We start from the raw sequence: 100191 nt of genomic DNA, 5'->3' as shown, positions 1-100191 counted from the left end.
AGCAAGCTAAAATGGGACTATACTCATTTTAGCATTCCTAAGTTCAATTACTCAGTCCACTTTGCTTATGCATATATCAACACCCTGCTAAAACAGAGCCTAATTTTTTAATAATGTTTCTTATGACTTTCTAAATGAGATATTCTATCTGCTCTTTCTTGATACTTTCCTGGACCAAATCTCTCATCTAAACTTAAATATCCTGTTACTCTACTTACACCTTGTATATCAGTACTATCACAAGTTGGACATTTACTTTCGTTACTGTGTAAATAAGTTCCACAATCTTTACAATATCTTATATGGAAATTTACTCCCATATAACTTATATTAGTGTTTTTATATGCATAACTTATTATATCCATAATAACATCTTCAGTTGGGAAATCATCAACTTCTATATAAGTTATATGTCCTCCATTACAAAGTTTATGATATGGAGCTTCTATATCAATTTTATCCTTAATTGATATGGCATGCCCTACTGGTACATGATAACTATTTGTATAGTATTCTTTATCAGTAATACCTTTTATCATTCCAAATGTTTTTTGATCTTGCTTTATAAATTTACCTGATAATCCTTCAGCAGGAGTTGCATAACAGCTCCAATTTAAACTATATTCTTCTGTTAATCTATCGCAATACTCTCTTATATGACCAATTATCTTTAATCCTAATTCTCTTGCTTCTTCAGTTTCTCCATGATGACTACCTATTAATGCTGTTAATGTCTCAGCAAGACCTATAAATCCGATACCCCAAGTTCCTTGTTTTAATATAGGTTCAATAGAATCTTCTGGCTTTAAATTTTCTGAACCCACCATTAAATTTTGACCTGCTATAAATGGTAAATCTTTAACCTTTAGATTCTTTAATACATTATATCTATGCAATAAAGATTCCTTAGATAAAGATAATCTAGCATCTAAAATTTTAAAGAACTTATCTACATCACCTTTAGCTTGTAATCCTATTCTAGGTAAATTAATTGTAGTAGGAGCTATATTTCCTCTTCCTTTACATCCTGGTTCTCCATTTACATTTTTCATAAGATAAGTTCTACATCCCATAGTAGCTGGAACATATCCTTTATCATAATATTCTTTATTGAAATCTGCATCAATGTTCATAAAAGTAGGATTCATTCTTTTAGCTGCTACTCTACAAGCTAATTTATATAAATAATAGTACGGATCATTTTCTTCTCTATTAACCCCTTCTTTTACTCTAAAAATTATGTTAGGGAAAATAGGTTGTTCTCCTTTACCTAATCCTCTTTCATATTCTAAAAGAAATACTTCACAAACTAATGCTGCATCATCATTAGTTGGTATTCCTATATTTACAGAACTAAAAGGTACTTGTGATCCAGCTCTACTATGCATAGTATTTAAATTATAAATAACACCTTGCATTGCTTGATGAACTCTTTTTCTTAAAGTTTTCTCTATAAGTCTGTTCATCTTTTCTTTTGGAATATCTAATTCTTCTAATTCTTTTTTTATCTCGTCTCTTGTTGGAGGAATAAAAACTGCCAAATCATTATCAAAGTCTGGATGAGATTGCCCCCCAAACATATCATTTTGAGTAGATTGTAATAATATGCATGATAATTCTGCAGCTGTCTCTATTCTCTTAGGTGCATTTATTGTTCCATATCCTGTATTAAAACCATTAATTAGAATTTCTTTAGTAGGTATATGAAGACAATTAGTAGTTAAATTATAACTATCTAAATCATGATAATAAAGATCACCTGTTTCGTGAGCTTTTGATAAATGTTTGGGCATAGTAGATAAATTATGCCATTTATTAGATTCAGAAGCTATTCTTAATAACTTAGAACTAAAATTGTTTCCTACATTCGCATTATCTCTATCAGTTTCAACACCTATTTTTTCTATTGCTTTCATTAAATCTGACTTTATGTCTCTTACTCTTGTTCTTTCTCTTCTATATGATGAATATGCAAAAGCTATATTTTTATCCTCTTCACCTAAAGCTTTCTCAACCAAATTTTGAATTGCTTCTACTGTAATTTTTTCTTTTTTCGTATCTTCTATATAAGTAATCACCTTTTGTACAGTTTCCAAAACTTGGCTTTCTCTTAAAGTAACCCCAATTTCTAGCGCAGCACCTTTAATCGCTTGAGAAATCTTCTCTCCGTTAAACTCAACCGTTCTTCCATCTCTTTTTACAACATATAGCATTTTGCTTACCTCCACAACACAATATATAGTACTTTAATAATACTGTACTATTATACTTGATTAAATATGCGTTAGCAATACCGTTAATGTTTAGTTTTATTGGTGATATTTTTTAATTATTAGTGAATATATCTTTTTATCTCTATATTTGGTTAAATTTTAAGGTTGTTTTCAATTTGACTTCTTATAATTAACATTATACAAGAACTTATCACTATTGATAACTATATCACTATTGATATAGTTATCAATAGTGATATAATTAATAAATAGAATATATTACTAGGAGGAATTTTTAGTGGATAAAATTGCATTACTAACTGACAGTGCATCCGATATATGTACTGAGGACCTAAATAAATATAATATAAAATTATTACCTTTTAAAATTATCTTTTCTGATAAAGAATATGATGATAAATTGGAAATAACTTCTGATGTTCTTTATGAATTACTTCCTAGAGAAATTCCAAAAACATCATTACCAAGTATCGAAAGACTTAACAACACTCTTAATCAATTAATTGCTGAAGGATATACACATGCAATTATAGTAACATTATCAAGTGAATTTTCAGGAACATATAATTCAATGAGATTAGCATGTGAAAGCTTTGAAGGTATAGAAACCTTTGTATATGATTCAAAAAGTTTAAGTATGGCAGAAGGTGTAATAGTATTAGAAGCCGCAAAACTTATTGAAGAAGGAAAATCATTTGATGAGATAGTAAAGATAATTCCTAAACTAAGATCTAATATAGATATATATTTTACTATAGATACTTTAGAATATCTAAAAAAAGGTGGAAGAATAGGTAGAGTTGCTGGAACTATCGGGGACGTTCTTAACTTAAAGCCTGTTATAACAATAGATAACAATGGTTGCTTCCATACTTACTGTAAAGCTCGTGGTAAAAAGCAATCTGCATCAAAATTATTAAAAGTCGCTAAATCTTATACCGAGAATAATAAATGTAAATTCTGGGTTATGGATGGTAATGCACTGGATGATGCAAAAGCATTATGTGAAAATATTAAGAGTTTAAATAATGTAATAGAATGTAATTTAGGGTATAGTATAGGACCTGCACTTGGAGTTCATACTGGACCTGGTCTTTTTGGATTCATTGTTGAAAAGGTAGATTAATATGTCTGACTTTAATTTTTCTCATATAGATGATATAAAAAATGAAGAAAAAAGATTATACCAAGAATATAAGAGTAAAATTTCTGAATTAAAAAAAGTTAAGAAAGAAAAGGAAGCTGTAGGGCAAGTATTTACCAAAGGTCTTTTGCCTATATATGTTTTATATATATTATCATTAAATCCCACAAACGGAAATGAAATTTCAAATCAAATAGGTATAAGAACTAATAACAAATGGATTCCTAGTACTGGTGGAATATACCCCCTACTAAAAAAGTTAGAAAAAGAAGCTCTTATTGTTGGAATATGGGATGATCCCAATAAAAAATTTCAAAAAATATATCATTTAACTCCAAAAGGAAAAATAGAATATGAACATAAGAAAAAACTTCTAAAACCTAAAATCGAAGAATCCTTAGAAGTATTTAAAATAATTTATAATGACCTTTACTAATTTTGTGCCTTGTTTTAAAATAGTTTATATTTTAAAGCAAGGCACTTTTTAGTTAAACTATACTTTTACAGAGTGTTTATATCTATATAAGAACAGCTGGAAAGAGTAATTAAATTTAACATCACAAAATTCCTTAATTCTATTAATGTATATTTATTTAAATAATACTAAAAATACTATTAAAGGATGGTGTTAATTTATGAAAGGCTTTATTATTGATTCAACTTATAAAGAAGATATTGTAATAGATAAAAATAATATTAATTCTACAGTGCCATGTAATAATATTCCTAATAATTCATTAAATGGTTCTAAAATCCATTTAAATGATGTTTCATCAAGTTATATCACTCATTATAATAAAGACAATAAATATAACCCATATAACGTAGTTGACTACCTATAGTTATATGGGTAAAATAAATATATATTATAGTGCTAGGGGAGCCTTTGTGCTGAGATTTGATTTATTTCATAAACCCTCGGAACCTGATCCAGTTAATTCTGGCGTAGGAAAGTATAACCGCTTAATATATATTTATTATACTAATAAACACTAAAAGTCTTTTAGTATATTTTATTGTTCTATTTGAATAATAAAAATTTATATTTATTGGTTAACAATCTCCTAAGCACAATTAAGGAGGTTTTTTTTATGAATATTTTTAACGATTGGGCGAAACAAATTTCGAAATTGTACAGTCATTTGCCCGAAAATGTACAAACTATTATTTCTAATCCATTATCACTTATTACTTTATTAGGGTGTATTGCTATACTAGTTGTATTAGTAAAAGCAAAAAAAATTAAATTTACACCTCAATTAATTGCTAGAATCGGTATAGCCTTAGCATTGGCAACAATTCTAAAAATTCTTAGAATTTATCATTTTCCACAAGGCGGAAGTATAACCTTTGGTAGTATGGTTCCTATTTTGCTAATTGCATTTATGTATGGACCACAAGTTGGATTCCTAACTGGATTCCTTTATGGAATGATCACTTTAGTTATGGATCCTTATATTCTACATCCTGTTCAAGTATTATTTGATTATCCATTACCATTCCTATGTTTAGGTATCGCTGGATTTTTTCCAAATAAAAAGTATTTAGGCGTAACACTCGCAGTGTTAGGCAGGTTTATATGCCACTTTATATCTGGAGTTGCTTTCTTTGGATCTTTTGCACCTGAAGGAATGTCTCCAGCATTATATTCTCTATCAGTAAATGCTCCTATAATCGGAATAGAAGGAGTCATTTGTTTAGTTATAGTTGCTGCTCTTCCTATGGCAAGAATAATTTCAGTCGTATCAGATAATAATAGAGTAACAACATAGATTAAATATTATAACAATATATTTTTCATTTTTATAATAGGCTATGTTTTAGCAGAGTGTTGATATATGCATAAGCAAAGTGGACTGAGTAAATTAAATTCTGTAATATATAATACTAAATGTGATTAATAGATATAAAAAAATGTGGTGTTAAAAATTTAATTTTTAACACCACATTTTTTTATTCTACTGAGATTGCATTAACCGGACAACTTGTTTCTGCTTCTTTTGCAGAATCTTGGTATGCACTTGGTACCTCTTCAACTATAGAACCAGCTTTTCCATCGTCTTGCATATCAAAACATTCTGGACATATTGATGGGCATAAGCCACATCCTATACAAGTATCTTTATCTACTTTTGCTTTCAAAAAACTCACCCTTTCATTATAAAATTACATTTATAGTATTTCCATAAGAAAGATGAGTTATGTATATTAATATAAAGCTTCAAATATTAATGAATATAAATCATTATCTATAACGTAAGCTTCTGCTTTACCTTTTTCTAGAGCCTCTGTTAACTCTACATTTATAGGTAATTCACCTATTAAAGGTAATCCTAAATATTCTGCATGTTCATCAGAAGATTTTGTACTAAATACTCTTATCTTCTTATCGCAGTCTGGGCAAGTAATATATGCCATATTTTCAACTACGCCTCTAATTTTTATTCCTATCTTTTGAGCCATTATAACTAGCTTTTTAACAATCATTGATACCATGTCTTGTGGAGTTGATACTATTATTACCTCAGTAATAGGGAATTCTTGCATTACTGTAAGAGCTATATCACCAGTTCCTGGTGGCATATCTATAAGTAAATAATCTAATTCTTCCCAATTAGTTTCCATAAACATTTGCTTTAATACTCCTGTAATTACAGGTCCTCTCCATATAACTGGATCTTCTTCAACTGCTGTTAAAAGATTCATAGATATAACTTTTATTCCTGAATCAGTAATTACAGGTTCAAACTTTACCATATCATTTTCTAATGGAATTATCTTTCCTCTTTTTTCATTAATGCCAAAAAATCTAGGCATAGATGGTCCTGTTATATCTGCATCTAAAACTCCTACTTTATATCCTTTTTTAGCTAAAGTAGTTGCCATTATTCCTGTAACGGTAGACTTTCCTACTCCACCTTTTCCACTAATAACGCCTATTACATTTTTAATTTTTCCATATGTAGGTATGATTTTAGGTATAGAATTTTCACATCCTTGACCTTTTGATCCACATGAATCTTTACTTGGACAATTGTCACAGCTTCCCATTATTTGTTCCTCCTCTTACCACTCATTTGGCATTTTATTCACTTCTCCAATATCGATATCCCAATTTCTAAAATTATATTCTGCTGATATATAATAAGTATTGAAAACTTTATCCTTTTTATTATCAACGGTAATCATAGTTTTAAAAATGGTACTATTATATCCTCTGTTTTTAACTTTAATTATTGTATCAAATTCATTAGAATTGTTTTTAACAAGTTTAGCATTTGGAATGACTTTATCAATATTTTTTTCAAATTGTTTCAAATCTGTTGAAAGTATGTATTTTAAACAATCAATATCACCACTTATATCTATTCCTACTTTATTAGAAGCATCTATTTTAGATTTTTCAGATTCCAATACTGCTAAAATAGTTTGATAATATACATATTCAAAATTTCTTGGTTTTCTTACAAAAGATAAGTTTTGTATTATTGTATCATCTAAACGGTTTGAAATTGAAAAACATTCTTCATCATTAAAGAAATTTCCTTTTCCTCTTTCATCAGCACCAACTATATAGTCATACTTTTTAACCTCATCTCCCATGCAAATTTCAAAATAATAATCTGCATCTAATGAGCTTCGTTCAGATACTTTTTTACCATTTGACAATAATTTGTACATATCATTTATTGCATTAGGCTCAGTAATTATAAATCTAAATCCAGTATCTCTAGCACTTTGAATTACAATTTTATCCACTTTGCTTTGATTTACATATTCGAAATTATTGTTTTTAATCCCTAGTGTGATGGCTAATTTATCGTAAGTACTGCATCCAACCAAAATAGAAGTAATAGTAATTAGAGTTAGAAGCAATATAAAAATTTTTTTCTTAAACAACTTATTTCTTCGCTCCCTTAAAAAATTTATGAAAATTAAAAATAGCTAATCCAAGAATTAATGTAAATACAGCTATAAATTGAGATGTTGATAATAACCCAACATTCCCCCTTGGATCATTTCTAAAAAATTCTACCATAAATCTTCCTATACTATATATTATCAAGTACATAGAAACTACTTTACCTGATTTCTTTTCTTTTTTAGAATAATATAACAAGAAAAATCCTAGTAAAAAATCAAAAATTGATGAGTAAATTTGAGTTGGATGTACATGAATACCTGCTGGTGCAAGTGAATTTATTGGAAACTCTACCCCTATTGGAAGATTAGTTTCTTTTCCATAACAGCATCCAGCTAAAAAACATCCTATACGTCCAAATCCTTGTGCAATAGCTAACCCTGGTGCAACTAAATCTAAAATCTTAAGTACTTTCCAGTTCTTACTTTTACAATATAAATATATTGTTAATGCACCCAGTATTAATGCTCCATACACAACAAATCCATAACCAAAATTCAACAATATACTTGGATCTTCTAATATACTTTTAAATTCAGTTACAATAAAAAGTAGTTTACCCCCTACTACTCCTCCGATTACAGTTAAAATAATTAGATTTAATAAGGAATCTTCATCATATCCTTTTTCTCTTCCTTTTTTTAAAAGCAAAGATGCTGCCACAAGTATTCCTATAGCAATCATTAAACCGTAACTTTTTATTTCTAGACCAAACGCCTTAAATAAAATTATTTTCATGCGTATCTCCTTAAAATATTTAAGTATCATAGATGAATTCTTAATCCCTCCATGATACTTAAATTATAATACTTATACATATTAATATCAAATTTTATTAACTTTGTATGTTTATCCTAGATATTATAGTATTAAAAACAGTTTTTACATTTTCCTTATAATCGTCTTCTTTTACATTAAATAAAACTTTTATAATTTTACCATCATTACTATTTAAATAATAACAACTATTTTCAAATGTATAACCCTTTTTTACTTTAGTTTTATATTGAGATAAAACTCCTGATGTTTCTTCTAATTTAAAAGGCATTATTTGCTCATTTTTATATGATAAAGGTAAATTTTTCAAGTCACTTTCTGCAAAATTCCCAAGATCAATTTGAGTATTTATAACCTCTAAGTATCCAGTGATTTTATCATTTTTATCTTTAAAATTTGCCTTATAACTAATATACTGTCCTTGGCTTTCCTTTTCCGATACGCTCCATTCACTTGGTAATGAAAATATATATCTTCCCTCATCAAAATTATAATCCTTAAATTCGTTTATCCCATTTTCTACAAGAGCAACTTCTGTAAATGTTTCTTTAAAAAACGATTGTGTTACACCTAACACTATCATTAATGAAAGTAAAATGGACAATATTAGTATTTGCTTTTTATTCATATTGCCTCTTCTACTTCATAGGAACTACAACTGTTGAGTTTTGGAAATCATAGAACATAAGCCAATAGCCAGAGCTTCTAGTATCGTTATGTGCCCATGTAACATATCCTGTTTTGCCCTCATATGGTTGTTCTGAAAGATCTTTACTTCCTGGTATTGCATAAACAATATGAGTCAATTCTCCTACAGAATTACACTTATATCCTAATAGAAAATACTTAGTTTTACTTATATAAGGATAATAATTTAACATCGGATAATATACTAATGTATATTTGTTGTAATCTGATATATTAAATAAATCATCAATTCTATTTATAGGTACCTTATACCATTTACAATTTTTAATACCATCTAATCCTTCATGATATTCTTCAAATCCTTGTGCAATTTTTTCAAAGTATTCACCAATTTTGCCTTTTATATTAAAGCTATTTGATGACTCCATCTTTAACTTTTCAATATCTTTTTCATATTGTTCAAAATCAGCACCATCAATTCTAGTATTTTCTTCTATTCTTCTGTGATTTACTGTCTTTGTACAATAAGATTCGTCATTTAACTCATCAATAATTTTTTTGCATTTTTCAGTTTCGCTAAAATTATATTTATCTTTCTTTGTTTTCTCTTCTTCATTCTTCTTTTCTTTTTTATATTCTTTTTTATGTTCTTCTTTTACTACTTCACACTTATCCTTGCATTTTTCTTCACACTTTTCTTCACATTTCTTTTCACATTTTTCTTCACAGACATCTTCACATTTCTTTTCGCATTTTTCTTCACAGACATCTTCGCATTTCTTTTCGCATTTTTCTTTGTATTTCTTTTCGCACTTATCTTCACAGGCATCTTCACATTTTTCTTTGTACTTCTTATTTTTATTGCGATTATCATCTTCGTTGCATTCAAAATCCATATCTATATTTATCTTATCAGAATTGTTTATAGACTCTTTCTTTTCACTACCTTTATCTTTCATATTTGGGGTAGTATCTGATTTTATAGACACTTTACTTCCAGTATCTTCTGGTTTTATAATTGTTTTACTTCTAGTATCATTGGTGGTTATTTTCTCTGAAGCATCATCTTCTTTTACAACTTTAAGCTTTTTCCAATTTTCTTTTGGTTCTTCTCCATTGATGAAGCCATACATCATAAAGGCAACTTCTCCTGAATTTGCTTTACAAATAGCAGCGCCATTTATTTTTTCATAAGATATGCCTAAACCAGCTATGTTATTTATATAGTATTCTTTACTTGTATCTCCTTTTCCAACATCATTTATTTTTAGAGACCCCAAATCAATTAATTGTTTCATGTCCTTTTTACAACAGATAAGTACTACAGAATAATCTTCTTCTTGTTTCAGATTTTGAGCATAAAAAGATATTTTACACTTATCTCCCTTTGCTTCCACTTTAGCATAGCCAGACAAAGCTTTTTCGGTAGACTCTGAGTTGATTTTTTCATCTTGCTGTAAAATTATAAAATTTCTATATAATTTATTATGTGCCACTACCATAATCCCTCCACATATATTTATTCAATAAAGTATATGCTTTTATTGATAGATTATGATTAAATACTATAATGCTAGATCGTCTTTTAATTAAATATTTATATTTATCTATGAGCTTTTATACTCAAAAATCAACACTAATTTTAAATTAAGGCTCTGCTAAAACATAGCCTAAATTAAATATATAATTTAATTATTTTTTCTAAGATCATATATGCTATCTGCTAAAGCTGCAAATTCTTCAATAGTTAATGTTTCCGCTCTTCTTTTCGGATCTATATTGCAAGAATCAAAAGCTTTTTGTAAATTTTCTTTCGAAAGACCTATTAACTTAGTAGCATTCCACAAAGTCTTTCTTCTCATATTAAAACCTGATCTAACTATATCAAATAAAAGTTTTTTATCTTGTACGTTAACTCTTGGTTCATTTAATCTGTCTAATCTTATAACTATAGAATCAACCTTAGGTCTTGGCATAAAACTTTCCGGTGATACTTTTCTTATAATTTTAGTATTACAATAATACTGAACCAAAACAGATAATGCTCCGTATTCTTTACAATTAGGTTCCGCATTTATTCTTTCAGCCACTTCTTTTTGTATCATTATAGTTAAAGATTCAAACTTATGATTTTCCTTAAGTAACTTTACTATTATAGGTGTTGTAACATAATAAGGAAGGTTTGCAACTAGTTTAACATGTTCTTCATCTTTCATTATTTCATTAAAGTCTACTTTTAAAGCATCATTATGTATTAATTCAAATTTATCATATTCACCTAATTCTTGTTGTAAAATAGGAATCAAGTCATTATCTAATTCTATACAAGTTACTCTCTTAGCTTTTTGCAATAACTTAGCTGTTAAAGTACCTACTCCCGGACCTATTTCTATAACAAAATCATTTTCATTAACGTCTGCTCCATCTACTATATCTCTAAGAACAGAATCATCTAATAAAAAGTTTTGACCTAAACTTTTTGAAAACCTAAAATTATATTTTTTAACCAATTCTTTAGTTTTTATATCCATTAAATCCATCTATTTTATCCCTACTTCCAATTGTTTTTCTATTTTTTCTATAGCGTCTGCAAATTCCTCTTTTGTTATTCCATAATTATTTAATCTAGAAATCATTTGAGCTGTATTACAATATCCTATACCTAAAATTTTACCAAGCATACTTCTTCTTACTTTAGATGTTGAGTCATTTGTTAATTTAAAGTAAAACATATCTTGCATAGTAAAAAAGTTTCTTTTTTCCTCAACAGTTATTTTAGCTGTTTCGAGTGCTTTTAATATTACTTCAGGACAAGCATTTTCCACCCCTATATCTCCATCTTTAAGACCATCTTCTTTAGAAATATACGCATGCTTTATTCCTTCTACTCTTTTAGAAATAATTCTTCTTATCTTTTCACCAGCAAAATCTGGATCAGTAAGAACTATTACACCTTTTCTCTTTTGAGCTTCTTTTATTCTCTCTATAACCTTAGCATTTATTCCAAATCCACCTACTGCTATTATTTCAGCATCTAATGCTTTTTTAACAGCATCAACATCGTCTCTTCCTTCAACCACAATTACTTCTTTAATCAATCTTATACTTCCTTTCATTACTGCATGATTAATATACCTACTAATAATAGTATATCAAACTTCAAATTATTTAAATAAAAAAAAGAGATAACTAACATGTTATCTCCTAAAAATCAACTACCATTCTCCTTGATAAGCTACTATGAATAAATTGACGGGTCTTCTTCCCCATTTTATACATTCATTTGATGAATCTAAGTATAAATCAATTATATTTCCTTTTATTGCACCACCAGTATCAGCTGCAATGGCGTATCCATATCCTTCAACATAAACTTTACTTCCTAAAGGAATAACTGATGGGTCAACAGCGATTGTACTTAATCCATTAGAATTTCTAACAGGTCTTCTGCCTGTAGCTGTAGTACTATGTCCACTATATGCAGTTGCAACAACAGATAATTTTTTCTTATATGCTATATTACCTGCTCCCCTACTTGCATATACATTGCCTGTCCCTTTTACAACAATCTTATTTACAGGTTCAGCAATAACTTTAGTACTTTTTACTTCTTTAGAAATCTCTTGACCATCTTTAATAATAACTTTATATGTTATTTGTTTTTCTCCATTAGTTCCTTCACTCTTAACTTGTTGAACGCTACTATCAAGACTTGAATCTTTTTGTACCACTGTATCGAAGTTTATTTTTTCCTTTTCTACAATGTCTTTAGTCTCTACCTTAACAATCTTAACGTCTAAGTTTTGTTCTATTCCTGTATCTAAAGAAGGTAATACTTCATCTGTTCCTTCTTCAAATTCTACACCTTGCTCTTTTAGTACGTCTGATTCTGTTTGTAGCATATCTCCAATAGTATCTTCTGCTGTTTCTAATGTTACAACTTTATCACTAAAAGTAATATTTACTGGAATAGCTTTCTTAATTGTAATTAATTCTTTTTCAGATACTATAGAATCCAATGATGGTTCTATCTTATCTTTTTCTGCCAATTCTATTCCATTATCTTGTAACACATCTTTCACAGTCCATTTATACGTGACAAAATTTTCTTCTTTTCCGTCTATACTTATAGTAAGTGTTTTCCTTACACTCATTAATGTCGCTGTAATAACAATCGCCACAGCAATTGTTGTTATTATGATTTTTGCCTTCGGACCGTTAGAAAAACTTTTCTTAAAATAATCTTTTAATTTTTCTACCATTGATTTCCCTCCTTTGGCAAGAGCGTATACTGAATTATATCCTAAAGACTTAATCTTGTCAAATTTGATAATCTCTTGCACCTTATAAACCCCTGTAATAATGCACTTTTGCATAATTTTTTTAAAATAATTAAATATAATAATTATAATAGCGATATTTATGGGTTTTTTATATCAATGTTGTTGAATTAAAAAATTATAAATTGTTTATGAATTATCTTAGAAATTAAATGAAAAACAAGATTATTTTTCTAAAATACTACAATCAATATTTTACCTTATTTTTCCTTTTTAATCAAGCTATAAAAATTCTCATTAAATCTCATATTCAATTCATATGGATCGATTTCTCTTATATGAGCTATTTTTTTTATTATATATTCTATATAGTCTGATTTGTTTCTTTTTCCTCTATTAGGCTCCGGCGCCATATACGGACAATCAGTTTCCACTAACATTCTATTTAACGGTATTTCCTTTGCAACCTCAACAACTTTTTTTGCATTTTTAAATGTTACAACACCTGTAAATCCTATATAATACCCTAACTTAATACATTCCTTTGCAAATTCAACACTTCCAGAAAAGCAATGTACAACACCTGTTACATCTGGAAATTCTTTTATTATTTCTAATGTATCTTGATGCGCATCTCTGTCATGAATTATTACTGGCAAATTAAGTTCTTTAGCTAAATTCATTTGCTTTCTAAATACTTCCTTTTGAATTTCTTTTGATGGGTTTTCATCCCAATAATAATCTAATCCAATTTCTCCTATAGCTACTATTTTGTCATTAGATTTTATATATTCTTTAATTTCATCTAACGTATTATCTTTAAATTCATTGGCATTTTCAGGATGTATTCCTAATGCTCCATATATAAAATCATACTCCTTAGTCAATTCATAAGTAGTTTTTAAGCTATTATAAGATGCTGCACAATTTAAGACTCTGACCACACCATTTTTTTGAATTTCCTCTAATACTTCTTTACGATCATTTTCAAAAGATTCATCATCATAGTGAGCATGACTATCTATTATTTTAAATATTTTTTCCATAACAGCATATCCTTTCAAATATTGAATATATCTCTTCCTTAATTTACTTTCAAATATTCAATGTTAAATTTTAAATTAATTTTAAATTGTCACAGATTTGACATATTCAAATAGTATATTTAAATTGTAAAGTAGTTAAAGCATTATTATTTACCCCTTTTAACCATTATATATTAATGGTTACGGAACACCTCACCCCCTAAATGAGGTGTTCCTTTTATTTTATATTTATCTAACTATACTTCCGCTTAAAATTTCACCTGGATCTACAATCTTTAATTCACTATCATCATCAGGTGCTGCACATAAAATCATACCTTGCGACAATTCTCCTCTAAGTTTTACAGGTTTTAAATTTGCAACTAAAACTACATTTTTACCTATTAATTCTTCTGGTTTGTAGTATTTAGCAATTCCTGACACCACTTGTCTTTCTTCGCCACCTAAATCAACCTTTAATTTTAAAAGTTTTTTAGCACCCTTTATTGGTTCACATGCTAATACCTTAACAACTCTTAAATCCACTTTTTCAAAATCATCAATTGTGATTTCTTCTTTTATAGGAGTTATTTCTCTTTTAGCTGGTGCTTGTGCTGCCTTTAATGCTTCTAACTCTTCAAGTTTCTTTTCTACATCTATTCTTGGGAATAAGTTTTCGCCTTTAACTACCTTAGTTCCAGCTTTTATTCCATCAAATGACTTTAAAGATTCCCATGATATTTCAGAAGTATTAATTTGTTCATTAATCTTCTTAGCTGTATCTGGTAAGAATGATGAAATCATTACTGAAGCAAATCTTAAACTTTCAATTAAGTTGTAAAGTACTGTTCCTAATCTAGACTTCTTACTTTCATCTTTAGCTAAAATCCAAGGAGTTGTTTCATCTATATACTTATTAGCTCTGCCTATTAATTCAAATATATGCTCTAGTGCTAAAGGAATGTTTAATTCATCAATAGCTTCTTGAACTTTGTTTGGAGCAGCTAATGCTAAGTTTATTAATTCTTCATCAAATTCTCCACTTTCAGCTTGTGGTTGAATTTCTCCTCCGAAGTATTTTTCAATCATTGCGACACTTCTTGATAAAAGGTTACCTAAATCGTTACAAAGATCTGAATTTATCTTTTTTATGAATATTTCATTGTTAAATAGACCATCTGCGCCAAATGGAATTTCTCTTAATAAGTAATATCTTACTGGATCTACTCCAAATTCGTTAACTAATACAACTGGATCTACAACATTACCTTTAGATTTTGACATCTTTCCACCATCAACAAGTAACCATCCATGACCAAATACTTGTTTTGGAAGTGGTAAATCTAATGCCATTAACATTATTGGCCAATATATTGTATGGAATCTTAATATATCTTTTCCTATTAAATGTACATCTGCTGGCCAGAATTTATCATATAATTCTTTATTATCTTGACCATATCCAAGTGCAGTAATATAGTTTGATAATGCATCTATCCATACATAAACAACATGGTTTTCATCAAATGTTACTGGAACACCCCAATCAAAGCTAGTTCTTGAAACACATAAGTCTTGAAGACCTGGTCTTAAGAAATTGTTTAACATTTCATTTTTTCTTGATTCTGGTTGAATGAAGTTTGGATTTTCTTCTATATACTTAATTAATCTATCAGCATATTTGCTCATCTTAAAGAAGTAAGCTTCTTCTTTTGATTTTTCAACTGGTCTGCCACAATCAGGACAATTTCCATTTACTAATTGAGTATCTGTCCAGAATGATTCACATGGAGTACAATACCAACCTTCATAAGAACTCTTATAAATATCCCCTTGATCATGTAATTTTTTAAATATATCTTGAACTGCTTTTACATGATAATCATCTGTAGTTCTAATAAATTTATCATAGCTTACATTCATCATGCTCCAAAGATCTTTAATACCTGCTACAATCTCATCTACATGTTCTATTGGAGTAATTCCTTTTTCTTCTGCTATTCTTTGGATTTTTTGACCATGCTCATCAGTACCTGTTAAGAACATTACATCATATCCTGTTAATCTTTTAAATCTTGCTAACGCATCAGCAGCTACTGTAGTATAAGTATTTCCTATATGTAGCTTCGTTGATGGGTAATAAATTGGTGTAGTTATATAATATGGTTTTTTACAATCTTTGCACATTTTAAATAATCCTCCTTATTTTAAACAATACTCTAGGTATTGTTTTTAGCATTTTTAATATAGTGTTGATATTTTAATAAAGTAGCTGAACCATGCTTTAATGTACAATACAATTAGCAGCTTATAATAGACAATTGTTATAAATCAAAAAAGTCTCTATATAGGTATATTAAACCTATATAGAGACGTATATACGTGTTACCACTCTACTTTTTATTTATTTCACAATAAATAACTCAATAGGTGACTATCATCACCTTGCATTATAACGGATGCTGCCGTAAATTCCTTAACAAATATTGCTCGGGAAATATGCTCCGAGGCCATCTTCATGAAAATTTCTTCTGCTAACTTTCACCATACATTAGCTCTCTTTAAAAATTCCTTTTCATTACTCTTCTCTTCATAGCATTTATATACTTATTATAATAGAATAAATATATTTTCCTGTCAAATAAAAAGCTGCATTATATTAAGTTTTTAACTTAATACAATACAGCTACTTTATATATTAAGAAATCTTATTCAAAGACATAGGTTTAAGTACTTCTTTAATTTCTGATAAAGATTTATCCATACTAGCTTCAACAGCTGCAGTAATTGCACCTTCTACTAAAGGAGCATCTATAATTTCTACATTTTCTCTAATGTTATCATCTAAAAATTCTATAGCCATTTCCGTGTTCATAAATGCACTACCTAAGTCAAATAATACAAGTACACCATTATCACTATAAACAGACTCTATTGCACTAGTTATCTTAGAAATATCTGTGCCTATTCGTCCATCACTAGTTCCACCTGCATCTACAATTGAAACTTCTGGCGCCATTTGAAGTGCAACTTCTCTAACACCTTTTGCTATAAAATTACTATGTGAAACAATTACTATACCAACCATAATTAATTCTCCTCTTTAGTTAATTCTTCTACTATAGTATTTAAGATTAAATACATTGAAGTAGCTCCTGCATCGATATGTCCTATACTTCTTTCTCCTACATAACTCGCTCTACCTTTAGTTGCAACTATATCTTTAGTATGTTCCATACCATTTTTAGCTGCCTCTTTAATTTCAAGTAATACTTCTTTAACAGATTTATTTTCTCCAATAGACTTTTTAGCTGCTTCAATTGATGGTGATAAAGTATCAATCATTGTTTTTTCCCCTTCTTGACCTTTACCTCTCATCTTTATTCCACCTAAAGCCTCTTCTAAAACTTTGATAAAATCATTTATGTCCATTTCACTTTTTTTATTGACTACCATAGCAGCTTTCATAAAAGCAGTTCCATATAACGGACCCGAAGCTCCTCCTACATTAGACACTAAAGCCATACCAGAGTTTTTAAATATATTTCCCAAATCATCTTCAGGTAAATCTTTTATTTTTTCAATAACAGCTTTAAAACCTTTGTTCATATTTAGACCATGATCACCATCGCCTATTGCTGCATCTAATTCACTTAAATATAATTTATTTTCTTCTATAACTTTTTCTACTTTTATTAGAATGTCTTTTACTTCCTTTACTGTTACCATAATTAACCCTCCTCTAATATGATGATACTAAATAACCTTAAATCCTGGAGTATCAGCTTTTGCATCAAGTAATTCTTTAAGTTCACTATCAAGTTTTAGTACTGAAACAGAACATCCTGCCATTTCTAGTGAAGTCATAAATTCTCCAACAAAAGTTTTATGAATACTTATTCCTTTATCTTTCAATAATTGATTTATTTTTTTATTTACAATATATAATTCCATATAAGGTGTTGATCCTAATCCATTTATCATAACAGCTACTTCATCACCACTTGAAATTTCTATATCTTCTAGAATTTTACCTAATAAATGTTCTGCAACCTGATCTGCAGTTGATATTTTTTCTCTATGAGTTCCTGGTTCTCCATGAATACCCATACCAATTTCTATTTCATCTTCTCCTAAAGTGAAGTTAGCTTTACCTGCTGCTGGTACTATACAAGATGATAAAGACATTCCCATACTTCTAACGTTTTCAATTACCTTTTCAGCAACACTTTTTACTTCTTCTAAATTTCCACCAGCTTCAGCCTTAGCTCCAGATAATTTATGAACAAATACTGTTCCTGCAATACCTCTTCTTCCAGCTGTATATAAACTATTTTCAACTGCTACATCATCATTAACTATAACTTGTTCTACCTTTATACCTTCCATTTCAGCCATTTCCTTTGCCATTTCAAAGTTCATAACATCTCCAGTATAATTTTTTATAACAAGAAGAACTCCATTTCCATTGTCAGTTGCTTTAATTGCTTCATACACTTGATCAGGAGTAGGTGATGTAAATACTTCTCCACAAACTGCGCCATCTAACATTCCGAAGCCAACATATCCTCCATGTGCTGGCTCATGTCCACTACCGCCACCACTAACTATTGCGACTTTATTTTCTGTTTTTTCACTTCTTACTAATACATTAGCATTATCCAATTTTTTTAAATACTCTGGATGTGCTGCCACAATACCTTCTAACATATCTGATAAAACATTATCTGGATTATTTATTAACTTCTTCATTATTAAACGCCTCCTAAATATATAATTTTAGGCCTTGCTAGAATTTATCCAGCAAGACCTTTGATTTTATTTTAACTTTATAATAATAGCTATTTAATTAAACAATTGCTTGCCATAAGAAAGCACCGATTAAACCACCAACTATTGGAGCTACTACTGGAATCCAAGAATATCCCCAGTCTGAATCTCTTTTGTCTGGTATAGGTAAAATAGCATGTGCTATTCTTGGTGATAAATCTCTACAAGGGTTAATTGCATATCCTGTAGGACCACCTAAACTTAAACCTATTACAAAGATTAATCCACCAACACATAATGTGTTAAGTCCTGGTGCCATTTGAACAGCGCCTAATCCTAATATACCAAATACTAACATGAATGTTCCAATAAGCTCACCCATGAAGTTTATTCCAGTATTTCTTATTACTGGAGCTGTACAAAATACTGCTAATTTGCCATCTTTGTCATCAGTTGCTTTAAATTGATCATAGTACATAATAAATACTAATATAGCTCCTAGGAAAGCTCCTAAGAATTCACCTGCAAAATATTCTGGAACCACTGACCATGGAATAGTTCCGATTGCAGCAAGTGCTACTGTTAATGCTGGATTAAAGTGAGCTCCACTGTATCCTCCAAACATTAATGCTGGAATAGCAACAGCTAGTGCCCAACCAGTTGTAATAACTATCCAACCTGCTCCTGTACCCTTTGAATCCTTTAAAACAACGTTTGCAACAACGCCATCTCCTAGAAGGATAAGTAACATTGACCCGATTAATTCAGCCATAAAAATTGACATAAATAATACCTCCCATTTTATAAATTATTTATTTACACTTATATTAGTAGCAATAATCATGCCAAAATATTCTAATTGTTACATTTAGGACAAACAGTACCTTTACACAATATTTCATCATTATATACATTGGTGTTTTTTCATAATATTGGTCAAAATTCCCAAGTGAAAACGTTTATATTGCGCTTTTTTACCAATAAATTATATTTTTTGCACTTATATTTATTCCAATAATCTGTATTTAAAATCTATTAATCGCACTTATTTCATATCATTAAAACTTTTTCTAACTAATACACTGCTAATATTATAACCTATCAATACTTTTATAGAAGATTTATTCTGAAATTGTTACAATATCTTTACAATTTTAATACATTTATGGTTCACAGATATAAATTTATTTTCTTCTCCAATTAACTGTTTTTTCTATTCCAAATTCCTTAGCCTTTGCTGCTATTGTCTTATGATTTAACCCTAATATTTTACCTGCTGCATTAAAACTACCATACTTTCTCAATGCTTTTTCTATTATCATCTTTTCATATGTTTTCATTGGCAATACTTCATCTAATTCTTGAATCGTATTTAAAATTTCATTTTTAGAAGATCCTCTAAAATCGTTCTCAGTAAATATTTTAATATTATTTTTACTTTCTTTTTGTGTTGCTTCATTTATATACAAAGGTATATCTTTTATAGTAATAATTTCACTTTCATTTAAAGCTAATATTCTTTCTATTACATTTTCTAACTCTCTGACATTACCATTCCATGAATAATTCATAAATATATTAATTACATCTTTTGAAAATTGCTTATGTTCTCCTGTTTTTTGAAATTTATTAATAAAATGATTAACTAACATAGGAATATCCTCTGATCTATCCTTTAAGCAAGGAATTAATACTGGAATAACATTTAATCTATAATATAAATCTTCTCTAAATTCACCTGACTTAACCATTTCTTCTAAATTTCTGTGTGTTGCTGCTATAACTCTAACATCCACCTTTATAGTTTCTTCCCCACCAACTCTTTGAAATTCTTTATATTGCAATACTCTTAAAATTTTAGCTTGAGTATTTTTATCCATTTCACCTATTTCATCAAGAAATATAGTTCCATTGTTCGCTAATTCAAATTTCCCTAATTTTCTTTTTATAGCACCAGTAAATGAACCTTTTTCATGTCCAAATAATTCACTTTCTATTAAATTTTCTGGTATAGCTGCACAATTAACGCGTACAAATGGGCCTTTTTTGCGATTACTTGCATTATGAATTCCTTCTGCAATCAATTCTTTACCAGTACCACTTTCCCCTCTGATAAGTACTGTTGCAGAACTTTTAGCTGATTTAGTCGCTAAATTTAATATATCTAAAATTTTATTACTTTTTCCTATAAATTTATTAAATGCCTTATCAGGTTTATTGGAAATACTAACCTCATTATCATTTAATTTATTGTTAATTACTAAACCATAAGTATTGTATATATTAATATCCTCTAAAAGATTATCTTCATTAATATAACTTTCTAATAACACTTCTATATTTTTAAATACTAATTCTAAGTCATTACTTCCATCTATTATTAAAGTTAATTCCTTCGCTTCTGATATGTTTAAAAGTATATAACCTAATATTATTGTAGCTGGAATTTCTCCTCTCTCTTTAATATCGAGAATTATTTTAACATTATATGTTTCTTCTAAATCAAAAATTTTTTTTATAATAAATACTACTACTTCAAAATCTAAATACTTTTTGTTATTGTCAATTTTTATTTTCCTAACAATTCTCATGCATACACCTCTAATCTATAAGTAATCTTTAAATATATTCTTTTGAAAATAAAAATACTATAACTCCTATTGTTACTGGAATTGAAATAATATCTAATTATATAAAGAAACTATTAAGTTAAAATTCACTTAATAGTTTCTTTTTTAACTATTTAAATTTATATTTCTCTAGTTGCATTCTTAAGAAAGTTCTTTTCTTCATCATTTAAATAATGACTTAACTTAGCATAAGTTTCTGCATGGTAATTATTTAACCATTTTTTTTCTGCTTCTGTTAATAATGATTCATCTATACCTTCTAAATCTATTGGACAATATGACATTACTTCGAATTTGTAAAATTCTCCACCATCATTGGTCTCTATGTCATTAGCTACTAACATTACATTTTCAGTACGTATTCCATGCTTTCCTTCTTTATATACTCCTGGTTCATTTGTTAATATCATTCCGGGTTCTAAAACTACAGTGTTAGGGACTGGTCTTATTGATTGTGGTCCTTCATGAACACTTAGGAAAAATCCTACTCCATGTCCTGTTCCACATTTATAATCCATACCTTCATCCCATAAAATAGTTCTTGCTAATACATCCAAGTTTGAACCTGTTGTTCCTTTTAAGAATTTTGCTTTCATAAGATTTATATGAGATTTTAAAACTAAAGTAAAATCTTTTTTTTCTTCATCTGTTAGTTTTCCTAAAATAAAGCTTCTAGTTATATCTGTAGTTCCATCTAAATATTGTCCACCAGAATCAACCAAAAGTATTCCTTCTGGTTTTAATTCATAAGCACTTTCCTTTGTAGCTGAATAATGCATCATAGCTGCATGTTCTTTATATCCTGCAATAGTTCCAAAACTTTCTTCTACAAAAAGATCACCTTTGCTTCTTAATTCTAATAACTTCTCCGATACAGTAAGTTCTGTTATGTTTTCTTTTCCTACATTTTCTTTAAGCCATTTTAAAAATCTAACCATAGCTACACCATCTTTTATTTGGCATTTTCTAAGATTTTCTATTTCAACACTATTTTTTATAGCCTTTAATTTTGTTGTTATATTTTCTTCTTCTATTACTTTTACATCATCATTTATTAATGTATATATATAAGCACTTACTTTATTAGAATCTACTATAACGCTATCTTTTATTTCTTTAGCATTTTCAAATATTTTATTATATTCTTCTACCTTAATACCTTCATTGTTTAACTTTATTTCATCTTCATTTGATAGTTTATTTTTATCTATATATAATGTAGCTTTTTCTTCACTCACTATTGCATAAGCTAATGCAACTGGAGTATCTTTTACATCATTTCCTCTTATATTGTAAAGCCAAGCAATGTCATCTAATGAAGATATAATATATGAATCTCCACCAATTCTTTTCATTTCAGCTCTAACTTCTTGAATCTTTTCTTTTGCTGATTTACCACAATATTTTACATCATGTAAAAAAGCTTTTTCTTTAGGTAGTTGTGGTTTATCAGTCCATATTTCTTGAATCAAGTCTTTGTCCATCACTATATTTATATCTTTTTTATCTTTTATTTTCTTAAATTCTTTATATTCATTTATAGAAAATAGTCTTCCATCAAAACTCAAGGTTTCTCCTGATTTCATATTCTCCATTAACCATTCATTTAATGTTGGCCATCCTGGTATTCTCATTTTATATAATTCAATTCCTGAATCTTTTAATTGTTGCTCAGCTTGAATAAAATATCTACCATCCGTCCAAAGAATTCCTTTTTCTCTTCCTATTAAAGCTGTTCCTGCTGAGCCAGTAAATCCTGTTATGTATGCTCTTGATTTAAAATGTTCAGCTACGTATTCGCTTTGGTGAAAATCACCACTAGGAACTACATAGTAATCTATATTTTCATTTTTCATTATTTCTCTTAATTTTTGTATTTTTTCAAAAGTTCTCATATAATTCATTACCTTTCTCTAAATAATTTAACCCATATTTATAAAATAAAAATAAGATACCAACTATTCTTGATATCTTATTAATTATATCACAATTTAAATATATTCTTTATTATAAATATTATTGTTTCATATTAAAACGCCAATATTTTATCATATTTATTAAAAGTATTAATGCAAAAATAGTTGAAATGCTATAGCCAACAACACCAATTAATGATACTCCATTATACTTAGGTCCTACATTTTTAGTTATTACTAGAGATGAACCTATAATTAATGACGCTATCAATAATCCTGTTATCATCCTATTTACCATTTTATTTAGCTCCTGAAATATATAATTTTTATCTTGTACTATGAGTTGTAATTTAGCTTCTCCTAAAGACATTTTAGTTAATAACTCTGATACTTTAGAGGGTATCCTAATACCATCCCTTCCAAATGAATATAGTGATACTATTAGTTCTTCACTTGTAAGAATGTCAAATATTATATCCTTGTTTTTTGCTTTTATAAAAGATATTATAACATCTATAATTTCTAGCTCAGGATCTATTTCAGCTATAACCCCTTCTAATATTACTACTCCTCTTATTAGTGATACTAATTCTCTTGGCAACTGTAAATTGCTTTCCTTTGTTAAATAAAATATCTCCTGTAATAATACAGATATTTTTATATTCTTTATTGATGTAGTTAGATATGTATCAAACATATATGATACTCCATCATATAAATGCATTTTATTTACTTTTCCCTTTTTTATTGAAACCGCTAATATATATTCTATAAGTTTTTCCTTATCTCTAGTTGCTATAGCTAACATCATTGAATTTAAAGTTTTCTTCGTACTATCATTCAATTGCCCTACAATGCCAAAGTCAATAAAACAAATTTTACCGCAATTTATTAATAAATTTCCCGGATGAGGGTCTCCATGAAAAAAGCCATCTTTAAATACTTGCTTACAATAAGATAATGCTAATTTTTTTGCAATATCTTTATTATCATATCCTTCATCTTTAATTCTTTGTAAATCATTTATTTTAAATCCCTCTATTTTTTCTAATACTAGTACTTTGCTGCTTAATAATTCCTTTACTATATAAGGTGCATAAATAGGTACAATATTTTTATTGTTAAGCCTAAATTTTTCAATATTTTTTCCTTCTAAAATAAAATTTAATTCTTCTTCTGCAGTCATTTTCAATTCTCTCAAAGCCTCTATAGGATCAATGGGTAAAGTAATTTTTGTTTTAGTAAATTTAAATATTCTCATTAAGATAGCTATATCCAAATGTATTTTTTCATAGATGTCTGGTCTTTGTATTTTTATAACTACCTTTCTTCCATCTTTTAATACACCATCATAAACTTGAGCTATAGATGCAGATGCTATTGGAATCACATTAATATTTTCAAAATATTCTTCTAAGGAGATATTTAATGAGCTTTCTAGAACAGATTTCATTACCTCAAAATCTTCTTGTGGAGCAGAATCTTGTAATTTTACTAATTCATCTATATACTCCTTAGGAAGTATATCTGGTCTTGTACTCATTATTTGACCTAGTTTAATGAATGTTGGTCCAAGTTCCTCAAATGCATTTCTTAAATTCGTAGGAGATTTCTTATATTCAACTTGTTTGCTGTCAAATATATATCCAAAACCATAACTTGCAAAAACCTTTATTATTTTTTTAAATCTCTCTGAAGATTGATTAGCCACAGATTCTCTCCTCCTTAGAAGAATAATTTCTTATTTAAAATAGAACCTTTATTTATCTTTTAATTTTTCTTCTATATTGCTGATTCTATCTTTTAGTTCATTAAATTCTTCTTTCGTAATAAAATCAAATTCTTGAAGTATGTCATAAATATCATCTTTAGTTAATGGTTTAATTTCATTAATTTTTTCATTAGCCTTAGATTTTACATTATCTTTTTTTTCTTTTATCTCCCTTTTTAATTCTTCTGAAAGTTCTTTGCCTTCTTCTATTGTTACTTTGCCTTTTTCAACTAATGTATTTATAACTTCATTAGCTTTTTCATAAGTCATAGTTGTTGCTCCAACCATAGCGACAAACAAATTTCTTGCTTCTTTAATCAACAAAATCATCTCCTAAAATATATGTTTAATATATACTATTAAATTAAGTTATGAATGGGAATTAATATTAATTAAATCTTATTATATGTTTAATTTATAAATTTTATTTAATTAGGAATAAATTAACCATTAAAACTGCCATTATTATAGCTGTTAAATCAGCAAAAATAGCTGCCCATAATGTATGTCTTATTTTCTTTACTTTTACAGCGCCAAAGTAAACTGTAATGGTATAAAAAATAGTTTCTGTTGTGCCCATTACAACTGAAGAAATTAATCCTATTTTAGTGTCAGCTCCAAAACTTTTTATGATATCTGTAAACACTCCTATAGCTCCACTGCCTGAAAGTGGCTTTATAATTATTAATGGTATTATTTCTTTAGGTAATCCTATTAAATTTCCTATTGGTGCAATTAAATTATTTAAAACATCTAATAAATTAGATTCTTTAAAAATTTGCACTGCTATAATCATAGCTAATAAAGCTGGAAATATTCTTAGGCATACATTTAAGCCTTCTTTAGCACCCTCTATAAACCATTCATAAACCTTACGCCCCTCTATCATCCCATAACTTATAATTAATAAAAAAATTATAGGAATTATACTTTTACTCAAATAATTAAGCATATATCATCAGCTCCCTTAAAAATATTTCTGTAATATCTTTGCACATATTATTCCTACTGTCGCTGCTGTAGCTGTAGATATTAAAGCAGGAATTATAATAACTCCCGGATTAACAGAATTGCAAGCTGCTCTTATAGATATAATTGTTGAAGGTATTATTTGAATACATGCTGCATTTAAAACTAAAAAAAGCACCATGTCATTAGATGCCCTCTCCTTCTTACCATTTAACCTATCCATTTCTTCCATAGCTTTAATTCCAAAAGGTGTTGCTGCATTAGAAAGTCCCATCATATTTGCTGTAAGATTCATAACTATAGCACCTAAAGCTTTTTCATCCTTGGCTGCATCTTTAAAAATAAGTTTTAAAAAGGGCTTCAATACTCTGGATATTTTTTCTGTCAAACCACTTTTTTCTGCCACCTTCATAACGCCACACCAAAAACACATTATTCCAGTAAGCTCAATTATAAAAGTGACTGTTGACCCTGATGCATTAACTATTGATTTAGAAATTATATCTCCATTACCACTTATTAAGCCAACTAAAATTCCAAAAAAAATCATAGCAAACCAAATATAATTAATCATATTCTCCTCCAAAATGTAATTATTCTTTACATATATATGCCTTGCACTTATTTTTTAGTAGTGATAGGATATATGTATTCAATATAAATTGACTTAAAGGAGAAACTTTATGAAGGAAGAAAACTTAAAAATAGCACAACAAGATATAGAAAATGCACTAAAGACTGTACAAGATATGGAAAAATCTCTTAGTGAAAATGCTGATTCAAAAGAACAAATAAAAGAAAAGTTTATATTGTTGTCTGAAACAGTTCAAAATTTAGAAAACCTTTTAAAAAACGAAGGAATATTATAAAAATAAAATCCCACATCTTAATTTTTTAAGATGTGGGATTATTTTATATAAAACTTAAGCTTCTAATACTTGAGTACTGCTCTTCTTAATTGAATCTTTTTTTAAATTATTATTATATCTTAAGAATACTATTAATGTTATTAATGATGAAATCAAATCAGAAGCTGCTCCAGCAACCCATACTCCTGTTAATCCAATGAATTTTGGAATTATTATTAAAAATGGTATTAAGATTATAACTTGTCTTAATAAACTTAAAAACATTGAAACTTTGACTTTACCTATTGATTGGAAATAATTTGTTGTTACTATTTGAGCTCCTATTAATGGTAGCATAACCAAGAAGATTCTCATTCCTGATGTACCAATTCTTAAAAGCTCTGGATCTCTATTAAATATTGAAATTAATAATTCAGGTATTGTTTCTACAACTATAAATCCTATTGTTACTATTACAGTAGCTACTATTGCTGTATATTTTAATGTCTTTTTAGTTCTATCATATTTTTTAGCTCCAAAATTATAACCTACAATTGGTTGCATACCTTGATTCAATCCAAAAATAGGCATTAAAAATATCATAACTAAACTATTTATTATTGTCATAGCTCCAATTGCAGCATCTCCTCCATACATTTGAAGAGAATTATTTGAAATTACTTGTACTGCACATTGAGCAACTTGCATACTAAATGGACTCATACCAATTAAAAATATGCTAACAACAACTTTTTTATTTAATTTTAGATATTTTCTTCTTATTTTAAGTATACCCTTACCTTTAGTAAAGTAGTATAAAATCCATATAGCTGATACTATTTGAGAAATTACAGTGGCAATTGCTCCGCCTGCTACTCCAAGATCTAGTACAAATATAAATATTGGATCTAATATTATATTTATAATTGCTCCTATTAGCATTGAAAGCATGGCAACTTTAGGACTTCCATCACTTCTTATAGAGTGATTTAAACCAAAACCAATCATATTAAATATAGTTCCAATAAATATTATTCTAATATAATCAACTGCATAACCTATAGTGTTTACACTTGCTCCAAACATAATTAAAAGTGGACGCATAAAAATTAATCCTACTACAGTTAATAATATACTTATTATTATTATTAATGTAAATGCATTTCCTAAATGATGTTCTGCACTTTCTTTATCATGTTCACCTAATTTAATTGATATTCTTGTAGCTGTCCCTATTCCAACTAACATACCAAATGCCATAACAATTGTCATAATAGGCAATGTTATCCCAACTCCAGTTATCGCTAAATTCCCTATTTCAGGAATATTGCCTATATAAATTCTATCAATTATATTATATAAAGTAATTACTAACATTCCAACAATAGCTGGTATTGAAAATTCTAATAATAATTTTCCTATTCCGATTTCTCCTAATCTCTTTTGATCGTTCAATAAAATTCCTCCTCTTTTTGTATAATTCTTATAATTACAATACTAATCATTCTAACATTTAGTAAAAAATTTTACAATTCAATATTTCACGCTAATTACATTGATTTAAACTAAATGTAAACTTTTAAATTAAACCTTTAACTAATTCTTTAAGTTTTTCGTATGTAATATGATTATAAGTTGCTATGTCAATTTGATGCTTATCTTGTACGACTATAGTAGGAACTTCAGTAATATTATATTTATCTATAAGATTTTGTTGTTCTTCGTTAGTTACATAATCTAAGCTTATATGGACTAAGTTAAAATTAATCTCATCTTTCAAATCCTTTAACATTATCTCAGACTCTAAGCTTTCTTCTTTATTTATTAATCCTTTAAAAAATATAACTGTTGGTAATGACTTGTCTATATCATTAAGTGATTTAACATATTCTAATTTATAACTAAATTCTTCTTCTGTGACTTTTGAATTTTTCTTATTAACAAAAAATCCTGCTAACAAAATAACTATTATTATTAAAAAGCACACAAGTACCCTTTTTTTCATTAATTCACGTCCTCCTTAAATATATTTTATCTATAAAAACCGTATTTATTATATAAAAATAAGGTGCAATAAAATAACTTAATACTTTTATTGCATCTTACTTATAATAATACCTTTTATTTAAATTGTACTATCTCTTTCTACTAATTCATGTTCTAAAACATAATGAGCTGTTTCTAGCTCTTTATCATTTAAGATTTTTATTAACATTCTCATTGCAACTGATCCCATATCATATGTTGGTTGAGAAATAGTTGTTATCTTTGGATAGAAAATTGAAGCTGCATAGTTATCATTAAATCCTATAACACTAACATCTTTAGGAATTTCATATCCTTTTTCTCTTAATCTATTTATTGCTCCCATAGCAATTTCATCTGATGCACATACAATTCCATCAAATTTTTTATTTTTACTTATGAATTCATCAATAGCATCATATCCTGTTTTTACTTTTACTGTATCTAAGTATACTAATTCTTGATCTAATTCAATGCCGTCTTCTTTAAGAGCTTTTTCGTATCCTATGTATCTATCTCCCCAAGCATTCATATGATTCTTTTCAGTTCCTATAAAAGCAATATTTCTAAGACCTTTTCCTATTAAATACTTTGTGCTATCATAACTTCCTTTTATATTGTCTATTGTAACACTTGGTAATCTGCTTTCTTTATCTTTAGTTTCAACAAGAACAGTTTTTAAATTTAATTCATTAATCAATTCTAAAATTTCTTCTTGAAGTGAACTACTCATATAAAGCACTCCATCTACCATTTTTTCTTTAAGAACTCTTAAATATTCTTTTTCTTTTTCTATATCTAAATCTGAATTACATAAGATTACATTGTAATCATATATATTAGAAACATCTTCGGCTCCTCTTACTATTTCTGGGTAAAGTTGATTTGATACATCAGGTAATAGTATACCTATAGTTTTTGTTTTTTGTGTTTTTAAACTTCTAGCTATTATATTAGGTCTATATCCTAATAATTTTATTGCATCCAATACTTTCTTTTTAGTATCTTCATTAACCACATCAATATCGTTTAACACTCTAGAAACTGTTGCTATCGAAACTCCCGCTTCTCTTGCAACGTCCTTAATAGAAGCTGCCATAACCATTCCTCCTTTATATTTTAAAGTAATTATATAAACTACTATTTATTGATAAAAGGCTAGAGTCAAAAGTAGTAACTTAGATTCTAGCCTATTAAATGTATTATTACTTAACAACCTCAACTGTCATATCTAAGTTTTCACCATTTATAATAGTTTGTGTATAATCACAAGTTTCATTATAAATAATATCGGAAGTTAAAGTTTCTTTCTTTATTGTTTCTGAGAATTTTTTAATTATATCTAATAATAACTCGTTGTTAGCTACATAAAGTTTTATCTTATCAGCTACTTCAAAGCCTTTATCTTTTCTCATGTTTTGTATTTTAGAAATAACTTCTCTTACATGGCCTTCTTCTCTTAACTCATCAGTAATATGAGTATCAAGAACAACACCAATTTCACCTTCACCAGCAAAAGCATATCCTTCTAAACCTTGCATAGTTACAAGAATACTTTCTGAATTTAACTCAATTTCAGTTCCATCAACGTTTATAACTTCAACGTCTCCGCCCTTAATCTTTTGAGCTAATTCCATTTGGTTTCTAGCAGCTATTTCTTTTCTGATTCCAGGTATTAACTTACCATAAGTTCTACCAAGTACAGGTAAATTTGGCTTAAGTTCAAAGTTAACATGTTCTGAAAGATCTGCACCAAATTGAATTTCTTTAATATTTAACTCATTAGTTATAATATCACCATAATATTCAGGAAGTGATGCTATAGAAACTAAAATTTCTGAAAGTGGCTGTCTGTTCTTAATATTAGCACCATTTCTAGCACTTCTACCAAGCTTAACTATTGTGTAAGCTAAATCCATTTCTTTTTCTAATTCCTTGTTTATAGCACTTTCATCAACTTGTGGCCATCTAGTTAAGTGAATACTTTCTTCTGCTGCATTATCTAAATTAACTACTAAGTTTTGATAAATTTCTTCTGTTACAAATGGTACAAATGGTGCTGCAACCTTTGATAAAGTAACAAGAACTCTATATAAAGTTACATATGCTCCTATTTTGTCATCATTAACAGTTTCTGTCCAGTATCTAGATCTATTTCTCCTTACATACCAGTTAGATAATTCATCAGTAAATTCTTCAATACTTAATGCTGCTGCAGTTATATCATAAGAATTTAACTTCTCATCAACAGTTTTAATTAATGTATTTAACTTAGACATTATCCACTTATCCATTACATTTTCAGACTTAAAGTCAGCATATTCTAATGGATTGAATGAATCTATATCTGCATATAACACATAGAATGAATATACATTCCATAAAGTACTTAAAAACTTTCTTTGAGATTCTCCTACATCATCAGTTGAGAATCTAGTTGGAAGCCATGGAGCACTTGCAGTATAGAAATGCCATCTTGTAGCATCTGCACCTTGAGAAGATAAAACTTCAAAAGGATCTACAACATTACCCTTAGATTTTGACATCTTTAAGCCCTTCTTATCAAGAACATGACCTAAAACAATACAATTTTCAAATGGATTTCTATCAAATACAGCAGTTGAAATTGCTAGTAATGTATAGAACCAACCTCTTGTTTGGTCAACAGCTTCTGATATAAATTGAGCTGGATAGTTTTGTTCAAATAATTCTTTATTTTCAAACGGATAGTGCAATTGAGCAAATGGCATTGATCCTGAATCAAACCAACAGTCAATAACTTCCTTAGTTCTCTTCATTTCCTTACCACAATGAGCACATTTTAAATGTACATTGTCTATATAAGGTTTATGAAGTTCTATATCTTCTGGTACATTAATTCCTTTTTCCTTAAGTTCTGCAATACTTCCTATACATTCTTTGTGTCCGCATTCACATTCCCAAATCGGAAGTGGAGTTCCCCAATATCTATCTCTTGAAATACCCCAGTCAATAACATTTTCTAAGAACTTACCAAATCTACCTGTTCTAATGTTATCAGGGCACCAATTAATCTTGTTATTATTCTCTAAAAGTTTATCTCTTAGAGATGTCATTCTTACAAACCAACTTTCTTTTGGATAGTAAAGAAGTGGTGTGTCACATCTCCAACAATGTGGATATGAGTGAAGATGTCTTGCAGTTTTAAATAACTTATTATTTTCTTCAAGCCATTTGCAAATACTATCATCACACTTCTTAACAAATTTACCTGCCCATGGAGTAACTTCTTCTACGAATTTACCTTCTTTATCAACTAAATTGATAAAAGCTATTCCATTTGCTTTAGCAACTAAACTATCGTCTTCACCATAAGCTGGTGCTATATGAACTATACCAGTACCATCTGTTAATGTTACATAATCGCCATGAATTACTTCAAAAGCTTTTCCTTCAACTTTACCAAAAGGCATTAATTGTTCATATTTAGTTCCAAGAAGTTCTGTTCCTTTGAATTCTCTTATTATTTCGTAATCTTCTCCAAGAACTTTATCAGCTAAATCTTTAGCTAATACATAAACTTCTTCTTCCACTTTTGCTTCTATATATGTGTAAGCTTTATTTATACAAAGAGCTAAATTTGATGGTAATGTCCATGGAGTTGTTGTCCAAGCTAATATAAACTTGTTTTCTTCTCCTACTACTTTGAACTTAGCAATAGCAGTTAAGTCCTTAACATCTTTATATCCTTGAGCAACTTCATGAGATGAAAGAGCTGTTCCACATCTTGGGCAGTAAGGCATTACCTTATGTCCTTCATATAAAAGTTCCTTATCCCACATTTGTTTTAAAGCCCACCATACTGATTCAATATATGGATTGTGGTAAGTTACGTATGGATGCTCCATATCAACCCAATAACCAATTTGTTCAGTCATCTTTTCCCACATGCTAACATATGTAAATACGCTTTCTTTACATTCCTTAACGAATTTCTCTACACCATATTCTTCGATTTGTCCTTTTCCTGAAATACCAAGTTTCTTTTCTATTTCAAGTTCAACTGGAAGACCATGAGTATCCCAACCTGCTTTTCTTATTACTTTATAACCCTTCATAACTTTATATCTTGGGATTATATCTTTCATAACTCTTGTTAATATATGACCAACATGTGGCTTTCCGTTTGCTGTTGGAGGGCCATCATAAAAAGTAAAATATTCACCATCTTGATTTGAGTCAAAACTCTTTTTTATAATGTTTTTTTCATTCCATAGTTTTGCTACATCTTGTTCCATATTTACAAAACTTTTTGAAGAATCAACTTTTTTATACATTTTATTTTCCCCTTTCATAATTAGTACTTTTTCATTATTACTTTTTAAAATTTAATATAAAAAAAACTCCATCCCACAGGACGAAGTTAAAATCGCAAACCACCTAAGGCTAACACTTTATTAATAGTGTTTAGTTCAAGTACTTACATACTCTATCCTTTAACGCAGGCCACGTGACAACTTAATAAACATAAATGCCTTTCAGTTTCCAACTCCTAGGTGATCTTCTCTTAGCTTCCCTATAGCTTTGCACCAACCAGCTATTCTCTAAAAGTTAAGTCTAAGTTACTTTTCCTAATCAAAGTCTTTTCTTTTTATTGTAACATTATATATTAACAATTTTTAAATGTCAATTCATGGTCTTAAAACTATTGTAAATATTTAAATTAATTATTGATATTTTTACAATTTTATACTCTATTTCTTTTAAATTTATTTACAAGAACTAAAAATATTCTATTTAACTTCACTAATCCACATATTAATAGCTAATCACCTTTATTATGTAAATCATTAATTACATATTGAGAATTCTGTTTATGCATATTATTATTATTTACATTATTACTCTCACTATTCACATTTTTTTCTATTTCATAGGTTTAATTTTATTTTGTTTATTATTTCTAAAAACTAAAGTAGCCATTGCAAATACCGTAATTGGCACAGTCCAAACAAGACCAAGACTTCCTGCAAAAGCTGTTATTATTTCTGTAGATATTATTTCCATATTAATAATATTAGTATATGTCATTTTTTGAGCAGCAAGTAAAAATATTAAGCTGAAGGCTCCGCCTGCATAAGCTAGAATTAAAGTATTAGACATAGCCCCTATAATATCTTTACCAATATTCATACCACTTTTTATAAAATCTTTTTTACTTATATTGTTTTTTATTTGTAATACTTCATCCATGGCAGAAGTAATTGAAACACTAACATCCATAACAGCGCCTAAAGAACCAATTATAATTGCTGAAAACATTATATGTTTAAAATTAAGACCTAAACTAGAATTAGAATATGCAATCATTTGTGATTCAGTTTCTGCAAGGCCTGTTATTTTACACATATTTCCTATAATAATCGCCATAATAGTTGCAATTACAATTCCACCAATTGTTCCAATTATTGAGATTATTGTTTTTTTATTTATTCCATTTATAAAAAATAAAGAGGATGCCACCGTTAAAATACAAACTACTAGGGTTGCTATTAGTGGATTAAATCCACTTATTAATATTGGAAGTAAAACTTTTATTATCATGAAACTTGTAAAAATCAAAGTTAATATAGATTTAGCACCCTTCTTACCACAAATTAAAATTACAGAAAACATAAATATTCCTATTAGAAGATATAAGTAATTTTCTCTAACCATCTCATATAAATGTATTGAATTTATTTGACCTTCATTTGAAACAGTATAGTTTATTACTATTTCATCATCTTCACTAACAATTATTCGATGCATATCTATAGATTCTATTGTATTTCTTATTTTATATTTTTCTCCTACATGTTCACCATCAAGTATTGTAATTTCAAATTCTTGCTTAGTTTCTAATACATTTTTGCTTTCATCATCTAATTCATATATATTATCATAAGTTATTTTATCCACTCTTGCTTTTGCAAAGGAATAATTTTTATTAATATTAAGTTCTTGTTTATTAGCTTGTATAGTTGAAAATGTGAATAATCCTAATACCATTATTGCTAATATAATTATGCATGCATATTTGTTTCTATCTATTTTTTTCATAATTACTCCTACTGTAAAAAATATTATGTTTAAAATCAAGTAAAGTCATAGGGAGTAACTTACAGTATCTCTATGACTTTACAATGTTTTTATTTTAGCTCTATCTTAAGTATGTGTTTAAAAATTCTACTGAAATTTTACTTAAAATAAATTCTATTTTATTTGCCTTTTACGTCATCCCAAGTTACAGATTTTGCATTAGAAGATGTTTGTTCTTCTGCAACGCCAGATAAAGTTACGCTTCCATTATTAATACATTTAACTGCTGCTTTTCTTTGTTCTTTATCCCAATTGTTACCTATAATACTCCAGTTATTATCACATCTAGGAGTTATAGTTCCACCTTTAACATCTTTAATATATTCTCCAATTAACTCTCTTATTCTTCCTTCACCTAAACCTGCTGTTTCTTCTGATTTTCCTACAAGTGTTGGAAGTTGTTCACCTTCTTTAAAGATAACACCAGGAGTTAATAATTGAGTTGCTCCTCTATAGTTATTAACTGTTAAATAAAGTTCATCTGAATCATTTATTTTGCTTCCATCCATTCTAGTTAAATTAACTATTCTATTTCCAGCATCTTTTGATATATCTACATTATATTTTACGCCAGCAAACATATCAAAATTATATCCTGGTGTATTTGGATTAAATGAAACTGTTAAATCTCCAGGATTGTACTTATTGTAATAAGAAAAAGACCATTCCATATATTTCTTAAGTTGACTTCCTGTTATCTTAAGGGCATATAATGTATTGTCAAATTTATATATATTAGCAGTATCACACTTCTTTATTGGTCCTTCTAATATATTTTGTCCATCTTTAAATACTGCAGCAGATGAAACATCTATTTTATGATTTGCTACCTTTTCTCCATAATACATTTGAACTTCATTTATTAAACTAAGCATTGGAGTAGGTTGAATTTTAGCTTGATCTATTCCCTTAACTTCATTTGCAGGTGTTAAATTACCACCTTTTAAAGTACCAATAGGTGTATTAGCATCATCAATTGCTCTTTTATTATAACTTTCTAATGACTTTGCGATTTCATTATCAACTTGTACAGCTGTTCCATTCTTAGGTGCCATGTCATAAAGAGCTGTAGTGATATCTTTTGATTTATCTGCAACTACATATTCACCTTTAGAATTTTTAGTTAAGTTAATATTAATTTGACCAAGAGTTTTAGCCCATTTATAAGCTTCAACTATTACTGTTCCATTAGTTTTTGCTTTATTATAATCAGCTATAGTTGCTTCAGTGATAGTTCCGTCTTTTGTTATTGCTTTAACCTTATTATCACTAGGATTTAAAGAGTATATTTTATGATCATAATAATAATCACCAGCTATTTTTACATGGAAATGTGCTGCTACAAAAGCTGTTATTTCTGGACATTGTTCTAATATTTCAATAGCACTTGATCCGTCTGTGCCATATTCTTGAGTTTCTCCAATATGATCAACAGCAATTATTGTATTTACATTTTTCTTTTTAAGTTCTGCAATTGCAGCCTTAGTTTCGTCTACTGGATTAGTAACTTTATAACCCTTTAAATTAGCAGAATCCCATTTAGTAATATTAGGTGTTACCATACCTATTATTCCAACCTTAACTCCACTTCTTTCAACTATTGCATATGGTGCTGCAATTCTTGTTTTACCATCTGTATCATATACATTTCCACCTAGTACAGTACCATTAAATTGTTTCATTATATTTTTTAATGCTGGTATTCCATAATTAAATTCATGATTTCCTAAAGTAAAAGTATCATAGCCTATTTTATTCATTGCAGCTATCATTGGATTACTTGACTCATTTATAAATAATGATTCTGAGTTATCTTGGATAATGTCTCCTGCATCAACAACAATTGTGTTATTAGGATTTTTAGCTTTTAATTCATTAACTGCTGTTGATATTTGTGCAAGGCTTCCTGAGTTGTCCGCAACATTTACAGCATAATCATACGGTAAGAATCTACCATGAGTATCTGTAGTTGTTAAAATTTGCAAGTTAACGTTACCATCTTTGGCTAAAAGAGCTTCTTTACTAGAACTAGTTGTCTTGTTTTCAGTTAAGTCAACTACTTCATTATTAGTATCAGTTTTAGTATCTGCTTTTACTGTCATTGGTGTAAATAAAGTAAATACCATCATTGACGCTACTATTGACGATAAGAATTTTTTGTTTTTAAAACGTCTAAACATTAAATTTTTGCCTCCTAAATTTTTAATTTTTTTGATATGTTTGATTAATTTTATATATATAGAAAATTATAACATATAGGTTTTTATAAAAAAAGACATGCTACTGTAATCATTATCATTAATTATGATAAATTTTATAGTTTTATATAAACTATTCATATCTTTTAATATTTTATAGCTTATTTACTTAATAAACATATAATTTAAATTGCAAAAAATTAAATAAAAAGAGATGCATTAACATCCCTTTAACTAATTAGATCCATATTTATAATAGTTTTACAACTAAAATTTATATACTATTTTATTTTAATTATACAGTAGTTTTCTTAATACTTACTTAACTAGATATTTTTATAAATCATAGTAAAATATCTACTTAGTATTTATTAATGTAATGGATAATTATTATTATTTAACATTGACTCATTTTAATTAAGATGTTTTAATTTAATAAATAAGAATTTAAAGCATATAAGGAGAAAATATATATGGATAACAATTTAAATAAAGATATTTTAGATAAAATAACAAAGACTTGCACTTGTAAAAGTATAACTAGAGCAAAAATTAAAGAAGCTATAGTAAATGGTGCATCAACTTACGAAGAAGTTCAAAAAGCAACCGGTGCAGGATCAGGATGTTGCAAAGGAAGAAAGTGTTCAGAAAAAATAAATGATTTAATAAAGGAACTAAACTAATTTACTATGTTTAAATATCTGTTGATATATGCAATAGGTAAAATGGCATTGTAATTGGATTTTGAGAATTCTTAATGAGTATTGTCATATTTATTGCTTGTCACAATTTTACATTGGGAACAAGCTGAAATAGGACTATACTCATTTTAGTATTCCTAAGTTCAATTACTTAGTCCACTTTACTTATGCATATATCAACACTATACTAAAGCATCTTAAAATAATTAAATACTAATTAGACTATTATGTTATAATCATATAATAATTATTTTGGAAGGGGTCTTTTTAATATGGCAAGTAAATTTTATTTACATAAGGGACGTAGCGGTAAAGCTGAACAAGGTCGTCCTTGGGTTTATACTGATGAAATAAATGAATATGATGGCGAATATGAAAATGGTGATATCGTAGAGGTATACAATCATAAAGGTTACTTTATCGGTAAAGGTTACATAAATGATAAAAGTAAAATAACTATCAGAATAATGTCAAGAGATATAAATGAAAATATAGATGAGGAATTCTTCAAAAGCAGATTTAAAACAGCTTTTGAATATAGAAGAAGTATAATTGATGATTCATCTTGTAGAATGATATTTGGAGAAGCTGATTTTCTTCCTGGATTAACTGTTGATAAATTTGAAGATTATTATGTAATTCAAATTTCTACACTTGGAATGGATCAATATAAAGATTTAATTGTTAAAGTATTAGTTAATGAATATAATGCTAAAGGTGTCTATGAAAGAAGTGACATAGCAACTAGAGAAATAGAAGGTTTAGAACAAACTAGGGGATTTTTAACTGAACCTTTTGACACTAATGTTGAAATTGTTGAAAATGGAGTTAAGTACATAGTTGATCTAGCAAATGGTCAAAAAACTGGATTCTTCTTAGATCAAAAAGAAAATAGAGCTGCTATTCATAGAATATGTAAAGATAAAGACGTATTAGATTGCTTTACTCATACTGGTTCTTTTGCTTTAAATGCTGGTATTGCTGGTGCAAAATCAGTTCTTGGAATAGATGTTTCTCAGCATGCCATAGACTGTGCTAATAAAAATGCTGAATTAAACAATCTTCAAGATACAGTTAAATTTGAATGTCATAATGCTTTCGATGTTCTTCCTGCATGGTCAAGAGAAGAAAAGAAATTTGACGTTGTAATACTTGATCCTCCTGCATTTACAAAGTCTAGAAATACTATTAATGCAGCAAAAAGAGGATATAAGGAAATTAACTTAAGAGGTTTAAAATTAGTTAAACATGGTGGTTATTTTATAACTTGCTCTTGTTCTCATTACATGAATGAAGAACTTTTAAAGAAAACTATTGTAGAAGCTTGCCAAGATGCTAATAAACTTATAAGACAAGTAGAATTTAGAACTCAATCTTGTGATCATCCAATACTTTGGAATTCAGATGAAAGTTACTATTTAAAATTCTTCATATTCCAAGTATTTGATAAAACAAAATTATAAAAAAAGTGGCTTATGCCACTTTTTTTATAGTTTAATTATCTTATCTCCATCATAAATCGGAACCACATCTATTATGCTTTTCTTTATACAATATTCTATATCATTATCTAATTTTAAAGATCTCATAACTGAATAATGTCTAGCTTCTTTAACGTAATTTATAATGTCTTTGTTGCTTTCATAAATCATATTTGAAGTCTTAGCTATATCTGTAAGTTCTATATTGCTTTTTTCTTTTAACATAGTATTAATTATATATCCTCCACAAATATAATCATCCATAGAAAATTCTCCATTAGTTCCTGCATTAACTATGACAATATCATCATTAAGTTCTAATAATTTTTTAGCTACAGCTTCTGCATTTATCATTGCTGCTATAATAATCTTTTTGCCTAGTAAACATTTAGTTAATGCTCTAGTTCCATTGGTAGTGGTCATTAAAACTGTTTTATTTTTAACTACTTCTTCTGTATATTCTAATGGTGAATTACTTAAATCAAAGCCTTCTATTTTAACGGCTCTTCTTTCTCCACCTAATATAACTTCACTCTTATCATATTTCTTGGCTTCTTCAAGTGTTTCTTCTACAGTTAAATATGGTATGACTTTTTGGCATCCATTATTAATTGCAGTTGTTATAACTGAAGTTGCTCTAAACATATCTATTACAACAACAACCTTATCTTTTACAATATCATCAGTTATGTAATCTGCTGAAATTACAACATCTACTTTCATTTAAATATCCCCCATATGAAAATTCTTGCCCTGATATATATCATTATCTTCTAATGTTTTATCTATTGCATTTAATACTTCCCACTTTTTTAAACTCCACATAGGACCTATAAGTAAATCCCTAGGCGCATCACCAGTTAATCTGTGTACCACCATTTCTTTAGGTAACATAGAAACTGCCCTGAAAATTAATTTTATATAATCTTCTTGTGATAAGAATTGCAACTCACCATTTTCATATAACTCAACCATTTTAGTATCTTTCATTAAATGCAATAAATGAAGCTTAATTCCCTGAGCTCCAGAATGAGCAATATAATCTATAGTTTTTAACATATCATCTTGACTTTCACCAGGCAATCCTAATATAGAATGTACAACAACATCTATATTTCTTTCCTTAAGTCTAGCCATTGCATCATCAAATACTTTTAAATCATATCCTCTATTTATTTTCTTAGCTACATCATCATTTATAGTTTGTAGACCAAGTTCAACCCATACATATAATTTCTTACTTAGTTCTTCTATTAAATCTAATACTTCATCGTCTAAGCAATCTGGTCTAGTTGCTATTGATAATGCTACAACACCTTCTTGATTTATAGCTTCTTCATACTTTTTCCTTAGCTCATCTACTGGAGCATATGTATTTGTGTATGCTTGAAAGTATGCTATATACTTACCACTTTTCCATTTGTTAGCCATCATAGTTTTTACATTATTAAATTGATTAGTAATAGAAAAATTCCTACTTCCTGCATAATCTCCAGAGCCTCTGGCACTACAGAATACGCATCCACCTTTGCTTACTTTTCCGTCTCTATTAGGACATGAAAAGCCACCATCTAAAGATATTTTAAATACCTTTTCTCCAAATTTTTCTCTCAAAAAATAATTTAAACTATGATATCTCTTTCCATTCCAAGAATTATTCATTTTGCCTCCTAAATTTCATCTATACACATTTATAAGATATTTTTTAATGTATTTGTATTATAGTATAATGACGTGGTGGCATTATACTATAATATCAAATTATTCCTTAAAAAATATACTCTATTTTTTATCTATTGTAGACTTATTTATATTTATTACATACATTCCTGTTAAGTCTTCTTTTTTTTCAGAAACTCCTTCTAATAATGTGACTCTAACAGTAATCTCTTCTTCATTAACAAACATAACCCTTACATTATATTTGTCTGTTGGAAATTTACTTTTTATATCTAATGATGATTCTTTTCCACTTTCTACATTAAATATTTTTAGTCCTGTTCCCTCATTAGAATTCTTATAAGACACTACCAAATTATCTTCGGCTGCACTAAATACTATTCTTTCTATTTGACAATCATTTAATATCCCAAAGTTCATAACTTTATCAGTTTGAACTTTTTCTATTGCATTACTTTTATTATCAGATTTATTTTTAGTATCGTCTTGATTACTTCCTATTGTAGTAACTGACTTATCATCTTTTATGTATAATATTCCAATAAAACTATCTTTTCCATTAGTTGTTGAGTATGCTACCTTATTGCTAGAATAACTTAAACCACAACTAGAAAACTTATCACTTGGAATATCTACTCTTTCTAATGGATTATCTCCTTTATTATATACCTGTTTAGGAATATCTGAAAGTTTTAAAATAAGCTTACTTTCTCCTGCTCCTGAAGTTTGCAATCTTAGTTCACTTTCTCTTTCATACACTTCTGATTCTTCACTAGCGCTTAAATTATTTATTTTGTATTCATCATTTTCTTTTATAACGTCTATGTTGTATTTATCTAAATTATTATTAGGAGAATAGTCTTCGCCTCTAAGCACATCAAATATTATAGACATCTTATCTCCACCATCTACGCTCTTATTTGTTTTAAATACTTGTATTTTAGAATTTCCTAAATCATTTATCTTTGAAGCTGAAGCAAAATCTTTAGTACAAAATTTTTTTGCTTCCTCAAAATTTTCATTTTGTATCTCCATTAAGTATTTTTGAGCAGTTTCAATAGCTTTCTTGCTATCATATAAATCTATCTTTTCATTATTTGAAGTTTGATTGCTGCATCCTATGGATATAAAAATCATCATCATAGACATTATTATTAAAATTATCTTTTTCAAAATTAAATACCTCCTTTATTTAGCTCTTTATTTATTTTTCCTAAGAAATGTAGTGTTATACGAGTAATTTAAGAATAAAAGATAAGTTTACATTATATACTTATTAGTGAAAATATTGTTAAGGAGAATTTGAATTGAAGAAGAGTTTTGTTAATATATTTCAAGTTGCAGTAGTTTTCATAGGTACTATTGTTGGAGCTGGATTAGCTTCAGGAAAAGAAATCACTGAATTTTTTACATCTTTTGGACTAAAAAGTTTTTTTGGCATTATAGTCTGTGGAATATTTTATATTGTAATTGGATGTATAATTGCCAAAATAAGCATTCATTATGAGTTAAATTCTTATAGTGATTTGATTAATGTAATAAGCCCTAATTATTTGGGCAAATTTACAGGTTTTATAACTACTTTATATCTTATTTCAAGTGCCTCTATAATTTTAGCTGGTAGTGGTGCTCTTATAAATCAATTTTTTGGAATTCCTAAATTAGTTGGATCAATAATAATGATTTGTATAGCTGTATTTTTCTTATTAAGAGATACTGATGGATTAATTGCAGTAAATTCATTTATTGTTCCATCTTTAATTTGCACAATAACATTGATTACTATTTTATACTTTGTATTTTCTAGAGATGTCGTCTCTTTAGAGAGCATGAGACAATTTAGACCTGTTAAGAGCGGACTTGCTGTATCAACTATATTATATGCTGGTTATAATACACTTTGTTGTACTGGTGTACTAGTTCCTCTCAGCAATCAAATGAAAAAACCTAAAACTATGTTTATAGGAATTACTCTTGGAGCTATTGGATTAACTTTGCTTTGTTTAGCAATAAATCTTATGTTAACAGTAAATCAACCTTATATATACAAATTTGAAATTCCATTACTTCTTGTTGCAAATAGATTTGGTTGCATAATACAGGCTATATTATTAGTAATTATTTGGCTTGAAATGTTCTCTACTGAAGTTTCAGATGTTTATTCAATAAGTAAAACATTAGAACAAACATTCAGTATAGACTTTAAAAAAGGCATTTTTATAATTTTAGCAATAGCCCTACCAATATCTCAAATTGGATTTAGTAATTTAATAACAAAGTTATATCCGGCTTTTGGAGTATTGAGTTTAGTATTCATACTACAAAGTGTTATATTTTATTTTAAACATAGAAAAGAATTAAAGTAATGTTAATATGTATATAAGTAAAATGGACAGAGTAATTAAACTTAAGGATGCTAATTGCAATGCCACTTTACCCTATTGCATATATCAACATTCATTTAAACATAATTATTAAATAAAATCTCATGATATAATAAACAGTATTAGAATTGTGTTTATATTAAATATCGAGGAGATAATTATGAAATATTCAAGTATGTTAAAAGAATGTACTCTTTGCTATAGAGAGTGTAAAGTTAATAGATTAAATAATGAAATTGGATTTTGTAGAGCTTCTGAAAAGGTTAAAGTTGCAAGAGCTGCCTTACATCTTTGGGAAGAGCCACCTATTTCATCTGGAAAAGGTTCTGGTACTGTATTTTTTTCACATTGTAATTTAAACTGTGTTTTTTGCCAAAACCATGATATAAGTCAAGAATTTAAAGGAATGGATATATCAATAGAAAGACTTGCTGACATATTTTTAGAACTTCAAGAAAAAGGTGCTAATAACATAAATTTAGTTACTCCAACTCATTATGTACCACAGATCATTGAAGCTCTAGAACTTTCTAAATCTAAAGGATTAAAGATACCTATACTATATAATACAAACACTTATGATTCACTTGATACAATTAAAGCTTTAGATGGATATATTGATGTATATCTTCCTGATTTTAAATATTTCAATAATAAATATTCTACTAAATATTCTAAAGCTAGTGATTATAGTATAAATGCCATAAAAATTATAGATGAAATGGTAAGACAAACTGGTGAAGTTAAATTCGATTCAACATCTCATATTACTAAAGGTGTTATTGTTAGACACTTACTTCTTCCAGGCTTACTTTTTGATTCAAAGAAAATTGTAGATTTACTATTTAACAGATACAAAGATAATATCTATATTAGCCTAATGAATCAATATACACCTATGTTTAAAGCTTGTGATTATCCTGAAATAAATAAACCTCTAAATCCAAAGCATTATGATAGTTTAATTGATTATGCCGTAAATATTGGTTTGAAAAATGGCTTTATACAAGATCAAGGAACTAACACAACAGATTTTGTTCCATCTTTTAATGGTGAGGGAATATAAAAAAGTAATGCTTCAAATAATTTGAGGCATTACCTTTTTTCTATACAAAGTAATTAAAATTTGGAATTTCTCTATTTGCTTGCTCAATAGTCATTGGTGGAACAAATATCCTTTGATTAGAGCTATCACATCTAAGTTCAGCTATTCTTGTAACTCCTACATATACATCTGATATCTTATACCAAGTAGCATAATCAACTACCCCTGTTTGTGGTAAATTAAAGATTCCTTGAAATACTTTAACTGCTTCTTCAGTTTTAGGTCCAAATGCACCATCTTCTGCAACTTTAGGAATAAGAGGATAATTTCTAGATATTCTATTTAATTGATTTTGTATTGTTTTAACAGGTTCTCCAACTGATCCAATAGTCAAATCATAATCTGGATATGATTTTGGACTTCCTTCAACTTTTTCTGCTGTTACAAGCTCAATATCACTTCCATAGTAATACTTCAATATTTCATATGGTGGTTTTCCTTGAGAACCTAAACTTTGGCTTCCCCATTGACTTAGCCATTCTGGACAAGTCACACTTTTACCATCACAATATTGTGTTAAAAGTGGTTGTTTTTTCCCCATTCTTCTAATATAAGTAGAAAATATCTCATCAACTATTACACTTATGGTATCATAAATATTTCTTCCATAATTAAAAGCATGATCATAAGCAGTAGAGCTTGTAATATCGAAATTTTTTCCCTTTCCTCTATACCATTCTGTATATATTCTATTTAAAGTAAATGAAATTATACAAAATATATTTGCTCTTATTGCATTACCAGACCATGTAGAATATATTTCACAAGATGCAACATTTTTTATATACTCTTTAAATGGTACTTTATAATTAGGTGCAGAGGTATCATTAGGACCTCCTTGATGTACTATTATATATTCTGGCACTACCGGTTGTGCCAATACAACTCCTGAACTTGGAGGTGGTAATTTTTTTTCCTCTTCTTCAGGAATTTTAGGTGGAAAATTTCCATTAAGAGTATTGGGTTGAATATTAATAACCTCATTTTGTCTTGATGCACTTTTACGTTCAACTAAATTACATCTTTGATAAGCAACCTCTTCAGAAAATATTTGACATCCATTTATTATCAATGTCTCGAAACCATCTCTTTCAACTAAAATATCATAAACACTATAAGGAATTTTATTACTATTTTCATCTAAAGAATATTCGATAGGAGGAGCATCTAAATCTATTTGATCAGTTAATCCAATTGAATTTGTAACTAAATCTATAGTCGATGGATTATTTTCATTCAAAGAACCTTCTTTTACACTGATTTTAGCATTATCTACAGGGATATAATTATCCCCACTAAAACACTGAATTCTTAAACTACCTTTATCTGCCATAACTATAACTCCTTAATATTTTTTCCTACGAATACTATATGAAATAAAGCACCAATTAGTTCCTATATCTTATTATTTAAATAATTACATAATTAATTATTAGGAAGTCTAACAAATAAATTTCCTACATAAAATTCACCACTTATATCTCTGACTCTATAATTTCTAGATAATATTTGATTTATTGTATTTTCAATATCATAAAGGGTATCATAAGCACAAATTGTTCCATATCCCCAAAGTGGATTTGGATATTCTATATCAGTTCTTGCTCTATTAGAACCTCTTACCAAATAGTACTTTAATCTTTGTCCAAATAAGTACGGATCATTTCCCTTTACTATTCCCCATTCCATAATTAATGCACAAATTCCCGATACCTGAGGTGCTGCCATTGAGGTCCCTGTCTTAGAATCATAACTTCCATTTGGTACAGGACCTAATATTCCTACACCTGGGGCAACAAGATCAGGTCTTATCAAATTACTTTGAACTTGTGCTCCTCTTCCACTAAATGAGGATAATGTATTCGTAAGTGAATTATAACTTCCTACAGCTATAATATTTTCTACAGTTGCTGGTATTCCTAATGTATTATAATTTATAGGCTCTAAAAATTTAGTTTGAGGATTTAACCCTTCAGATATTGGAAGCCACATTGAAAATGATCCCTTATAGTTATTACTAGTAGTAATTTGTATTTTCCACACACCAGGAATTAAATAACCTGATGCTATAGAAGATATTATTATTTGAATTTCACTATTCAATTCAAATGGTTTTGGTCCAGATACGTATATATCATACCTATCACGTCCTATACCTCCATGAAAGTATCCTTCTTGCATATTTATATTTCCACTGCTTTGGCCAGTTGGTGATATTACATTTAAAGATATATCTGGAAGTATTGATTTATATAAATTTATGACTACAGTGCTTTCATCACTGGCAATATTGAAAGCTTTAGTTTGAATTTCTTCTAATTCACCACCTGTATGGTGTGCTGCATCACCTTCATTTCCTGCTGCTATAACTATAGTTACTCTTTCTAAATTAGATACTGTACTAATATATTGTTCTAATAAACTACTTCCATTATGTGCTCCATTATTAGTGCTCAAGCTAAGATTAATAACTAAAGGCATATTAGTTTCTTTACTTTTGTCTATTAAAAATTTTATTCCTTGCATTATTTGAGAACTTAATATCCAAGTGCCTCTTGCTGCTTTTACCATAGCTATAGATGATTCTGGTGCTGCACCTTTATATATATCGCTAATATTGCCACCACCACAAGCTATTCCTGCAACATGAGTTCCGTGACCTGTATTATCTAAAACCGGAACAATTGAATATGGATCAGTTGATTCTATAGCTTTGTTTATTAATTCTTTATCATAAATTTTTTTTTCAAAACTTAAATCATATATATATTCTATTCTAGTCTTACCATTAGAATCCATAAATGCTGGATGCATATAATCTATTCCTGAATCAACAAATCCTACTAATGTACCTTTTCCATATACTTCATAAGTTGATACAGCTTGAGGCACACAGGTTGCTCTATTTCCTTCACTGTCTGCTGCATATAAGTTCTTTGGTAACTCTATATACTGAATGCTATTACTTGTTGCCAATTTAACTAAATTTTTTAGTGGCAAATTAATTAGTCCAAAGTTAAATCCTAAATCTTGAAATTCACCCTCTAATTCTTTAGCTAATACTGCTACATTTTCAGCTGTATCTCTATATAAAATAACAAGCTCAATTACTTCACCCAATTCTCCCGAAAAAAACTTTGTATTTATTCTATTTAATATATCTTGTGGTACATTAGTTAACAATCCAATAGCAGCATCAAGTTTAGATGATATTCTGTTAGATTCTGTAATTTCTATTTTAATCAACCCCAACTATTTTTATATAATAAGTTTATGCCTATAAATTGATTAATTGACTAAAAAAAGTAGTTATATACTTTTACGTATATAACTACTTAATAAAACTACAGTTTTATTTCTATTCTTTCTAATTTTGCAATTATATTTATCTCTTTTATTTCAGTTGTTTCTGTAAGTAAACTACCACCATTGCTAATTAATAGAACTTTGGAATTTCCAAGACTTCTTATTTGTCTTATCTTTCTCTCACCTTTATAATCAATTAAGAAAATACCATTATTGCTAAATTCTTTAACCATATGTGCAAAAGCTAAATCTCCCTTTAAAATTCTAAATCCAGACATATCATCGTTTTCTATTTGAAGATAAAGTACCTTATCTTGTGGATATCCTTCAACTTTATTAGAATGAACAGTTAATTCTCTTGTACCTTTAGTATTAGATAATGAATAATTGTATATAGGTACATTTTTTATGACTGAAGCAAATGCATCAGTCCATACTTCTGATTTTTCTACCTTAGTATTAACTGATTTTTTTAAAGTTTCTTTTTCTTTCATCAATTCTTCATCAGTAACAACCATATTTATATCATTCAAATCAGTTTTTAAGAATTTAGATACTCTTTCTATAAATGCTTCATTAGCTACTTTTCTTCCTAATTCAATGTCATTTATATACTTTTCTGCTACACCGAGCTTTTTACCTAATACCTTCGCTGATAATCCATTCTTTTCTCTTGCTTGTTTTATTTTTTCTCCTACACGGCTCACGTTATTCTCTCCCCTTTTGTTCCGCTTTATGCCATTCTCTTTCTTCAATTAAGTGTTCCAATAAATATTTAAGTGACCAATTACAAGAAACTGGTGTAGTTACAGCTAGTACTCCATCACTTGTAAATCCTCTTATATATTTTATCGCGCCCTTTAATTCACCTTCTGCAAATTTATTAAATATTATCATCTTTTCTTCCAGCATATCTTCTGGTTTTTCTACTTGTTCTAAGCCTGATATTAAATCTTTTATCTTAACATTGCCCATGTCCTTGTTAATTTTTATAACTTTTCCATAGCGTTGTTTTATTTTATTAATTTCATTATCCTCTAATCCGTATGCTAATATGCACTTAATATTAGGAATCATAATATCACCGCCTTCACTTATATATAAATTTGGCTACATTTTAGTAAAGTGTTGATACATGTATAAATCAATAAATTTAATTACATATATCAACACATATTTAAACTAAAACTTTTTTATTTTATAAACTATTCTTCAATTATTTCTGGTTCTCCATATGTTTCACCTTGAGTATCAACAGTCATCTTTTCAATAACTTGATCTTCATAAGGTCTGTCTTGCATATCTCTTTTTGCTGCAACTATTTCATCTGCAATTTCAATTCCTTCAATAACTTTACCAAATGATGCATATTGACCATCTAAATGAGGCGCATTTGCAACCATAAGGAAGAATTGGCTTCCTGCTGAATCTGGATGCATAGCTCTTGCCATAGATAATACACCTTTGCTATGTTTTAAATCATTTTTGAATCCATTAGATGTGAATTCACCCTTTATACCATATCCTGGGCCACCCATTCCTGTACCTTCTGGACAACCGCCTTGTATCATAAAACCTGGTATTACTCTATGGAATATTAATCCATCATAAAATCCTCTATTAATTAAATCAATAAAATTCTTAACTGTATTTGGAGCTATTTCTGGATATAATTCAGCTTTTATTGTTCCTCCATTTTTCATCTTTATTGTAACAATTGGATTTGCCATAAAAATTCTCCTTTCAAACATTACGATATTTAATATATTTCATATATTTATATAATATAAATATATATTTTCACTTAGTGCAATTTCATAACATATATTATTAGCTAAAATATTTGCATAAATTCATTTATATGCTAATTAAGAAATTTCTATTAATTTTTTAGAAAGTTCTATGGTCTTTTCGCTTCCATTTGAATTTATTATAGTTATACTACCTTGTTTCTCTTCAGTATTCAATAAATTCTTTTCTCCTAACCTTCTTCTTAATTCTTGAGAAGTACCAAGTCCACCATCTATTATAGGTATATCTTTATCAATTACTTTATATAATGTTTCTTTTATAAACGGATAATGAGTACATCCTAAAACAACTACACCTATATCATTATTTTTATATGGATTAAACTTTTCTTTTAAGTATTCTTCTAATTCTTCTCCACTTAGTATACCATGCTCTATAAATTCAACTAATTTAGCACATGGTAATGATACTATATCATAATCTTCACCGTATTTTTCCATTAAAGATTTAAATTTTTTTTCCTTTAAAGTCATAGGTGTAGCCATTATTATTATGTTGCCTTTTCTATTGTACTTAGTTGCTAATTTTAATGCTGGTTCTATACCTATTATAGGAATATTTTTATATTTACTTCTAACTAAATCTATTGCAGCACTAGTTGCAGTATTACAAGCAACTACTATTGCCTTTACATTTTTCTCTAATAATAATTCTACTGCATCAACTGTAAGAGTTTTAACTTCTTCAACAGTTTTAATTCCATAAGGTGCATTTTTAGAATCTCCAAAATATATATAATTTTCATTTGGCATTAAACGAATAGCTTCTTTCATTACACTTAATCCGCCTACCCCTGAATCAAAAAATCCTATAGGCCTATTTTTTTTCTCCAAAGTGTTCACACTCCAATTTTCCTATATTATCTAATAAACATTTTATTACTTTATTAAAAATAAATCTATATTGAATTATTTTTTATGTATAATTTTATTCCATATTCTATTTACAATTATACTATAATTATTAAATTAAAAATTTAGCTTTAAATATATTGACAGTATAGTATACTTGTAATAGAATTTTTATAATTAATAAATACGAATATTTTTATGTTTTATTTATTGTTTGTTCGATATATATCAAAATTAACTCTAAATTGCGAAAGGATGTGAATAGCAACTTACAGAATTATCTGTAACTGCTTATTATATGAATAATTTACTTTATGTTATTAAAAAAGAGAATCATAACGCTAAAGATCTAAATGCAATATTAAATGAAAATAGCCAAATTAAGTTCGTCTCATTTGTTGGTATTGATTTATCTGGTAATGATACTGATGAAAAAATTCCAGTTAAGCTTTTCTTAGAAAATATAGATTCATACTTAAACGGAATTGCTGTTCAAACAGATGGTTCTTCAGTAGTATTGCCTGGTATTGCTACATTGAACAATGCTAAAGTTGATATGATTACTGATCTAGATAGCAAGTGGTTTGTTGATTATAACTTTAACTTTATAGACCATGAGACTAACAGACCTGTAGGTACATTAAGAATACCATGCTTCTTATACCATGATAACAAACCTGTTGATTCTAGACACATTCTTAAAGCATCTGTCTCTGCTGTTAAGGACACTCTATCTAACTTATTTAAAAACAAACCTGAACTTTTAAATATTTATGATATTACCCCTGATGATATAGATGATATAATCGTTACTTCTGCCACTGAATTAGAATTTTGGGTTAAAACACCTAATGAAAATGCTGAAGTAGAAGAATTATCAACGTCTCAAGTACTACATGAACATTATTGGACTAGAACAAAAGGAGCTGTTAGAACAGCACTTGAAGAAACACTTCTTTTAATGGAAAAATATGATTTTGAACCTGAGATGGGTCATAAAGAGGTTGGTGGAGTAAGAGCTAAATTAAATTCATCTGGTAATTTTGATCATGTTATGGAACAAATAGAAATAGATTGGAAGTATTCAGATGCACTTCAATCTGCTGATAATGAGTTATTTGTAAGAATATTAGCTCAAGAAACTTTCAGAAGAAATGGTCTTGAAGTAACATTCATGGCTAAACCAATAGAAGAAGTAGCCGGATCTGGAATGCATACCCATTTAAGTATTAGTTTAAAATTAAAGAACGGAAAAATAATAAACATATTTAATGGTCCTAAAAATCACTTCTTAAGTGTAATAGGATATGGGGCTATAATGGGAATTCTTAAAAACTATGAAGTTATGAATCCATTTATTTCTTCAACAAATAATTCACTTAAGAGATTAAAACCCGGATTTGAAGCACCAGTATGTATAGTAACTTCACTTGGTAAGAGTCCTGAAAATCCATCAAGAAATAGATCTATCTTAGTTGGATTAATTAGGGATTTAGATTCTCCTTTAGCTACTAGATTTGAGCTTAGATCTCCAAATCCACATTCGAATACTTATATTACAATGGCAGTTTCTTATATGTCAATGCTAGATGGTATATTATATGCTGTAAACAAAACAGAAGATGAATTACTTGCTGAATTATCAAAGAAACCAGGTGAAGATGCCGATTATCTTGAAAAAGAAAGAGCTTATAGAAGTGAAGCAGATGTATTTGAAGACTTCTCAGAAGATGAAAGAAATAAATTCTTTGGTATAGCTCCTGCAACTATTTATGAAAATTTATCACAATTAGATAAATACCCTGAAAAAGTTGAAATATTAAAGAAAAATAATGTAATGACATCAGAAATAATAAATAGCTTTAAATTAGCTATATTACAAAGATGGACTACTGAAATTATTCACAGAATAATTAATAATTACATTAATGAAATAAGATCATTTTCATCACTTCATTCATTAGATAAAGCTTTAGACTTAGATGTGTCTAACTGGATGAAAATAAATGATCTAAGAATGTATATAATGAAAGATACTTATACTACTAAAAGTTTATTTACAAGAATTAAGATAGCATTTGTAAGTAAAGATTACGCAAAAGCATCAGAATTATATATTGAACTTGAAGATAAAATGAGACTTCTTAGAAATTTATATTCTTCTTATAGAAAAAATCTTTTAGATATATAAACAAAGTTGTATTTAAATGATACTTAAAATATAAAACTTAATAATCTTAAGTATTTTCTAAATAAAAAATGGGTGATAAAGTTTGTGCTTTTTCGCCCATTTTTTATTGCAAGTTTTGTCTAAATATCCTATATATGATATAATAAAGTGTAATTGTTTAACAAAAAACTTTTTTCTATATTCTGATATAATTATATACTTATTTGAATTTATGGGAATAATATTATATTATAATATTAATTATGAGGTGCTAATCATGCGTTTAATACCAATTGAATGTGTAAAAAAAGACACTATATTAGGTAAAACTATATATGATTCCGAGGGTAGGATTTTGTTAAAAAAGGGTGTAAAATTAACGCAACCTTTAATACAAAAAATCAAGCAGTTAAGTATACTTTCAATATATATAATCGATGAATATAGTGATTATGAAATAGAAGATATAATAAAACCTGAACTACGTCAAAAAGCTATTAGAATTCTTAAAGAAACATTTAATGATATTCAAAGAGTTTCTTCACTTCATAGCTTTGAAAAATGCTCAATTAATAATTATTCAAAACATGAACTAAAATATTTTGAAAATATAAGTACTATCTCAGAAGAATTATTAGATAATATATTATCTAATAAAAATTTATTAATTTCTTTAGTAGATATAAAAAATATGGATAATTATACTTATCAACACTCTGTAAATGTAGCTGTTTTATCTTTAGTTTTAGGAATAAGTTTAAAACTCCCAAAAAGAAAGCTAATTCAATTATGTAGTGGTGCATTGCTTCATGACATAGGTAAAACATTTATAGACAAAGATATACTATTAAAGCCTGGTAAATTAACTCCTGAAGAATTTGATGTTATAAAAAAACATCCTGAAAGAGGATATAATTTTTTAAGCAATTTATATAATATTAATTCTAATAGTAAATTAATAATATTACAGCATCATGAACGAGTAGATGGCTTAGGTTATCCTTTCGGATTAAGTGAAAATAAAATTAATTATATGGCTAAAATAGTAAGCATTGCAGATGTATATGACGCTTTAACGTCTGATAGACCATATAAGCGTGCTATGTATCCTGGTGATGCATTAGAATACATAATGTCTAACTCAGGAACTTTCTTTGATTATGAAATGGTTAAAGTATTTTCTAGAGTTATAATACCGTTCCCAAATGGAACTATAGTATGTTTAAGTAATGGTGATGTTGGCATAGTTGAAGAGACTTTTCCAAATTATCCTCTTAGACCTCAAATAAAAATATTAAAAAGTGATAACAAGAAAATTATTGGATCTCGTATTAATTTATTGACTGAATTGTCAATAGTAATATCCAGTATAAAATATGAAGCATAAAAAAATGTTACAATAATTAAATTGTAACATTTTTTACTTATAACTTATTTATTTAGCTATATCAAATACTTCTAAGTTCTTACTTTTATCAAATTCTTCTAATTCAACATCTGCAATTGCTCTTAGTGTATCTAATGCAGTAATAACTCCTAAATTTCTCTCAACAGCTGCTCTTCTAATTAAGAAACCATCTCTCTTAGAGTCATTACCTTTAGTTGGAGTGTTAACTACTAAATCAACTTCTCTATTTTTAACTATATCTAAAATATTAGGCTTTTCTTCATCTATCTTACGAACTTCTTCTGCATATATTCCTTCTTCTCTTAATAAATTGCATGTTCCTATTGTTGCTATAAACTTATAACCAACTTTAGCAAGATCCTTAGCTATCGGTAAAAATTCTGCTTTATTATGCTTATTAATTGTTGCGAGTATTTTGCCTTTTTCCTTTGATGGATACATATTAGCACCTACAAAACCTTTATAAAGAGCTTCTTTTAAATTTCTACCTACTCCTAAAACTTCTCCTGTTGATCTCATTTCAGGCCCTAAGCAAACTTCTACATTCGGTAATTTCTGAGTTGAGAATACTGGAACTTTAACTGAAACTAGTTCTGGTTCTTTATATATATCTACTCCATATCCTAAATCATTTAATTTAGCCCCCATCATAACTTGTGTAGCTATATCAACAATTGGTACTTTGCTAACCTTACTTATATAAGGTACCGTTCTTGATGCTCTTGGATTAACTTCAATTACATACAAGTTTCCTTCAAACTCTATGAATTGAATATTTATCATTCCTTTTATTCCTATTGCTAAAGCCAACTTCTTAGTATATTCTAAGATTTTCCCCTTAATTTCATCACAAACATTTTGACTTGGATACATAGTTACACTATCCCCAGAGTGAACTCCTGCTCTTTCTAAATGTTCCATTATGCCTGGTATAAGAATATTTTCCCCATCAGATATAGCATCTACTTCTATTTCTCTACCCATTAAATATTTATCTATAAGTATTGGATTCTTTTTATCTTTTGCAAATGCATTAGTTAAGTAGAAAATTAATTCTTCTTCATCATGAGTTATTTCCATTCCTTGACCACCAATTACATAAGACGGTCTAACAAGTACTGGAAATCCTAATCTTTCTGCTTCTTCTAATCCCTCTTCTACTGACCATATACCTTTACCTTTAGGTCTTGATATATCTAATCTTTCTAATAGTTCATCAAATTTTTCTCTATCTTCTGCCATATCTATTTGATCTGCTGTAGTTCCTAAAGTCTTAATATTTTTTTCCTTTAAGAAATTAGCAAGTTTAATTGCTGTTTGACCACCAAATTGAAGTATTACTCCATATGGATTTTCCTTTTCAATTATATTTAAAACATCTTCTTCTGTTAATGGTTCAAAATATAACTTATCTGATATATCAAAATCAGTACTTACAGTTTCAGGATTATTATTTACTATTATAGTTTCAATATCAAGTTTCTTTAATGCTTTTACACAATGAACTGATGCATAATCGAACTCAATTCCTTGACCTATTCTTATTGGACCTGACCCTATTACTATTACTTTTCTTCTGTTTGATACTTCAACTTCATCATATTGTTCATAAGTAGAATAGTAATATGGTGATAATGCTTCAAATTCTCCTCCACAAGTATCAACCATTTTATATGATGGTTTTATGCTCCAAATATCTCTTAATCTATATATATCTTCTGGACTTACCTTTAACATATCTGCTATTGCTTTATCAGAAAAACCTTTTTTCTTTAAGTTTTGTAACCATTCTTTATCTAAATCTTCTATCTTGCTTAATTTTAATCTTTGTTCTTCTTCAACTATCCATTTAATTTTTTCTAAGAAGAATTTATCTATACCAGTAATTTTATTTATTCTTTCAATCATGTAATCACGTCTTAACATTTCTGCTAAAGCGAATATTCTTTCATCATCTGGTTTCATTACCAACTCTTTAAGTTCTGACATACTATGTTCTTTAAATTTTTTATGATCTAAAGAATATTTTCCTATTTCTAAGCTTCTTATTCCTTTTAAAAATGCTTGCTCAAAATTAGCTCCTATAGCCATTATTTCTCCGGTTGCCATCATCTTAGTTCCAAGCTGTCTATCAGCACCAAAGAATTTATCAAAAGGCCATTTTGGTATTTTTACTACAATATAATCAAGTGTTGGTTCAAAACATGCATATGTCTTTTGAGTTACAGCATTTTTTATTTCATCTAATCCATATCCAAGAGCTATTTTAGCTGCAAGTTTTGCAATAGGATATCCTGTTGCCTTTGATGCTAAAGCTGAACTCCTTGAAACCCTAGGATTAATTTCTATTACTGCATATTCAAATGTATTCGGATTTAATGAAAACTGAACATTACATCCACCCTCTATACCTACAGCATTTATTATATTTATAGATGCTGTTCTGAGCATTTGATATTCCTTATCTGAAAGTGTTTGTGATGGTGCAACAACTATACTATCACCTGTATGTATACCCACAGGATCTATGTTTTCCATATTACATACAGTGATGCAGTTTCCATAAGAATCTCTCATTACTTCATATTCTATTTCCTTCCAGCCCTTAACACTTTTTTCAAGTAAAACTTGACCTATTGTGCTTAATTGAAGACCTGATTCTAGTATTGTTCTTAACTCTTCTTCATCATCTGCAATACCGCCACCAGATCCACCTAATGTGTAAGCTGGTCTTACTATAACTGGATATCCAATTCTACTAGCAAAATCTATACCTGCTTGTAAGTCAGTAACAATTTCACTTTTTATAACTGGTTCTCCTATTCTGTTCATCATATCTCTGAATAGTTCTCTATCTTCTCCTTCTTTTATAGATTCAATAGATGTTCCTATTACTTTTACATCATATTTTTCTAAAATGCCTGAATCATGTAATTCTACAGCAAGGTTAAGTCCTGTTTGACCTCCCATTCCTGCAAGTAAACTATCTGGTCTTTCTTTCGCAATAACTTTTTCAATAAATTCTAACGTTAAAGGCTCTAGATATACCTTATCTGCAACTTCTTTATCAGTCATTATTGTTGCTGGGTTAGAGTTTATTAAAACAACTTCTATTCCCTCTGATTTTAAAGCTTCACAAGCTTGAGTTCCTGAATAGTCAAACTCAGCTGCTTGACCTATAACTATTGGACCTGATCCTATAACTAAAACTTTTTTTATATCTTTATTTAATGGCATTTATCTTCATCCTCCTATAGTGCATATTTTAAAAATTTATCAAATATATATTCGCTATCCTTGGGACCCGCTGATGCCTCTGGATGGAATTGGACTGAGTATATTGGTAAAGTCTTATGCTTTAATCCTTCTACAGTTCCGTCATTTATATTTACATGAGTTACTTCAACATCTTCTGGTAATGTTTCTACTACATAACCGTGATTTTGAGAAGTTATATGAACTATATTTTCTTCTAAATCTTTAACTGGATGATTGCATCCTCTGTGACCAAACTTTAGCTTTGTAGTTTTTCCACCTAAAGTTAATGCTAATAATTGATGTCCTAGACAAATACCTACAATAGGCTTTTTACCTACTATTTTTTTTACATTTTCTATAACAAAATCTAACTCCTCTGGATCTCCAGGTCCATTAGACAAAAATACTAAATCTGGATTAACACTTAAAATTTCTTCTGCACTTGCTGTTGCAGGAAATACTGTTAACTTACAACCTCTTTTTTTGAAATTAGTTATTATATTTTGTTTTATTCCAAAATCCATTATAGCTATATGTTTTCCACTTCCGTTAATTACATACTTTTCTTTAGTAGTAACATTCTTTACTGCTTCTTTATTAGAAAAACTAGCTATTTTTTCTTTTATAGATTTATCATCTAAATCTTCTAATGCAATGATTCCTCTCATTGTTCCACTGTTTCTTAAAACCTTAGTTAAAGCTCTTGTATCAATGCCCTCTAATCCAATAACCTTTCCTTGCTTTAAGAAATCTTCTAGTTCTAATTCACACCTAAAATTACTTGGTAAATTGCATTTTTCTCTAACGATGAATCCTCTAACCTTTATTGAATCTGATTCCATGTCCTCAAGATTTATACCATAATTCCCTATTAAAGGATAAGTCATAGTTACTATTTGACCATAATAAGATGGATCTGTAAGTACTTCTTGGTATCCTGTCATTCCAGTAGTAAATACTACTTCCCCAATACTTTCTTTTAAATATCCAAAAGCCTTACCTTCAAAAACCATACCATTTTCCAATATAAGCTTTGCTTTCATAATTAATCCTCCTTAATCTATGTTTTAAAATTTATATTTTTATATAAAATAAAAGGATACTAAAGAGACAACCATAAAAGAGAGCTCTTTACTATCCAAACATATTTATCAAGTATACTAATTGCTTTAAACAAAGCTGTATTATTTTTTTCTAACTCATAATATATCATAGAAATAGACTCCTTTCTGGCCTCACTGGACCAATTTAAAGTGTATCTTTAGACAGATATTTATTTATATATATTTACCTTGTTTCTTATTGTAGTTTATCGTACATATACTGTCAAGAAAAATAGATTATTTTTTATTTAAATATATTTACTATTATTTTTGACTATAACAATTTTATAAGAATAATTTACAAACTAATTATTATATACATTCTTGTTTGAAGAATCTAACTCTTTAGCAAGATTTATTATCTTTTTAAAATCATTAATTAAATCAACTGAGAGTTTTTCTGCTTTGCTGTAGATTTCTCTTATAGTATTATCATTAATATTTGATTTTAATCTTGATATTATGTCTCTTCCATAAGAGTGGAATACTTTGTGTTTTTCATCTATTTCATTCCAAATTACTAATATTTTTTCATTTTTAGGCTTCATAGAATAATAGAAATGTCCAAATCCACACTTATGTTCATTTACTTGAAGTGCTGATATTTCTCTATCATTAACAATTTTACTTAAAGTTTGTAGCCAGTTTTGATGAGCTGTAATTGCTTTATTAATTGTTTCTATAAACAAATTATTAGTTATCATATAATATTCATCATTAACTAAAGTACCTATTATTTTAGATGCATTATCTAAATCTTCTTCCATTAAACTTATGGGTTCTATAATGCTTCCTAACGTATTACTTATATCTTTTAATGCTATCGTATCCTCACCTAATTTTTCAATATCCTCATCAAATTTTCTCATACTAGTTGCTACTTCATCCATAGATGTATTTATTTCTTCACTATTAGCTGCAATAGATGTTATTGATTCATTTATATTATTAACACGCTCTCTATTCTCTTTACTTGTTTTAACAACTGAATCTAAATTTTGATTTAACTTTCCTAAAGAATCAACAGTATCATCAACACTAGCATTACTTTTATTAGATGCAGATTCAATATCAGTTATAAAATCAGACATACTATTAGTTAAATTTTTAGTCTCATCAGCTAACTTTCTTATTTCTTCTGCAACTACTGCAAACCCTCGTCCACTTTCTCCAGCTCTTGCAGCTTCTATTGACGCGTTTAAAGCCAAAAGATTAGTTTGTTCTGATATTTCACTTATAGCTTTTATAACATTTTGTACATTTTCTATTACATGAATTAAATTACTCATATCATCTTTCATTCCAATAGAATGAGATATTGCTGTATCCGAAAAAACCTTTATTTCTAATAATTCATCCTCGCTTCTTTTTATGGAATCTAATAAAGTTGTAGAATTTAATGATAAATCAGATATTGATTGTGTCATATCAGTATGTGCAGCTGTTACTTCTTCTGATGTGCTAGATAATATTTCAGATGTGTTGGACACACTTTCCATTAATTCAGCTATTTCGCCAGTTACATATTCTATCTTTTCTTCTTTATCCTTTAAAGTTAAATCTAAATTACTCATCTGAATAACAGAGTTTAAGACTAATCTAGTTATATCTTGAAATTTATCCTTACCACTATTCAATCTCATATGTATTGCTTTAACTTTATCTAAAACATCTCTATCTATTTTTATATTCTCTTTTGGTAATTTTAATCTAGAAATATTATTTATAACTTCACTTATAACCCTATTTTTATTATTAAACATATAAAACCTCTCCTTCTTAATATCCTTATATTAATTATCGTTTTTAATTTATTTCTTTTAACAAAATTTTGTAATTTAAGCTATTATTTTATGATATTATTATTAATCCACTTAATTACATAATCTATTGCATTCTCATCATTACTTGGTGCTATAAATTTCGAATTGTTTATTAACCTTTCCGCTCCACTTCTAACGCAAAATCCATAGTCAGCTAATTTAACCATTTCAATATCATTCATATTGTCACCAATGGTTATTAGATTCTGTGATTTTATATTGTATATATCTACTAATTTTTCAATAGCTTTTCCTTTGGAAGTATTATTAGGTACTATTTCTAAATATCTAGCACCACTTCTTATTATATTTCCGTTACCATAATTCCTTATAAAGTTTTCTTCAAGTACATCTATTTCCTCTTCTTCTCCCACAATAAGAACCTTTGTCCATTTTTTATTCCAAACCTCTGTAGGTAAATTATATATAACTTCATATCCTAGTTTTGAAAATCTATCTGTATATTTACATGAAGAATAAATATATACTTTTTCCTCAGAATACACCTCAATTCCAAGAGTAGGATTATCATTTTTTACTAAAGTAATTGTATTTTTTCTCTCATCTTCTATAAACTTTTCATAAATAACTCTATTATTTTTATAATCATATATTTTTGCTCCATTATACAATATCACTGGTAAAGTAACATTTATATCATTTAAAAATCTCCCAGCTGATGCCACTATTCTTCCAGTAGCTAAAGTAAAGTTTCCACCCTTACTTATAAAATAATCTATTGCTTTTTTATTTTCATAAGATAACTTACCATCACTATCTAATAATGTTCCATCCATATCTGAAATTAACAAACATCCATAAAAAAATTTCTCCATAATTTCCCCCTAATTACTACTTGTTGTTTTTTAATATTATCTTCCTACTTATTGATCTTGGAATTAATTTAGTTCCCCATACTAATAATTTATTTTTATATCCTGGAATTATAATAGCTTTTCCTTTAAAAAATTCTTTATATGCTATTTTAGCAACTTTATCTGCATCCATTAAATACTTTTTAGCCTTTTCAGATTTCTTTATTCCAGCCTTACTTTGAAAAGATGTTTTTACAGGTCCGGGGCATACACAACTTACATTTACTCCTAAATCTTTTACTTCTTCATGCAAAGCTTCAGTTAGTGATAACACATATGCCTTACTAGAATAATACATTGCCATCTTAGGTCCACCAACAAATGCAGCTGTTGAAGCTATATTTATTATTCCGCCATGATTTTTTTCTACCATTTTTTCTATAAAATATTTCGTTAAATTTGTTAAAGAAACTATATTTATATTTATTAAGTTTTCTTCAAATCTTGATTCACCTTTGTGGAAAAATCCAAATGATCCTATTCCCGCATTATTTATTAAATAATCCACAGTTATATTTTTTTTATCCACAAATTCAAATATTTCTTCACAAGAATTGTGGATAGATAAATCTACAGATAAAATATCAACATCCACTTTATACTCGTTTTCTATATAATTTTTAACTTGTAATAACTTTTCTTTATTTCTTGCTACTATAAGCAAATTACAGTTATCTTTAGCAAACAATTTAGCTAATTCTAATCCTATACCTTCTGTGCCACCAGTAATTAATGCATGCTTCCTCAAATTGTTAACATCCTCTTTCTGTACAATAACTTAATTTAAATCAGTATTAATAATATTAAAATTAAATAACTTTCTTTATAAAATTTATTGATTATATAATATAATGTTTTTTTAATTTATTAATAAAATTATATCAAATAACATAATTATAATATATTAAAAAATGTGTAGATTAACCATATTAAATCTACACATTTCATCTCTATAATATCTCTTCATATTTCTTTATATCCATATTCTTTATCTCTATTGTCTCACCAAAAGAACTTGTAGCAATATCTATCTTATAGTTGCATATATCTCTATATCTTTGAAGTATTGACTGTTTAACCTGTAATGATTGAACTTTAAACTTTCTTATTATATAAGTATTTTTTATTCTTGAACCATTTGTTAATAAAATATTATTTTCTTCTATTGCTATCCCATTATTTAAATAATCAATATAACCTAATATAATTTGAGAAGTACATAATGTTAATGACAAAATAAATTTAAAACTATTTATCATATATAACTTAGGTAAAAATTGCTTAGTTAATAAAATTAATATTAAAGAAACCACTATAGAAACTATAAATCTCTTAAATATAAATCTAAAAATTGATTTTTTAGACGCTTTATCTATATCTTTAGTTATCTTATATTCTGGTAAAAATTCATTTATAAATTTATCTTTTTTTGAACCTTTTAAACTTGGAAAAAGTAATGAATTTGTTTCATCATCACCTATAACTATTGCTTCAATTTTATATAAATCCAATAATTGTTGTAATAAATTTTGTTTTAATTTTAATCCTTGAATTTTTTCTAATGATATAGAATATTCTTTTAAATCAATTGTTCCATACCTTATATTAAAAGAATCTTCGCTTCTTATAATTTTAAAATTACCATATTTTAAAATTTCTATTCCTATAGAAATTATTGTTGAAAAAACATATATAAAAGCAAATATAAATAATAACTTCAACACTAAATCAAAAATAGTACCATTTAATATATAATCTTTTGCTGATTCTAAGTAGTTCTCAGCATTGTTAATAACTGATTTTTTAAATACTTTACTAAATTTATTTCCTATAATAAATAAAGCCATAATCCATCCAAATTTATTTTTTGTTAATGCATAAATTGCTATATCCTTATACTCTACTTGTAACTCTTTAACATTGCTATAAACATCTTCTTCATTGACATCTTGTCCTGATACAGCTTTTTGTATTAGTAACGCATATTCTTTTTTTACAACCAATTCAAATTCTGCTTCATTTAAAGTTGCATTACCACTATTTAATTTTAAAGTCACAGATCCGAGAATTCTATCTAAAATGGTTGTTTTTAAATCAACTGTAGTTATTTGTTTAAGCGGAATTTGTTCTTTTGTTTTTTCTATCATTCCTTTTACATAAACAAACATGTTATCTTCTATATAGAAATACTTACTTCTCCATAATAATATGGAATATAGCACAATAAAAAATCCAATTGCAAATGTCCAAATAATAAAATTAAAGTCTTCTTTTATTTTTATTAATGCAAATAGCAATATAAATATTAAATATATATTAGAAATTATACTTTTAATTATATTGCTCCAATGCCCTCTATAAATTTCTGTTTTTCTCATTAAATTCTTCAACCTTTTCTTTTATTTTATTATTTAAATATTCACCTATCTCTTCTGCAACTTTAACTTCTATATTAGGTATTTCATGCGATCCCCCAGCTGTAAAGATTTCAATATTAGCAAGTCCTAGTCTTGAATTTATAGGACCTCTATTAATTTTTATGTGCTCTATTTTTATTATTGGTACAATAGTTCTTTTCTTAGTAAAAATTCCTTGAGTAAAATCAATTTTGTCACTAGTAAGTTCATATATCCAAGTTTTATATTCTATTATTGGATTTATAATAGTATCTATGATACATAATAGTCCTATTATCGATATTCCTAGTAAAATATATTTTGAATTTTTCACTATCCACTGAATCTCAAATTTAGATTCCATAATATAAAATACTATTAATGATATGAATAAAAATAATATTGTTCCAATACATCTTGAAATCACCCAAGATTTAATAGCATTTTTGTGTAACTTATTCCCCATATTTCCCCCTTGATGTTTTTCTATTTATAAAACACATGCTAGACTTATTATACAAATTAATTTTTCTCTTATAATTTCATTTTAACGTGTGGAATATCCACTTCATCATATACATCAGAAATTGTTTTAAACCCCACATTTTCATAAAGTTTTTTTACATACAATTGAGATGATATAACAATTGTCTCTTCATTAAGTTCATTTTTAAGAAAATCTACACTTTTTTTCATAAGTTCAAAAGCTATGCCTTTTCTTCTATATTCCTTTAAAACTAAAACTCTTCCTATTGAAGATTCATTATATGTAATTCCACTTGGAATAAGCCTTGAATAAGCAACTATTTTACCTGAATCCTTCAAAAATAAATGATAAACCTTTTTGTCTATATCATCAAAATCATTTTCTTGATATATCCTTTGTTCACATCCAAATATTTCATATCTAACTTTGCATATTTCATATAACTCGTCTAAAGTAAGTTCATTAAATTTTTTAATATTCCAATCCATAAAATTCTCCTTATCTTAAATTATAAATAAAGTAGTCAAAAAAATCTCTCATAAAATTCTTAATTTTTACTAAATTATCCATATAATAAAATACAATCATATTCGCTTTATATCTGAAAATACAAAACAAACATGATTGATTAATTTTAAATACATAATATTATCTTATTTGACCATTTCCATAAATAATATACTTTGTAGTTGTAAGCTCATTTAATCCCATTGGACCTCTTGCGTGAAGCTTTTGAGTACTTATTCCGATTTCTGCACCAAATCCAAATTCGCATCCATCTGTAAATCTTGTTGAAGCATTAACATAAACTGCTGCCGCATCAACTCTTTGTAAGAATTTTTGTGAATTTTGATAATTGTTAGTTATAATAGCTTCTGAATGACCTGATCCATATTTATTTATATGTTTAATAGCTTCATCTATATTATTTACAATCTTGATGCCAATTATAAAATCTAGATATTCCTTGCCCCAGTCTTCATCTGTTGCTTCTTTCACATCATCAACTATTTTCATTACACTACTATCGCCTCTTACTTCAACATTTTTTTCTCTCAATGCTGAAATAATCTTAGGTAAAAACTCTTCTGCAACTTTTTCATTAACTAATAATTTTTCTTCTGCATTACAAACAGCTGGTCTGCTTGTTTTAGCATTTATTATTATATCTTCTGCCATCTTAAAATCAGCTTCTTCATCAACATAAACATGACAGTTTCCTACTCCTGTTTCTATTACTGGAACAGTTGCATTTTTAACAACAGCTTGAATAAGACCTGCTCCACCCCTTGGAATAAGAACATCTATATATTCATTTAATCTCATCATTTCATTGGCAATTTCTCTACTTGTATTTTCTATTAATTGAAGTGAATACTCTGGAAGTCCTGATTCTTTTATACCTTCACAAAGTGCTTTAACTATTGCTTTATTAGAATTTATTGCTTCACTTCCGCCTCTTAATATTACTGCATTTCCTGCTTTTAAGCATAAACCCGCTGCATCACAAGTAACATTAGGTCTAGCTTCATATATTATTCCTATAACACCCATTGGCACTCTTTGTTTACCAATTTGAAGACCATTAGGTCTCTTCCACATGGAAATAACTTCACCTATTGGATCATTAAGATTAACTAATTGATTTAATCCATCCGCCATATCTTCAAGTCTTTTTTCATCTAAAGACAGCCTATCAAGCATAGCCTTTGATGTACCTTTTAGAATAGCATTTTCTAAGTCTTTCTTATTTTCAGCAAGAATATACTCTTTATTTTCTAATAATTTTTGCCCCATTTTTATTAAAGCATCATTCTTTTCACTTGTTGTAGCATTCATAAGAACATATGATGCTTCCTTTGCTCTTTCACCTTTTAAAATTAATTCTTTCATTTTTATACCCCCAATTATTTTTTACCTAAAAATAAAGTTCCCACATCTTCACCATCTAAAACATTTAATATTACGCTTGGATCACTTCCATTAGCTAAAATCATATCTACACTTGAAGATACTGCTTTTTTAGCTGCTGCAAGTTTTGTTACCATTCCGCCAGTTCCTAAATTTGAACCAGCACCTCCAGCGCAACTTTCTAGTTCTGGTGTTATCTCTTCTACAACTTTTAATAACTTTGCATCATTATTGCTTCTAGGATCTGAATCATAAAATCCATCTATATCAGATAATATTATTAATAAATCAGCTTTTACTAGTGTTGCAACTATAGCTGATAAGTTATCATTGTCCCCAAATCTAACAATATTCTCTATCTCATCTATTGAAACTGTGTCATTTTCATTAACTATTGGAATTATTTTATTTTCCATTAATGTTTCAAATGTGTTACATACATTTTCTCTAATATGATCATCTTCTACTACATCTCTTGTAAGTAAAACTTGACCAACAACATGACTATATTCACCAAAGAATTTACTATATATATGCATAAGTTCACATTGTCCTACTGATGCAACTGCTTGTTTTTCTCTTATACCTTCGGGCTTTTCTTTTAACTTTAATTTGCTTACACCAACACCTATAGCGCCTGATGTTACTAAAACAACCTCTTTTCCTGAGTTAACAATATCAGATAAAACTCTAGTTAATTTTTCAATTCTTCTTAAGTTGATATTACCATTATCATAGGTTAATGTTGAAGTTCCTACCTTTACAACTATTCTATTTGCATTAATTAAATTTTTACGAAAGCCCATATTTTTTCTCTCCTTAAAGTTAAATTCTTATGATATTTATATTACTATACCTTATTTCTCTTATCAAGGTAACTAAAAAAGCTATACCCTAATTTTTATTAAGATATAGCCTATATATTTTACTCAACCCACTTTGCTTATGCATATATCAATACTTTGCTAAAATATAATTCTAGTTCTTTAGTCTAAATTTTGATATTTCTTGTTCTAAAATTTCTGCTTGCGATGCTAATTCCTCTGTTGCTGCTGCTGTCTCTTCTGCTGTTGCTGAATTAGTTTGAATAACTTCTGATATTTTATCTACCTTAACTGACATATCTCCCAAAGCTTCTGATTGATCTTCAGATGCTTTGGCTATTTGTTTTACTAATTCAGCTGTAGTATCTACATCTTTTACTATTTCTCCTAATGCATTTAAAGTTTCCTTCGCTAATACATTACTATTTTTTACAAACTTCATAGAGTTTTGTATTATTTCATTTGTATGCTTAACTTCTTTTGATGATTGTTCTGCTAATGATTTTACTTCTTCGGCAACTACTGCAAATCCTCTTCCTGATTCCCCAGCTCTTGCTGCCTCTATGGCAGCATTTAGTGCCAATAAATTGGTTTGTGAAGCAATTTCCTCTATAGTGCTAGTTATTATTTCAATTTCGTTTGACATTTTACTAACTTTTTCCACAGATAGCATCAATTCTTCCATTTTTTTATTTCCATCTAAAACCATTCTTTTAGTATTTTCAAAAACTTCATCAGCTTTTTTAGTACTCTCAGTATTTTTATTTATCTTAATTAAAACTTCATTAAATTTAGAAAATAAATCTTCTACTGCGTTTGCCTGTTCCACTGCACCATCAGACAAACTTTGAGTAGTTGAAGCTATTTCTTCTGAACTACTTGCTACTAAATCAGATGCTTGATGTATATTTTTAAATATACTGTTAAATGAATTTATAATATTATCTAAAGAATCTTTTATAGGCTTAAAATTTCCTTTATACTCTATCAATGTGTTAACATCTAAATTTTCATGGGCTATATTCTCTATAACTCTTGAAATATCATTCACATAACCACTTAAATTTTTTATAGTTTCATTTAAATCTCTACTCATTTCGCCCATTTCATCCTCAGATACATAACTATTATCTATGCTTAAATTTCCTTCCGATAAGTCTTGAGATACTTTTTTCACATGATTAATTCCTTCAAGTAAACTAGATTGAATTACTCTACTTATTAATACAATTGAACTTATCATTAATATTAGTATTATAACTGCTAATATAAATATTAAATTTCTGGTTTTTTTAGCTTCTTCTACAAATGTTAAAGCATTGTTGTTAGTAGTTTCTCCAATATCTATTAGATTTTCCCTTGCTCTATCTATCCCTTCATTATATTTTCCATTAATTAAATCATAAGCTTCTAAATCCTTATTCTCTAAAAGTAATGAAAAAATCTGTTCTCGTTCATCTTTAACTTCATCTATATTATTTTCAAATTTACCAATTAAATTATGATCGTCTATATATATTTTTCTAAGATTATTTATATCTTCTTCTAAAAGCTTCACTTGATCATCTACACTAGAAATATTGTTCTTTATTTTATCTTCGTTATTTTCAATTAAAGCTTGGTACATATCTCTTTGCATTTTCAGGAATTCAGTTTTCATATTCCAAGTTATTTCAACAGCCTTAAATGGTTCATTATATAATTTGTTAACTTTTTCAGATATAAATTGTAAGCTTATTAATGACATAATCATAAAAATTAATGTAAATACTAATATTATAGAAAAGCTTTTTCTTACTTTTTTTCTTATGGAAAGATTCTTAAATTTTTCCTTAATTCTTTTGTACATATAAATTTCCTCCTTGGATATTTAATCCTAATCTAAAGAAAATATAAATAATTAAATTCTTTTATATATTATATGTAAGTATGTGCATTAAACTGCAAATTTTTACATAGCTTTAGTTGAAATTTTTATGTAAAAAATATAATATTTCAAAATAAAAATTAAACTTTTATTTTAAATTAGCACTATCTTTTTTGCTTTTTCTATATTAAAATAATAACTGTTGTATATTTATAAAGAAAAAGGGGATAAATATGAATAAAAATACAGATGTAAATATAAATTTAAATATTTCCTCATTATTGAAGTTTATAATTCCTTCACTTATAGGAATTGTATTATTTATGACTCCAATAATGCTAGGTGGACAATTCACAATTCCAGTAGCATTTTTATCAAATTTATTTGTAGATACATTAAAAGGCATTTTACCTTTTATCTCTCTTATATTGATATCAATTTCTGCTATTGGAAGTATATTAATAAAAGTTTTTAAAACTGAAAATAAAATTTTAAATTCATTGTTTAATGTTAGTTATTCTTGGTTAACAGCTAGAATAGTAGGTATGATTTTAGTTATAATGACTTATTTTAAAATAGGACCTGAATTTATATGGTCTGATAGTACTGGTGGAATGATTTTATTTAGTCTTCTTCCATTATTAACTGCCGTATTCTTATTTGCAGGTTTATTTTTACCATTATTACTTAACCACGGTTTATTAGAATTTGTAGGTGCTTTACTTACTAAGGTAATGAGACCTTTATTTAAACTTCCTGGTCGTTCTTCAATAGATTGTATCACTTCTTGGCTAGGTGACGGAACTATTGGAATATTACTAACTAGTAAGCAATATGAAGAAGGCTTTTATACAAAAAAAGAAGCTTCTGTTATAGGAACTTCATTTTCAGCAGTTTCTATAACATTTAGTTTGATGGTTATAACTCAAGTTGGACTTTCACATATGTTTGTTCCATTCTATTTAACAGTTACTTTATCTGGTATCATTGCAGCTATAGTACTTCCAAGAGTGAGACCATTATCTAAGAAGCCTGATACATATATTGATGGAAGACCATTAGAAAAAAATGTGGATCTTATACCTAATGGATATACTCCATTTACATGGGGATTAAAAAATGCTATTGATAAAGCTGAAGATAATTTTAGCTTTCACTCATTTGTTGAAGATGGTCTAAAGAATGTAGTAGATATGTGGCTAGGAGTATTACCAGTAGTTATGTCTATGGGCGGAATTGCTCTTATGATTGCTGAATACACTAACTTCTTTTCAATGCTTGGATTACCTTTTATACCATTACTAAAGTTATTACAAGTTCCTGAAGCTGTTGCTGCTTCTAAAACACTAGTGGTAGGTTTTGCAGACATGTTTATACCATCTGTATTAGCTACAAGTATTCAAAATGAAATGACTAGATTTATAATAGCGTGTACATCAGTAACGCAATTAATTTATATGTCTGAAGTAGGTGGATTACTTTTAGGTTCAAAAATACCAGTTTCATTCAAAGATTTAGTTATAATCTTCCTAGAAAGAACTGTTTTAACATTGCCTATAATAGTATTAATAGCAAACTTATTGTTTTAAAAATGTGTTAATAAAAAATTAAGCAATAGAATGATTTATGAACAACATTCTATTGCTATTTTTATTCTATATAAGATCCACTGATTTTCTTATGATTCTCCAATACCATCTATTTTCCATTCACCTAGATTATTTTCTCTAATCAAAGTAAACATCTTCTCATAGTCTCCACTATCTTCTGGCTCTTTACTTTGATCTCTATATTGTACATTATATTTAACAACATATTTTCTTACATTTTCTCTTTTTATCTCTACTCCACTTGTAAAATAGCTTTTATAAATTCCTTCATCTGTTATTAACTCTAAAGAATCCAATCTGCAACTTTCTAAATTATCTAATCTAAAATTAACATCCTTATATCTTGTTGTATAACAAGTCAATAAATTTTTTAATTGATGTGAATTCTCATATTTAAATGATTCTATTATAATATCTTCTGGTGATTTTATAGCCTCAGGTAATTTTATAGATTCTATAAAACTTTCTTCAACTACACATTCATTTTCACTTTTAGCGTCATTAACTTTTTGCTCACTACATCCAACTGCCAAAATTGAAGCTATAAATATCAATAATATTAATATCTTATTTTTTAAACCTCTCATATTTTCCGTTGCCAAAAATCTATAAATATCTATAAATCTTGTTTAATTACCTATTCTACCTGTCTGATTTTGCAATGAATAAATCCATATGCTACTTTCATTTGATATGACAGTCCAAGGTCTTAAATTCCGATACAACGAATCGTACATATTAGCATTATCTTTTGGGTGATATTATGCTAATTCATATTTTGAAAGATTTATTGAAGCGTTAAAATCTCTATCTATCTTTAGTCCACAAGAACATTGATAAATTCTGTCTTTAAGCTTTAAATCTTTCTTGATAGCTCCACAACAACTACAAGTTTTACTTGACGGAAACCATATATCAGCTTCTATAAATTCTATTCCATAAAACTCACATTTGTATTTCATTTTTACTTTAAAATCATACAAACATTGTTCTGCAATAGCTTTTGATAAATGACGATTCTTCATCATATTTTTGATATTAAGAGTTTCCATCACAACTTTAGAAGGTTTGGTTTTCACTATCCTATTCGTTGCTTGGTGAACATGATTACTTCTGATATTGGTTAATCTTCTATGAAGTAATCTAATCTGCTTTTCAAGTTTTATAATATTGTTAGTCTTTTTGAATCGGCAACATTTTTCACCACCTTTCTCTATTTTATTCATTTCATATTTTCGACTAACTTTTCTTTGCTTTCTCTTTAAAACTTTTTTAAGTCTTTTAACTTCTTTTGTTTTATTTATATTTTTGAAAGTCATACCATTGCTACAGATAGCTAAATCCTTGACTCCAACATCAATCCCTATGCTTTCTTTTGTAAGTTCTACTTTAGGTATTTCTCTTTCAATCCCTACTGATATATACCAATACTTTCCATCAAAACTTATTCTTGGATTTGAGTATTTTGTATCTAAAGGAATTGAATAAGGTTTAATATTTATCCAACCTACTTTTTCAATATTTACTGCATTATCTTTAACTTTTAGCTTACAATTATCATTATAAAATGATGGCTTAGACTTTCTTCTACTCTTAAATTTCGGCTTATCAGAAAGCCCTTTAAAAAATCTTTTATAACTATCACAAGCATCTTTAACAGCTTGTTTTGCTACATTATTTGAAACTTCTTTAAGCCAAGTTAATTCAGTTTTTTTGAGTTGAGTTATTTCTTTTCTTAAATTATTATCTGAAATAAACTTACCATCATTTTTATAATTTTCTTCTTGTCTTGCAATAGTCCAGTTATAAATGAATCTTGCCGTACCAACAGATTGCCATAGCTTTTGCTCTTGAACTTCTGTTGGATATAATCTAACTTTTTTCGCAAGTATCATCTTCTAACAACTCCTTAATCATCTTCTTAACCCAATTCCTCAAAGTTTATGTTGTTTTTTCCTGTAAGTTTAGAAAACTTGCCTATCGAATAAAATTTCATCTACATCACCTCTTGATTATATATGTATATCTACAAAAAGCAGATATATTTTTATAGATATTTATAGATTTATTTTAACTGTTCACTACCCCCATTAAATTCTTCTAACCCATATTCAAAATTTATTTTTGCTAATCCTAATTCTATGCTGAACATTTATAAAAATAGAGTTTATATTTTTAAACTACGAAATCTATTGAATGCGGCCATTATTTCTTGTCTTCTTGGCATTGATAGTCTGCCATGACCACCTTTTATATTGCTAATTGATATAATTCCGTTCTTTTCTATATAGTTCATTATTTCATCTGTTACTTCTATTAATGTTTTCTTTCCATCTATAACATTATCTTCTGCCCATTTCATAATCTCTCCAATAGTGTTAATTTGCTCACTATCCACTATTTGCTCAACTGCTCTTAAATCTATATTTTCTTTATTAATTACTAATCCATCTATTCCTAGAGTTTTTATTTTTACACCTTTATAACCTTTTTCAATGCTTCCTTTTTTAATAACCCTATTTAAATTTATCTTTATATCAAGATTTCTTTCCTTGATTTTAGAAAGTATCTTTCCATTACTTAAACTTTTAGCTTGCTCTGTTACATTTTTTATATTGTAACAATCCATTTGTATTACATTATCTGCAATATCAAAATAATCTCCAGAACTTCCTACTACTATAATTGTTGATATATCTTTTTGATTATACAAATCTCTAGCAACTTCAATAAAAGGTGTTATAGGTTCTTTATCTTTAGAAACCAGCATCTGCATTATATCGTCTCTAATCATAAAATTAGTAGCCGATGTATCTTCATCTATTAAAAATACATTAGTTCCACTTTCTATTCCTTCTATTATATTTGCTGCTTGAGATGTACTTCCACTTGCATTTTCACTATAAAATTTAGTTGTATCTTTTTTATTAGGTAAATTATTTATAAATAATGATATATCATCTTTATTTATTACTCTACCATCTTCTGCTCTAACTTTTAATGCTGCATTATCTGTTATTACAAATTCTCTTCCATCACCTTCAATATGATTATAAATACCTAATTCCAATGCATTTAATAGTGTTGATTTTCCATGATAACCTCCACCAACTATAATTGTTATACCTTTTTTAATTCCCATTCCTACAATTTCACCCTTATTAGGTAAATTGAATTTAACCTCTAAATTTTCAGGAGATTTAAATGGTATTCCATCCTTTAAAGGCCTAGTTGATACTCCTGATTCTCTAGGTAATATCGATCCATTTGCAATAAATCCAATTAAATCATTGTTCTTTAATTCATTTCTTATAAACTCTTGATCTTCAACTAATCTCACTTGTTTTATAAGTTTATCTTTATCTATGTTTTTATAAATTAATGATGACTCTACAATTTTAGGTAGAAAATCAAATAAAATCTTTTCTAATTCCTTAGCAAGAACACTTCTACCCCTTGCTGGAAATCCTACTTCTATTCTAGCTTCTATTTTTTTATCACTTATCACAATAGAAGTTCTGTCTAAAATTTCTTGTGTGCATTTACTTATAGAAATTAATCCACTTTTTCCTGACCCAAAAATCTTACTGCTACATGAATATATATTTTTATAAAATGTTCTAGTTAAATAATCTTTAACAGCAATCTTTTTGTAATTGTTATTTACTAATTCTTCTGGGATATTTGAAACTTTTTTATCCATTATTATTCTTACTCTAGAAGGCGTTGCAAATGGATCTCCTTGTACATGATCTATTGCTAATATATACTCATTAAACTCATAACTACCTTCAAGTTGCTTATATGATTTATATCCTTTTCCATCTATATTTATTAAATCTCTGCGCAAATCATTAAAATTTTTCATTTACTTTTCATCTCCCATAAAGTATTCATCAATTAAAGCTTCGCCCATTCTTCTATACATATTACTCATAGATATCATTGATCCAACAAGTAAAAATTTTTCTTCAAAATCACCATTTATATTATTTTCGCTTAAAAGATTCTTTACATTTTCTTCTTTGTCATTCATGTATTCCTTAAATTCATTAACATCTTGAGAATTCATATCTAAGTACGTTTTATAAAGAGATCTCAAATCATATTCTTCATTATTTTCATACTTTTTAACTATATTATCTAATGTAAGCTTTATATCATTTATTGATAATGCACCCTTTAAATCGTATATTAAACTCATTAATATTAAATGTTCTTTTGAATATTTTTTATTCTTTATACTCATTAATAATTTCGCCTTAGCATAATTATTAATCATAGTTTTAGTTAATACTTTATCATCTTCCTTTCTTTTAAGGACTGATAATTTATTTTCAAACAATTGAATAACCTGATCCATATATAAATCTAGCTCAGGTATATCTTCTAAATTTATTTTTTTATCTAAGTTTAAGTTTTCCATTATATTTAATATATCTTTTGTCATTATTCCACTTCCTAATCTAGTTTTTGAAACTACATATTATCTTGTCTATATTTAATATTAATAGTATTACTTATAAAATTCAAGAAAATAGCTAAAAATATGATTTAAATAGCTTAAAATAAGTTTTTATGATCTTTGACTTTTATATAACTATATATAATAATATTAATATATTGTTATATAGTTTTAAAAACTACGTATTGAGTATGGAGGTATTTATGGATAAATATTTAAGAGAACCAGTTAATGGATTAACACATCTTATAGGAGCTGTTTTATCATTAGTAGGATTAGTTTTAATGATAATTAAAGTAAATATGTCACAAGGATCTTTGATAGAATATGTCTCTATCATCCTTTTTGGAATTAGCATGATTTTACTGTATAGTGCTTCAGCAACATATCACTCTGTTATTGCAGATTCAAAAATTATTAAAGCTTTAAAAAAAGTAGATCACTCTATGATTTTTGTACTTATAGCAGGTTCTTATGCACCATTTTGCTTAATTGCATTACAAAATTCTATTGGCAATAAACTTTTTATAGCAGTTGCTGCATCTGCTTTAGTTGGGATAATATTTAAAATTTGTTGGGTTACATGTCCTAAATGGTTAAGCAGCGTTATATATATTACTATTGGTTGGTTTGCTATTTTTGCAATTTACCCATTATCAATAGCGCTTTCACCAATAGGTGTAAGCCTGCTTGTTTTAGGCGGCTTGATGTATACAATTGGTGGGGTAATATATGCCTTAAAGAAAGATAAAATAAAGATAGGCGTTTTTGGATCTCATGAAATATTTCATGTTTTCATAATGCTAGGAACACTATGTCACTTCATTTGTGTTTTTAATTATATAATTTAAAAAGTATTTAGTAAGCAAAAAGCACTCCATTCAACTAAAAATGGTAGTGCTTTTTCATATGATTTTATTTTATTGTTTATTTTTTATTTAACCAATACCACCATATATAACTCCAAGTATTATAACTACTATAGTTATAATTACAAAGACATATTTAGCAAGATATATGAAGTTAATTCCTAACTCTCTGCTAGACCCTTTGTTTATCTCTATAAGTGCCTTTTTAGAATCTCCTACATAGTAAAATACTAAAAATACTATAAGCGCTGCTAGTGGTGATACTATTATTGTGATGAAATTAGTGAAATTATCAAAGCTAGCCATGCTTAAATTTAAAGGTATTGATAATATAAATCCTATTATAGCTATTATAATGGATGCCTTTTTTCTATTAAGCTTTGTTTGTGAAATTAATGCTTCAACTGGACCTTCCAACATATTAATAGATGATGATACAGCTGCAAATATTAAACTTAAGAAGAATACTATCGCTATTAGTCTTCCACCAGGCATAGCCTTAAATATTGTTGGCATTGTTATAAATAATAATGGTGGACCTGCCATTGGATCTAAATTAAATGCAAATACAGATGGCATTATAACAAATGAAGCAAGTAATGCTGCTATTGTATCTAATATTGCTGTACTTAAAGCAGACTTTGGTATATCGAAATCATCTTTTATGTAACTACCATATACAACCATTCCGCAACCATTTAATGATACTGTAAAGAAAGCTTGTCCTAAAGCCATTATCCAAGTATTAGGTTTAAGTAAAAATTCCCACTTAGGATTTAATAAGTATTTAACACCTTCCATTGCTCCTGGGAGTGTAAGTGATCTTATTGATAGTAAAATAAATATTACAAACAATGCTGGCATAATTATTGAATTTATTGTTTCTATACCTTTTGTTACTCCTACATAAACTATAACTAATGTTAAAGCTATAGCTATAAAGTTCCAAACTATTGTTTGACTTGTTCCTGAAAATCCTGTAAAAAAGCTATTAACATCTACTGTAAACAGTTCTCCTGTAATACTCATTGCAAAATATTTCATTATCCATCCTACAACTATGTTGTAAAACATAAATACACCTGCTAATCCTATTACAGGTATTAGCGCTACTAACTTTCCACCTTTTTTATTTTTTTCAGCAAATGTTGTTATAATTCCTGTTGCTGAACCACCTTTAAATTTTCTTCCAAATGCAAATTCTGTTATTAATCCTGTTGAACCTAATAACAATACAAAAATAAAGTATGGAATTAAAAAAGCTGCTCCTCCATTTTGACCTAATCGATATGGAAACATCCATATGTTTCCTAGCCCTACTGCTGCTCCTATACATGAAAGTATAAAACCAGTCCTACTCTTAAAATTTTCTCTTTTAGCCATTCCTACTGTCCCTCCTAAAATAAATAAAAAATCATAAAGACTACTTTGAACTAATCATAAAATTCTTCTTTTTTTATAATTTACAAAGAATAAAAAAACCACATAGTGTTACTATGTGGTTGCCTACAATACTAATACTCTACATCCACACAGCTTATCCATGTGGTTAAAATTGAGAATAATGAATAACTCTAACCATCACAGATACAAACTTAAATTCATACTTTAAGCTCGCATCTATAATAAAAAATTATTAATACAAGCTCTGTCTATAATAGTTACAGTAATATGCGTTATTTAATTTTAATAATATAAATCTAGTGCATATCATAATAATTACTCTCCATCTTTACAATTTTCTTAATTTTATCATCTAAATTACAAAAATGTCAATAATAAAGATGCTTTTAATTCCTTTAAATATTCTCTTTATGTAGCTTTATGTGGTATAATAACGAAATGAATATTCAATGAAATGAGGGAAATTTATTGATAACTGTATCAAATGTTAGTCTTAGATTTGGTGGACGTAAACTTTTTGAAGACGTAAACCTTAAATTTACAGCAGGAAATTGTTATGGAGTTATTGGAGCAAATGGTGCTGGAAAAAGTACTTTTCTTAAAATACTTTCAGGTGAAGTTGAACCTAATACTGGTGAAGTTATAATTGCTCCAAATACAAGAATGTCAGTATTAACACAAGATCATTACAAATATGATGATTGTCAAGTTTTAGAAACTGTAATAATGGGTAATGAAAGATTATATCAAATCATGAAAGAAAAAGATGAGATATATGCAAAGCCAGATTTTTCTGATGAAGATGGAATTAAAGCATCTGAATTAGAAGGTGAATTTGCTGAACTTAATGGTTGGGAAGCAGAATCTGAAGCTTCTTCATTATTACAAGGTTTAGGAATTGGCACTGATTATCACTTTAAAAATGTGTCAGAATTAACTGGAGGAGAAAAAGTTAAAGTTCTTTTAGCTCAAGCTTTATTCGGTAATCCAGGAATATTAATCCTAGACGAACCTACTAACGGTCTTGACTTAAAGGCTGTAAATTGGTTAGAAGATTTCTTAGGAAACTTTGATGGAACTGTTATAGTTGTATCACATGATAGACATTTCCTAAACTCAGTTTGTACTCAAATGGCTGATGTTGACTTTGGAAAGATTAAGATTTATGTTGGTAACTATGATTTCTGGTATGAATCAAGTCAATTAGCCCTTCAAATGTCTAAAGATCAAAATAAGAAAAAAGAAGAAAAAATTAAAGAATTACAAGACTTCGTTGCAAGATTTAGCGCTAATGCATCTAAATCTAAGCAAGCTACTTCTCGTAAGAAATTATTAGATAAAATCACTTTAGATGATATCCAACCTTCAAGCAGAAAATATCCTTTCGTAGGATTTACACCTGAAAGAGAAGTTGGTAATGACATATTAACAGTTAAAGATTTATCTAAAACTGTAGATGGAGTTAAGCTTTTAGATAACATTAATTTCATGGTAAATAAAGGTGATAAAATTGCTCTTATCGGTAATGAAATTGCTGTAACTACATTATTCAAAATACTAGCTGGAGAAATGGAACCAGATAGTGGAGAATTTAAATGGGGAATAACTATAACTAATTCTTACTTCCCAACTGATAACTCAGAATATTTTGACGGATGTAATCTTTCTTTAGTTGATTGGCTTAGACAATACTCAGAGGAAAAATCTGAAAGCTACATAAGAGGTTTCTTAGGAAGAATGTTATTCTCTGGAGAAGAAGCTCTAAAGGAAGCTAATGTATTATCTGGAGGAGAAAAGGTTAGATGTATGTTATCTAAAATGATGCTTTCAAATGGAAATGTATTAATGTTAGATCAACCTACTAATCACCTTGACCTTGAATCAATTACTGCTGTAAATAATGGTTTACAAAATTATAACAGTAATATAATTTTTGCTTCTCATGACCATCAATTTGTTCAAACTATAGCAAATAGAATTATAGATATTAAAGATGATGGTTCTATTGTTGATAGAGCTATGACATTTGATGAATACTTAGAATTTGCTGCATCAAATAAATAATAAAATTAAAAGGCTATTCCTTAATTGGAATGGCCTTAATTTTTTCTCTTTATTTTCTTCAGTTTACACAAAATTATTTACAGGTGAAACTGAAAAGCTGTTTTTAGATGTTACATAGATAAACCAAGTAATATGAATACTTTAAAGATTTAGTTTATAATAATCATCTCCCCATTTGCACATCATACTAAGAATAGGCATTAAACTCTCACCTACATCAGTTAATGAATATTCAACCTTTGGCGGAACTTGAGGATAAACTTTTCTATTAACTAAATTATCTGCTTCTAGTTCTCTTAGCTGTTGAGTTAGCATTTTTTGAGTTATTTTAGGAAGTGCTTTTTTTAATTCATTAAATCGCTGTATTCCCTTAGTACCTAAATGCCAAATAATAATAGGTTTCCATTTTCCTCCAATTAAGTCTATTGTAATTTCGAAGGTACATCTATAATTCTTATTTTTAAATTCTAAAGTATTGCAATTAGAACTCATAGTTATCATCCTTTCAATAGTATCCTTTTAGGTACTATAATACAAAATAGTGCGTACTTGTTATATATAAACTTATTTTTTATAATAATATCATTGATTATAAAAAATATCAATTAGGAGGTATATATAAATGGATGCAATATTAAACAGGAAAAGTATAAGAAAGTATAAGAACATAAATGTAAGTGATGAGATTGTTGAAGAATTATTAAAAGCAGGTATGGCAGCACCTTCTGCGGCAAATGAACAACCTTGGGAATTTATAGTCTTAAGAGATAAAGAGATTATGAGAAAAATAACTGAAGTACATCCATATTCAAAAATGCTATTAAATACAGATGTAGCAATTATAGTTTGTGGAGATGAATCAAAAGAAATATTTAAAGGCTTTTGGGTACAGGATTGTTCAGCTGCCACAGAAAATATATTAGTAGCTGCTGAAGATAAAGGTTTAGGTGCAGTATGGTTAGGTGTTTACCCAATAGTAGATAGGGTAGATGCAATAAAAGAACTTCTAAATTTACCATCTAGTGTAATTCCTTTATCAATAATACCTGTTGGATATCCAGATGAAGAAAGAAAAGTAGCAGATAGATTTAATAAAACAAGAATACATTATGATAGATGGTAAAGATTAAAAAAGTGAGGGATATAAATGATAAAAGTAGTCGCAAGAAATTTTGCCAAAGAGGATAAAATTAACGAAATTATTGAACTATGTAAAGAACTAGTAGAAATCACAAGAAAAGAAGAAGGATGCATAAAGTATGAAATGTATCAAGATGAACAGGATGCTAAAATTCTGACAATGATTGAAGAATGGGAAAATAAACATTCTTTAGATAAGCACTTGAGATCTGAACATTTCACTAGAATTGTTCTAATGATGGGAAAGCTTATGTCAAAAGAAACAGATATGAATGTTTACAATAAATTGATTTAACATGTTTATGCAGATAGATCAATTTAAATTGTATTAAGAATTTCATAGTGAAATGATAAATTTTTGCTCATAAGTTAGGTTTAAAAATAACTTAGATAAAAAGTAAAAATATAAAACTTAAAAAAATTCAATTTAAAAGAAGACTGTAAATATTTTTGTGTATGAGTGCAGTGGCGTTGGAATTTGCTTTTTAGAACTATTAATGGAGATTTGTCAAAAGTAATTTTCCAAAAGTAAATTCCTATATCCACGAGCTTTATACTACAATATCAACACATTTTTAAAATAGATCCTATTTTAATTACTTAGATAATAAGTCCTCAATAACTTCATATACATAATCAACTTCATTATTAGCATATTTTTTTACCTTATCTTCTGAATCATTAAAAGTATAGCTATTATGAGTTATGTTAAACATTGAAACATCATTGAATGAATCTCCAATAACATAAAGATTATCTTTTGATAAATCTTCTACTTCTAATATTCTCTTAAGCGCATTTCCTTTTGAACATCCTTTCGGTACTATATCAACAAAAAATTGATTTCTATATACTTCTACATGCTCACCATACTTTTTAATTATTTCATCTTTTATTTTTTCTGCTTTAATCTGATCTTTATCTACAGGTGATAAACTTATTATTTTATAATCATCTTTTGATGATGTTGCATCTTCAATGTATATCTTCTTTGTAAACAAATCCATCATATCACCAATTTCAGATTTATCAAGATTAGGATTATCTATAAAAATAGAATTCTTAAAATTATCTAAATAAACTAATGTTTCATCATTGTAATAATCATTTATTATCTTCTTTGATATTTCATTAGATACCCACTCATCAAATACCATTTCATGTGCTCTATTCATAATTAAGCTTCCATTGCAAAGTAATAAATAATCATATTCTATATCATACTTCTCCATTAAAGGTATTACCATGTCATAACTTCTACCTGTTGATACAATTAATTTATGTCCTCGTTCTTTAAGCTTATTAATTAAAGTTAAATCCTTATCATTTCTTAAATTGTTTCCAACTACTAAAGTTCCATCTAAATCACTTGCTAAAAGCTTCATATGTACCCCACTTTCAATTCTCAACTAAATTTTTTCTAGTTTTATATTTGAATTAATTTTATATTATATACTTTTTAAATGGTTTTAATAAACTAAGAATTTGATTTAGTATCTAGTATTTTTTAATTCTTAATTAAGTATTTAATTTAAAATATAAAAATAGATTCTACAAAATATATTTTATACTAAATAACATAATTAAAACAATTAAATTACCTAATATCATTATATCTATAGAGTCTAAAATACTTCATATTTAAATATGTGTTCATATATGCAATATGTAAAGTGGCATTGTAATTGGACTATACTCATTTTAGTATTCCTAATTTCAATTACTCAGTCCACTTTATTTATGCATATATGAACACTCTACTAAACCATGCCATGTTTAAATAAACATCTTATCTTTTCTTATATTTTATATGTAATAATTCATGAGCTAGTCCTTTTCCTGGTTTGCCCATATAAGTTTCATACATCTTTAATAATGATGCATTTTCATGAGACTTTCTCTTAGCTAATCCCTTATCTTGGTTGTACAAAACAGATGCTCTTACAGTTCTAACATCTACTTTATTTCTGTCTTTTGAATTTACATGAGGTTGTCCACCACCATTTACACATCCACCTGGGCAGGACATTACTTCAATGAAATGATATTGCTTTTCGTCCATTCTTCCACTCTTAACAAAATCAAATACATTTGCAGCGCCATTAATAACAGCTATATTATATTCTTGTCCTCCTAATGTAACTGTAGCTTCTTTTATTCCATCTAAGCCTCTTACTTGTTCATACTCTATTTCTTCTAGTGATTTATTTTCTATAAAGTCTTTTGCGCTTCTTAAAGCTGCTTCCATAACACCACCAGTAGCTCCAAATATAGCTCCTGCACCAGTATATTCTCCCATTGAAGGGTCGGCTTCACTATCTTCTAAGCTAGCAAAATTTATTTTTGCATTTTTAATCATTTTTGCTAATTCTCTAGTTGTAATTACAGCATCTATATTTCTTAAACCGTTATTTTCCATTTCTTCTCTATCAGCTTCAAATTTCTTTGATGTACAAGGCATTATTGTCACTGTAAATACATCTTTAGGATCTAATCCTTCTATTTCAGGATAATAAGTTTTACTTGCAGCACCAAAAATTTGTTGAGGTGACTTTGCACTAGATAAGTTATCTATAAACTCTGGGAAGTAATTTTCAACTTCTCTTACCCATGATGGACAACAAGATGTAAACATAGGGAATGGACCACCTTCATTTACTCTACTAATAAGTTCTGTTGCTTCTTCCATTATTGTCATATCAGCACCAAAGTTAATATCAAATATCTTATTGAATCCTAACATTCTTAAAGCTGTATATATTTTTCCTGTTACATCAACACCATATCCCATTTTAAATGCTTCACCCATAGCAGCTCTAACTGATGGAGCCATTGCAACTATTACGTGTTTACTTGGATCTTCTAAAGCATTTTGCACTCTTTCAGTATGAGATTTTTCTGATAACGCATCTACTGGACATGCAGCTATACATTGACCACATAATAAGCAATTTGTATCATCAAAGCATTTTCCATCAATAGTTGATACTTTCTTATCACAATTATCATCAACAATTTTTATAGAATTAGTAGCTGTTTTTTCGCTACAAGCAGCTTCACATCTTCCACAAAGCACACATTTACTTCTATCTATAACAATTGACTTACTTCTATCATCTACATATTCTGATTTATCTTTAACTATGAATGGCTTATTTGCTCTAGCTTTAGTCTTTATTACTAATTTTAAAAATTCACAGTCTTCTCTTCTTTTACAAGGACCACATTTAAATTCATGTTTATCTAACATTTCTGCCATTCTTAATTTAACAGCTTCTTGTACCTTTTCTGAATCAGTTCTTATAACCATTTTATCTTTGACTAATGTTTCACAAGATAATGCTAGTTCTTCTTGTCCTTCTATTTCAACAGCACACACTCCACATTTTCCTGTATTACTGCAATCATTTAAATAGCATAAGGTTGGTATCTCTATATTATTCTCTAATGCAACTTCTAAAATAGTTTTACCCTCTTCTTTTACAGAAACCTCTTTTTCATTTATTAATATATATGCCACTAAATGAACCTCCCCGTCTTTAGTATACTTTTTTTATTTAACTATATTTTCAATGTGTGTTAATATTTAAAAATACATTTTTTATCAACGTTACAATTTTAGCATACTTATTTATTAAAAATAAGTATTAATTAATAGTTTTTATTGGATAAATAATCTATTAATTATACTATTTTATATATTATGAAATATATGTATCAACATAATTTAAATATTTATATTTAAAACAAAAAAAACTATCCTAAAAGAACTTTTAGGATAGACTACTATGATTATATAACATTTATACATATTTCAATTTTTAAAATTTTCTATACTTCTTTATTTATTAAACCATTAAAAATAAATTCTAATGTCTTATTAATAATATCTTCTAAACTAACTTTTTCTATGTTTATTAACTCATATATTGCTGTTGAACATAATGTTCCAAAAAATTCATAGGCCATTACTTCACTATCGCCTTTTCTAATACACCCTTCTTTCATCCCCATTTGTATATACATTTCTATTTCTTTTATATGACTTTTTACCTTTTCTCTTAAAATAAATTGTCTTTCTTCATCTCCCCATAATTGACTCATTACAACTCTAAAAAAGCTATTATGTTCATAAAGAAATGTTAATTGTATTTTGCAGATTTGTTTTAATTTTTCAATTGCATCATCATTTAATTCATTTACTGCTGCAATTTCATCATTAAGTAACTTAAGTCCATTATCAACTATAAAGTTGAATATTTCTTCTTTGCTATTAAAATTATAATATAGTGTTCCTTTAGCAAGCCCCGCAGTGGTTGCTATTTCATCCATTGTTGCTCCCCTATACCCTGATTTTGAAAAAACTTCTATTGAAGAATTAAAAATCAATTTTTTTGTTTTATTCACACCAATCCCTCATTTTCATAAACTGATAATAATTACATTATACCACTAAAATTTTACTATTTATTACTTTTTACTTTCATTTTTTTGATATTTAAAATATATATGTTAGAATCAGTATATAATATATAAATATATTTTTAAATTAATGAAAAGAGGAATTTATGATTAAAGTATATAACAGAATTACTAACGAATATGAAGAGGAAAACGTGGCAGGTAAAAAGTTCATTAAGTGGACTTATGAAACACCCGTTGGAAAAGGTATGACAGAATTGATTGCTAAGAGAAAGATTTTTTCAAAATTTTATGGTAAATTTTGTGATACAAAATTCAGTGCAAGAAAAATACCTGACTTTGTTAAAGACTTTAATATTGATATGAATATTGCAGAAAAAAATATTTCTGAATTTAATTCATTTAATGACTTCTTTGTTAGAAATTTGACTTCTACTTCAAGACCTATAGATTACAATGAAGATATTTTTATTTCTCCAGGAGATGGGCGAATTACTGTTTACGATAATATAGACTTAGATAATATTGTTCAAGTAAAAGGCTTAACTTATAGTTTAAGAGAATTAATAAAAAATGATGAAATATCAGAAAAATATAAAGATGGTATTTGTGTAATATTAAGATTATGTCCTACAGACTATCATAGGTTTCACTTTGTAGACTCTGGTATACCTTGCGAAACTCATAAAATTAAGGGCCATTACTATTCTGTAAATCCTATAGCTCTTAATTCAATTCCAAAATTATTTTGTGAAAATAAAAGAGAATGGTGCATATTTAAATCAGAAAATTTTGGAGATATTTTAACTGTAGAAGTAGGTGCTACTTGTGTTGGATCAATAATTCAAACATATGAGCCTAACCAAAAAGTAACAAAAGGCGATGAAAAAGGGTATTTTAAATTTGGTGGATCAACAACTATACTGTTCTTAGAAAAAAATAAAGTAAAAATAGATCCTGATATTTTAGAGCAATCAAAACAAGGATATGAATGTAAAATCTTATTTGGCGAAAAGATTGGAACTAAAATCTCTAAATAAGCAAGTTCTGTTTTAGCATGTTTATATATGCAATAATCAAAGTGGCATATATAAACACATTGCTAAAACATAGCATTATTTATTAATGACTTTTTTTAATTCATTCTTAAATTTTTCTATATCTTTATCTAATATAATTAAACTAATCCCCATCATTTCTGCTCTTTCTTTAATACATCTTTTATAAGGTTCTTGAGTTGCAACCAATATTTTTTTCGCATTATTTCCACCTAATCTTTTACTATATACATCTAATTCATTTAGTGCATCTTCATCATATTTTGCACTATCTTTACATGATATACATATTAAAACATCATCCTTAACTGCTAATACATCAAATTCATTTTTAACTTTGATTTCATTATTGTTCCATAGAAATATAACGCCACTTTTAACATCATCAATTTCTTCAATTTCTCTAACAACTATATTAGTTAATACTTCTAGCCAAGTACCACTTTTAAATATAAATCCTTTCATATAATCTTGTTGAAAATGTACTACTATATCATTCTTGCTCTTTTTATATTTTATAGCATTAATTTTCTCTAGATAATTTAAGCAAGAATTTAATATTCCTTTTTCCTCTTGCCCATATAAGTCAGACAAATTAATAATAACTTTGTTACTTTGAGAATAATCATGAATAAATAAATGATTATCATAAAGACATTGCTTATACTTATACCATAATTCTAAGTTTTCATAAATTTTTTCTGTTATATTAATCACATCAGAATATTTACTTATTTTGCTAGAATCTAACAAAATATCAGAACCAGTTATCTTAAGTATGTCATCTATATATATATCCTTAAACTCTTCTGACTTATTTTTAATATCATTTCCTAATTCATATATTCTCTTATTTAAAATATCTATATAAACAATATTAAATTTCTTTATTAAAGCTTGATTTAATAAAATTAATGAGTTTATTCTTTTTCCCCCAGTTACATTTATAATAGTTTTTTCTATATCTAAGCTATTTAATAAATTGTTTATTTCTTTTATATTACCTTCACTTATAATGTAGCTTTCTATATCAATACTCGGAAAAATTTCTTTATGATACTTTTTTAGCTTCTCATATAATTCACTATTTTCTTCATACTTTAAGTAAATTACTTTACAAGGTCTAAATTTATCAGTAGCTAACAAATTCCCCTCATTATGCTCATCTAATAAATTAATTAAAATATCTTCTTTCATTAATAATTGCCACCTTTACTTCATCACTATTGTTTATTAAATATCTAATATACTTATATAATTTATTATTAGCATTTATTAGCATGTTTATTTATACAACAAAAAAGACTTAACTAAAAACATAGCTAAGTCTTTTGGCAGAGCGTGAAGGAATCGAACCCTCAATGTACCGTCCGTAGCGGTAAGTTATATCCGTTTAACTAACGCTCCATATTAATTTAAAACTAACTTTCTTCAAGAAATATATTATCACAAGCCACCATAATAAGCAAGTTTATAAAATAAATACTTAAGATTATTTTTCCATAATATTAAGTATTTATTTCAATAAATTTCTTTTTTATAAATAAATATCTGAAAATTCTATTTCTAATATTTCAATATTGGTTTTTGCATGAATTATATGATTATCTTCATTATTCTCGCTTAATTTTATTATTGGGAGTCTTATTATAAATTCACTGCCTCTATCTTCCTGACTCTTTAGTGATATATTACCATTATGTGCTTTAGTTAAGCTTTCTACTAATGACAATCCAATTCCACTACCTGACTGTTCTATTTTTTTATGATTAGATGACTGAGCAAATCTATTAAAGATTTTATCCTGTTCTTTTATTGGAATTCCCATACCCTCATCTTTTACTGATATATTTAATTCATTATTTCTCTTCCATAAGTTAATGTATATATTTCCATTATTATAAGAGAACTTTATGGCATTAGATAAAAGATTCATAATTATCCTATCTATTGCCTCTGGATCTATTGCCATAATACATTTTTCAACATTAGTATCAAATATTAATGATATATTTTTTTGTTTTGCGTATTTATCTATTGAAGAAACCGTATTTTCTATTAATTTAACAATATCTAAATTTCTTCTTTCAATTTTATAATATTTTTTTTCTAATCGTGTTGTATCTATAAGATTATCTATAAGTTTTAGCATCCTATAACTATTTCTCTTTATGCTAGTCATATATTTATTCATGTTATCATTGCCAGTTATGTAACCTGATTCGTAAAATTGAAGTATGCTTAAAATCACATTTAATGGCGATCTTAAATCATGAGAAACACTTAAAAGGAGATTTTCTTGTAAATTCTTATAATTATTTACATCCATGTATTTATCTATTAGTTCTTCTTTTGTTAATTTAGAAAGTTCTAATCTATTTAATTCTTTATCCTCTTCTATAAAATCATTTATAATTTTTTTCGCTACACTCATTTACAGCTTCTCCTTATAATTAATATCATTTTCCATTTTTTTGAATTTTATACTTTTATATTATCACATACTATAAATACTAACAACCATTTTTTAACATTTTTTCTTCTACCTTAATACTCCAAATATCCTAAAATTATAAAAAATTATTCATATTTACACATATTATTTTATAATTTTATGTAATTTATTTGTAAAATATTCGATAATTTTATTATTTCGAGTAAAATTTTATATAACTATTGACCGCACTAATAATTTAATGATATATTTGTACTTGTAATACATACATATGTATTTCATATATGAACATTAATTATAAAAGGGGGATTTATAATTGAAGAATTTATCACTAATTAAAAGAATATTTACATTTTTAATCTTAGGAATAATACTCGGTTTAACATGTAGAAGTTTAAATATAATCTTCCCAATAAGAATATTAGCCACTTTTAGTTCTTTATTTGGAAACTTTTTATCATTTGTTATTCCGTTAATAATAATAGCCTTTATAGTTCCTGGAATAGCTTCACTTGGGAAAAATTCAGGAAAAGTACTTATAGGAACTACTATACTAGCTTACATATCAACTATTATTTCTGGTGTTATTGCTTATTTTGTAGGAATATCGTTTCTTCCTAAAATAATAAAAGCAGCTACATTAGTCTCAACTGAAACAATTAAGGTAGAACCATATTTTACTATTGATATACCACCTATGCTTAATATAATGTCAGCTTTAGTATTTGCATTTGTTTTTGGTATAGGACTTTCAAAAATAAATAATAGCTCATTATTAAGAGGATTTCATGAATTTAGTTCAATAGTTTCAATGATTATTTCTAAAATTCTTATTCCACTTGTTCCGCTTTATATTGCAGCTATATTTTCTAAGTTAAGTTTAAGTGGTGAAATATTTACTACTATAAAATCTTTCGCTACTATTTATTTAATATTGTTTATATTGCAATTTGTATATTTATTATGTCAATATTCTATAGCTGGTGTACTTAAAAAGGAGAATCCTTTTAAATTATTAAAAAATATGATTCCTGCATATCTTACAGCTGTAGGAACTCAGTCATCTGCTGCTACTATACCAGTTACATTAAGCTGTACTAAAGAAAATAATGTATCTGAAGAGGTCGCTGATTTAGTTGTTCCTCTATGCGCTACAATACATTTGGCAGGAGATACTATAACTTTAGTATTAACTTCAATTGGTGTAATGCTAATGAGAGGACAAACACCTACTTTAGTTACTATGATTCCATTTATATTAATGCTTGGAGTAACAATGGTAGCTGCACCGGGAGTTCCTGGTGGTGGAGTTATGGCCGCTCTTGGATTATTAGAATCTATGCTTGGATTTGGAAACATAGAAAAGCCTATAATGATTGCATTACATGCAGCTCAAGATAGCTTTGGCACTGCAACTAATATTACTGGTGATGGCGCCTTATCTTTAATAGTAGATTACTTTGTAAGCAAGAATAAAACTAAATAAATATAAATAAAAAGGATATATCATTAAGTGGTTAAAACTTAATGATATATCCTTTATTACATTCCGTCTTTATTTAATTTAGTTTTTATCATTTCATCTTTTATATACTTAAGTATAAATATTACATATACTAATGTGCCAACTATAAACATCGTATCTAAATTTATATTTGGAAAAATAGTTTGTAATATAATTTGAAATATAAATGGTAATGTACATGCATATAAACTTAATGAATATAATATGCTATATTTCATAAATACTCTCATAATTATCAATGCAAATGATGCAAAAGCGGTTGCAAATAAACAATTTATTAATATGTTGATAAATGTAAATAATATCGTATACAAAATTACAATAGCTACTACTATTTTTAGTACATATGATAATTCTTCAAATAAAATCTTATTATCTAATTTATTGTCACCTATTAAATCTTTATAATCTGCTTGCTGTTTATAAGCTCCTATTTCTAAATATATCCCATCTTTTAAAAATAATATGTTGTTATCATTCTGAATTGTTGTATCTCTTAAACCATCAATTTCGCTCAAGCTTTTATTTTCATCAATATATATTAAACTAGACGTTCCCTCTACCTTTAATGGTGAATTTTTCGTATGTAATATACCTTCTTCTATATTAAATTTATATTCATCATTTTGCAGTATTGTACTTAAATTATTTAATTCCTTGTCTATTCTATATCCAATAGTTATTCCTCTTATTCCGCCTAAAAGAGTGCTCATTAATAATACATATAATATAGCCTTCCATATTCCGTATTTAGGATATGTTACTAATGCTTTTAAATTATAAATACAATTAATAAATTTCTTAAAAAAATTATCTGTTTTATTCATCATTTCCTCCAATATCCTTTTTTAAATAAGAACGTCATTAATAAATATATTAACATATACTTCCTATTTTATAAAATATAAATGTTTATTATTAGTAATTTATGTTCATAATAAAAAAAGTATATTTTATTTTTAGATAAAAATAGGAGGTATGTTTTGAAAATCAATAAAAATATTCATATAAATAAATCCATTATATATATCTTATTATTTACACTAATTACATTAACTACACTATTTCAAGGTTATCAGTATAAAAAATTAGTTAATAATTTTAAGATAAATTTTGATGGTAACAAGTTTTCTCAGGCTAATAATATTTTATTAACCCAAGAAAATTTAAATCCTTTTAAAAACTTAATGCTAAAGAGAGATTTAAAAAAATATTTTTCAGATAATATAACTACATTGAAGCAATATTTAGAAACCTCTAAATTAAATGAAGAAGAAATTTTAATAAAAGTTAATGAAATAAATAGATATGGTTTTAATTCAAGCGAAGTGATAGAATTAGTTAATTCTGTCTCTAGTCTTCAAGATTCAATAAACAACTATTCTAATGGAATAGAACATTTTAATAACAAAGAATATTATGAAGCTATAACTAACTTTTCAAATTTATCTCCCTTAGATTTAAATTACAATGAATCATTAATTTACTTAAGGAAAGCCAAGAATCAAATTAAAGAAGAGCTATTCGCTAAATGTGATGAATTATGTTCTAACGATTATTATAGTCAGGCATTAAATCAAATATCTAATATTCCTTCTGTTCTAAATGATGACGAAGATATAAAAACAAAAATTGCTGAAATTAAATCTAGTAAACAACAATATTTAGATAAAACTGCTGATTCAAAAACAGTATCAGATTATTATATAAATAATATTTCTTCACAAAACATAAATACATTAAATTTAGTTAGTAATACCCCTTATTTAATTTTTATAGATATAAACAATCAAAAAACTTATATTTATAAAGGTAAATCAAATAAATGGGATTTAGATAAAACATTTTCTTGTTCTACTGGAATAGATTCCGAGCCAACTCCTTGTGGTGCTTTTTCTATTAAAGAAAAAGGTGAATGGTTCTTCTCAGATAAGTTTAAACAAGGTGGAAAGTATTGGACTCAAATTGATGGTGATATATTATTTCACTCAGTTCCATATGCTCAGGATAAAACTACAGTAGTAGATACTACTTTAAACAAAAAATCATCACATGGATGTATAAGATTAGCATTAAGCGATGCTAAATGGATATATGATAACATCCCAAGAGATACAAAAATCATAATTAAATAGCTAATTATCCCCCCAATAAATATAGAAAAGTAAGTGTCTTAATTATAATTACCCATACATTTAAGACACTTACTTGTTTTTTATCTAAATTCTTTATTCAAAATCTGTTTATATGTTCAAAAGACAATTATATTATAATGTAGTTTTTTATCTTTTGAAATTTTATCTATATTTGCTTACACCTGTACAATACAGAAATCAACTTTTAGTTACTTATCCATGTCCTTGAAATAGAAACTACTTTATAAACTCAATACGCTTATGACAATTTCTATATTAAAATTTCTTTCTCTAAATAGAATGAATATAGATATTTTTTATCAACTTTCTTTCCTGTCATTTTAAATATTGCTTCACTATAATATAATAATTGACTTTTATATTTTTCTTTAAATTCTTTTTCATTTTCTACATAATCTGTTTTGTAATCCAACAAAATTATTTCATCATCACATTTAAAGAAACAATCTATTATACCTTGTAATCTTATTTTTTCATTAGCGTACTTTTGTGGTAAAGATTCGTCTAATTCCAAACTACTTATTTCAGTATAGAATGGAACTTCTCTATAAACTTTGCCACCCTTATTATATACATCAAGGATTTTCTTACCTAAATTGCTTTTAAAGAAACTTAATATCTTATATGGATTAATTGAGCTATATTCTTCCTGTAATATAAACTCCTCATCATATAAGTTGTTTAGCTGTCCCTTTATTTCTTCTAATGTTCCAACTTTACTAAAATCTATTTTTTTCATTGCAAAATGGATAGCTGTTCCTCTTTCTGCTGCTGATATTCCTTTTTCTTCTTGAAGAAATTTAGGAGTTATTATATCTTTATTTTTATTATCCTCTTCTTCTAAATCAAATATCTCAAGGGTATCAATATTATCGTCCATATTTCTTCTTTTTAAATCAGACACAGATATATTACTAGTAAGCTTAGTTGATTCTTTAAATTCATACTCATAACCTAATCTTCTATAAACTTCACTTTTAACCTTTTTATTTACATCTTTATCTAAAATTGAAATTTTAATATCCTCTTCCTCTTGATTTTCATCTAGTTCATCATACATATCTAATTCATGTTTGTTCCATATGTTGATTCTCCATCTTGATAAGTCATCTTTACACATTTCACTAGAAAATCCTAATTTCTTTCTAAGGATTTCACCATCTTTATGCTTGCATAAAGCCATACCAATCCAATCTAAATACGATTTACCTTTTGATATCTCATAAGGTAATACAACATCCTTATCTAAAACTGCTGAGTTAATCCACTTTTCAATAGATTTTTCTGCATTTCTTACTGCTCCTGTTATAATTAATTTTTCCTTAGCTCTAGTAAATGCAACATATAGTACTCTCATTTCTTCAGATAATGTTTCTAATTTCATTCTTTTTTTAATTGCTTCTTTAGGTAAAGTTGTAATACTAGTTCTATTTTCTAAATTAATATATTCAGGACCTAATCCTAATTCTTCATGATAAAGTATCTTATTATTTAAATCCATTAAGTTAAAATTCTTACCACATCCAGCTAAAAATACAACTGGGAATTCTAACCCCTTACTTTTATGAATACTCATAATTCTAACAACATCTTCATTTTCACCTAAAATCTTGGCACTTCCCATATCACCTGATGATTTAGTTAATTTATTTATGAAATTAATAAAATTAAATAGTCCTTTAAAACTAGTATCTGAAAACTGTCTTGCTCTTTGAAATAGTATCTTTAAATTTGCTTGTCTTAGAACTCCATTTGGCATTGCACCTACATACCCATAATAAGCTGTATCCATGTATAAATACCAAATAAATTCATCTATAGGCATATATATTGATTTTTTTCTCCATTTATCAATGCTAGTTAATATATATTCACATTTTTCTTGAAGTTCTTTTGAAATTAATTTTTCCTCAGTAATCTTAATTATATTTTCATAAAAATACTTTTCTTTATCTATAAGTCTAATATCACTAAGTTCCTCTGCACTTAATCCTATAATAGGTGAAATCAATAATGAAAGCATAGGTACATCTTGCATAGGATTATCTATTACTTTTAATAATGACATAATGGTCCTTATTTCAATTGATTCAAAATACCCTGATCCTGTATCCGCATAGACAGGTATCCCTGCTAATCCTAATTCGTCTAATAGCACTTCTGACCAGTTTTTAGTTGCTCTTAATAGAATTACTATATCCTTATATTTTAAGTCTCTATATTCACCTGTATCTTTATCAAGCACTTTAAACTTACTTCCATCTTTTTTAGAAATCAATTCATTGATTCTCTTTACTATAATTCTTGCTTCTAAATTTACGTCACCGATTTCTTCTTCTTCCACCTGTAATTTAGAGTCATCATTTTCTTCTTTATTATCACTTCTATCTAAAATATGAACCTCAATTGGACCACCAATTATATCATCATCATTTTTCTTTTCAGGATAACTTGCACCTAAATTTAAAGCTTCAACATCAGTATATTCTAATTCACCTACAGTCTTAGACATAACTGATTTAAATATATAATTAACACCATTTATAACTTCTTCTCTGCTTCTAAAATTCTTATAAAGTTGAATTTTTCTATTAATGCCTTTATCCAATGAATAGCTATTATATTTATCAATAAATAGTTCTGGTTTTGCTTGCCTAAATTTATATATACTTTGTTTTACATCACCAACCATAAATACATTAGGATTATAAGAATTTTTTCTTGATACTAATTCTATTATTGCTTCTTGAACATTATTAGAATCTTGGTATTCATCTACAAGTACCTCTTCAAAATAATCTTTAAACTTTTGTGCTATTGTTGATGGTACTATTTGATTTTCCTCATTCTCCTCAATTAAAATCTTTAAACATAAATGTTCCAAATCATTAAAATCTAATATATTCTTTTCTTTCTTCTTAGCATTAAATCTATCTATAAATTCTGAAGTAAGCTCTGTTAATTGATTTATATATGGATAAGATTTTATTATATTATCAAGCATTTTATCTGGAGATGCTATAAAAGTTCCCTCAATTAATGCTGATATTTTCTTTTTAACTTGATCTCTAATTTGCTTAACTAGATTTTGTATATTTTCATCACTTACAGTATTCTTCTTGATAGTCTTTAATCTATTAAAAGTTATTAAACTTAATGAATTATATAAGTCATTTAAACTAGATTCAACATTATTATAAGCATTAACTATTAAATCTAACTCACTGCTAAATCCCTCAAAATAAGGTTCCAATCCATCAGTTTCATTTATTAATTCAATTGCCTTTTGCATCATTTTTATATATCCATCTAGTTCTATTTTTATACTTTCTTTTAATACACTTACCCACTTACTTTCATCTAACTCTTGTAATGTTTTTATATCAAAATCCTCTGAAGCATCCTTTAGCCATTTTTTAGGCCATGGTCCTGCCATTGTAAAATTATATAAGCTTAAAACTAATTCTTTTAACGCATTATCACTTTTATAACTACTAAATGCCTCAATAAATTTTATAAATTCCTGATTTTCTTCATCATATTTGTCATCAAATAATTCATCTATTATTTCCATCTTTAAAAGTATACCTTCTGTTTGATCACATATTCTAAAAGATGGATCTAAGTCTATCTTATGAAAATTATTTTTTATTACACCTAAACAAAAAGAATGAATAGTCATAATGTTAGACCTATTTAATAAAGTCAATTGCTTTTGAAGGTTTTTAGAAGTTGGAGTTTCATCTAATTTTTTTGATATGGCATTAGCTATTCTTTCTCTCATCTCAGCAGCTGCTGCACTTGTAAATGTAACAACTAAAAGTTTATCAATATCTATAGGATTTTCTTCATTTGTAATTATTTTTATAATTCTTTCTACCAATACGGCTGTTTTTCCAGAACCTGCTGCTGCTGCAACTAATAGATTACAATCTCTTGTTGTAATAGCACTTAGCTGTTCCTCAGTCCATTTTGTTCCACTCATAAATTAATATCTCCTATCTAAATAGCTAATTTTCTTTTTTATCATCACTTAATTCATCCCTTATGTTATTCCAAATTTCATCCTTAGATTTTTTCATTATAATTTTATATTTATTATCTTCTATGCTACTATCGAATTGGCATATAGATGAGAAATCACAAAATTCACAATGACTACCATCAGAATCCTTTGTTGGCTGAATCTTTATGTCTCCACATAACATATCTTCACATAAATCAATCATTTTCTTATTTACATACTCTCTAAGTAAATTAAATTGTTCTTCAGTCACTACTTCGCTACCAGCTTTAAAATCGCCATCTTTCTTCAATGCAGCTGGAATAACTAATGAATACCCATCTGTTTCAATACCTCTATCCATAGCTTTAACCACTTTAGCATCTTTTAATATTAATCCATTCATCTTTAAATTACTTAAAACTTCTTTTTCTAATTCTTCAGTAGTTATGTCGCCTTTAGTTTTTATTATAGGGTCATCAACTCTGAAATATAGTACTGCTCCAGGTAAGGCTTGTTTTTTTAATATATACTCAGAGTTTTTTAGTAATGCATCTAAATAAACCAACAATTGCATTTGAAGCCCATAATAAAATTGATTTAAATCAAAATGTTTATTTCCTGTTTTATAATCTACAATTCTGAGATACGTACTTCCTTCTAAATCTAAAGTATCTATTCTATCAATTCTTCCATTTAAATATACCTTTTCGTTAGATGGCAACTCTAGCACAATAGCTTCTCCGTCATTATAACTTCCAAAAGAAAATTCATTATTAAATACCTCAAATTCCCCTCTTCTCATTTGTTCTGATATAACAGATACTGATTTAGATATAACTCTCTTAAATCTCTTTGAAAAGTACTTATATTTATTAGTGCTATTTAATATAGATCCGCTATCTTCTTTTAACTTAGTATCAATTAATTCAGACACTATATTTTTGCACTTTATCATATCAAGATCTGACCACGCAATCTTTTCTTTCTTTACTTTATTAGTAAATGAATCTAAAATATCATGTACAAATGATCCTAAATCAGGTGGAGTAAATTCATATACCTTACGATTTTTAGCCTTCAATCCATATTGAATGAAATATGAAAATGGACATTCTGCATACTTCTCCAATCTAGACACACTAAAGGATAACTTTCCTAAATCATTTTTATAAAGGGAAAGTAATTTATTTCTAGACACCTTTTCTCCTGTGTTAGAATATCTAAGCCCTTTAAATGTATTTTCTATTTTCCATTTAAAATCTTCATTTTCTTTAAACCAATTATATACTTCTCCCCAATACTCCTCATCTATCTCTTCATCCTCTAGCTCTCTTCTTAATGCAAATATTAATTCATTAAAAGTTGGTATTGGAGAAATAACTTTATTAAAATGATCATTTCTTTTGCTTAAATCATATAAAGAACTTTCCTCAACTAAATTAGGCAATATTTTCTTTATTCTGGATATTATTATAGATGGTCTTAAAGATTTACCTTCAAAGTCTGCCATAGGATATGATAGCATTAAATATTCACTGGCGATTGTTAATGCCGTATACACTACAAACTGCTCCTCAAAAGCTTTGCTTCTACCATCAGCTGCTAATACTACTCCAAACTCTTTAAGTTCAATTCTATCTCTATCTGATAGAATTCCCTCGTCTTTATGTGCAGCTGGCAATATCCCATCATTAATTCCAACTATATATAATGCCTTTACTTCTCTACCTTTTATTCTAGCTATATCTCCAACATTAACTTGGTCTAAAGCTACTGGTATAACACCTATTTCTTCATTTTCAAAACCAGAATTTAATATTTTAAAAAATTCAAAAGTATCTACTACATCAGATCCCATAACTTCTACAGCTTGATCTAATATATCTATTACTATAGATTCAACTTGTTTATATTCCTTCACCTTATCTTCTAGCTTTAATTCTTCAAATTTAATAATCCACTCATCTATTCTTTCAAAAGCTTTAACACTTAATAAAAACTCATATAGAGCTTTACATATATCTCTAACATTATGTTTACCTTCTATTAATTTATGGAATGATATAAGAGAATTTCTCACCTCTTCCATCACATTGAATATAGTGAGTTCTTCTTCAGTAGCACCATTTTCTATGCTTATATTTTTAAGTTTTTTAATCTCTTCTTCATTCCATTTATAACTCTTTATTCCATGTTCTAATACAAAGTTTTCTAATCTATCAATATCATAAGTATTAAAGCCTGTTAATCCGCTCTTTAAGTATTTAAATACACTTTCGTATGACCAATTTTTTAATAAAACTTCAAATGCAGAAGTTATTAAAATAATTAATGGGTTATTTAATAATTTTATTTTTTGATCCATAAAAAATGGTATTTCATAATCATTAAAAATAACAGAAATTATCTTGTTATAGTCCTCTATATTTCTGCACACCACAGATATATCTCTAAATCTATAATTTCTATCCCTTACTAATCTAATTATATCCTGAGCTACTTTTTCAATTTCATCATAGGTGTTATTTGCTTTGTATAATCTTACATCCTTATTTTTTCCCTTATAAGATTTAAATGGATATGTTATACAATACTTTTCTATATGAGCTAACTCTTCACTATTTTTAAATCTATATGGTAATTTAGAATTTAAATTAATAGGATTTAAATAACCTATATTATTTTCCTCCATTAACTTTAACAACCTATTTTCTGTATTTTCAATACTACTAAATACATTAGTTATATCTTCAACATCACTATTTTCTACTTTATCCATACAAAAAGTTATGTTAACCACTGATGTCTTAGAAAGTATCCTTATAATCTCTAATTGTTGAGGAGTAAATGTTGTAAATTCATCTATCCAAATTTCGCTATTTGCATAAATGTTATTATCTAACAACTTTTTAGCTAATAAAGTAAGCTCATCATCAGTATCTATATAAGAGCTGTGCATTTTTACATTAAACTCCTCGTATATTAAAGATAATTCTCTTATCTTTTCAACTAATTCATTATCATCTATTTTATCTGTTAAATCTCTTAAAGCATCTATATCTATATTATATTTTTTAAATTCAGTAATTAATTCAGATATTATATTATTAAAGCCTTGTTCTCTAGACATTTTTTTAAAATAGCTTAAATCATCTATCTTTTCATTTAATACTTTGTTAATTAACATATGCTTACCAGTGTCTTTTATAATTTGTTTTACTCTTCCACCACATTCTTCAAATACCTTTTGACACATAGTTCTAAAGCTCAATACATGAGTATTTAAAAATGCTCTTTCACCTATATTATTTAAAACCTTATTTTCAGTAGTAAAAGTATACTGTTCTGGAACTAATAATATTATTTTCTTTTCTTTATCTAAATCTATTAACTTTTTTATCTGATTTATACAAAATGAACTCTTTCCACTACCTGCTCTTCCATAAATAAACCTTATACTCATAATTACTCCTATATTTTTATTTAATAATTTATAAAGCCCTCTGTTTTTTTAGAATGCCCATAATTATTATGTCTGTATACTTTCCATCTATATAATATATAGCTTTTCTTATTTTCTCTTCAATAAACCCACACTTCTTATAACATTTTATAGCTCTTATATTTTCTGCCGCAACCTCTAATTGTATTCTTTTTGCATTTAAATCATCAAACAAATACTTAATTAATGTCTTTATAGAATCCTCACCATACCCTCTGTTCCAATATTTTTTTCCTATAGTAATACCTATTGAATAAACATTGTTGCAATAATCATTTGGTTTATAAGTCATAAATCCTACTAAAACATTCTTCTTATTAATTATACTTACTGCTTTTCTTTTACATATGCTAACATTACTTGAATCTTCATCAATATGAATTTTTTTATCAATATCTAACATCTCATCATTATATTTTTTTACCTCATAATCGTTAGATAAATCAGATAATCGTTTAATATCGCTAGCTTGCATTAATCTCAAATAAACTTTTTCCCCTTTAAGCATAGTTCACCTTCTTAAGAATTACTTATATTATTATTATACTATCTCTAATAAAAATGCTGCATCATATTTGTAAATATTACTATCTAAATTCAAAAAAATATTTATAATCTATTTCTAACTTAAAATTAGAAAGTTAATTAATCCTGCAAATTATATAAACTCTATAATTTTATACAACAAAAAAACACCTAGTAAAAATACTAGGTGTTTTGGCGGAGAATCCGGGATTTGAACCCGGGCGCCAGTTGCCCGACCTACGCCCTTAGCAGGGGCGCCTCTTCAGCCACT

The 100191-nt window shown here is 27.5% G+C and carries 82 protein-coding genes, 1 tRNA gene, 1 riboswitch and 2 other annotated features; of the genes, 19 read left to right on the top strand and 64 right to left on the bottom strand.

Annotated elements, in window-relative coordinates; translation table 11 throughout:
- Positions 1 to 107: 107 nt before the first annotated feature.
- Entirely contained in the window at positions 108 to 2213 is a 2106-nt protein-coding gene (locus RGC78_RS03345; RefSeq protein WP_252215660.1) for an anaerobic ribonucleoside triphosphate reductase, read from the bottom strand.
- A gap of 298 nt (positions 2214 to 2511) precedes the next feature.
- Here RGC78_RS03345 and RGC78_RS03340 point away from each other — a divergent pair, with 298 nt between their 5' ends.
- The 4 genes from RGC78_RS03340 (at position 2512) to thiT (ending at position 5150) form a co-directional block, all read left to right on the top strand.
- The gene (locus RGC78_RS03340) at positions 2512 to 3360 is read left to right on the top strand and encodes a DegV family protein (protein ID WP_252215661.1); all 849 of its coding nucleotides are present in this window, start codon (positions 2512 to 2514) and stop codon (positions 3358 to 3360) included.
- A 1-nt stretch (position 3361) separates the two neighbouring features.
- On the top strand, positions 3362 to 3814 hold the full coding sequence (locus RGC78_RS03335) for a PadR family transcriptional regulator (protein ID WP_252215662.1): 453 nt from the start codon (positions 3362 to 3364) through the stop codon (positions 3812 to 3814).
- A gap of 199 nt (positions 3815 to 4013) precedes the next feature.
- Entirely contained in the window at positions 4014 to 4220 is a 207-nt protein-coding gene (locus tag RGC78_RS03330) for a hypothetical protein (protein ID WP_252215664.1), read from the top strand.
- A gap of 24 nt (positions 4221 to 4244) precedes the next feature.
- Positions 4245 to 4347, top strand: a riboswitch (TPP riboswitch).
- Between the two features lie 122 nt (positions 4348 to 4469).
- Positions 4470 to 5150, top strand: coding sequence for an energy-coupled thiamine transporter ThiT (gene thiT / locus RGC78_RS03325; protein ID WP_252215667.1), 681 nt, complete (start codon positions 4470 to 4472; stop codon positions 5148 to 5150).
- 181 nt (positions 5151 to 5331) lie between these two features.
- Here thiT and RGC78_RS03320 read toward each other — a convergent pair whose 3' ends face one another.
- From RGC78_RS03320 to RGC78_RS03220, 21 genes are all read right to left on the bottom strand, one after another.
- Positions 5332 to 5520, bottom strand: a complete 189-nt coding sequence (locus tag RGC78_RS03320) for a ferredoxin (RefSeq protein WP_252215669.1) — start codon at positions 5518 to 5520, stop codon at positions 5332 to 5334.
- Between the two features lie 66 nt (positions 5521 to 5586).
- A complete protein-coding gene (locus RGC78_RS03315; protein ID WP_252215673.1) occupies positions 5587 to 6429 on the bottom strand; it encodes an Mrp/NBP35 family ATP-binding protein in 843 nt (280 codons plus the stop codon).
- A gap of 15 nt (positions 6430 to 6444) precedes the next feature.
- Complete coding sequence (locus RGC78_RS03310; RefSeq protein WP_252215674.1) at positions 6445 to 7278, bottom strand: YhfM domain-containing protein; 834 nt, start codon at positions 7276 to 7278, stop codon at positions 6445 to 6447.
- Between the two features lies 1 nt (position 7279).
- A complete protein-coding gene (locus RGC78_RS03305) occupies positions 7280 to 8038 on the bottom strand; it encodes a prolipoprotein diacylglyceryl transferase (protein WP_252215677.1) in 759 nt (252 codons plus the stop codon).
- Between the two features lie 97 nt (positions 8039 to 8135).
- The gene (locus RGC78_RS03300) at positions 8136 to 8705 is read right to left on the bottom strand and encodes a hypothetical protein (protein WP_252215679.1); all 570 of its coding nucleotides are present in this window, start codon (positions 8703 to 8705) and stop codon (positions 8136 to 8138) included.
- 10 nt (positions 8706 to 8715) lie between these two features.
- Positions 8716 to 10227: a DUF7922 domain-containing protein gene (locus tag RGC78_RS03295; RefSeq protein WP_309556040.1), complete on the bottom strand. Its 1512-nt coding sequence runs from the start codon at positions 10225 to 10227 to the stop codon at positions 8716 to 8718.
- A gap of 186 nt (positions 10228 to 10413) precedes the next feature.
- A complete protein-coding gene (rsmA, locus tag RGC78_RS03290; RefSeq protein ID WP_252215683.1) occupies positions 10414 to 11265 on the bottom strand; it encodes a 16S rRNA (adenine(1518)-N(6)/adenine(1519)-N(6))-dimethyltransferase RsmA in 852 nt (283 codons plus the stop codon).
- Positions 11266 to 11823, bottom strand: a complete 558-nt coding sequence (rnmV, locus tag RGC78_RS03285) for a ribonuclease M5 (RefSeq protein ID WP_252215878.1) — start codon at positions 11821 to 11823, stop codon at positions 11266 to 11268.
- 117 nt (positions 11824 to 11940) lie between these two features.
- Positions 11941 to 12987, bottom strand: coding sequence for a resuscitation-promoting factor (locus RGC78_RS03280; protein ID WP_309556037.1), 1047 nt, complete (start codon positions 12985 to 12987; stop codon positions 11941 to 11943).
- Positions 12988 to 13265: 278 nt separating this feature from the next.
- Entirely contained in the window at positions 13266 to 14051 is a 786-nt protein-coding gene (locus tag RGC78_RS03275) for a TatD family hydrolase (RefSeq protein WP_252229525.1), read from the bottom strand.
- A gap of 228 nt (positions 14052 to 14279) precedes the next feature.
- Positions 14280 to 16217, bottom strand: a complete 1938-nt coding sequence (metG, locus tag RGC78_RS03270; RefSeq protein ID WP_252215690.1) for a methionine--tRNA ligase — start codon at positions 16215 to 16217, stop codon at positions 14280 to 14282.
- A gap of 178 nt (positions 16218 to 16395) precedes the next feature.
- Positions 16396 to 16633, bottom strand: a binding site (T-box leader).
- 95 nt (positions 16634 to 16728) lie between these two features.
- Positions 16729 to 17118, bottom strand: coding sequence for a dihydroxyacetone kinase phosphoryl donor subunit DhaM (gene dhaM / locus RGC78_RS03265; protein WP_252215692.1), 390 nt, complete (start codon positions 17116 to 17118; stop codon positions 16729 to 16731).
- A 2-nt stretch (positions 17119 to 17120) separates the two neighbouring features.
- Positions 17121 to 17759 (bottom strand): dihydroxyacetone kinase subunit DhaL, encoded by a 639-nt coding sequence (dhaL, locus tag RGC78_RS03260; RefSeq protein WP_252215694.1) that lies wholly within the window; start codon positions 17757 to 17759, stop codon positions 17121 to 17123.
- A 27-nt stretch (positions 17760 to 17786) separates the two neighbouring features.
- The gene (gene dhaK, locus RGC78_RS03255) at positions 17787 to 18782 is read right to left on the bottom strand and encodes a dihydroxyacetone kinase subunit DhaK (protein ID WP_252215696.1); all 996 of its coding nucleotides are present in this window, start codon (positions 18780 to 18782) and stop codon (positions 17787 to 17789) included.
- A 97-nt stretch (positions 18783 to 18879) separates the two neighbouring features.
- The gene (locus RGC78_RS03250; protein ID WP_252215697.1) at positions 18880 to 19584 is read right to left on the bottom strand and encodes an MIP/aquaporin family protein; all 705 of its coding nucleotides are present in this window, start codon (positions 19582 to 19584) and stop codon (positions 18880 to 18882) included.
- 400 nt (positions 19585 to 19984) lie between these two features.
- Positions 19985 to 21391 carry a sigma-54 interaction domain-containing protein gene (locus RGC78_RS03245; protein ID WP_252215699.1) on the bottom strand — a complete coding sequence of 469 codons (1407 nt, stop codon included), beginning with the start codon at positions 21389 to 21391 and terminating at the stop codon, positions 19985 to 19987.
- A gap of 158 nt (positions 21392 to 21549) precedes the next feature.
- Positions 21550 to 23325 (bottom strand): aminopeptidase P family protein, encoded by a 1776-nt coding sequence (locus RGC78_RS03240; RefSeq protein WP_252215879.1) that lies wholly within the window; start codon positions 23323 to 23325, stop codon positions 21550 to 21552.
- Positions 23326 to 23446: 121 nt separating this feature from the next.
- Positions 23447 to 25057, bottom strand: coding sequence for an ABC1 kinase family protein (locus tag RGC78_RS03235; RefSeq protein WP_252215700.1), 1611 nt, complete (start codon positions 25055 to 25057; stop codon positions 23447 to 23449).
- A gap of 48 nt (positions 25058 to 25105) precedes the next feature.
- Complete coding sequence (locus tag RGC78_RS03230; protein WP_252224217.1) at positions 25106 to 25447, bottom strand: phasin family protein; 342 nt, start codon at positions 25445 to 25447, stop codon at positions 25106 to 25108.
- 94 nt (positions 25448 to 25541) lie between these two features.
- Entirely contained in the window at positions 25542 to 26069 is a 528-nt protein-coding gene (locus tag RGC78_RS03225; protein ID WP_252215703.1) for a nucleoside recognition domain-containing protein, read from the bottom strand.
- 15 nt (positions 26070 to 26084) lie between these two features.
- Positions 26085 to 26660, bottom strand: a complete 576-nt coding sequence (locus RGC78_RS03220; protein WP_252215705.1) for a nucleoside recognition domain-containing protein — start codon at positions 26658 to 26660, stop codon at positions 26085 to 26087.
- Positions 26661 to 26769: 109 nt separating this feature from the next.
- Here RGC78_RS03220 and RGC78_RS03215 point away from each other — a divergent pair, with 109 nt between their 5' ends.
- The gene (locus RGC78_RS03215; RefSeq protein ID WP_252215706.1) at positions 26770 to 26955 is read left to right on the top strand and encodes a hypothetical protein; all 186 of its coding nucleotides are present in this window, start codon (positions 26770 to 26772) and stop codon (positions 26953 to 26955) included.
- Positions 26956 to 27009: 54 nt separating this feature from the next.
- On the opposite strand, the gene RGC78_RS03210 is transcribed toward RGC78_RS03215, so the two are convergent.
- The 6 genes from RGC78_RS03210 to RGC78_RS03185 form a co-directional block, all read right to left on the bottom strand.
- Positions 27010 to 28389, bottom strand: coding sequence for an MATE family efflux transporter (locus RGC78_RS03210; protein ID WP_252215708.1), 1380 nt, complete (start codon positions 28387 to 28389; stop codon positions 27010 to 27012).
- A gap of 124 nt (positions 28390 to 28513) precedes the next feature.
- Positions 28514 to 28939 (bottom strand): viral A-type inclusion protein, encoded by a 426-nt coding sequence (locus RGC78_RS03205; RefSeq protein ID WP_309556032.1) that lies wholly within the window; start codon positions 28937 to 28939, stop codon positions 28514 to 28516.
- Between the two features lie 120 nt (positions 28940 to 29059).
- Positions 29060 to 30058, bottom strand: a complete 999-nt coding sequence (locus RGC78_RS03200; RefSeq protein WP_252215713.1) for a LacI family DNA-binding transcriptional regulator — start codon at positions 30056 to 30058, stop codon at positions 29060 to 29062.
- 106 nt (positions 30059 to 30164) lie between these two features.
- The gene (gene ileS, locus RGC78_RS03195; protein WP_252215715.1) at positions 30165 to 33275 is read right to left on the bottom strand and encodes an isoleucine--tRNA ligase; all 3111 of its coding nucleotides are present in this window, start codon (positions 33273 to 33275) and stop codon (positions 30165 to 30167) included.
- Between the two features lie 73 nt (positions 33276 to 33348).
- Positions 33349 to 33586, bottom strand: a binding site (T-box leader).
- A gap of 278 nt (positions 33587 to 33864) precedes the next feature.
- Positions 33865 to 35040 (bottom strand): YibE/F family protein, encoded by a 1176-nt coding sequence (locus RGC78_RS03190; RefSeq protein WP_252215719.1) that lies wholly within the window; start codon positions 35038 to 35040, stop codon positions 33865 to 33867.
- Between the two features lie 158 nt (positions 35041 to 35198).
- Complete coding sequence (locus RGC78_RS03185; protein WP_252215722.1) at positions 35199 to 37259, bottom strand: 5'-nucleotidase C-terminal domain-containing protein; 2061 nt, start codon at positions 37257 to 37259, stop codon at positions 35199 to 35201.
- A 491-nt stretch (positions 37260 to 37750) separates the two neighbouring features.
- Here RGC78_RS03185 and RGC78_RS03180 point away from each other — a divergent pair, with 491 nt between their 5' ends.
- Together RGC78_RS03180 and RGC78_RS03175 are read left to right on the top strand one after the other, a co-directional pair.
- A complete protein-coding gene (locus RGC78_RS03180; RefSeq protein WP_012451448.1) occupies positions 37751 to 37960 on the top strand; it encodes a (2Fe-2S)-binding protein in 210 nt (69 codons plus the stop codon).
- A gap of 290 nt (positions 37961 to 38250) precedes the next feature.
- Positions 38251 to 39441 (top strand): class I SAM-dependent rRNA methyltransferase, encoded by a 1191-nt coding sequence (locus RGC78_RS03175; RefSeq protein ID WP_012450657.1) that lies wholly within the window; start codon positions 38251 to 38253, stop codon positions 39439 to 39441.
- Between the two features lie 24 nt (positions 39442 to 39465).
- Here RGC78_RS03175 and RGC78_RS03170 read toward each other — a convergent pair whose 3' ends face one another.
- The 3 genes from RGC78_RS03170 to RGC78_RS03160 all read right to left on the bottom strand — a co-directional run bounded on the left by RGC78_RS03170 (position 39466) and on the right by RGC78_RS03160 (position 42312).
- Positions 39466 to 40182, bottom strand: a complete 717-nt coding sequence (locus tag RGC78_RS03170) for a 2-phosphosulfolactate phosphatase family protein (RefSeq protein WP_252224202.1) — start codon at positions 40180 to 40182, stop codon at positions 39466 to 39468.
- Positions 40183 to 41121, bottom strand: coding sequence for a tRNA modification radical SAM protein MnmL/YtqA (gene mnmL, locus RGC78_RS03165; protein ID WP_309556029.1), 939 nt, complete (start codon positions 41119 to 41121; stop codon positions 40183 to 40185).
- A gap of 120 nt (positions 41122 to 41241) precedes the next feature.
- Positions 41242 to 42312 (bottom strand): hypothetical protein, encoded by a 1071-nt coding sequence (locus RGC78_RS03160; protein WP_252215728.1) that lies wholly within the window; start codon positions 42310 to 42312, stop codon positions 41242 to 41244.
- Between the two features lie 134 nt (positions 42313 to 42446).
- Between RGC78_RS03160 and RGC78_RS03155 the strand changes: the two genes are divergently transcribed.
- Entirely contained in the window at positions 42447 to 43505 is a 1059-nt protein-coding gene (locus RGC78_RS03155; protein WP_252215730.1) for a YkvI family membrane protein, read from the top strand.
- A gap of 178 nt (positions 43506 to 43683) precedes the next feature.
- Positions 43684 to 44589: a radical SAM protein gene (locus RGC78_RS03150; protein WP_252215732.1), complete on the top strand. Its 906-nt coding sequence runs from the start codon at positions 43684 to 43686 to the stop codon at positions 44587 to 44589.
- Positions 44590 to 44629: 40 nt separating this feature from the next.
- Here RGC78_RS03150 and RGC78_RS03145 read toward each other — a convergent pair whose 3' ends face one another.
- The 6 genes from RGC78_RS03145 to murI all read right to left on the bottom strand — a co-directional run bounded on the left by RGC78_RS03145 (position 44630) and on the right by murI (position 50579).
- Positions 44630 to 45961 carry a peptidoglycan-binding domain-containing protein gene (locus tag RGC78_RS03145; protein ID WP_252215734.1) on the bottom strand — a complete coding sequence of 444 codons (1332 nt, stop codon included), beginning with the start codon at positions 45959 to 45961 and terminating at the stop codon, positions 44630 to 44632.
- A gap of 92 nt (positions 45962 to 46053) precedes the next feature.
- Positions 46054 to 47874 (bottom strand): S8 family peptidase, encoded by a 1821-nt coding sequence (locus tag RGC78_RS03140; RefSeq protein WP_434062228.1) that lies wholly within the window; start codon positions 47872 to 47874, stop codon positions 46054 to 46056.
- A 98-nt stretch (positions 47875 to 47972) separates the two neighbouring features.
- Positions 47973 to 48641: a helix-turn-helix domain-containing protein gene (locus RGC78_RS03135; protein WP_252215737.1), complete on the bottom strand. Its 669-nt coding sequence runs from the start codon at positions 48639 to 48641 to the stop codon at positions 47973 to 47975.
- 1 nt (position 48642) lies between these two features.
- Complete coding sequence (locus RGC78_RS03130) at positions 48643 to 49011, bottom strand: DUF3783 domain-containing protein (RefSeq protein WP_252224199.1); 369 nt, start codon at positions 49009 to 49011, stop codon at positions 48643 to 48645.
- Between the two features lie 128 nt (positions 49012 to 49139).
- A complete protein-coding gene (locus RGC78_RS03125) occupies positions 49140 to 49664 on the bottom strand; it encodes a peptidylprolyl isomerase (RefSeq protein WP_205449062.1) in 525 nt (174 codons plus the stop codon).
- A gap of 138 nt (positions 49665 to 49802) precedes the next feature.
- Positions 49803 to 50579 (bottom strand): glutamate racemase, encoded by a 777-nt coding sequence (gene murI / locus RGC78_RS03120; protein ID WP_252224197.1) that lies wholly within the window; start codon positions 50577 to 50579, stop codon positions 49803 to 49805.
- 316 nt (positions 50580 to 50895) lie between these two features.
- Between murI and RGC78_RS03115 the strand changes: the two genes are divergently transcribed.
- Positions 50896 to 52788 (top strand): glutamine synthetase, encoded by a 1893-nt coding sequence (locus RGC78_RS03115; RefSeq protein WP_252215744.1) that lies wholly within the window; start codon positions 50896 to 50898, stop codon positions 52786 to 52788.
- Positions 52789 to 53044: 256 nt separating this feature from the next.
- Positions 53045 to 54154 (top strand): HD-GYP domain-containing protein, encoded by a 1110-nt coding sequence (locus RGC78_RS03110; RefSeq protein ID WP_252215746.1) that lies wholly within the window; start codon positions 53045 to 53047, stop codon positions 54152 to 54154.
- 48 nt (positions 54155 to 54202) lie between these two features.
- Here the strand turns inward: RGC78_RS03110 and carB are convergent, their stop codons facing one another.
- The 11 genes from carB to RGC78_RS03055 form a co-directional block, all read right to left on the bottom strand.
- A complete protein-coding gene (gene carB, locus RGC78_RS03105) occupies positions 54203 to 57412 on the bottom strand; it encodes a carbamoyl-phosphate synthase large subunit (protein ID WP_309556028.1) in 3210 nt (1069 codons plus the stop codon).
- Between the two features lie 14 nt (positions 57413 to 57426).
- The gene (gene carA / locus RGC78_RS03100) at positions 57427 to 58476 is read right to left on the bottom strand and encodes a glutamine-hydrolyzing carbamoyl-phosphate synthase small subunit (protein ID WP_309556027.1); all 1050 of its coding nucleotides are present in this window, start codon (positions 58474 to 58476) and stop codon (positions 57427 to 57429) included.
- Between the two features lie 365 nt (positions 58477 to 58841).
- Entirely contained in the window at positions 58842 to 60299 is a 1458-nt protein-coding gene (locus RGC78_RS03095) for a methyl-accepting chemotaxis protein (RefSeq protein ID WP_252215770.1), read from the bottom strand.
- A gap of 83 nt (positions 60300 to 60382) precedes the next feature.
- A complete protein-coding gene (locus RGC78_RS03090) occupies positions 60383 to 61195 on the bottom strand; it encodes an HAD family hydrolase (protein ID WP_252215772.1) in 813 nt (270 codons plus the stop codon).
- Positions 61196 to 61211: 16 nt separating this feature from the next.
- The gene (locus tag RGC78_RS03085) at positions 61212 to 61982 is read right to left on the bottom strand and encodes an SDR family NAD(P)-dependent oxidoreductase (protein ID WP_309556026.1); all 771 of its coding nucleotides are present in this window, start codon (positions 61980 to 61982) and stop codon (positions 61212 to 61214) included.
- Positions 61983 to 62184: 202 nt separating this feature from the next.
- A complete protein-coding gene (locus tag RGC78_RS03080; RefSeq protein ID WP_309556025.1) occupies positions 62185 to 63612 on the bottom strand; it encodes a PH domain-containing protein in 1428 nt (475 codons plus the stop codon).
- On the bottom strand, positions 63590 to 64096 hold the full coding sequence (locus RGC78_RS03075) for a PH domain-containing protein (RefSeq protein WP_252215775.1): 507 nt from the start codon (positions 64094 to 64096) through the stop codon (positions 63590 to 63592). The genes RGC78_RS03080 and RGC78_RS03075 overlap by 23 nt, the downstream gene beginning before the upstream one ends.
- A gap of 68 nt (positions 64097 to 64164) precedes the next feature.
- The gene (locus RGC78_RS03070; protein ID WP_252215777.1) at positions 64165 to 64605 is read right to left on the bottom strand and encodes a GNAT family N-acetyltransferase; all 441 of its coding nucleotides are present in this window, start codon (positions 64603 to 64605) and stop codon (positions 64165 to 64167) included.
- Positions 64606 to 64765: 160 nt separating this feature from the next.
- Positions 64766 to 66010, bottom strand: a complete 1245-nt coding sequence (locus tag RGC78_RS03065; protein WP_309556024.1) for a glutamate-5-semialdehyde dehydrogenase — start codon at positions 66008 to 66010, stop codon at positions 64766 to 64768.
- A 14-nt stretch (positions 66011 to 66024) separates the two neighbouring features.
- Entirely contained in the window at positions 66025 to 66834 is an 810-nt protein-coding gene (gene proB, locus RGC78_RS03060) for a glutamate 5-kinase (RefSeq protein ID WP_252215795.1), read from the bottom strand.
- Between the two features lie 172 nt (positions 66835 to 67006).
- Positions 67007 to 68701 carry a methyl-accepting chemotaxis protein gene (locus tag RGC78_RS03055; protein ID WP_309556023.1) on the bottom strand — a complete coding sequence of 565 codons (1695 nt, stop codon included), beginning with the start codon at positions 68699 to 68701 and terminating at the stop codon, positions 67007 to 67009.
- Between the two features lie 251 nt (positions 68702 to 68952).
- Between RGC78_RS03055 and RGC78_RS03050 the strand changes: the two genes are divergently transcribed.
- Complete coding sequence (locus RGC78_RS03050; protein WP_252215801.1) at positions 68953 to 70308, top strand: YjiH family protein; 1356 nt, start codon at positions 68953 to 68955, stop codon at positions 70306 to 70308.
- 89 nt (positions 70309 to 70397) lie between these two features.
- Here the strand turns inward: RGC78_RS03050 and RGC78_RS03045 are convergent, their stop codons facing one another.
- The 4 genes from RGC78_RS03045 to RGC78_RS03030 all read right to left on the bottom strand — a co-directional run bounded on the left by RGC78_RS03045 (position 70398) and on the right by RGC78_RS03030 (position 74779).
- Entirely contained in the window at positions 70398 to 70916 is a 519-nt protein-coding gene (locus RGC78_RS03045; RefSeq protein ID WP_309556022.1) for a DUF4829 domain-containing protein, read from the bottom strand.
- A 174-nt stretch (positions 70917 to 71090) separates the two neighbouring features.
- Positions 71091 to 72224 carry an RNA-guided endonuclease InsQ/TnpB family protein gene (locus RGC78_RS03040; protein ID WP_309556021.1) on the bottom strand — a complete coding sequence of 378 codons (1134 nt, stop codon included), beginning with the start codon at positions 72222 to 72224 and terminating at the stop codon, positions 71091 to 71093.
- A 272-nt stretch (positions 72225 to 72496) separates the two neighbouring features.
- Positions 72497 to 74197, bottom strand: a complete 1701-nt coding sequence (locus tag RGC78_RS03035; protein ID WP_309556020.1) for an ABC-ATPase domain-containing protein — start codon at positions 74195 to 74197, stop codon at positions 72497 to 72499.
- The gene (locus RGC78_RS03030; protein WP_205449058.1) at positions 74198 to 74779 is read right to left on the bottom strand and encodes a DUF1836 domain-containing protein; all 582 of its coding nucleotides are present in this window, start codon (positions 74777 to 74779) and stop codon (positions 74198 to 74200) included.
- Between the two features lie 218 nt (positions 74780 to 74997).
- Between RGC78_RS03030 and trhA the strand changes: the two genes are divergently transcribed.
- A complete protein-coding gene (gene trhA / locus RGC78_RS03025) occupies positions 74998 to 75645 on the top strand; it encodes a PAQR family membrane homeostasis protein TrhA (RefSeq protein ID WP_252215821.1) in 648 nt (215 codons plus the stop codon).
- A gap of 87 nt (positions 75646 to 75732) precedes the next feature.
- Here the strand turns inward: trhA and RGC78_RS03020 are convergent, their stop codons facing one another.
- A complete protein-coding gene (locus tag RGC78_RS03020) occupies positions 75733 to 77046 on the bottom strand; it encodes a sodium-dependent transporter (protein WP_252215824.1) in 1314 nt (437 codons plus the stop codon).
- Between the two features lie 489 nt (positions 77047 to 77535).
- Here RGC78_RS03020 and RGC78_RS03015 point away from each other — a divergent pair, with 489 nt between their 5' ends.
- Positions 77536 to 79131 (top strand): ABC-F family ATP-binding cassette domain-containing protein, encoded by a 1596-nt coding sequence (locus RGC78_RS03015; protein ID WP_252224170.1) that lies wholly within the window; start codon positions 77536 to 77538, stop codon positions 79129 to 79131.
- Positions 79132 to 79272: 141 nt separating this feature from the next.
- Here the strand turns inward: RGC78_RS03015 and RGC78_RS03010 are convergent, their stop codons facing one another.
- On the bottom strand, positions 79273 to 79623 hold the full coding sequence (locus RGC78_RS03010; RefSeq protein ID WP_252215831.1) for a winged helix-turn-helix transcriptional regulator: 351 nt from the start codon (positions 79621 to 79623) through the stop codon (positions 79273 to 79275).
- A gap of 130 nt (positions 79624 to 79753) precedes the next feature.
- On the opposite strand from RGC78_RS03010, the gene RGC78_RS03005 reads away from it, so the two are divergent.
- Both RGC78_RS03005 and RGC78_RS03000 read left to right on the top strand, forming a co-directional pair.
- Positions 79754 to 80254, top strand: coding sequence for a nitroreductase family protein (locus RGC78_RS03005; RefSeq protein ID WP_252224168.1), 501 nt, complete (start codon positions 79754 to 79756; stop codon positions 80252 to 80254).
- Between the two features lie 24 nt (positions 80255 to 80278).
- Positions 80279 to 80566: a putative quinol monooxygenase gene (locus tag RGC78_RS03000; protein WP_252215837.1), complete on the top strand. Its 288-nt coding sequence runs from the start codon at positions 80279 to 80281 to the stop codon at positions 80564 to 80566.
- 301 nt (positions 80567 to 80867) lie between these two features.
- Here RGC78_RS03000 and RGC78_RS02995 read toward each other — a convergent pair whose 3' ends face one another.
- From RGC78_RS02995 to RGC78_RS02985, 3 genes are all read right to left on the bottom strand, one after another.
- Positions 80868 to 81656: an HAD-IIB family hydrolase gene (locus RGC78_RS02995; RefSeq protein WP_252224166.1), complete on the bottom strand. Its 789-nt coding sequence runs from the start codon at positions 81654 to 81656 to the stop codon at positions 80868 to 80870.
- A 404-nt stretch (positions 81657 to 82060) separates the two neighbouring features.
- Positions 82061 to 83791, bottom strand: coding sequence for a ferredoxin hydrogenase (locus RGC78_RS02990; RefSeq protein WP_252224164.1), 1731 nt, complete (start codon positions 83789 to 83791; stop codon positions 82061 to 82063).
- A gap of 311 nt (positions 83792 to 84102) precedes the next feature.
- A complete protein-coding gene (locus tag RGC78_RS02985) occupies positions 84103 to 84678 on the bottom strand; it encodes a TetR/AcrR family transcriptional regulator (protein ID WP_252215846.1) in 576 nt (191 codons plus the stop codon).
- Between the two features lie 161 nt (positions 84679 to 84839).
- Here RGC78_RS02985 and RGC78_RS02980 point away from each other — a divergent pair, with 161 nt between their 5' ends.
- The gene (locus RGC78_RS02980) at positions 84840 to 85733 is read left to right on the top strand and encodes a phosphatidylserine decarboxylase (protein ID WP_252215849.1); all 894 of its coding nucleotides are present in this window, start codon (positions 84840 to 84842) and stop codon (positions 85731 to 85733) included.
- Between the two features lie 75 nt (positions 85734 to 85808).
- Here the strand turns inward: RGC78_RS02980 and RGC78_RS02975 are convergent, their stop codons facing one another.
- The 3 genes from RGC78_RS02975 to RGC78_RS02965 all read right to left on the bottom strand — a co-directional run bounded on the left by RGC78_RS02975 (position 85809) and on the right by RGC78_RS02965 (position 88185).
- On the bottom strand, positions 85809 to 86948 hold the full coding sequence (locus RGC78_RS02975) for a Card1-like endonuclease domain-containing protein (protein ID WP_252215852.1): 1140 nt from the start codon (positions 86946 to 86948) through the stop codon (positions 85809 to 85811).
- 135 nt (positions 86949 to 87083) lie between these two features.
- Positions 87084 to 87158: transfer RNA gene (locus RGC78_RS02970), tRNA-Arg, on the bottom strand.
- A gap of 130 nt (positions 87159 to 87288) precedes the next feature.
- On the bottom strand, positions 87289 to 88185 hold the full coding sequence (locus RGC78_RS02965) for a sensor histidine kinase (protein WP_252215855.1): 897 nt from the start codon (positions 88183 to 88185) through the stop codon (positions 87289 to 87291).
- A gap of 337 nt (positions 88186 to 88522) precedes the next feature.
- Between RGC78_RS02965 and RGC78_RS02960 the strand changes: the two genes are divergently transcribed.
- The gene (locus tag RGC78_RS02960; protein WP_309556019.1) at positions 88523 to 89692 is read left to right on the top strand and encodes a dicarboxylate/amino acid:cation symporter; all 1170 of its coding nucleotides are present in this window, start codon (positions 88523 to 88525) and stop codon (positions 89690 to 89692) included.
- A 56-nt stretch (positions 89693 to 89748) separates the two neighbouring features.
- On the opposite strand, the gene RGC78_RS02955 is transcribed toward RGC78_RS02960, so the two are convergent.
- Positions 89749 to 90558, bottom strand: a complete 810-nt coding sequence (locus tag RGC78_RS02955) for a DUF1189 domain-containing protein (RefSeq protein WP_252215859.1) — start codon at positions 90556 to 90558, stop codon at positions 89749 to 89751.
- 156 nt (positions 90559 to 90714) lie between these two features.
- Between RGC78_RS02955 and RGC78_RS02950 the strand changes: the two genes are divergently transcribed.
- Entirely contained in the window at positions 90715 to 91866 is a 1152-nt protein-coding gene (locus tag RGC78_RS02950; protein ID WP_309556018.1) for a L,D-transpeptidase, read from the top strand.
- A gap of 271 nt (positions 91867 to 92137) precedes the next feature.
- On the opposite strand, the gene addA is transcribed toward RGC78_RS02950, so the two are convergent.
- From addA to RGC78_RS02935, 3 genes are read right to left on the bottom strand one after another with little or no spacing between them, the layout of a single operon-like run.
- A complete protein-coding gene (gene addA / locus RGC78_RS02945; RefSeq protein WP_309556017.1) occupies positions 92138 to 95872 on the bottom strand; it encodes a helicase-exonuclease AddAB subunit AddA in 3735 nt (1244 codons plus the stop codon).
- A 25-nt stretch (positions 95873 to 95897) separates the two neighbouring features.
- A complete protein-coding gene (gene addB, locus RGC78_RS02940; protein ID WP_252215868.1) occupies positions 95898 to 99356 on the bottom strand; it encodes a helicase-exonuclease AddAB subunit AddB in 3459 nt (1152 codons plus the stop codon).
- 28 nt (positions 99357 to 99384) lie between these two features.
- Entirely contained in the window at positions 99385 to 99903 is a 519-nt protein-coding gene (locus tag RGC78_RS02935; RefSeq protein WP_252215870.1) for a GNAT family N-acetyltransferase, read from the bottom strand.
- Between the last annotated feature and the right edge of the window lie 288 nt (positions 99904 to 100191).

The sequence above is a fragment of the Clostridium aquiflavi genome (assembly GCF_031344075.1).
Lineage (GTDB): Bacteria > Bacillota > Clostridia > Clostridiales > Clostridiaceae > Clostridium > Clostridium aquiflavi.
This window is presented reverse-complemented; position numbering and strand designations above follow the sequence as displayed.

Excerpts from the sequence above, each read along its gene's own strand:
- RGC78_RS03345 (WP_252215660.1), bottom strand. The coding sequence starts at position 2,213 with ATGCTATATGTTGTAAAAAGAGATGGAAGAACGGTTGAGTTTAACGGA.
- RGC78_RS03335 (WP_252215662.1), top strand. The coding sequence starts at position 3,362 with ATGTCTGACTTTAATTTTTCTCATATAGATGATATAAAAAATGAAGAA.
- RGC78_RS03330 (WP_252215664.1), top strand. The coding sequence starts at position 4,014 with ATGAAAGGCTTTATTATTGATTCAACTTATAAAGAAGATATTGTAATA.
- thiT (WP_252215667.1), top strand. The coding sequence starts at position 4,470 with ATGAATATTTTTAACGATTGGGCGAAACAAATTTCGAAATTGTACAGT.
- RGC78_RS03315 (WP_252215673.1), bottom strand. The coding sequence starts at position 6,429 with ATGGGAAGCTGTGACAATTGTCCAAGTAAAGATTCATGTGGATCAAAA.
- RGC78_RS03305 (WP_252215677.1), bottom strand. The coding sequence starts at position 8,038 with ATGAAAATAATTTTATTTAAGGCGTTTGGTCTAGAAATAAAAAGTTAC.
- RGC78_RS03300 (WP_252215679.1), bottom strand. The coding sequence starts at position 8,705 with ATGAATAAAAAGCAAATACTAATATTGTCCATTTTACTTTCATTAATG.
- RGC78_RS03295 (WP_309556040.1), bottom strand. The coding sequence starts at position 10,227 with ATGGTAGTGGCACATAATAAATTATATAGAAATTTTATAATTTTACAG.
- rsmA (WP_252215683.1), bottom strand. The coding sequence starts at position 11,265 with ATGGATTTAATGGATATAAAAACTAAAGAATTGGTTAAAAAATATAAT.
- RGC78_RS03280 (WP_309556037.1), bottom strand. The coding sequence starts at position 12,987 with ATGGTAGAAAAATTAAAAGATTATTTTAAGAAAAGTTTTTCTAACGGT.
- RGC78_RS03275 (WP_252229525.1), bottom strand. The coding sequence starts at position 14,051 with ATGGAAAAAATATTTAAAATAATAGATAGTCATGCTCACTATGATGAT.
- metG (WP_252215690.1), bottom strand. The coding sequence starts at position 16,217 with ATGTGCAAAGATTGTAAAAAACCATATTATATAACTACACCAATTTAT.
- dhaM (WP_252215692.1), bottom strand. The coding sequence starts at position 17,118 with ATGGTTGGTATAGTAATTGTTTCACATAGTAATTTTATAGCAAAAGGT.
- dhaL (WP_252215694.1), bottom strand. The coding sequence starts at position 17,759 with ATGGTAACAGTAAAGGAAGTAAAAGACATTCTAATAAAAGTAGAAAAA.
- dhaK (WP_252215696.1), bottom strand. The coding sequence starts at position 18,782 with ATGAAGAAGTTAATAAATAATCCAGATAATGTTTTATCAGATATGTTA.
- RGC78_RS03250 (WP_252215697.1), bottom strand. The coding sequence starts at position 19,584 with ATGTCAATTTTTATGGCTGAATTAATCGGGTCAATGTTACTTATCCTT.
- RGC78_RS03245 (WP_252215699.1), bottom strand. The coding sequence starts at position 21,391 with ATGAGAATTGTTAGGAAAATAAAAATTGACAATAACAAAAAGTATTTA.
- RGC78_RS03240 (WP_252215879.1), bottom strand. The coding sequence starts at position 23,325 with ATGAGAACTTTTGAAAAAATACAAAAATTAAGAGAAATAATGAAAAAT.
- RGC78_RS03230 (WP_252224217.1), bottom strand. The coding sequence starts at position 25,447 with ATGATTTTGTTGATTAAAGAAGCAAGAAATTTGTTTGTCGCTATGGTT.
- RGC78_RS03225 (WP_252215703.1), bottom strand. The coding sequence starts at position 26,069 with ATGCTTAATTATTTGAGTAAAAGTATAATTCCTATAATTTTTTTATTA.
- RGC78_RS03220 (WP_252215705.1), bottom strand. The coding sequence starts at position 26,660 with ATGATTAATTATATTTGGTTTGCTATGATTTTTTTTGGAATTTTAGTT.
- RGC78_RS03215 (WP_252215706.1), top strand. The coding sequence starts at position 26,770 with ATGAAGGAAGAAAACTTAAAAATAGCACAACAAGATATAGAAAATGCA.
- RGC78_RS03205 (WP_309556032.1), bottom strand. The coding sequence starts at position 28,939 with ATGAAAAAAAGGGTACTTGTGTGCTTTTTAATAATAATAGTTATTTTG.
- RGC78_RS03200 (WP_252215713.1), bottom strand. The coding sequence starts at position 30,058 with ATGGCAGCTTCTATTAAGGACGTTGCAAGAGAAGCGGGAGTTTCGATA.
- ileS (WP_252215715.1), bottom strand. The coding sequence starts at position 33,275 with ATGTATAAAAAAGTTGATTCTTCAAAAAGTTTTGTAAATATGGAACAA.
- RGC78_RS03190 (WP_252215719.1), bottom strand. The coding sequence starts at position 35,040 with ATGAAAAAAATAGATAGAAACAAATATGCATGCATAATTATATTAGCA.
- RGC78_RS03185 (WP_252215722.1), bottom strand. The coding sequence starts at position 37,259 with ATGTTTAGACGTTTTAAAAACAAAAAATTCTTATCGTCAATAGTAGCG.
- RGC78_RS03180 (WP_012451448.1), top strand. The coding sequence starts at position 37,751 with ATGGATAACAATTTAAATAAAGATATTTTAGATAAAATAACAAAGACT.
- RGC78_RS03175 (WP_012450657.1), top strand. The coding sequence starts at position 38,251 with ATGGCAAGTAAATTTTATTTACATAAGGGACGTAGCGGTAAAGCTGAA.
- RGC78_RS03170 (WP_252224202.1), bottom strand. The coding sequence starts at position 40,182 with ATGAAAGTAGATGTTGTAATTTCAGCAGATTACATAACTGATGATATT.
- mnmL (WP_309556029.1), bottom strand. The coding sequence starts at position 41,121 with ATGAATAATTCTTGGAATGGAAAGAGATATCATAGTTTAAATTATTTT.
- RGC78_RS03150 (WP_252215732.1), top strand. The coding sequence starts at position 43,684 with ATGAAATATTCAAGTATGTTAAAAGAATGTACTCTTTGCTATAGAGAG.
- RGC78_RS03145 (WP_252215734.1), bottom strand. The coding sequence starts at position 45,961 with ATGGCAGATAAAGGTAGTTTAAGAATTCAGTGTTTTAGTGGGGATAAT.
- RGC78_RS03130 (WP_252224199.1), bottom strand. The coding sequence starts at position 49,011 with ATGATTCCTAATATTAAGTGCATATTAGCATACGGATTAGAGGATAAT.
- RGC78_RS03125 (WP_205449062.1), bottom strand. The coding sequence starts at position 49,664 with ATGGCAAATCCAATTGTTACAATAAAGATGAAAAATGGAGGAACAATA.
- RGC78_RS03115 (WP_252215744.1), top strand. The coding sequence starts at position 50,896 with ATGAATAATTTACTTTATGTTATTAAAAAAGAGAATCATAACGCTAAA.
- RGC78_RS03110 (WP_252215746.1), top strand. The coding sequence starts at position 53,045 with ATGCGTTTAATACCAATTGAATGTGTAAAAAAAGACACTATATTAGGT.
- carB (WP_309556028.1), bottom strand. The coding sequence starts at position 57,412 with ATGCCATTAAATAAAGATATAAAAAAAGTTTTAGTTATAGGATCAGGT.
- carA (WP_309556027.1), bottom strand. The coding sequence starts at position 58,476 with ATGAAAGCAAAGCTTATATTGGAAAATGGTATGGTTTTTGAAGGTAAG.
- RGC78_RS03095 (WP_252215770.1), bottom strand. The coding sequence starts at position 60,299 with ATGTTTAATAATAAAAATAGGGTTATAAGTGAAGTTATAAATAATATT.
- RGC78_RS03090 (WP_252215772.1), bottom strand. The coding sequence starts at position 61,195 with ATGGAGAAATTTTTTTATGGATGTTTGTTAATTTCAGATATGGATGGA.
- RGC78_RS03080 (WP_309556025.1), bottom strand. The coding sequence starts at position 63,612 with ATGAGAAAAACAGAAATTTATAGAGGGCATTGGAGCAATATAATTAAA.
- RGC78_RS03075 (WP_252215775.1), bottom strand. The coding sequence starts at position 64,096 with ATGGGGAATAAGTTACACAAAAATGCTATTAAATCTTGGGTGATTTCA.
- RGC78_RS03070 (WP_252215777.1), bottom strand. The coding sequence starts at position 64,605 with ATGGATTGGAATATTAAAAAATTTAATGAACTTACTTTAGACGAGTTA.
- RGC78_RS03065 (WP_309556024.1), bottom strand. The coding sequence starts at position 66,010 with ATGAAAGAATTAATTTTAAAAGGTGAAAGAGCAAAGGAAGCATCATAT.
- proB (WP_252215795.1), bottom strand. The coding sequence starts at position 66,834 with ATGGGCTTTCGTAAAAATTTAATTAATGCAAATAGAATAGTTGTAAAG.
- RGC78_RS03055 (WP_309556023.1), bottom strand. The coding sequence starts at position 68,701 with ATGTACAAAAGAATTAAGGAAAAATTTAAGAATCTTTCCATAAGAAAA.
- RGC78_RS03050 (WP_252215801.1), top strand. The coding sequence starts at position 68,953 with ATGAATAAAAATACAGATGTAAATATAAATTTAAATATTTCCTCATTA.
- RGC78_RS03045 (WP_309556022.1), bottom strand. The coding sequence starts at position 70,916 with ATGAGAGGTTTAAAAAATAAGATATTAATATTATTGATATTTATAGCT.
- RGC78_RS03040 (WP_309556021.1), bottom strand. The coding sequence starts at position 72,224 with ATGATACTTGCGAAAAAAGTTAGATTATATCCAACAGAAGTTCAAGAG.
- RGC78_RS03035 (WP_309556020.1), bottom strand. The coding sequence starts at position 74,197 with ATGAAAAATTTTAATGATTTGCGCAGAGATTTAATAAATATAGATGGA.
- RGC78_RS03030 (WP_205449058.1), bottom strand. The coding sequence starts at position 74,779 with ATGACAAAAGATATATTAAATATAATGGAAAACTTAAACTTAGATAAA.
- trhA (WP_252215821.1), top strand. The coding sequence starts at position 74,998 with ATGGATAAATATTTAAGAGAACCAGTTAATGGATTAACACATCTTATA.
- RGC78_RS03020 (WP_252215824.1), bottom strand. The coding sequence starts at position 77,046 with ATGGCTAAAAGAGAAAATTTTAAGAGTAGGACTGGTTTTATACTTTCA.
- RGC78_RS03010 (WP_252215831.1), bottom strand. The coding sequence starts at position 79,623 with ATGAGTTCTAATTGCAATACTTTAGAATTTAAAAATAAGAATTATAGA.
- RGC78_RS03005 (WP_252224168.1), top strand. The coding sequence starts at position 79,754 with ATGGATGCAATATTAAACAGGAAAAGTATAAGAAAGTATAAGAACATA.
- RGC78_RS03000 (WP_252215837.1), top strand. The coding sequence starts at position 80,279 with ATGATAAAAGTAGTCGCAAGAAATTTTGCCAAAGAGGATAAAATTAAC.
- RGC78_RS02995 (WP_252224166.1), bottom strand. The coding sequence starts at position 81,656 with ATGAAGCTTTTAGCAAGTGATTTAGATGGAACTTTAGTAGTTGGAAAC.
- RGC78_RS02980 (WP_252215849.1), top strand. The coding sequence starts at position 84,840 with ATGATTAAAGTATATAACAGAATTACTAACGAATATGAAGAGGAAAAC.
- RGC78_RS02975 (WP_252215852.1), bottom strand. The coding sequence starts at position 86,948 with ATGAAAGAAGATATTTTAATTAATTTATTAGATGAGCATAATGAGGGG.
- RGC78_RS02965 (WP_252215855.1), bottom strand. The coding sequence starts at position 88,185 with ATGAGTGTAGCGAAAAAAATTATAAATGATTTTATAGAAGAGGATAAA.
- RGC78_RS02955 (WP_252215859.1), bottom strand. The coding sequence starts at position 90,558 with ATGAATAAAACAGATAATTTTTTTAAGAAATTTATTAATTGTATTTAT.
- addA (WP_309556017.1), bottom strand. The coding sequence starts at position 95,872 with ATGAGTGGAACAAAATGGACTGAGGAACAGCTAAGTGCTATTACAACA.
- addB (WP_252215868.1), bottom strand. The coding sequence starts at position 99,356 with ATGAGTATAAGGTTTATTTATGGAAGAGCAGGTAGTGGAAAGAGTTCA.
- RGC78_RS02935 (WP_252215870.1), bottom strand. The coding sequence starts at position 99,903 with ATGCTTAAAGGGGAAAAAGTTTATTTGAGATTAATGCAAGCTAGCGAT.